Origin of the sequence: Thalassococcus lentus, from assembly GCF_028023555.1 — a bacterium.
Taxonomy (GTDB): Bacteria; Pseudomonadota; Alphaproteobacteria; order Rhodobacterales; family Rhodobacteraceae; genus Thalassococcus_A; species Thalassococcus_A lentus.
In genome coordinates this window covers 227,647-340,538 of the sequence record NZ_JAQIOY010000003.1, presented here as the reverse complement: position 1 = coordinate 340,538, position 112,892 = coordinate 227,647, and the positions used below count along the sequence as shown (strand labels likewise).

At 58.1% G+C, this 112,892-nt stretch carries 112 protein-coding genes (2 of these 112 only partly in view); 57 read left to right on the top strand and 55 right to left on the bottom strand.

Features of this window, described 5'->3' with window-relative positions:
- From tilS to tolQ, 7 genes are all read right to left on the bottom strand, one after another.
- Positions 1-950 carry the 5' portion of a tRNA lysidine(34) synthetase TilS gene (gene tilS / locus PFY00_RS10685; RefSeq protein ID WP_271432544.1) on the bottom strand. The gene continues 415 nt to the left of window position 1, outside the view, so 950 of the gene's 1,365 nt are visible here — the first part of the coding sequence; its start codon is at positions 948-950; the stop codon falls past the left edge of the window.
- A 49-nt stretch (positions 951-999) separates the two neighbouring features.
- Positions 1,000-1,833, bottom strand: coding sequence for a tetratricopeptide repeat protein (locus PFY00_RS10680; RefSeq protein WP_408648462.1), 834 nt, complete (start codon positions 1,831-1,833; stop codon positions 1,000-1,002).
- Between the two features lie 10 nt (positions 1,834-1,843).
- Entirely contained in the window at positions 1,844-2,374 is a 531-nt protein-coding gene (gene pal / locus PFY00_RS10675) for a peptidoglycan-associated lipoprotein Pal (RefSeq protein ID WP_271432543.1), read from the bottom strand.
- Between the two features lie 84 nt (positions 2,375-2,458).
- Positions 2,459-3,784: a Tol-Pal system beta propeller repeat protein TolB gene (gene tolB / locus PFY00_RS10670; protein ID WP_271432542.1), complete on the bottom strand. Its 1,326-nt coding sequence runs from the start codon at positions 3,782-3,784 to the stop codon at positions 2,459-2,461.
- A 134-nt stretch (positions 3,785-3,918) separates the two neighbouring features.
- On the bottom strand, positions 3,919-5,109 hold the full coding sequence (locus PFY00_RS10665; protein ID WP_271432541.1) for a cell envelope biogenesis protein TolA: 1,191 nt from the start codon (positions 5,107-5,109) through the stop codon (positions 3,919-3,921).
- Between the two features lie 10 nt (positions 5,110-5,119).
- Entirely contained in the window at positions 5,120-5,599 is a 480-nt protein-coding gene (gene tolR, locus PFY00_RS10660; RefSeq protein WP_271432540.1) for a protein TolR, read from the bottom strand.
- A gap of 3 nt (positions 5,600-5,602) precedes the next feature.
- Positions 5,603-6,298 (bottom strand): protein TolQ, encoded by a 696-nt coding sequence (gene tolQ, locus PFY00_RS10655; RefSeq protein WP_271432539.1) that lies wholly within the window; start codon positions 6,296-6,298, stop codon positions 5,603-5,605.
- A gap of 270 nt (positions 6,299-6,568) precedes the next feature.
- Between tolQ and PFY00_RS10650 the strand changes: the two genes are divergently transcribed.
- Entirely contained in the window at positions 6,569-7,726 is a 1,158-nt protein-coding gene (locus tag PFY00_RS10650; protein WP_271432538.1) for a M24 family metallopeptidase, read from the top strand.
- A 5-nt stretch (positions 7,727-7,731) separates the two neighbouring features.
- Positions 7,732-8,520: a carbon-nitrogen hydrolase family protein gene (locus PFY00_RS10645; protein WP_271432537.1), complete on the top strand. Its 789-nt coding sequence runs from the start codon at positions 7,732-7,734 to the stop codon at positions 8,518-8,520.
- Between the two features lie 3 nt (positions 8,521-8,523).
- On the opposite strand, the gene ybgC is transcribed toward PFY00_RS10645, so the two are convergent.
- Both ybgC and PFY00_RS10635 read right to left on the bottom strand, forming a co-directional pair.
- Positions 8,524-8,913, bottom strand: coding sequence for a tol-pal system-associated acyl-CoA thioesterase (ybgC, locus tag PFY00_RS10640; RefSeq protein ID WP_271432536.1), 390 nt, complete (start codon positions 8,911-8,913; stop codon positions 8,524-8,526).
- An 88-nt stretch (positions 8,914-9,001) separates the two neighbouring features.
- Positions 9,002-9,310: an HNH endonuclease family protein gene (locus tag PFY00_RS10635; RefSeq protein ID WP_271432535.1), complete on the bottom strand. Its 309-nt coding sequence runs from the start codon at positions 9,308-9,310 to the stop codon at positions 9,002-9,004.
- 88 nt (positions 9,311-9,398) lie between these two features.
- Between PFY00_RS10635 and PFY00_RS10630 the strand changes: the two genes are divergently transcribed.
- Together PFY00_RS10630 and PFY00_RS10625 are read left to right on the top strand one after the other, a co-directional pair.
- The gene (locus PFY00_RS10630; protein ID WP_271432534.1) at positions 9,399-10,733 is read left to right on the top strand and encodes a mechanosensitive ion channel family protein; all 1,335 of its coding nucleotides are present in this window, start codon (positions 9,399-9,401) and stop codon (positions 10,731-10,733) included.
- Between the two features lie 40 nt (positions 10,734-10,773).
- Positions 10,774-11,952 (top strand): TIGR03862 family flavoprotein, encoded by a 1,179-nt coding sequence (locus tag PFY00_RS10625; protein ID WP_271432533.1) that lies wholly within the window; start codon positions 10,774-10,776, stop codon positions 11,950-11,952.
- On the opposite strand, the gene PFY00_RS10620 is transcribed toward PFY00_RS10625, so the two are convergent.
- The 4 genes from PFY00_RS10620 to dgcN form a co-directional block, all read right to left on the bottom strand.
- A complete protein-coding gene (locus PFY00_RS10620; RefSeq protein WP_271432532.1) occupies positions 11,937-14,015 on the bottom strand; it encodes a BON domain-containing protein in 2,079 nt (692 codons plus the stop codon). The genes PFY00_RS10625 and PFY00_RS10620 overlap by 16 nt on opposite strands.
- Positions 14,016-14,024: 9 nt before the next feature.
- Complete coding sequence (locus PFY00_RS10615) at positions 14,025-14,888, bottom strand: D-amino-acid transaminase (protein ID WP_271432531.1); 864 nt, start codon at positions 14,886-14,888, stop codon at positions 14,025-14,027.
- A 67-nt stretch (positions 14,889-14,955) separates the two neighbouring features.
- Complete coding sequence (gene dgcA, locus PFY00_RS10610) at positions 14,956-15,921, bottom strand: N-acetyl-D-Glu racemase DgcA (protein ID WP_271432530.1); 966 nt, start codon at positions 15,919-15,921, stop codon at positions 14,956-14,958.
- Between the two features lie 135 nt (positions 15,922-16,056).
- On the bottom strand, positions 16,057-17,058 hold the full coding sequence (gene dgcN, locus PFY00_RS10605; RefSeq protein WP_271432529.1) for an N-acetyltransferase DgcN: 1,002 nt from the start codon (positions 17,056-17,058) through the stop codon (positions 16,057-16,059).
- Positions 17,059-17,326: 268 nt separating this feature from the next.
- On the opposite strand from dgcN, the gene PFY00_RS10600 reads away from it, so the two are divergent.
- A complete protein-coding gene (locus tag PFY00_RS10600; protein WP_271432528.1) occupies positions 17,327-18,286 on the top strand; it encodes an L-malyl-CoA/beta-methylmalyl-CoA lyase in 960 nt (319 codons plus the stop codon).
- Positions 18,287-18,390: 104 nt separating this feature from the next.
- Here the strand turns inward: PFY00_RS10600 and PFY00_RS10595 are convergent, their stop codons facing one another.
- Entirely contained in the window at positions 18,391-18,843 is a 453-nt protein-coding gene (locus PFY00_RS10595; RefSeq protein WP_271432527.1) for an Lrp/AsnC family transcriptional regulator, read from the bottom strand.
- A gap of 72 nt (positions 18,844-18,915) precedes the next feature.
- Between PFY00_RS10595 and PFY00_RS10590 the strand changes: the two genes are divergently transcribed.
- The 5 genes from PFY00_RS10590 to PFY00_RS10570 all read left to right on the top strand — a co-directional run bounded on the left by PFY00_RS10590 (position 18,916) and on the right by PFY00_RS10570 (position 23,965).
- Positions 18,916-19,509, top strand: coding sequence for a LysE family translocator (locus PFY00_RS10590; protein WP_271432526.1), 594 nt, complete (start codon positions 18,916-18,918; stop codon positions 19,507-19,509).
- Positions 19,510-19,599: 90 nt separating this feature from the next.
- Entirely contained in the window at positions 19,600-20,562 is a 963-nt protein-coding gene (locus PFY00_RS10585; protein WP_271432525.1) for an acetyl-CoA carboxylase carboxyltransferase subunit alpha, read from the top strand.
- An 83-nt stretch (positions 20,563-20,645) separates the two neighbouring features.
- On the top strand, positions 20,646-22,685 hold the full coding sequence (locus tag PFY00_RS10580) for a hypothetical protein (RefSeq protein WP_271432524.1): 2,040 nt from the start codon (positions 20,646-20,648) through the stop codon (positions 22,683-22,685).
- A gap of 123 nt (positions 22,686-22,808) precedes the next feature.
- Positions 22,809-23,522 carry a cytochrome c biogenesis CcdA family protein gene (locus tag PFY00_RS10575; protein ID WP_271432523.1) on the top strand — a complete coding sequence of 238 codons (714 nt, stop codon included), beginning with the start codon at positions 22,809-22,811 and terminating at the stop codon, positions 23,520-23,522.
- Positions 23,523-23,545: 23 nt separating this feature from the next.
- Positions 23,546-23,965, top strand: a complete 420-nt coding sequence (locus PFY00_RS10570; protein ID WP_271432522.1) for a thioredoxin family protein — start codon at positions 23,546-23,548, stop codon at positions 23,963-23,965.
- Positions 23,966-24,051: 86 nt separating this feature from the next.
- Here the strand turns inward: PFY00_RS10570 and rplT are convergent, their stop codons facing one another.
- From rplT to pyk, 4 genes are all read right to left on the bottom strand, one after another.
- The gene (gene rplT / locus PFY00_RS10565) at positions 24,052-24,417 is read right to left on the bottom strand and encodes a 50S ribosomal protein L20 (RefSeq protein WP_271432521.1); all 366 of its coding nucleotides are present in this window, start codon (positions 24,415-24,417) and stop codon (positions 24,052-24,054) included.
- Between the two features lie 16 nt (positions 24,418-24,433).
- A complete protein-coding gene (gene rpmI, locus PFY00_RS10560) occupies positions 24,434-24,634 on the bottom strand; it encodes a 50S ribosomal protein L35 (RefSeq protein WP_271432520.1) in 201 nt (66 codons plus the stop codon).
- Between the two features lie 140 nt (positions 24,635-24,774).
- Positions 24,775-24,996, bottom strand: coding sequence for a hypothetical protein (locus PFY00_RS10555; RefSeq protein WP_271432519.1), 222 nt, complete (start codon positions 24,994-24,996; stop codon positions 24,775-24,777).
- Positions 24,997-25,032: 36 nt separating this feature from the next.
- A complete protein-coding gene (gene pyk / locus PFY00_RS10550) occupies positions 25,033-26,478 on the bottom strand; it encodes a pyruvate kinase (protein ID WP_271432518.1) in 1,446 nt (481 codons plus the stop codon).
- Positions 26,479-26,641: 163 nt separating this feature from the next.
- Between pyk and PFY00_RS10545 the strand changes: the two genes are divergently transcribed.
- Both PFY00_RS10545 and PFY00_RS10540 read left to right on the top strand, forming a co-directional pair.
- Positions 26,642-27,379 carry an N-formylglutamate amidohydrolase gene (locus PFY00_RS10545; RefSeq protein WP_271432517.1) on the top strand — a complete coding sequence of 246 codons (738 nt, stop codon included), beginning with the start codon at positions 26,642-26,644 and terminating at the stop codon, positions 27,377-27,379.
- Positions 27,380-27,390: 11 nt separating this feature from the next.
- A complete protein-coding gene (locus PFY00_RS10540) occupies positions 27,391-27,705 on the top strand; it encodes a DUF1244 domain-containing protein (RefSeq protein WP_271432516.1) in 315 nt (104 codons plus the stop codon).
- A gap of 6 nt (positions 27,706-27,711) precedes the next feature.
- Here the strand turns inward: PFY00_RS10540 and PFY00_RS10535 are convergent, their stop codons facing one another.
- From PFY00_RS10535 to leuS, 4 genes are read right to left on the bottom strand one after another with little or no spacing between them, the layout of a single operon-like run.
- Complete coding sequence (locus tag PFY00_RS10535; protein ID WP_271432515.1) at positions 27,712-28,311, bottom strand: glutathione S-transferase family protein; 600 nt, start codon at positions 28,309-28,311, stop codon at positions 27,712-27,714.
- Between the two features lie 18 nt (positions 28,312-28,329).
- A complete protein-coding gene (gene holA / locus PFY00_RS10530) occupies positions 28,330-29,355 on the bottom strand; it encodes a DNA polymerase III subunit delta (RefSeq protein ID WP_271432514.1) in 1,026 nt (341 codons plus the stop codon).
- The gene (gene lptE, locus PFY00_RS10525; RefSeq protein ID WP_271432513.1) at positions 29,352-29,858 is read right to left on the bottom strand and encodes an LPS assembly lipoprotein LptE; all 507 of its coding nucleotides are present in this window, start codon (positions 29,856-29,858) and stop codon (positions 29,352-29,354) included. The genes holA and lptE overlap by 4 nt, the downstream gene beginning before the upstream one ends.
- Positions 29,845-32,421, bottom strand: a complete 2,577-nt coding sequence (gene leuS, locus PFY00_RS10520) for a leucine--tRNA ligase (protein WP_271432512.1) — start codon at positions 32,419-32,421, stop codon at positions 29,845-29,847. The genes lptE and leuS overlap by 14 nt, the downstream gene beginning before the upstream one ends.
- Positions 32,422-32,616: 195 nt before the next feature.
- Between leuS and PFY00_RS10515 the strand changes: the two genes are divergently transcribed.
- Positions 32,617-33,876, top strand: coding sequence for a glycosyltransferase family 4 protein (locus tag PFY00_RS10515; protein ID WP_271432511.1), 1,260 nt, complete (start codon positions 32,617-32,619; stop codon positions 33,874-33,876).
- Positions 33,877-33,968: 92 nt separating this feature from the next.
- Here PFY00_RS10515 and PFY00_RS10510 read toward each other — a convergent pair whose 3' ends face one another.
- On the bottom strand, positions 33,969-34,478 hold the full coding sequence (locus PFY00_RS10510) for a DUF3576 domain-containing protein (protein ID WP_271432510.1): 510 nt from the start codon (positions 34,476-34,478) through the stop codon (positions 33,969-33,971).
- 432 nt (positions 34,479-34,910) lie between these two features.
- Between PFY00_RS10510 and PFY00_RS10505 the strand changes: the two genes are divergently transcribed.
- The 7 genes from PFY00_RS10505 to PFY00_RS10475 all read left to right on the top strand — a co-directional run bounded on the left by PFY00_RS10505 (position 34,911) and on the right by PFY00_RS10475 (position 42,125).
- Complete coding sequence (locus tag PFY00_RS10505; RefSeq protein WP_271432509.1) at positions 34,911-35,864, top strand: porin; 954 nt, start codon at positions 34,911-34,913, stop codon at positions 35,862-35,864.
- Between the two features lie 97 nt (positions 35,865-35,961).
- A complete protein-coding gene (locus tag PFY00_RS10500) occupies positions 35,962-37,428 on the top strand; it encodes a tetratricopeptide repeat-containing sulfotransferase family protein (RefSeq protein WP_271432508.1) in 1,467 nt (488 codons plus the stop codon).
- On the top strand, positions 37,419-38,084 hold the full coding sequence (locus PFY00_RS10495; protein ID WP_271432507.1) for a YggS family pyridoxal phosphate-dependent enzyme: 666 nt from the start codon (positions 37,419-37,421) through the stop codon (positions 38,082-38,084). Before PFY00_RS10500 ends, PFY00_RS10495 begins: the two co-directional genes overlap by 10 nt.
- A gap of 42 nt (positions 38,085-38,126) precedes the next feature.
- The gene (pdxR, locus tag PFY00_RS10490) at positions 38,127-39,599 is read left to right on the top strand and encodes a MocR-like pyridoxine biosynthesis transcription factor PdxR (protein ID WP_271432506.1); all 1,473 of its coding nucleotides are present in this window, start codon (positions 38,127-38,129) and stop codon (positions 39,597-39,599) included.
- A gap of 9 nt (positions 39,600-39,608) precedes the next feature.
- Complete coding sequence (locus tag PFY00_RS10485) at positions 39,609-40,541, top strand: bifunctional riboflavin kinase/FAD synthetase (protein WP_271432505.1); 933 nt, start codon at positions 39,609-39,611, stop codon at positions 40,539-40,541.
- A 40-nt stretch (positions 40,542-40,581) separates the two neighbouring features.
- Complete coding sequence (locus PFY00_RS10480; protein WP_271432504.1) at positions 40,582-41,061, top strand: YcgN family cysteine cluster protein; 480 nt, start codon at positions 40,582-40,584, stop codon at positions 41,059-41,061.
- An 11-nt stretch (positions 41,062-41,072) separates the two neighbouring features.
- Positions 41,073-42,125 (top strand): threonine aldolase family protein, encoded by a 1,053-nt coding sequence (locus PFY00_RS10475; RefSeq protein WP_271432944.1) that lies wholly within the window; start codon positions 41,073-41,075, stop codon positions 42,123-42,125.
- Positions 42,126-42,148: 23 nt separating this feature from the next.
- On the opposite strand, the gene hspQ is transcribed toward PFY00_RS10475, so the two are convergent.
- The gene (hspQ, locus tag PFY00_RS10470) at positions 42,149-42,475 is read right to left on the bottom strand and encodes a heat shock protein HspQ (protein WP_271432503.1); all 327 of its coding nucleotides are present in this window, start codon (positions 42,473-42,475) and stop codon (positions 42,149-42,151) included.
- Between the two features lie 248 nt (positions 42,476-42,723).
- Here hspQ and PFY00_RS10465 point away from each other — a divergent pair, with 248 nt between their 5' ends.
- Entirely contained in the window at positions 42,724-43,317 is a 594-nt protein-coding gene (locus tag PFY00_RS10465; protein WP_271432502.1) for a transglycosylase SLT domain-containing protein, read from the top strand.
- A 69-nt stretch (positions 43,318-43,386) separates the two neighbouring features.
- Here the strand turns inward: PFY00_RS10465 and PFY00_RS10460 are convergent, their stop codons facing one another.
- From PFY00_RS10460 to PFY00_RS10445, 4 genes are all read right to left on the bottom strand, one after another.
- The gene (locus PFY00_RS10460) at positions 43,387-43,977 is read right to left on the bottom strand and encodes a LolA family protein (protein ID WP_271432501.1); all 591 of its coding nucleotides are present in this window, start codon (positions 43,975-43,977) and stop codon (positions 43,387-43,389) included.
- A 259-nt stretch (positions 43,978-44,236) separates the two neighbouring features.
- On the bottom strand, positions 44,237-47,302 hold the full coding sequence (locus tag PFY00_RS10455; RefSeq protein ID WP_271432500.1) for a DNA translocase FtsK: 3,066 nt from the start codon (positions 47,300-47,302) through the stop codon (positions 44,237-44,239).
- Positions 47,303-47,324: 22 nt separating this feature from the next.
- Positions 47,325-48,506 carry an aminotransferase class I/II-fold pyridoxal phosphate-dependent enzyme gene (locus PFY00_RS10450; RefSeq protein WP_271432499.1) on the bottom strand — a complete coding sequence of 394 codons (1,182 nt, stop codon included), beginning with the start codon at positions 48,504-48,506 and terminating at the stop codon, positions 47,325-47,327.
- 178 nt (positions 48,507-48,684) lie between these two features.
- Positions 48,685-50,058 carry an FAD-binding oxidoreductase gene (locus PFY00_RS10445; RefSeq protein WP_271432498.1) on the bottom strand — a complete coding sequence of 458 codons (1,374 nt, stop codon included), beginning with the start codon at positions 50,056-50,058 and terminating at the stop codon, positions 48,685-48,687.
- 90 nt (positions 50,059-50,148) lie between these two features.
- Here PFY00_RS10445 and PFY00_RS10440 point away from each other — a divergent pair, with 90 nt between their 5' ends.
- Positions 50,149-51,816 (top strand): chloride channel protein, encoded by a 1,668-nt coding sequence (locus PFY00_RS10440; RefSeq protein ID WP_271432943.1) that lies wholly within the window; start codon positions 50,149-50,151, stop codon positions 51,814-51,816.
- 6 nt (positions 51,817-51,822) lie between these two features.
- On the opposite strand, the gene PFY00_RS10435 is transcribed toward PFY00_RS10440, so the two are convergent.
- A complete protein-coding gene (locus PFY00_RS10435; RefSeq protein ID WP_271432497.1) occupies positions 51,823-53,157 on the bottom strand; it encodes an amidase in 1,335 nt (444 codons plus the stop codon).
- Between the two features lie 46 nt (positions 53,158-53,203).
- Here PFY00_RS10435 and PFY00_RS10430 point away from each other — a divergent pair, with 46 nt between their 5' ends.
- Together PFY00_RS10430 and PFY00_RS10425 are read left to right on the top strand one after the other, a co-directional pair.
- The gene (locus tag PFY00_RS10430; RefSeq protein ID WP_271432496.1) at positions 53,204-54,451 is read left to right on the top strand and encodes an FAD-dependent monooxygenase; all 1,248 of its coding nucleotides are present in this window, start codon (positions 53,204-53,206) and stop codon (positions 54,449-54,451) included.
- Positions 54,452-54,541: 90 nt separating this feature from the next.
- Positions 54,542-55,294: an SDR family NAD(P)-dependent oxidoreductase gene (locus tag PFY00_RS10425; protein ID WP_271432495.1), complete on the top strand. Its 753-nt coding sequence runs from the start codon at positions 54,542-54,544 to the stop codon at positions 55,292-55,294.
- Between the two features lie 144 nt (positions 55,295-55,438).
- Here the strand turns inward: PFY00_RS10425 and PFY00_RS10420 are convergent, their stop codons facing one another.
- Entirely contained in the window at positions 55,439-56,317 is an 879-nt protein-coding gene (locus PFY00_RS10420) for a LysR family transcriptional regulator (protein WP_271432494.1), read from the bottom strand.
- A 93-nt stretch (positions 56,318-56,410) separates the two neighbouring features.
- On the opposite strand from PFY00_RS10420, the gene PFY00_RS10415 reads away from it, so the two are divergent.
- Positions 56,411-57,037, top strand: coding sequence for a hypothetical protein (locus PFY00_RS10415; protein WP_271432493.1), 627 nt, complete (start codon positions 56,411-56,413; stop codon positions 57,035-57,037).
- Positions 57,038-57,249: 212 nt separating this feature from the next.
- Here PFY00_RS10415 and PFY00_RS10410 read toward each other — a convergent pair whose 3' ends face one another.
- Positions 57,250-58,764, bottom strand: a complete 1,515-nt coding sequence (locus PFY00_RS10410; protein WP_271432492.1) for a DUF2125 domain-containing protein — start codon at positions 58,762-58,764, stop codon at positions 57,250-57,252.
- Between the two features lie 126 nt (positions 58,765-58,890).
- On the opposite strand from PFY00_RS10410, the gene PFY00_RS10405 reads away from it, so the two are divergent.
- Both PFY00_RS10405 and PFY00_RS10400 read left to right on the top strand, forming a co-directional pair.
- Positions 58,891-59,640, top strand: a complete 750-nt coding sequence (locus tag PFY00_RS10405; protein WP_271432491.1) for an SDR family oxidoreductase — start codon at positions 58,891-58,893, stop codon at positions 59,638-59,640.
- Entirely contained in the window at positions 59,637-60,266 is a 630-nt protein-coding gene (locus PFY00_RS10400) for an enoyl-CoA hydratase/isomerase family protein (protein WP_271432490.1), read from the top strand. Before PFY00_RS10405 ends, PFY00_RS10400 begins: the two co-directional genes overlap by 4 nt.
- Here the strand turns inward: PFY00_RS10400 and PFY00_RS10395 are convergent.
- The 4 genes from PFY00_RS10395 to choX all read right to left on the bottom strand — a co-directional run bounded on the left by PFY00_RS10395 (position 60,263) and on the right by choX (position 63,715).
- Positions 60,263-60,778 carry a GNAT family N-acetyltransferase gene (locus tag PFY00_RS10395; RefSeq protein WP_271432489.1) on the bottom strand — a complete coding sequence of 172 codons (516 nt, stop codon included), beginning with the start codon at positions 60,776-60,778 and terminating at the stop codon, positions 60,263-60,265. The two genes, PFY00_RS10400 and PFY00_RS10395, sit on opposite strands and share 4 nt — an antisense overlap.
- Entirely contained in the window at positions 60,771-61,784 is a 1,014-nt protein-coding gene (gene choV, locus PFY00_RS10390; RefSeq protein WP_271432488.1) for a choline ABC transporter ATP-binding protein, read from the bottom strand. The genes PFY00_RS10395 and choV overlap by 8 nt, the downstream gene beginning before the upstream one ends.
- The gene (gene choW / locus PFY00_RS10385; protein ID WP_271432942.1) at positions 61,781-62,614 is read right to left on the bottom strand and encodes a choline ABC transporter permease subunit; all 834 of its coding nucleotides are present in this window, start codon (positions 62,612-62,614) and stop codon (positions 61,781-61,783) included. The genes choV and choW overlap by 4 nt, the downstream gene beginning before the upstream one ends.
- A 177-nt stretch (positions 62,615-62,791) precedes the next feature.
- The gene (choX, locus tag PFY00_RS10380; protein ID WP_271432487.1) at positions 62,792-63,715 is read right to left on the bottom strand and encodes a choline ABC transporter substrate-binding protein; all 924 of its coding nucleotides are present in this window, start codon (positions 63,713-63,715) and stop codon (positions 62,792-62,794) included.
- Between the two features lie 132 nt (positions 63,716-63,847).
- Here choX and ade point away from each other — a divergent pair, with 132 nt between their 5' ends.
- On the top strand, positions 63,848-65,542 hold the full coding sequence (ade, locus tag PFY00_RS10375) for an adenine deaminase (RefSeq protein ID WP_271432486.1): 1,695 nt from the start codon (positions 63,848-63,850) through the stop codon (positions 65,540-65,542).
- 52 nt (positions 65,543-65,594) lie between these two features.
- Here ade and PFY00_RS10370 read toward each other — a convergent pair whose 3' ends face one another.
- Complete coding sequence (locus PFY00_RS10370) at positions 65,595-66,770, bottom strand: lytic murein transglycosylase (protein ID WP_271432485.1); 1,176 nt, start codon at positions 66,768-66,770, stop codon at positions 65,595-65,597.
- Positions 66,771-66,965: 195 nt separating this feature from the next.
- On the opposite strand from PFY00_RS10370, the gene PFY00_RS10365 reads away from it, so the two are divergent.
- Positions 66,966-67,328 (top strand): response regulator, encoded by a 363-nt coding sequence (locus PFY00_RS10365; protein WP_271432484.1) that lies wholly within the window; start codon positions 66,966-66,968, stop codon positions 67,326-67,328.
- A gap of 3 nt (positions 67,329-67,331) precedes the next feature.
- Here PFY00_RS10365 and PFY00_RS10360 read toward each other — a convergent pair whose 3' ends face one another.
- The 7 genes from PFY00_RS10360 to def (PFY00_RS10330) all read right to left on the bottom strand — a co-directional run bounded on the left by PFY00_RS10360 (position 67,332) and on the right by def (PFY00_RS10330) (position 71,412).
- Positions 67,332-68,318 (bottom strand): glutathione S-transferase family protein, encoded by a 987-nt coding sequence (locus tag PFY00_RS10360; RefSeq protein WP_271432483.1) that lies wholly within the window; start codon positions 68,316-68,318, stop codon positions 67,332-67,334.
- Positions 68,319-68,451: 133 nt separating this feature from the next.
- Positions 68,452-68,688, bottom strand: coding sequence for a GlsB/YeaQ/YmgE family stress response membrane protein (locus PFY00_RS10355; protein WP_271432482.1), 237 nt, complete (start codon positions 68,686-68,688; stop codon positions 68,452-68,454).
- A gap of 3 nt (positions 68,689-68,691) precedes the next feature.
- Positions 68,692-68,928, bottom strand: coding sequence for a hypothetical protein (locus PFY00_RS10350; RefSeq protein ID WP_271432481.1), 237 nt, complete (start codon positions 68,926-68,928; stop codon positions 68,692-68,694).
- Complete coding sequence (gene fmt / locus PFY00_RS10345) at positions 68,928-69,842, bottom strand: methionyl-tRNA formyltransferase (RefSeq protein WP_271432480.1); 915 nt, start codon at positions 69,840-69,842, stop codon at positions 68,928-68,930. The genes PFY00_RS10350 and fmt overlap by 1 nt, the downstream gene beginning before the upstream one ends.
- A 60-nt stretch (positions 69,843-69,902) precedes the next feature.
- A complete protein-coding gene (def, locus tag PFY00_RS10340) occupies positions 69,903-70,397 on the bottom strand; it encodes a peptide deformylase (RefSeq protein WP_271432479.1) in 495 nt (164 codons plus the stop codon).
- Positions 70,394-70,891 carry a peptide deformylase gene (gene def / locus PFY00_RS10335; RefSeq protein WP_271432478.1) on the bottom strand — a complete coding sequence of 166 codons (498 nt, stop codon included), beginning with the start codon at positions 70,889-70,891 and terminating at the stop codon, positions 70,394-70,396. Before def (PFY00_RS10335) ends, def (PFY00_RS10340) begins: the two co-directional genes overlap by 4 nt.
- Positions 70,888-71,412 carry a peptide deformylase gene (def, locus tag PFY00_RS10330; RefSeq protein WP_271432477.1) on the bottom strand — a complete coding sequence of 175 codons (525 nt, stop codon included), beginning with the start codon at positions 71,410-71,412 and terminating at the stop codon, positions 70,888-70,890. The genes def (PFY00_RS10335) and def (PFY00_RS10330) overlap by 4 nt, the downstream gene beginning before the upstream one ends.
- A 173-nt stretch (positions 71,413-71,585) precedes the next feature.
- On the opposite strand from def (PFY00_RS10330), the gene PFY00_RS10325 reads away from it, so the two are divergent.
- Positions 71,586-72,761 (top strand): MalY/PatB family protein, encoded by a 1,176-nt coding sequence (locus PFY00_RS10325; protein WP_271432476.1) that lies wholly within the window; start codon positions 71,586-71,588, stop codon positions 72,759-72,761.
- Positions 72,762-72,774: 13 nt separating this feature from the next.
- On the opposite strand, the gene PFY00_RS10320 is transcribed toward PFY00_RS10325, so the two are convergent.
- Positions 72,775-73,149 carry a rhodanese-like domain-containing protein gene (locus PFY00_RS10320; protein WP_271432475.1) on the bottom strand — a complete coding sequence of 125 codons (375 nt, stop codon included), beginning with the start codon at positions 73,147-73,149 and terminating at the stop codon, positions 72,775-72,777.
- Between the two features lie 348 nt (positions 73,150-73,497).
- Between PFY00_RS10320 and mutL the strand changes: the two genes are divergently transcribed.
- The 6 genes from mutL to lpdA all read left to right on the top strand — a co-directional run bounded on the left by mutL (position 73,498) and on the right by lpdA (position 83,414).
- Positions 73,498-75,336: a DNA mismatch repair endonuclease MutL gene (mutL, locus tag PFY00_RS10315; protein ID WP_271432474.1), complete on the top strand. Its 1,839-nt coding sequence runs from the start codon at positions 73,498-73,500 to the stop codon at positions 75,334-75,336.
- Positions 75,333-76,505 (top strand): DNA recombination protein RmuC, encoded by a 1,173-nt coding sequence (locus PFY00_RS10310; RefSeq protein WP_271432473.1) that lies wholly within the window; start codon positions 75,333-75,335, stop codon positions 76,503-76,505. The genes mutL and PFY00_RS10310 overlap by 4 nt, the downstream gene beginning before the upstream one ends.
- A gap of 18 nt (positions 76,506-76,523) precedes the next feature.
- Positions 76,524-77,441, top strand: coding sequence for an ornithine cyclodeaminase family protein (locus PFY00_RS10305; RefSeq protein ID WP_271432472.1), 918 nt, complete (start codon positions 76,524-76,526; stop codon positions 77,439-77,441).
- Between the two features lie 277 nt (positions 77,442-77,718).
- On the top strand, positions 77,719-80,376 hold the full coding sequence (aceE, locus tag PFY00_RS10300; protein ID WP_271432471.1) for a pyruvate dehydrogenase (acetyl-transferring), homodimeric type: 2,658 nt from the start codon (positions 77,719-77,721) through the stop codon (positions 80,374-80,376).
- Positions 80,377-80,398: 22 nt separating this feature from the next.
- Positions 80,399-81,661 (top strand): dihydrolipoyllysine-residue acetyltransferase, encoded by a 1,263-nt coding sequence (gene aceF, locus PFY00_RS10295; protein ID WP_271432470.1) that lies wholly within the window; start codon positions 80,399-80,401, stop codon positions 81,659-81,661.
- 10 nt (positions 81,662-81,671) lie between these two features.
- A complete protein-coding gene (gene lpdA / locus PFY00_RS10290; RefSeq protein ID WP_271432469.1) occupies positions 81,672-83,414 on the top strand; it encodes a dihydrolipoyl dehydrogenase in 1,743 nt (580 codons plus the stop codon).
- A gap of 69 nt (positions 83,415-83,483) precedes the next feature.
- Here lpdA and PFY00_RS10285 read toward each other — a convergent pair whose 3' ends face one another.
- The 3 genes from PFY00_RS10285 to PFY00_RS10275 all read right to left on the bottom strand — a co-directional run bounded on the left by PFY00_RS10285 (position 83,484) and on the right by PFY00_RS10275 (position 88,147).
- Complete coding sequence (locus PFY00_RS10285) at positions 83,484-83,852, bottom strand: hypothetical protein (RefSeq protein WP_271432468.1); 369 nt, start codon at positions 83,850-83,852, stop codon at positions 83,484-83,486.
- Between the two features lie 210 nt (positions 83,853-84,062).
- On the bottom strand, positions 84,063-87,518 hold the full coding sequence (gene smc / locus PFY00_RS10280; RefSeq protein WP_271432467.1) for a chromosome segregation protein SMC: 3,456 nt from the start codon (positions 87,516-87,518) through the stop codon (positions 84,063-84,065).
- Between the two features lie 125 nt (positions 87,519-87,643).
- Positions 87,644-88,147 (bottom strand): hypothetical protein, encoded by a 504-nt coding sequence (locus PFY00_RS10275; protein WP_271432466.1) that lies wholly within the window; start codon positions 88,145-88,147, stop codon positions 87,644-87,646.
- 31 nt (positions 88,148-88,178) lie between these two features.
- Between PFY00_RS10275 and PFY00_RS10270 the strand changes: the two genes are divergently transcribed.
- Positions 88,179-89,393 (top strand): TsoY family (seleno)protein, encoded by a 1,215-nt coding sequence (locus PFY00_RS10270; RefSeq protein ID WP_271432465.1) that lies wholly within the window; start codon positions 88,179-88,181, stop codon positions 89,391-89,393.
- Between the two features lie 36 nt (positions 89,394-89,429).
- Here PFY00_RS10270 and PFY00_RS10265 read toward each other — a convergent pair whose 3' ends face one another.
- Both PFY00_RS10265 and ispH read right to left on the bottom strand, forming a co-directional pair.
- Positions 89,430-90,203, bottom strand: coding sequence for an HpcH/HpaI aldolase/citrate lyase family protein (locus PFY00_RS10265; RefSeq protein ID WP_271432464.1), 774 nt, complete (start codon positions 90,201-90,203; stop codon positions 89,430-89,432).
- A gap of 19 nt (positions 90,204-90,222) precedes the next feature.
- Positions 90,223-91,173, bottom strand: a complete 951-nt coding sequence (ispH, locus tag PFY00_RS10260) for a 4-hydroxy-3-methylbut-2-enyl diphosphate reductase (RefSeq protein WP_271432463.1) — start codon at positions 91,171-91,173, stop codon at positions 90,223-90,225.
- A 135-nt stretch (positions 91,174-91,308) separates the two neighbouring features.
- Between ispH and PFY00_RS10255 the strand changes: the two genes are divergently transcribed.
- Positions 91,309-91,593 (top strand): hypothetical protein, encoded by a 285-nt coding sequence (locus PFY00_RS10255; RefSeq protein WP_271432462.1) that lies wholly within the window; start codon positions 91,309-91,311, stop codon positions 91,591-91,593.
- Between the two features lie 86 nt (positions 91,594-91,679).
- Here the strand turns inward: PFY00_RS10255 and PFY00_RS10250 are convergent, their stop codons facing one another.
- The gene (locus PFY00_RS10250; RefSeq protein ID WP_271432461.1) at positions 91,680-92,252 is read right to left on the bottom strand and encodes a LabA-like NYN domain-containing protein; all 573 of its coding nucleotides are present in this window, start codon (positions 92,250-92,252) and stop codon (positions 91,680-91,682) included.
- Between the two features lie 137 nt (positions 92,253-92,389).
- Between PFY00_RS10250 and folK the strand changes: the two genes are divergently transcribed.
- The 14 genes from folK to recO all read left to right on the top strand — a co-directional run bounded on the left by folK (position 92,390) and on the right by recO (position 104,428).
- Positions 92,390-92,956 carry a 2-amino-4-hydroxy-6-hydroxymethyldihydropteridine diphosphokinase gene (gene folK, locus PFY00_RS10245; RefSeq protein WP_271432460.1) on the top strand — a complete coding sequence of 189 codons (567 nt, stop codon included), beginning with the start codon at positions 92,390-92,392 and terminating at the stop codon, positions 92,954-92,956.
- Positions 92,957-93,034: 78 nt separating this feature from the next.
- The gene (gene rpoZ / locus PFY00_RS10240; protein WP_271432459.1) at positions 93,035-93,388 is read left to right on the top strand and encodes a DNA-directed RNA polymerase subunit omega; all 354 of its coding nucleotides are present in this window, start codon (positions 93,035-93,037) and stop codon (positions 93,386-93,388) included.
- Positions 93,389-93,435: 47 nt separating this feature from the next.
- A complete protein-coding gene (locus PFY00_RS10235) occupies positions 93,436-95,580 on the top strand; it encodes a RelA/SpoT family protein (protein WP_271432458.1) in 2,145 nt (714 codons plus the stop codon).
- Positions 95,581-95,594: 14 nt separating this feature from the next.
- Complete coding sequence (locus PFY00_RS10230) at positions 95,595-96,242, top strand: DUF2062 domain-containing protein (RefSeq protein ID WP_271432457.1); 648 nt, start codon at positions 95,595-95,597, stop codon at positions 96,240-96,242.
- Positions 96,243-96,353: 111 nt separating this feature from the next.
- Positions 96,354-97,106, top strand: coding sequence for a pyridoxine 5'-phosphate synthase (locus PFY00_RS10225; RefSeq protein ID WP_271432456.1), 753 nt, complete (start codon positions 96,354-96,356; stop codon positions 97,104-97,106).
- Positions 97,107-97,174: 68 nt separating this feature from the next.
- Positions 97,175-97,618, top strand: a complete 444-nt coding sequence (locus PFY00_RS10220; protein WP_271432455.1) for a hypothetical protein — start codon at positions 97,175-97,177, stop codon at positions 97,616-97,618.
- Between the two features lie 29 nt (positions 97,619-97,647).
- The gene (locus tag PFY00_RS10215) at positions 97,648-99,060 is read left to right on the top strand and encodes an alpha/beta fold hydrolase (RefSeq protein ID WP_271432454.1); all 1,413 of its coding nucleotides are present in this window, start codon (positions 97,648-97,650) and stop codon (positions 99,058-99,060) included.
- A 13-nt stretch (positions 99,061-99,073) separates the two neighbouring features.
- Positions 99,074-99,481, top strand: a complete 408-nt coding sequence (gene acpS, locus PFY00_RS10210) for a holo-ACP synthase (protein ID WP_271432453.1) — start codon at positions 99,074-99,076, stop codon at positions 99,479-99,481.
- Between the two features lie 148 nt (positions 99,482-99,629).
- A complete protein-coding gene (gene lepB / locus PFY00_RS10205; RefSeq protein ID WP_271432452.1) occupies positions 99,630-100,466 on the top strand; it encodes a signal peptidase I in 837 nt (278 codons plus the stop codon).
- A gap of 7 nt (positions 100,467-100,473) precedes the next feature.
- On the top strand, positions 100,474-101,151 hold the full coding sequence (gene rnc / locus PFY00_RS10200; protein ID WP_271432451.1) for a ribonuclease III: 678 nt from the start codon (positions 100,474-100,476) through the stop codon (positions 101,149-101,151).
- On the top strand, positions 101,148-102,020 hold the full coding sequence (locus PFY00_RS10195; protein ID WP_271432450.1) for a DMT family transporter: 873 nt from the start codon (positions 101,148-101,150) through the stop codon (positions 102,018-102,020). The genes rnc and PFY00_RS10195 overlap by 4 nt, the downstream gene beginning before the upstream one ends.
- 175 nt (positions 102,021-102,195) lie before the next feature.
- Complete coding sequence (gene era / locus PFY00_RS10190; RefSeq protein ID WP_271432449.1) at positions 102,196-103,104, top strand: GTPase Era; 909 nt, start codon at positions 102,196-102,198, stop codon at positions 103,102-103,104.
- A 100-nt stretch (positions 103,105-103,204) separates the two neighbouring features.
- A complete protein-coding gene (locus tag PFY00_RS10185; protein WP_271432448.1) occupies positions 103,205-103,537 on the top strand; it encodes a DUF1491 family protein in 333 nt (110 codons plus the stop codon).
- A 159-nt stretch (positions 103,538-103,696) separates the two neighbouring features.
- Positions 103,697-104,428 carry a DNA repair protein RecO gene (gene recO, locus PFY00_RS10180; RefSeq protein ID WP_271432447.1) on the top strand — a complete coding sequence of 244 codons (732 nt, stop codon included), beginning with the start codon at positions 103,697-103,699 and terminating at the stop codon, positions 104,426-104,428.
- Here recO and PFY00_RS10175 read toward each other — a convergent pair.
- Positions 104,406-104,807 (bottom strand): META domain-containing protein, encoded by a 402-nt coding sequence (locus PFY00_RS10175; protein ID WP_271432446.1) that lies wholly within the window; start codon positions 104,805-104,807, stop codon positions 104,406-104,408. The genes recO and PFY00_RS10175 overlap by 23 nt on opposite strands.
- 85 nt (positions 104,808-104,892) lie before the next feature.
- On the opposite strand from PFY00_RS10175, the gene pgsA reads away from it, so the two are divergent.
- From pgsA to PFY00_RS10160, 3 genes are all read left to right on the top strand, one after another.
- Positions 104,893-105,558 carry a CDP-diacylglycerol--glycerol-3-phosphate 3-phosphatidyltransferase gene (gene pgsA, locus PFY00_RS10170; RefSeq protein WP_271432445.1) on the top strand — a complete coding sequence of 222 codons (666 nt, stop codon included), beginning with the start codon at positions 104,893-104,895 and terminating at the stop codon, positions 105,556-105,558.
- 65 nt (positions 105,559-105,623) lie between these two features.
- Positions 105,624-105,869: a molybdopterin converting factor subunit 1 gene (gene moaD / locus PFY00_RS10165; RefSeq protein ID WP_271432444.1), complete on the top strand. Its 246-nt coding sequence runs from the start codon at positions 105,624-105,626 to the stop codon at positions 105,867-105,869.
- A gap of 1 nt (position 105,870) precedes the next feature.
- Positions 105,871-106,314, top strand: a complete 444-nt coding sequence (locus PFY00_RS10160) for a molybdenum cofactor biosynthesis protein MoaE (RefSeq protein ID WP_271432443.1) — start codon at positions 105,871-105,873, stop codon at positions 106,312-106,314.
- A gap of 8 nt (positions 106,315-106,322) precedes the next feature.
- Here PFY00_RS10160 and PFY00_RS10155 read toward each other — a convergent pair whose 3' ends face one another.
- Complete coding sequence (locus PFY00_RS10155) at positions 106,323-107,384, bottom strand: calcium-binding protein (RefSeq protein WP_271432442.1); 1,062 nt, start codon at positions 107,382-107,384, stop codon at positions 106,323-106,325.
- A gap of 198 nt (positions 107,385-107,582) precedes the next feature.
- Here PFY00_RS10155 and PFY00_RS10150 point away from each other — a divergent pair, with 198 nt between their 5' ends.
- The gene (locus PFY00_RS10150; protein ID WP_271432441.1) at positions 107,583-108,350 is read left to right on the top strand and encodes an FCD domain-containing protein; all 768 of its coding nucleotides are present in this window, start codon (positions 107,583-107,585) and stop codon (positions 108,348-108,350) included.
- Positions 108,351-108,505: 155 nt separating this feature from the next.
- Here PFY00_RS10150 and PFY00_RS10145 read toward each other — a convergent pair whose 3' ends face one another.
- Positions 108,506-109,822: an ammonium transporter gene (locus tag PFY00_RS10145; RefSeq protein WP_271432440.1), complete on the bottom strand. Its 1,317-nt coding sequence runs from the start codon at positions 109,820-109,822 to the stop codon at positions 108,506-108,508.
- Positions 109,823-109,852: 30 nt separating this feature from the next.
- Positions 109,853-110,191: a P-II family nitrogen regulator gene (locus PFY00_RS10140; protein WP_271432941.1), complete on the bottom strand. Its 339-nt coding sequence runs from the start codon at positions 110,189-110,191 to the stop codon at positions 109,853-109,855.
- A 254-nt stretch (positions 110,192-110,445) separates the two neighbouring features.
- Between PFY00_RS10140 and PFY00_RS10135 the strand changes: the two genes are divergently transcribed.
- Positions 110,446-112,605, top strand: coding sequence for a transglycosylase domain-containing protein (locus PFY00_RS10135; protein ID WP_271432439.1), 2,160 nt, complete (start codon positions 110,446-110,448; stop codon positions 112,603-112,605).
- Positions 112,606-112,676: 71 nt separating this feature from the next.
- Here the strand turns inward: PFY00_RS10135 and PFY00_RS10130 are convergent, their stop codons facing one another.
- A protein-coding gene (locus PFY00_RS10130) for an MlaC/ttg2D family ABC transporter substrate-binding protein (RefSeq protein ID WP_271432438.1) crosses the window boundary here: on the bottom strand, positions 112,677-112,892 show its end. It continues 396 nt past the right edge of the window; 216 of the gene's 612 nt are visible here — the last part of the coding sequence; its start codon lies off the right edge, out of view — the gene reads right to left on this strand; the stop codon is at positions 112,677-112,679.

Genomic DNA, 112,892 nt, shown 5'->3' with positions numbered 1-112,892 from the left:
TCGAACCTTGGCCTGTATTCGGCGCTGGAAACAAATTGCAGCGCGCCAGCCAGAAGGCGTAGCTGCGTGTCGCGTTCCACCGTTTCGAATGTCGCACGGTCCCATAGGATGTCCCCGGTCAAAGCTGAGGTCTGCCCCAGATCTGCCACCAGCGTTTTGTGCACATCTATGGCCCTTGCACGCAACGCGGCAGAGGCACGCTCCATGTGTTGCGCAGTAGAGATGAGGTTCTCAATATCCCAGTCACCGCCCTGCAAGAACTGACGCACGCGACTTCGTGCATAGCGTGGGTCTTCGTTGGTTGGGTCTTCGACCCAGCGCCCTTTGAGGGTCTTCAAATAATGACGCAGCTCGTCGCGGCGCATCCCGAGACAAGGTCGCAGGATGTGAAAACTGCCGGGCCGTGTCAGAACGCCTTTGGCCGGGTTCCCTTGGGACGGCAACGGGCCGGTGATATCCGCTGCTGGAACTGCAGACCGCACGCCGGTCATCCGCACCGTTCGCGCCTCTGCCATCGCCGAAAGCCCTTCTACACCCGAGCCTCGCATCAGACGCATCACAAAGGTTTCCGCCACATCGTCCGCAGTATGCGCCATCAGCACATGGCACAGCACCCCGCGCCAGCGATCAATCAGATCCAAGCGCGCGCGCCGGGCAGCATCCATGACATTGCCCTGCCCGTCCCAGTGCCAACGCAGTGTCGTGTGCGGCCAGCCAAGTGCCTTGCATTCGTCAGCGACCATTTGCGCCTCGGCTGCACTGCCAGCGCGAAGCCCGTGGTCGATCGTCACGACGTGCAACCGCACGCCCCAGCGATGGCTCCAGTTATGGGCGAGGGTCAGCATTGCCATGCTATCGCCCCCACCGGATACGGCCAAGGCAATATCGGTCGGGAAATCAGGGCCAAGCAATTGGCCCATCGCTTCGGCAAATCTGGAATCGAGGCTCATGTCATGAACGAGCATGTTTCACAGCCTGGGTGCAACCATGTCTGGTGCGTCAAGAGCAACCAAGTTCGTCGCGGCTGGTTTGAGCGCGACTGGCAAAGTCCGATTGCGGATAGCGACCACCGACTTCTGACAACGTCACACAAGCCTCGGGCACACTGCCCAGCGCCGCAAGTGACAGGCCCAACCGCCAGAGCGTTTCAGGCGCGACACGCGCCTCAGGGTATCCAGAATAGGCCTGCAAATAGCGCCGGGCCGCCTCCCGGGTGTCGCCAGCGCCTTCCAATGCGCGCCCTTCGCCCAGCAAGGCTGCGGCATCCAGTGGACCTTGCGGGTAAATCTCACGAAACTGCGCGAACATGCGCGCCGCTGCCTGGAAATCACCATCATCCAAGGCTTGCTGTGCCGCGCGGAAATCTGCCTCTTCGCTGATGGCCAGTTCACCGCCTTCAGATGGCAGGGCGTCCGTCGCAGCGGGCGCTGCGGCAGCGGCCTGCACCGGCGCCGGAACTGCATCCCCGCCCAATCGCGGCGTGTCGCCGAGGCTGCCGATATCGCAACCCGGTTCCAATTCACAAAGGCGGAACTCAAGATCGCCAACGCGATTTGTCCCGTCCCGCACCACCTGATTGATGCGGAACTCCAGTTCTTCGGTTTTGGCGGTGATGCGCTGCAGTTCCGCTTCGATCACATTGACCCGATCCAGCATGGCGCCACCGGTTTGCACCGAACTTGCGCCCGTCGTGCTGAGTTCGGTCCGCAGCCTTTGCAATTCGGCAAACAGGATCGAAAGGTCCTGCCGAATATCGGCGAGCGTCTCGGATTGTTGCGCCGGGGCCATGCCGCCGGCGCTCAGCCCCAGAACCAGTGCGAAGACAAAGCGCATCATCATGGCCTTAGCCAGTCAAGCCGCTGCCGGCGCTGATAATCGTAACAGCGCGACGGTTCTTGGCGTAACACGCCTCTTCCGAACAAATCTCGATCGGGCGCTCTTTGCCGTAGCTGACAAACTTCAGGCGGTTTGCCGGAACGCCCCGTGACACGAGATATTCCATGACGGCGTTTGCCCGGCGTGCACCCAGTGCGAGGTTGTATTCGCGTGTGCCCTGCTCATCGGCATGGCCTTCGATCACAGCCAGGTAGTCAGAGTTGACCAGCAGCCATTGGGCCTGACCGTCCAGAGTTGTCCGGCCTTCGGCGGTCAGGGTTGACTGATCGACGGCAAACAGCACGCGATCGCCGACGGCCTGCTGAAAATAAGCCACCGAGGTCGGATCGTTGACGCTGCCCGGAATAATCGCGTTCTGGTCACGCGCCGCGGTGTCGATGCCGGCACCTGCATCCGCGTCGCCAAACCGATTGGGATTGGTACAGGCCGACGCGCCCAGCGCGGCAACCAAAAGAATAGCCTTGGTGAAAGTGTTCATATCACTGTCCTGCTCTGATTTTGCGCCAGTCTAGCATGGCGCAGTCGTTATGGGAATCGGGGGCCGCGAAAGCGTGATGGCCTGTCATTGCAGCGGTCCCCAGCTTGGATCGGACGCGCCTGCCGGGGTGCGAACCCGCTTGAGGTTACGTCCGGAGATATCGACCGAGTACAAAGCGGAGGCCCCCTGCGCGCCCTGGGTTTCACGTGCAAACATGATCACGCGGCCATTGGGGGCCCAAGTCGGGCCTTCATCGAGGAAGGAAGCAGTCAAAAGCCGCTCTTCGGAACCATCGGTCCGCATCACGCCGATATGGAACCGCCCTGCGTTTTGCTTGGTAAAAGCGATCAGATCGCCACGCGGCGACCAGACCGGCGTGCCGTAGCGACCCTGACCAAAACTGATGCGTGTCGCTTCGCCGCCAGCCGCCGACATGATGTACAGCTGCTGCGTGCCCGACCGATCGGATTCAAAGACGATCCTGCTGCCATCGGGCGAGTAGCTGGGCGCTGTCTCAATGGAAGGACTGGATGTCAGGCGCCGGGTCGCACCGGTTGCGATATCCATGGCCCAGATGTCCGTGTTCGATCCTTGGGTCAGGGAATAGATCACGGTGCGGGCGTCTGGCGAAAACCGCGGTGCAAAGCTCATGACGCCATCGCCGGACTGCAGGATGCGGCTCTGGACGTCGCCCACCGTCAGAACATGTACCCGCGGAAAGCCTGTTTCATAGCTGGTGTAGAGAACACGATCACCGTTCGGCGAAAATCGCGGTGCAAGAACAATGCTTTGATCCGAGGTCAGATACTGCACGTTCGCACCGTCATAATCCATGATGCCTAGGCGCTTGGCCCGTTCATTCTTGGGTCCGGTCTCAGAGACAAAGACCACACGGCTATCGAAATAAGGGCTTTCGCCGGTCAGGCGTGCATAGACCTGATCGGCCACTTTATGAGCCAGCCGGCGCCATCCATCCGCCGTTGAAGCGAACTGCATCCCCTGCCCCAGCTCTTGACCGGCAAAGACATCCCAGACGCGGAACTTGACCACCACTCGTCCACTGCCATCGGTGCTCACCGCGCCGGTAATCAGGGCCTGCGCGTTGATGGCCTTCCAATCGGCAAAGGCCACCGGCGCTGCAAAACTCGTGACCGAAGAGATATGCGCGTCGCGCGGAACTTCGCGGAACAACCCTGTTCCGGTCAGATCCTCGGCTACGACCCGGCTGACCTGATCGGCGTATTGCTGGGCCTCTGGCGTTTCGGCAACAAAACTGGGCACCGCATAGGGCATCGGTTCAACGACGCCTTCAGTGATTTCAATCCGCAAAGGCCCGCTTTGCGCCAAGGTGATGGCTGGGCTTAGCAGCATGGCTGCGGCCAGCATCAATGACACGACAATCCTGTTCATCCTGTCCCTCCTTCGGGGATCTGCTCTTTTGACGGGCAGGTCTTTCGCCTGCCTTTGTGCACCATAACGCGGAACAAACACGCGCGAAACTTTACCATCACCGTCAAGCGGCGGGGATTTGCCAACGCTCTGCATCAACGCAAACGCATATCTGCAGGGTTGAACGTCATCTCGATCGACTTCCACTGTTCATACTTTTCTTCGGGCAGGTCGAACCGATCCTGACAGCGCAGCACCGCGCGGCGGGCCGACTGAAAGGCCGATTGCACCGCCGGGCCTGCTCCACCAGAGCTGTCGATCATGCGCAGGCTGGATGCCACCACGGAGCCATCGCGCTCCATGTCGAAACCCAAGACAACGGTTACGTTTGCGGCCTGACTGCCCACATCGACAACCCAACACTGCTGCACGGCAAAGCGCAGACCTTCGCGTTCGCCCCGTGTCAGCGGCGGCCCACTGTCGCTGGCAGGTGCCGCGTCAGCGCCTCCGAGCGCGGCGGCCAAAGCCGCTTCGACGTCTTCCGCAACCGATGGTTGGGCCGGAGCGGCCTGCGCCTCGTCCCGGTTTTGCTGGTCGGCGCGTGCTGCATCAACAACACGTTGCGGACGCAACTGTGGACGCAAAGACCGGCTGGGCGCTGCAGCGGCGGGCTGCTCTGCTTCGGTGACGATCTCGGTAGCGGCCTCTTCGGGTGCCGTTTGCTCTTGTTCCGCCTCGGCCACATCCGGGGCTTCGGCCTGATCATCAGCGGCCTGCTGCACTGTGTCATCAACGGTTGCGTCATCGGGTGGCGCCACCACAGGTTCAGGGGCCACGCGCGGCGCAGGGCGTGGTTTTGGACGCAACGACGTAACAGGCGCCAAGGGATCAGAGGGGGCCGGTTCGGCCTCTGGCTGCTCGGGTGCCGGATCGACTGGTTGCGGTGTTGGCAGAACCTGCGGCAATGGCTGCGGCTCTGGTGCTGGCTGCGGGTCGGGCAATGGATCAGGCAGCGGTGCCGGCTCTGGCAATGGCTCAGGCTCTGGCGGGGCTGGCTCGGGCTCGGGCGCAGGTTCAGGCTCTGGGGCAACAGGCGGTTGTTCAGGCTCCGGGGGCGGGTCGGGTTGAACAGGTGCAGGTTCCGGCGCCGGTGCCGGAGCTGGATTTTCGGCTGGATTTTCGGCTGGGGCCTGAGGTTGCGTCAGGGCTGCAAACTCAGCTTCTGACAATACAGTCACGTCTGCGACCTGCATTTCCGGCGGATCAGCCCGAAATACATTGCCGAGCAACATGCCAAGGATCAAAAGTCCATGCGCTCCGAAGGATATGGATATTCCCTTGGACAAGGCCCGCGCCTCAGTTCCCCTGCCCGTCGAACGCCGGGCCACCAATATCCGTCACCAATCCAATCGAGGAAAAGCCACCCGCATTCAACGCGCCCATGATCTGCGCGACTTGTTCGTAAGGCACAGTGCCATCGGCACGCAGGAACACCCGGTCGTCTGCACGTTCCGCCGCGATGGCCTGTAGGCGCGGCACCAAGTCCTCGCGTGCGATCGGCGTTGTTTGCAGCGTGACTGTTCCGTCCGCGCCCAAAGTTACTGTGAGCGGCTCTTCGGTTTCCGAAGGCAAGGCCTGCGCCGCGGTTTTGGGCAATTCGACTGGAACGCCCACCGTCAGCATCGGTGCAGCCACCATGAAGATGATCAGCAACACCAGCATGACGTCCACAAAGGGAGTGACGTTGATTTCCGACATGGGCTGTCCGCCGCTGCGCCGTGACCGACGCCTGCGGCTTCCGCCAGAGCCGCCAGATTTGGTAACACCTGCTCCCATGGATCAGGCGTCCAGCTGGCGCGACAAGATGGTTGAAAACTCGTCCGCAAAGCTTTCGTACCCGCCAATGATACGATCGCTGTCTGCAGAGAGTTTGTTGTAGTAGATGACCGCCGGGATCGCAGCCAAAAGGCCCAGCCCGGTTGCCAGCAGAGCCTCGGCGATACCCGGCGCGACGACCACTAGCGATGTGTTCTGTTGTTCGGCGATTTCGATAAAGCTGTGCATGATCCCGAAAACCGTTCCGAACAGGCCAATGAACGGCGCAGTCGATCCCACGGTTGCAAGGACAGGCAGGCCTTTCTGCAACTCTTCGCTTTCTTTCTGGATGGCGACATCCATCGAGCGGTCAATCCGGGCCTGCGCGCCGGGAATGAGCCCGCCATCTTCGCGATGCGAGCGTCGCCATTCCATCATACCAGCCACGAAAACACGCTCGGATCGGCCCTTGGGTTCCAGACCGATCTGATCAAACAATTCGTCTAGTGGTTCGCCAGACCAGAATGCCTGATCGAAGGCTGACGACTCTTTGCGCGCCTTGCGATAGGAGATCAGCTTATCGATGATAATCGCCCAAGCCCAGATCGACGCCGCGATCAGCATGAGCATGACCAGCTTGACGGTTAGGGTTGCGCGCATGAACAGCCCCCACAGGGAGAAATCAATCTCCTGCGCGAGCGCTAGGGTTTCTGCTTCCATAAATCTGCTCTTTCACCTGCCGTGCCCTCTTTCGGGGCTTAATTTAGCTTCTGGATACCTGATTTTCAGGGGAAACGCCAATAGAATGCGCCGATCCGCGCAATGTTTGCCTGTATGGGCGAAAGATTGCCGGAACAAAGCGGGCATCACCGGTTTGTTCCGGCGTTTGGCCGCAAATATGCTGTGCCTGTCGCTAAGAGGATATCGGCCCGGCCCGCAAGCAAACATATTGGACAGCAACAAAGACTTTCCAAGGATCAGGGGGCACACATGCTGGAAGAGGCAAAGCAAAGAACCGCAACGCTGCAGGATGCAATGCGCGCACAAGGGATCCGGCACGCGGTCTTTTCCTCGGAAAGCTCAATTGCCTATCTTGCGGGATTTTGGGGTTATCTCGGGATCGAGTTCGGGCGCCCGACGCTGTTGGTTGTGTCTACAGACGAGGCGCCGACGATCATCACGCCTTTGATGGAAAGTGAAATGGTTTCGGAAATGACCTGGGTTGAAGACGTGCGCACCTGGGAAGATGCCGGACAGCGCACTTGGGGCCGTGCCCTGTCTGGCGCCCTGCCCGAAACACCCGAAGCGATCTGGATCGAAAGGTCGGACGTTCCCGCGATTTTGCGCAACTATCTGGATGAACGTTACCCAAAGGTTCCATTGCGCGACATCGGTCCTGTCCTCGGGGCCCAGCGCATGATCAAGTCGCCGTTGGAAATCGACGTCATGAAACAAGCGGGTCAAATCGCAGGGGCGATGATGAAGGCCGCGCATGAATCCCTGCGCGAAGGTGCGCGGGAATACGAAAGCGCATTGGCCGTGGTGAACGCCGGAACCCGGGCAGCGGCAGGTTTTCTGACAGACACCGGGTGGGAACGTTTTGTATCGCCAATGATACACAATCTACAGATTTTGCAGAGCGGTCGGGATGCGTCGATGGTTCACAGGCGTGCTTCGGTCAAAGCCTATGAACGGTTCGATCCGGTTTATTTCTGCTTTTGCAACATGGCGCAGTTCAAGCAATACAAACTTGGTTTTGACCGCATGTTCCACGTTGGCGCCGTAACAGATGAGGCAGCCCGCGTTCAGCAGGCGGCGATCGATGCGCAGCAAGCGGCGATTGCCGCGATCAAACCGGGCGTTCAGGCGCAGGACATCGCCGAGGCCGCCAATGCCGTCTACGCTGAACGGGGCTATGAAACAGGCTATCGTACCGGACGCTCCATCGGGGTGGCCTACCTCGAAGCGCCCGAGTTGAAGGCCGGTGACACTACCGTTTTGCAACCGGGAATGACTTTTGCCGTAGATGGCGGCATTTCCATCGATGGCGAAACGGCCGGCCGGATCGGCGATAGCATCGTCGTCACTGAAAATGGCTATGAGTATCTGACGCAGTACCCAAGGGAACTGCTGGTTACTGAGGGCTAGCATTCATGTTTCGTCTGGCTGTTGGGCAGGCTCCGGCTGAACTTGATGACTTGGATGATCGGCTGGACTGGCTGCGTACAGCGCTGGTACAGGCAACGAAGCAGGGTGCCGATCTGCTTTTGCTGCCCGAGCTTTTTGGCTGCGGATATAACATCGGAGATGCCCTGCGCAGTCGCGCCGAGCCCTTGAACGGAAGGACCTTTGACGCGGTTTCGGCACTGTCCAAGGACTTTGGCCTCGCGATTCACTACGGTTTTGCAGAGCTTTGCGATGGTACGCTTTTCAACGCCACGGCCTGTACCAGCCCGAAAGGCAGACTGCTGTCACACCAGCGCAAACTGGCCATCCCACCGGGTTTCGAGCAATCGTATTTCACGCCCGGGCACGGGTGCTCTGTTTTTGAGCTCGGCGGCCTGCGCATGGCAACGCTGATCTGTTATGACGCCGAATTCCCTGAAACGGTTCGGCATGTTGCCAGTTTGGGCGCTCAATTGGTTCTGGTCCCGACAGCTTTGGGTAATGGCTGGCCAAGCGTCGCGCGCAAGATGATGCCGACACGGGCCTTCGAAAACGGCGTATATCTGGCCTATGCAAACTGGGCTGGCACGCAAAATGGCATGACCTTTCTGGGCGAAAGCGTGCTTGCCACGCCTGATGGTCAAGACGGCGTGCAAGCCGGATCTGAGGCAGATATTCTTGTGGCTGAAATCGACACCCGACGGGTCGAAGCGGCCCAGCGCCGGCTGCCATACCTGATTGATCGCGAAAACCTTAACCTCAGCGACGGTGGCTAACGATCAGTGCACCCGCCGGCGCAACCCTTCTGGCAAGCGGGCGGGGATCCCGGTTGTCGTGACGCAGACCGCAGTGACCTCGGCACGAAACACGCATTCATCGCCGCGCATGACCTCTTGGGTCATGATCAAACGCACACCGGTCATGCTTTTGACTGTAGTGTTCACGGTCAATGCATCATCGTATTTGGCCATGCCCAGATAGTCAGCCTCAATGCGGCGCACGACAAAAACGATGCCGTCCTCTTCACGCATGGCGTTCTGATCCAATCCCTGATCCTTGACCCAGTCACTGCGAGCCCGCTCGATGAATTTCAGGTAATTCGCATGATAAACGATACCCGCCATGTCTGTGTCTTCGTAGTAAACACGAACATCAAAGCGATGGGTCATGGCTGGCTCCAGATTTGGTTGCGCGAAAGCTAGACCGGCACGGCAGGGGCCGCAAGCCATGCGGTCCGAACGGTGCCAAGCCGATCCGTCACCGTTTTCGACGCCCGCCTGCGCTGCGGGCGTGAAATGTCGGGGGGCGTTTCGAAATCCACTTCAAAAAGCCCGCCATGTCAGGATGCGCGCGCAGCGCCTCGGGCGTATGCAGATCGCGCGCCAGCTCAGCCTCGGTAAAGCGCGCGTGGATTTCATTGTGGCAAATCTGGTGAACCCGAACGACCGGGCCGCCCTTGCCGCCTTTCAATTTGGGAACCAAATGATGCAAGCTTTGCCGTGCCTGCGGCGGGATCGGTCGCAGGCAGATCGGGCAAATAGGGTCGTCTTGGCGATCGGGGGTCAAAGGCGCCTCTTGTCGGCAGGTCCTGTACGTTGCATGACTGTGGACAAATCTGCGCCATGATCAAGCTTGCAGAGTAAAGGGGTACGACATGGATTGGGATCTCAGCAGCCAGCCGGAAATTGTTCAACGCGCGGCGGGCTATGCCATTCAGGGTTGGGAGCTGGCCAGCGGATGGCTGCTTTCGCCTGCTGCCTGGTCTCAGTTTGCGCTGCTGCTTGCGGCCTTCGTTCTGGCCTGGCTTTTGACCAAACGTCTGCGCCCGGTACTTGAACGGATTCTGACACCCGATGCGTCCAGCACCTCTATTCTGTCTACGATCCGCCGCTTTGTCCTGATTTTCGTTCCTTTGCTGCTGCCACTGCTCGCGTGGATTTTTACCGGCATCGGCGAACAAGTGACGCGATCACTGTTTGGATCAGGCGCTGTGATTGCCTTTGGAAAGCGCGTTTTCCTGTTCATCGCGGCCCGGATACTGGTCCGCGAAATCATTTCAGAGCCATTCCTGAAAGTCCTCGGTCGCTACATTCTGCTGCCGATCATGGCGCTTTATACCTTGGGCATTCTGGACGACAGCATCACGCGTCTGAACGAAATGACCATCTCGCTGGGCAACATCAGTTTTTCGGTCATGGCCCTGATCCGCGGCGTTATCGCCGGATCGCTCTTGTTCTGGTTGGGTCGCTGGTCGAACGACCAGACCGGCAGCTATATCAGTCGTCAGGAAGAAATGCGTCCGGCGACACGGCAGCTTGCCCAAAAGGCCGCTGAGCTCGGAATATTTGGCATCGCATTTCTGTTGCTGATGTCGATCATGGGCATACCGCTGACCTCGCTCGCCGTGCTGAGCGGTGCGATCGGTGTTGGCCTTGGTTTCGGTCTGCAAAAAATTGCATCGAACTATATTTCCGGGGTGATCCTTCTACTCGAAGGGCAAGCGACCGTTGGCGACTTTGTCGAGTTGGACAACGGCGAGGCCGGAACGATCGTCCAAACGACAGCGCGTGCGATGATCCTCGAAACCTTTGACGGTCGCTGGATCGTGGTCCCGAACGAAGATTTCATCACCACCCGGGTGGTCAACTATTCCGATCAAGGCAGTGCAAACCGATACGAAGTCGACTTCTCTGTCAGCTACAACACCGACATCAACCTTGTTCCCGATATCATCGAGGCGGCGGTCTCCAAGCACCCTGAGGTTTTGCAGAAGCCCTATCCGCCCGATTGTGAATTGCGCGGCCTTGGCGACAGCGGCGTGGATTTCGCGGTTGAGTTCTGGGTGAACGGGCTCGATGACGGCAAAAACAAATACACATCCGATGTCCTGTTTCTGGTGTGGAACGCACTCAAGGACAATGGCATTGAAATCCCGTATCCACATCGTGTGATCGAAATGCGCACGCCCAAAACCGAAAATATAGGCTGATGAGTGTTGAAGCAGGCCATGGCCTGACCGGCGTCACGCCATGAAACCTGCGCTGGTGATAGGGGGCGGCCCAGCCGGTCTGATGGCCGCCGATGCGCTGCTTGGTGCCGGTGTGCCGGTTGTTCTGGCCGAGGCCAAACCATCGGTTGGCCGCAAGTTCCTGATGGCTGGAAAATCCGGGCTTAACCTGACCAAGATACAGGACCGGTCACCCTTTTTATCGAGCTACGGTGAAACCGGTAAATCCTTGGGGCCGATGCTGGAAGCATTCCCGCCTGAGCAGGTTCAGGCCTGGGCCGAGGGTTTGGGACAAGACACGTTTGTCGGCTCAACCGGACGCCTGTTTCCCAAAAAGATGAAGGCCTCGCCCTTGCTTCGCGCGTGGCTCGAAAGGTTAGACGCGCTGGGGCTGGAACGCCGAACGCGTTGGCGTTGGACAGGTTGGGACGGGGATCTGGTTCAATTCGACACTCCGATCGGTGTTCAGACAATTGATCCCTGCGCGACTGTTCTGGCGCTCGGCGGCGCAAGTTGGTCACGACTCGGATCCGATGGCGCCTGGACCGCATTGTTGCGCGACAAGAGCATAGATCTGGAACTTTTTGCCCCATCCAATGCCGGATTGATCGTCGATTGGTCCGAACACATGCGCCCGCATTTTGGCACCCCGATCAAAGCAGTCCGTTGGACTGCCGGAGGCATGACCTCAAGAGGCGAAGCGATCATTTCAGAACGTGGGTTGGAAGGCGGTGGGCTCTATCCTCTGACTGCGGCACTGCGGAAGGATGAAATGCTCTTTGTTGATCTCTGTCCTGATCTTAACACAGACCAAGTGGCCGAACGTTTGGCAAAACCGCGCGGCAAGACCAGTATGTCCAACCATTTGCGCCGTCAGATCAAACTGGGCAAAGCGCAAATCGCCCTACTGATGGAATTCGCCCGCCCGCTGGCCGGCGATCCGGCAGCTTTGGCACAGCAAATCAAATCCGTTGAGGTTCGGCACAAGGGGCCGCGCCCGATGGATGAGGCGATTTCGACGACAGGCGGTATAAGCTGGGCCGCTTTGGATGACTCGTTGATGCTTAAGGGTTTGCCCGGCGTTTTCTGCGCTGGGGAAATGATCGATTGGGATGCGCCCACCGGGGGCTACCTGCTGAACGCCTGTTTGGCGACGGGACTCTGGGCCGGGCAACGCGCAGCCCTTTATTGCCAGGCGTAGAGTATCCGATCCTGATCGGCGGTTTCAGAACCCCGTGCCACAAGGCCTTGTTCTGCAACCCCCCGTTCGATCAGCGCGTCGCGCAGGGCCTCGGCCCGCCGGCGCGACAACTGACGATTCAACACATCGAATTCTGCACTGGCAGCTTCGGCCGTAATGGTCAGCGTCAGGCCCCCAACGTTCACGCAACTGCGCGCGACCGCCGCCAGCCGGGCAATCGGCCTTGCACTTCCGAGCATGAACGTCGTCCGGCCGGGTACAAATGGCACAGCGGGCACGCCTTGCAGCGCATCCAGACAGACCCCCCGCTCGGGCTGAAGGCCCAGCGATGGAAGCCAATACCCGTCAGTCGCCACCTGCGGCAGATCGAGCACAACGTGATTTCGGATCGTGCCAGACGTCGGTGGTGGCGATTGCAAAACCTCTAGCGTGACCCGCGCTCCATGCCGCCCAATGGACGTTCGCAACTGTTCGGGGTTGCTGCCCGGTGTTGCCAAGATCTGCGCCTGAACCGAACCCTGATCGAAGGCCAGCAAAAAGGCATCGACTTCAGCCAACCAAGGCTGAAGCGCCTTGAGCAAGCTGATCACCTTTGATCCATTGCCGTCCGGTGCAATACGGGTATTGCCACGCAACGCTTGCAGGCCGATGGCCTCGCTGATGGCTTGGCGGCTCAAATCCGCGGGAAGTTTTCCATCAAGAACAGCGCCGGTTGCTGCGTCATATCGAAGTGAAAAGACAGCCGGCGAACCGTCGTCTTTCAAGTCCAGTTGGCCCAACTCAACACCTTGCGCCATCTGCCTTACCAATCGGCGGGCCTGTGGGTCTGCGGCAATGCCAGTCAGCTTTTTAGCCTCGCCTTCAGCCTCATAACTGCCTTGCTGCAAAAGAACCAAAGCACGCAGTCCCGGCCCGTGACTATCGGACCAGCCATCGAGGTCTGGATATGGGCTGCGTTCGATCAGCGCGCTGGCCAGTGTGACGTTCAGGTCTTGGGCCAAGGCGATTTCGTCAAAATCAGAAGGCACCCGGCCGGTCAGAACAAGCGTTTCGCCGCTCCATTCGGCGCGCAATGCCAAGGGATCACCGCTGTCTTCGGGCACCAGCGCAAGCTGCATCGTCCAGCCCGGCGGCAGATCCGCACGCAGCGCTTCAATACTTTGCGCAATTTGCTCCGGGACCGGGCCACTTTGGACACTTAACACGCGCGGGCCCACACCGACCGTTCCCTGCGGCAGGTCCTTCATGATCCCGATAGCCAGTTCCGCGACCAGCCCAAACTCGGGCTGGTTCAGTGGCAACGGCGCGAGCGCAATCGTCTGATCCTGCGGAACACCAATCGCATCGAGCAAAGACACATCAAAGCTGGGCGGCAATTTAGCCGACACCCGCAACCCCATATACGGATCACGATTCATGAAGAGCGAATAGGGCAATCCGTCATCCAGCACATCGATGCTGAGGCTGACGCTATAGTCGTCAGGCAGGTCCGCCAAGATGGTCTCAACCTGTTCCAGATGCGCGGGCAAATGTGCCGTACCGGTCAGCTGAAACACCCTGTCCTCGAGCCGCATTTCACCCTTCAACAGCAGACCCAGCGCCTCAGCGCCGCGCTCGGCCACTGGAACCCAAGCCAGATCAGGCGCACCCGTCGCGGTCGGCAAATCCACGTCGGTCTCAAGATGTTTGGACAACGTCGCGTTTAAGGCCTGCACAGGCACATGCCCATTTAGGGAAATATCGTCGCTGTCCTTATCGATCTTCAGCAAAAAGGGCGCGACACGCGGCAAAACATCCAACTTGCTCACAACCGCGTCAACGCCTTCCAGACTGCCCAATTTGGCCACCACGGCCCGAGCCTCGTCATCGCTTTCGACGCGTCCGGATGCCGTAATGACCCTGCCCTCAACCTCGACCGAAATCGGGTGCCGCTGCTGGTACAGCGCAGCTTCGGCTTCCGCCCTGATCCCCGCTGAAACCAAGGCATTCTTGTCGGGCACCTGAAAGACACCCAGTGTAATGACTGCGAACAGGATGGCTACAATGGCGAAGAAGTCGCGCATCGGCGCGCCTTACACGGCTGCTTTGCGGCTTTCTTCCAGATAGATCTCTCTGAGCCGCAGCGCGCGATTGCCCGGCTTGCCTGTCCCGATGGCCGTGCCGTCGATGTCAACCACGGGCATCACGAACGTACTGGCCGACGTGATGAAGGCTTCGTCCGCCTGTTTGGCCTCTTCGATGGTGAAGTTCCGCTCTTCCACCTGCATCTGCGCTTCGGCCGCAAAACGCAAAACTGCCGCCCGGGTGATCCCATGCAGAATATCGTTGCTGAGCGCACGGGTCACGATGGTGTTGCCCTTGATGAAATAGGCGTTGTTGCTTGTGCCTTCGGTGACGAATCCGTCCTGAACCATCCAGGCATCATCGGCACCAGCCTTCTTGGCCATCATCTTGCCCATCGACGGATACAAGAGCTGAACAGTCTTGATATCGCGACGCCCCCAGCGTGCATCTTCGATCGAGATAACCTTGATGCCTTTCTGAGCCGTTGGGTTATTTGCAAGCCCGGGCTTGTTCTGGGTGAACAGGACCAGCGTGGCTGGTGTCGTTTCCGGATCAGGGAACACGAAGTCACGATCATCCGGGGCGCCACGGGTGATCTGCAGATAGATCATACCCTCTTCGATGTCGTTGATGCGCACCAATTCGCGATGGATTTCCAGCAGATCGTCAAAGGCTTCGGGCTTTGGCATATCCAGTTCACGCAAACTGCGTTCGAGCCGGACACGGTGGCCTTCAAAGTCGATCAGCTTGCCATCCAGAACAGAGGTCACTTCGTAGACACCGTCTGCCATCAGAAAGGCCCGATCGAAGATGCTGATCTTGGCTTCGTTTTCAGGCAGGTATTCTCCGTTGACGTAAACGGTGCGGGTCATGGCGCGGTCCTCTCTCGGTGCTGTGGTTCTGTCGTACACAGGCTGCCGGGCAGGTCAATAGGACGGATCAGCCCCAGAGCGATGCTTGGGGCGGATGAACGCCGGCATCATCATAGATCAGCGGGGTTCCGCGATCCTCTGCCAACAGCAGCGGACCGTCGAGATCGGTATAGTCAGCACCCTGTGCCAGCAGCACAGCCGGAGCCATGGCCAACGATGATCCGACCATGCAACCAACCATGACTTGATAGCTCTGCTGCAAGGCAGCCGCCTTGAGCGCGAGCGCCTCAGTCAAGCCACCGGTTTTGTCGAGCTTGATGTTCACCATGTCATATTTGCCATTGAGCTCGGGCAAACTGTCCCGGTCATGACAGCTTTCATCCGCGCAGAGCGGGACTGGGCGATGAACACCCATCAGCGCGTCGTCTTCGCCCGCAGGCAGCGGTTGCTCGACCAAGGCGACGCCAAGACGCTGCAGGTGCGGGGCCAGATCGGCATAGATTTCAGCCGTCCACCCTTCGTTGGCATCAACAATGATCTGCGATTTGGGTGCGCCTTTCCGGACAGCCTCCAACCGCGGCATGTCATCCGGTGTGCCAAGCTTGATTTTCAGCAGAGGCCGTTCGGCATTGTCTCGGGCTTGCGCCAGCATTGCCTCGGGGGTGTCCAGCGACAGCGTATAAGCGGTCACTTCGGGGCGCGGCTTGGGCAGTCCGGCCAATTCCCACACCCTGCGTCCCGAAAGCTTTGCCTCGATGTCCCACAATGCGCAGTCAACGGCGTTGCGCGCCGCACCCGGCGGAAGCGCCGATTGCAGGTCCTGCCGGGAAATGCCGCAGGGCAAACTCAGGATCTGGGCTTCGACGCTTTCAACGGTTTCACCGTAACGGGCATAGGGAACGCATTCTCCGCAACCGATCACATCATCCCGCATGATCCGGACAGTCAGAACATGGGCCTCGGTCCGGGAGCCGCGCGAAATCGTAAAGGTCTTGGCCAGGCGAAATACGTCGCGGTCCACAGCAATGGTCATGAATGCCTCACTCTAATCGTTCCCTTTGCGACAGGCCTAAGCGACGCTGGCCTGCCACACAACATTGATCAGCCGCACGCATCGCGGGACGGCGGGCGGGGCGACGGCGCAACGCGCCGAGCGGCGGCCGTCGTTCTAGACTTCCGCCAAAGCCTGCGCCAGTCGCGCGGCACCATGCCGGAACGGATCAACCGTCGGCAGGCCAAGCCGGGCTTCGACGTCCTGACAATAGGATGCCGCCTCTGCCTCGCCCATGTGCTGCGTGTTGATGGATACACCAACAACCTTGCATGCAGGGTTTGCGACCTGAGACAGACGCAATGCAAGGTCGCGCACATCCTCGATACTGGGCAATCCATATCCCGGCAGCCCGCGCATATGTGTGCGCGTCGGTTCATGGCACAGGATCAGTGCATCCGGTTGTCCGCCATGTATCAAGGCCATTGTGACGCCCGAGAACGACACGTGGAACAGACTGCCCTGTCCTTCGATGATATCCCAGTGATCATCGTCGTTGTCCGGCGTCAGCCATTCGACGGCACCGGCCATGAAATCCGCAACCACAGCATCCAGCGGGACACCATCACCGGTAATCAGAATGCCGGTCTGGCCGGTCGCGCGGAATGTGCTCTTCATACCCGCGTCCCGCATGGCGGAATCGAGTGCAAGGGCGGTGTACATTTTGCCTACCGAGCAATCAGTTCCGACAGCCAGAACGCGTTTGCCCTTGCGCGGAACACCATTGGCAATGGGATAATCGACCTCCGGAACGCGCACATCGTGCAGCGATTGTCCGGTTGCAGCCGCCACAGCCGCCAGATCGGGCTCGTCCCGAAGAAGGTTGTGCAATCCGGACGCCAGATCAAAGCCTTCCTCAAGGGCCTGCACCAGCACCTTTTTCCAGCTTTGCGAAATAACGCCGCCACGATTGGCGACCCCGATCACCAAGGTCTTAGCCCCGGCTTCGCGGGCCTGTTCCAAAGTCATGTCGGTCAGGCCGAGATCGGCGTTGCAGCCCTCCATGCGGTACTGGCCCACACAGTTATCGGGACGCCAGTCCTTGATGCCTTGGGCAACTTTGGCGCTCAGCGCATCCGGGGCATCCCCGAGGAACAACAAATACGGTGTTTGAATCATGGCAGGCTCCAGGTCTCTTTGGCGCCAAGAATGCTGCTGACATCACGCAATATGCTCTTAAAATGACGCAGGCGTGACGCATTCTTCGAAGATTCTTTCGTATTTCGGATTTTTTCGGGATTTATTCCCACGCACACCACCAAAACCCAGACAATCTTCAATTCCTGAGTTTCTGCATCGCAGCGGTTTTCGCTTGCGCAGCATTGCGCAGTTTAATAACTCTGCGAGCGAGTCAAACGAAATATCCTTTCAACAAGGTCTGCGCCAAATGTCCTTTCGTCTTCAGCCGACACCGCCATCCCGTCCGAACCGTTGCCAGCTCTTTGGTCCTGCCTCCAACACCAAACTGCCACCCAAGATGGCCGCTTCAGCCGCGGATGTGATCAACATCGACCTTGAGGACTCTGTCGCCCCCAGCGACAAGGATAGCGCTCGCAAGCTGGCCATAGAGGCGATCGGTGACATCGACTGGGGCAACAAGACCTTGTCCGTACGGATCAACGGGCTGGATACACCCTACTGGTACCGCGATGTGGTGGACCTGCTCGAACAAGCCTCGGACCGGCTGGACCAGATCATGATTCCCAAGGTCGGCTGCGCCGAAGATTTGTATGCCGTAGACGCGCTGGTCACGGCGATTGAAGCCGCAAAGGGCCGCTCCAAGCGGATCGCCTTTGAAGTCATCATCGAAAGCGCGGCCGGCATCGCCCATGTTGAACAAATCGCCGCCGCCACACCCCGCCTCGCAGCCATGAGCCTGGGCGCCGCGGATTTCGCCGCCTCGATGGGCATGCAGACCACGGGCATCGGTGGCACGCAGGAAAACTACTACATGCTTCAGGACGGTCAGAAACACTGGTCTGACCCCTGGCACTGGGCACAGACAGCGATTGTCGCCGCATGCCGGACCCACGGTGTGCTGCCGGTCGATGGGCCGTTCGGTGACTTTTCCGACGACGAAGGATTCCGCGCTCAGGCCCGCCGGTCGGCGACGCTCGGCATGGTAGGCAAATGGGCAATTCACCCCAAGCAGATTGCGCTTTCAAACGAAGTGTTCACGCCATCCGAGGACGCTGTGCGCGAAGCGCGTGAAATTCTGGCCGCGATGGAACAGGCCAAAGCCAATGGTGAAGGCGCGACAGTCTACAAGGGGCGTCTGGTGGACATTGCCAGCATCAAGCAAGCCGAAGTGATCGTTCGCCAGTCCGAGATGATCGCAGACCGCTGAACCGCACTGAATGGACAAGACCAGAACGCAGGCCATCCGGCCTGCGTCTTTCGTTGCCACCCAAGAACGCCCTGTATCGGCCAAGGGCTCACAGCCCAAAGGCTCTAGCCCCTTTCGTCCTTTGGGCTACCCATAACCACATAACTTGTGATCGTGTTGACCTGTGGCAAAGCACCCAGAACCTCTGTGTGAAAATGCTTGTAGGCGCTCAGATCCGACGCCTCGACCCGCAAAAGATACTCCACGGCTCCGGTTATGTTGTGGCATTCGCGCACTTCAGGGGCCTGCGCCATCGCGCGTTCAAATGCCTCCTGCGCAATCTTGGTGTGCTGGTTCAATCCAACAGTCACATAGGCCACAAAGCCGACCCCGGTTTTTTCCGGATTGAGAACTGCGCGGTACCCGCTGATGGCCCCTGACTTTTCCAAGGCAGCCGTGCGCCGAAGGCAGGCAGATGGCGACATCCCCACCCGTTCGGCAAGCGCCAGATTGCTGATCCTGCCATCGCGAGAAAGCTCTCGCAATATCTTGCGATCTATGGCGTCAATTTCAGTCATATTCACCATTATTTCAGATATTTTGGCATAAATTGCAATATCTGGTCATCCAGATCGTGAAAATGTGCGCAAATGACACTCGAAATCTTTCTTGCCCTTGCCCTGTTTGCGGCGTCGACCCTGTTCACGCCCGGACCCAACAATCTGATGCTGATGGCATCGGGTGCTAACTTTGGCATCCGGCGATCTGTTCCCCATCTTTTGGGTGTGGCCTTTGGCTTTCCAATCATGATCATTCCCGTCGGTCTCGGGATCATGCAATTGTTTGACCTTTGGCCGCCAAGTTACATGATCCTCAAAGCGCTCTCGGTCGCCTATATTCTTTGGCTGGCGTGGAAGATCGCAAACGCCTCCGCGCCGAAAGAAGCAAAAGTTGACGCAAAACCACTGACCTTTTTGCAGGCCTCCGCCTTTCAATGGGTCAACCCAAAAGCATGGTCGATGGCACTGGGCGCAATCACGCTTTATGCGGCCAGCCGTGATTTACCAGCCGTTTTGATTGTCTCAGGAACCTTTGCCGCAATCGGGCTGGTCTCTGCCTTTTCATGGACGTCACTCGGCACGGCGGTACGCCGACTGCTGGCCAATCCCAAACGATTGCAGGCTTTCAACTGGACAATGGCAATCCTGCTGATCGCATCGATGCTGCCCGTTTTGTTCGGATAAGCGCGCCACAATTGCCCCCAAGGCACCTTGCTTTGTTGCATCCGTGCGAATGGCACGCCATATAGCGCTAGACCATCTGCGGAGAGTCCGATGACCCACTACCTCGACTTCGAAAAACCCCTCGCTGAGATTGAAGGCAAAGCCGAAGAGTTACGCGCCATGGCGCGTGAAAACGAGGACATGGACATTGAAGATGAAGCCAAAGCGCTGGACGTTAAGGCAGATGCTTTGCTCAAGGACCTCTACGCCAAGCTAACGCCATGGCGAAAGTGTCAGGTTGCGCGACATCCCGACCGTCCCCATTGCCGTGACTACATCGACGCGTTGTTTACCGAATACATGCCTTTGGCCGGTGACCGGGCCTTTGGCGATGATCACGCCGTCATGGGCGGTTTGGCCCGGCTCGGCGATCGCCCTGTGGTCGTGATTGGACATGAAAAAGGCAACGACACCCAAAGCCGGATCGAACGCAACTTTGGCATGGCGCGCCCCGAAGGCTACCGCAAGGCGATCCGCCTCATGGAGATGGCCGACAAATTTGGCCTGCCGGTTGTGACACTGGTCGACACCCCCGGCGCCTATCCAGGCAAAGGCGCTGAAGAGCGGGGCCAATCCGAAGCGATTGCCCGCAGCACAGAAAAGTGCCTGCAGGTCGGTGTGCCACTGATTACTGTTATCATCGGCGAGGGTGGCTCAGGCGGGGCCGTTGCCTTTGCGACAGCCAACCGCGTCGCCATGCTCGAACATTCTGTCTATTCCGTCATCAGCCCCGAAGGTTGCGCATCCATTTTGTGGAAAGACTCGGACAAAATGCGCGAAGCCGCCGAGGCTCTGAGGCTTACGGCGCAGGACCTGCACAGACTGGGCGTTGCTGACCGGGTGATCCCCGAACCGCTCGGCGGTGCGCACCGCGACCGGCAGACTGCCATCGCCGCCGTCGGCGCCAGCATCGCAGCCATGCTGGCTGATCTCGAGAACATGGACGGCAAAGACCTCGTCGATGCCCGGCGCAAAAAATTCCTGAGCCTCGGTTCCAAAGGACTGGCGGCTTAAAGAAATCAGCTATAGCGCGGAACACACTTTACAGGTGTGTCAAAAACATGTTTCAACTTAAGCGTTTATTCGCGAGTTGTGGCATGACTGAAAATAATTCTGATTTAAATATTACTTTGGCCGAGCTTCGGCGGCTTCAAACAAGATTGTCCTCATTGGAAGGCCGCAAATTTCGAGGTGAAGGACGCCTTCAAAGTGCTTGGACATCGATCTCGACCATCTTTGTTTTGGTATTGCTGGGACTCGCAGCAGTAATTGGGCTGGTTGCTTCTCAGCCCGGAGGAATTGCGCTGATCAACGAGTTTCTGACCGGACAAGTACCACCATCTGGTTCGGGTTCGGCAGGATCAGATACGCCGCCCCTCCCGCCAACTGACAGAAACTCATTCCCCCAATTCATGACTTTGTTCCTTGCGGTATCGGCAGGTGGTATAGCGTATCTGGCCTCCGCAATGGGTATGAAGCGGCTAGAAACTTATGATGGTCAGTTTCAAGAGTTTCGAAGGGAAACACGCGAAACTTCCAACGGAATAGAAGATCGATTTCAACAAGTTGAATCAAAACTTCGCGACGACATCGACACTCTTGTTAAAGAAAGTTTGAAAACGCTGCAGGCAGATTCAGAAAAAACCATCCAAGAAAGCGCCATCGTTATCCGGAACGATATCGAACAAATCCAGCTTGACGTCGTCAACCAGCGTGAATTTCTCGACAACAAGTTTGGAGCCATTGTCGACAACGCCAATGCTAAGAGAATCTTGACGGACAAGCCAAGTACGGGTGAGCTACACGGCACAGTTACTCGTCTGTTTCTGCAAAGCAAAAGTTCCGAAGCAAGATCTTTGGTCAATGCAGCGCTGGAGTTCCGCGATCCCGAGACGCACAAGCTCCTCACCACAGGCGATCCAGACGATTGGTTCAACCTTTGCTCGCAATTGGGTCAAAATGACGAATTCACATTAGGACTGAAAGTAGCCTTAGCCGGTCTTGTTCAGCAGCGGTCTTTAGATGTTTCTTGCATAGATGATCTGCGAATTGACAAAACTGCAATGCTTGTCAACGGCCCCAATTTCAAAACTATGTTGCGACAAGAGAAGATCCCGAATGTTGATCTCTTTGCCCATGCCCTGAACTACGCCGAAAAACTCGGGGAAACCGAACTAGTTCAATCCCTCGAAGAAATTGGCCGACTTATTCCAGTTGGGTATCGCAACTGGCGATACTATCAGTTCATGTGCGATCACTACAATAAGAGCAATCAGCGTGATCGTTTCTTTGAACTTCTGCAAGAACTGCGCGATCGCATGCCGCATGAAGAACGCGGTTACTCTCTTGAGTTGGAATGGTACGAAGCACGCAGTGATACTGAAAGCCTCGAACGGATTGGTCGCCATTGGCTCGAAGATCCAAACCGACGCGGAAACGCTGTTCCATTGCGCCTAGCGCGCATATCGCTTGACAAAGGCGACTATGAAAAAGCGCTCGAATATACCGGACGTGCTCTGGAAGGCAGTGCAGAGGCGCAACCCACAGCATCCATTGGTGCAATCTTGTTCTACAGAGCCAACGCCTATGATGCGCAGTTGATGAAACATGCACAAAACAAAAAACCGGATTGCGGTAAACTGTGCCGTCTTTTCGAGAACGCCGAACGGCTTTACCAGTCAGAGCAGATTTCCGACACTTCAACTATCATGGCCCGCACAGCAAAACGTCGGATCGAAGCAATGCGCCTGATGTTGTTGGAAGCTGGCTGCGAACCACTGGATCCCCCAAACAAGCCAAATTCAGGTGACAATCCGCCAAACCACCCTGAACCTAATGCCCCTGAACCAGGGGATGGTGGGCCAACAGTCGACAGTGTGCTGGCCAAAGAAATCCGCGAAGCGCTTGAAAGGGCACCTGAGCTTTTGAACTTGGCCCTGAACGCGGCAGGCAAAGGAGACCTCGAAGCATTCGGACTTGCGAAGGAGACACTTTCCGCACTACCAATTCCGCCCGCCTTGAGAGAGAAGCTTGCTGAAATGTTGACTGAGGTGTCTACCGACGATGACCACCCAGACGCTGTCCGCGATGCGGCTATCGAGCTGCGAGATGTACTGACAGACGACGACGCAACGTGATGCGCATAGAGACCGAGGCAGGCATTGTGAGTAAGTCCGGTTGTTACATTTCTTACGACCTCGTGACCTCGTGTCAGCGAATTGTGGCGTGACGTTTGCGCGGTTGCGGGGCACATATTGGGCATGGAATTGCTGTTTGCATATGGCGCGGGCCTTCTGACGCTGATCAACCCCTGCGTGGTGCCGGTCCTGCCGATTGTGATTGCTTCGGCTTTTCAGGCCAGCCGGTCCGGCCCTTTGATGCTGGCCGCCGGGATGAGCCTGTCATTCGTTTTGCTGGGCGTCGGAGTTACGGCGTTTGGGCATGCGATTGGATTGGACATCGACACCGTTTCTGAGATCGGTGCCGGCCTCATGGTGCTCTTCGGCATTGCCCTGCTTTTGCCGCAGGCGGGCGCGGTTATGGCCAGTGCGACATCGGGCCTATCTGCCCTTGCAGACGCCCGTATGGACGGCATTGACCGTGGTGGCCTGAAGGGGCAATTCATCGGCGGCCTGCTTCTCGGTGCCGTCTGGAGCCCCTGCATCGGGCCAACGTTGGGCGGTGCGATTGCTTTGGCCAGCCAAGGCGAAAGCCTTGTCTGGGTGACGGCAATCATGATCGCCTTTGCGGCCGGTGTTTCCACACTGATCCTGGGGCTGGCCTACGCCACGCGAGGCACCATCGGCAAACATGCAGCGCGACTGCGCAATCTGGCGATCACGGCGCGGCCCCTGCTGGGACTGACATTTATCCTTGTCGGGACCGGCCTGCTGCTGAATTGGCATCACTACATCGAAGGTTGGCTTGTCGGCGCACTACCGGCCTGGCTGATCGATCTTTCAGTATCCTTGTAACCTGACCACGGAGGAACTCTCTTATGGACCGCAGAACTTTTCTGAATATCACTGGTCTTGGCGCGGTAAGTCTGGCCATGCCGCGGGCGGCTCTTGCTGCCAAAATGGACTACACACCGGGCTTGGTGCAAAAGCATCTCGCGGCCGGAGACACAGTTTTTCTGGATTTCAAAGCGAGCTGGTGCAGCACCTGCGCCGCACAGGAACGCGTCATCAACGCGTTGCTTGAGGAAAACCCCGACTATGCATCGAAAATCGTCTTTATCGACGTGGACTGGGACGCCTACGGAAAGTCGGACTTGGTCAAGTCACTGAAAATCCCGCGCCGGTCGACATTGGTTGTTCTGAAGGGCGATCAGGAACTGGGGCGCATTGTTGCCCAGACAGGGCGCAGCACGATCAAGGGCTTGATGGACACTGCCTTGGGTGCAGCGACGGCGTAAGCCTGCATTGACCGCATTGTGCTGACAAGAAAAAAGGCCCCCGCTATATCAGCGGGGGCCTTTTTCTATTCTGCGTTGGGTCTGGCTTAGGCAGCCAGAGCACCTTTGGCCTGCTCAACGATCGCACCGAATGCTTCGGGCTCGTGAACAGCCAAATCAGCCAGAACCTTACGGTCGACTTCGATGCCAGCCAGGTTCAGGCCGTTGATGAAGCGCGAATATGTCAGCGCTTCGTCGTGGGCACGAACTGCCGCGTTGATACGCTGGATCCACAGAGCGCGGAAGTTGCGCTTGCGGTTCTTGCGGTCGCGGGTTGCGTACTGGTTGGCCTTATCGACGGCCTGTGCGGCGACCTTGAAGGTGTTCTTACGACGACCGTAATACCCTTTGGCTGCCTTGATGACTTTCTTGTGACGCGCGTGCGTGACGGTTCCGCCTTTTACTCGGGACATCTCGTATTCCTCCTAATCAGCGGTCGTAGGGCATGAAGCCCTTGATGATCTTTGCATCAGGCTCCGACAGTGTTGTCGTGCCGCGTGCATCACGGATGAATTTGCGGGTACGCTTGATCATGCCGTGGCGCTTGCCTGCCTGACCGGACATCACCTTGCCGGTGGCTGTCACTTTGAAGCGCTTCTTCGCGCTCGATTTCGTCTTCATCTTGGGCATTTCGGACTCCTTCTACATCGCGCGACTCGGCATGCCACTTGAGCCGGCAGCGCGGTTGAGAGCCGCCGTATAGGCAGATGACGGGCCATTGGCAAGCCCGAACAGCACCAATGCGGACAACAATTTCGATTTGATCGGGATCAGATAATGTCGCCGATAACCCCGTAGATCACGCGGGGCAAATCACGGACCTGATAGCCCCCGTCTTTGGTGTTGATCGCGTAGACCATCAGGCCCCCAGCAATCACAAGCGAAACGGCCGCTGCGCGTGGCGTGCGGCCGTCTGCAAATGCTGAAACAATCGCCGGTATCGACAACACACCGACCGCCATTCCAATAACCATGGATGTATCAGGGTCCATCGACCAAAACCTCCCCGCGCCTGCTGCGTGGAAAGGCTACTCTGGATCGGTGCGATAGATCAAACGTTCATCGCAGGGCGCAACCCGCAGGATGTTGGTCGTACCCGGCTGATTGAATGGAACGCCTGCGGTCACAACGATCTGGTCGTTTTCATCGGCCAGTTCATTCTTTCGCGCCGCACGGGCCGCATTCACAACCGCCTGCTTAAAGCGCTCAAGTTCACCGGTCATCACGCAAAGCGTACCCCATGTCAAAGACAGACGCCGCGCGACCCCGCGCGAGGATGTCATGGCAATGATCGGAACGCGGGGGCGTTCGCGAGCAACCAGCGATGCGGTCGTGCCCGAAGACGTAAAGCAGCAAATCGCCTTGATGTCCGTCGTTTCGGCAATTTCACGCGTCGCTGCCACGATACCGTCGGCAACGGTTGTGCGTTTCGCCGTCCGGGACGCTTCGAGAACCTCGGTGTAGGTCGAGTCGCTTTCGACTTCGCGGGCCACGTTGTCCATGGTTGTCACCGCTTCGACCGGATAGTCACCTGCTGCGGATTCAGCCGAAAGCATGATGGCATCAGCGCCTTCGTAGATCGCGGTCGCCACATCTGAGACTTCGGCACGCGTCGGCATCGGGGATTCGATCATCGACTCGAGCATCTGAGTCGCCACGATCACTGGCTTTGCGGCGGCACGGCACTTGCGAACCAGTCGTTTCTGGATCGGAGGCACATTCTGAACCGGCAATTCGACACCCAGATCGCCCCGCGCGACCATGATACCGTCAGACGCTTCGAGAATTTCTTCAAAGGCCTGCACGGCAGCAGGCTTTTCGATCTTCGACAGGATTGCCGCACGCCCACCGCAAAGGGCACGGGCTTCTTCAACGTCCGCTGCACGTTGCACAAAAGACAGGGCCAGCCAGTCAACGCCCAGTGCCGAAACGAACTCAAGATCACTGCGGTCCTTTTCGGACAGAGCGGCCAGTGGCAGGACAACGTCCGGCACATTCACACCCTTGCGGTTGGAAATAGTTCCGCCGGTCACAACCGTACAGTTGGCGTGGTCGTTGCCACATTCTTCGACACGAAGACGAATTTTCCCATCGTTAACAAGCAAGTGCGCGCCCGGTTCAAGCGCCGCAAAAATTTCTGGGTGTGGAAGGCAAACGCGCTTTTTGTCACCCGGCGTTTCGTCCAGATCCATGCGGAATGGCTCACCCCATTCCAGCTCTTCTTCGCCGTTTGCAAAAACGCCCACGCGCAGCTTGGGGCCCTGTAGGTCAGCCAGAATGGCGATCGGGCTGTCGAGGTCTTTTTCCACCTGACGAATGATCTGGTGACGTTCCGAGATCTCTTCGTGGCTGCCGTGGCTCATGTTCAGACGAAAGACGTCAGCGCCGGCTTCGTGCAAAGCGCGGATCATTTCATATGTGGATGATGCCGGGCCTAGTGTCGCAACGATCTTTACGTTTCTGTCGCGCTTCATATCTTTGGGTCTCCTGAAATAATCCACTGATCGAACGAACAGGCGGAGTTTAGTCGTGTTAGCGTTAACAGTTTGATCGAGTGGCTATCATGTTGGTTCGGTGACCGCAATTCCCTTTGGCTTTCGCCTTGCCTATCTGTTGCAGGCATTAGATGAAACGGACATGACGTTTACTCCCTACACCATCGAAGGTCAGTCACGCCAGAGCCGATGGCTGATTACATGCGATCACGCAACCAATGCGGTGCCCCCCGATCTTGGCGGTGATTTGGGGCTGCCAGCCCGCGATATGGCCCGGCACATCGCCTACGATCCCGGCGCTGCGGGTGTCGCCCGCGCATTGGGGGCAGCGCTGGATGCCCCCGTCATTCTGTCCAACTTTTCACGCCTCGTGATTGACCCCAATCGCGGTGAAGACGATCCGACGGTGTTGATGCGGCTCTATGATGGTTCGATCATACCGGGCAACCGACATGCCGATGCCGCGGAAAAAGAACGCAGGCTCAACGCGTACCACCGCCCATATCACGCGGCGCTGGCAGAGCTGGCTGCCCGGCGCAGCGATACGACCATCGTGGCCGTCCACAGCTTTACCCGGCAATTGCGTGGCCGTCCGCCGCGTCCGTGGCACATTGGCATTCTGCATGCCTGGGATCGACGTCTGTCCGACCCGTTCATTGCACTGCTGGAAGCCGAACGGGATCTGGTGGTCGGCCGGAACGAACCCTACCCCGGGCATCTGCCCGGGGACGCCGTCGATCGCCATGGACTACAGCATGGTCGCAACAATACCCTGATCGAAATTCGAAACGATCTGATCGAAACTGAAACGGCACAATTGCAATGGGGCCAGCGATTGGCGCCTTTGCTTGAAAAGGCCGCAACACACATTCCCGCCTGAAGGAGCATGCCATGGACGACCAAACCCGCATCGAAATTGAAGCCGCAGCCTTCCGCCGTCTTCGCAAACACCTGATCGAAGAACGCCCTGATGCCCAGAACATCGACATGATGAATCTGGCTGGCTTTTGCCGGAACTGCCTGAGCCGCTGGTATCAGGAAGCCGCCGCGGATCACGGCATTACGCTGGACAAGATGGAAGCCCGTGAAATCTACTACGGGATGCCCTTCTCAGAGTGGAAGGCCAAGTATCAGACCGAAGCCAACGCGGATCAGCAAGCCGCCTTTGAACAGTCGTTCAAGGAAAACGTGACGGATAAATCCTGACCAGATTCAGCCCTTTTGCCCGGCAGATACCGCCGCGCGGAAAGCCGGGCGGGCGCGCAGCCGTTTGAGGTAGGCACCAAATGCATCGGGACCATCCGGGAACCCGGCATTGCGTGCCCAGCCACCACAGTGGCCAAGGATGATGTCCGGCACCGAAAATGCGTCACCCATCAGGTAGTCGCCCTCCAGCTCCGCCATGATGCGTTCAAGGTTTCGGACATATTCGGCTTTGCAGCTTGGTTTGACCTCTGCCACTCGTTCAGCTTCGGGCAAAACAAAGCTGTGTTTGGAAGCGGTCCAAAGCTGGCTTTCGATTTCGTCCAGAATACGAAACGTCCAGCTGTCCTGACGGGCGCGCGCTTTGCTACCGGCCGGTGCAGTGAACGCGCCATGTTTGTCGGCCAGATAGGTCAGAATGGCGGAGCTATCGGTTATCACGGTGTCACCGTCGACCAGAGCGGGCACCTTGCCCAAAGCGCTGACGGATTTTATCTCGGCAGAATGGGGACCAGCCGGGACATGTTCGTAGTCCAATCCCAGTTCTTCCAACAACCACAAGACGCGAAAAGCGCGGCTTTGAACCATTCCATAGACTTTGTAGGTCATTGACTGTCCCTTCCCTGCTTAGCGTCTAGCCATGTAGGCAAGCCGCACAAATGCCCGTTCAACCAAAGCCATGGCTGGCGCACGTTGACCAGCAGAACGGAGCGTCAGGTCGGTTTCCATGAAAACATCCAGCGCCGCCTCGAGCCGATCAACAGACCAGTTCTGTGCCTGTCTCAGCATCCGGTCCCGCCGCGCGCCCCACAGTGGTGGGCGCAAGCGGCCTATACCCTGTGCTGGGCCACCCGGGCTTGCTGCCAGTGTGTAAAGCACCCGGAAATGCCGCGCGCCCATGATCAACAATGTGACAGGGGCAACCCCCTGAGCCATCAGCCGCTGCATCACCGGGGCAATGTCGCCGCTGCGGCCCTCTGCCAAGACGTGAAAGACCTCGTCCATCTCCGCCTCGATTGAGGCAGGCGCCATCAGATCAACTTCGTCAGGGGTCAGCGGTTCTGGATCTTCCAGCTTGTAAAGAGAAACCTTTTCAAGCGTTTGGCGAAAATCGCCGGGCGTTAGGCTTCGGGCCAACCCTTCCAATGCGGCCATGGCATCGCGGGACACTTCAGCCAATCCTGCGCGCTTCAGCTCGGCCTCGATCTCGGCGCGGCCCATCGGGTCATTATAAAGCGCGGCGCAATAGGCGTTGGGCGCAGCGTCGAACAGTTTCCGAAGTGCAGATTTCGCCGTCAACTGACCGGCGGTGACAACAATCTGGGCATCACCTTCACGCCATTCGGTCAGCGCTGTTCCTATCGTCTTGGCCAGACCGTCTGTAGCCTCTTCGACCAAGGCAGCCCGCGGCCCCGGGAAAAACCCCTGCGCCTTGACCGCGTCAAGAAGCATCGCGGCATCCTTGCGCAACTCAGCACCGGTCATGCGGGTCAGGCGCATTTCTTCTTCGCCTTGTGGGCCGATCATGTTGGCAATGACTTCTTGCCGTTTCATGGCGACACGCATGGTGTCTTCGCCACAAATCAGCAAACCCGCGGCATTCGGATCAGGCCGGGCAAAAAACGCATTTGCGTCGCGGGCGTTTAGCTTCATTGGTCCGCAGCGGACGCAGACAGGCGCGGCGCGTCAATCAACAGCTGATCAATGACCTGATCCGCCAAAATGATCATCAGGCGTTCTTCGGCGTCGCGTTGCGCCGCCAAAGTAGCAACGGTAGAGCCCGTCGTGGAATACCCGGTGAATGCGTTTGTCCGACCTTCGAGCAGAACCGTTTCCGGATCACCCACATCCCTGAGCGAATAGAGCGCACGCCCAACAAACCGAAACCGCGTGGTCGCGCCGGCGGATGTGCTACCCAAACCCTGTCGATCAACCTGAATTTTTACCGACAGCCGAAACGGACCACTGCTGCGGCCCAGGCGTTCCTCAAATCTACGCCCGAAACGATAGCCGTTCTTGGTCTTTGGTTCGTCGAGCGCAATCCGACCCAACAACTGTTGTCCGGATCCTCCCGGCGCATAGGCGGGTGTAAAACCGCAAGCGCCCAGCGTGGCCAGCGCGCCCAGCAGAACCGTTCTTCTATCAGATAACCACATTCACGATCCGCCCCGGCACAACGATAAGCTTTTTCGGCTGCCCCCCATCGAGCGCCTTCACCACAGCTTCGTGTGCAAGAACGGCTTTTTCAACCTCTTCCTTTGGCATGTCGCGGGGAACCGCCATTTCGCCCCGTCGTTTGCCGTTGATCTGGATCGGCAAGGTCACCGTGTCCTCGACCAGCATGCTCTCATCAGCCTTGGGCCAAGGCGCGTTGGCAACCAGCCCTTCGCCACCCAAAAGCTGCCAGCATTCTTCGGCCAGATGCGGTGTCATCGGTGCCATAAGCTGGGCCAGTGTCCGCGCAGCCTGCTTTTTCACATCCGCCCCGGCTCGGGACTTCGACACAGCATTGGTAAAGGCGTAAAGCTTTGCAATTGCGGCATTAAACCCGAAACTTTCGACGCCCATGGACACGTCATGGATCGCCTTGTGCATTTCGCGAAGCAAGGCATCATCTTCCTTGGTCGACGGGGCATCGCTGGTTGCAATCTCGGCGCACAACCGGTGAACCCGCGTCAGATGTTTGTTTGCAGCTTCTGCGCCGGATGCGGTCCATTCCACATCGCGCTCGGGGGGCGAGTCACTCAGCACGAACCAGCGTGCGGTATCGGCACCGTAAGTCTGAATGATTTGCACCGGGTCCACGACGTTGTTCTTGGATTTGGACATCTTGGCCGAAGGTACGACCTCCAATTCACGTCCATCTTCTTTGAAAAACGCCTTTCCGTCCTTCAACTCCACCTGTTCCGGGTAAAAATAGACCGGGCGGCCCGTTTGCGGATCATCGCTCTTGTAGATCGCGTGGGTCACCATCCCTTGGGTGAACAGCGCATCGAACGGCTCACGCGATTTGTCGGGCAGATGCCCTGTGATGTTCATCGCACGGGCGAAAAAGCGCGAGTACAACAGATGAAGAATCGCGTGTTCGATACCGCCGATATACTGATCGACGTTCATCCAATAGCGTGCGTCTTCCATATCCGTCGGCGTGTCGGCTCGCGGCGCCGTAAAGCGCGCGAAATACCACGAGCTGTCCACAAAGGTGTCCATGGTGTCCGTTTCACGTTTGGCAGCCGCACCGCAGGACGGGCACGCGCAATCGCGCCATGTCGGGTGACGGTCCAATGGGTTGCCGGGCACGTCGAACGACACGTCATCGGGCAGCGCGATCGGCAGGTTTTCCTTTTTCTCAGGCACCACGCCGCAGGTTTCGCAATGCACGACCGGAATAGGGCAACCCCAGTATCGCTGGCGCGAAAGCCCCCAATCGCGCAGGCGGAATTTGGTCACGCCCTGCCCTACGCCGTTGGCTTCACAAAAATCAATCGCCGCATCGACGGCCTGATTTCCTGTCTGAACTTCTTCTCCGGCAAAGCCTTTGATGTAGCGTACTTTTTCCGTCTTGGTCGGCACATAGGCTTCGCCGCCTGCTTCGGGTCGGGTAAAGCTGTCTTCACCCTGTTCAGGCACGTAGGTCGACACAACCGGCAACCCATATTTGTTGCAGAAATCCAGATCGCGCTGGTCGTGAGCGGGACAGGCAAAAATTGCGCCGGTGCCGTAATCCATCAGAATGAAATTCGCGATATAGACGGGCAGCTCCCACGCCGTGTCAAACGGATGACGCACACGGATACCGGTGTCGAACCCAAGCTTTTCGGCTTTTTCCAGCGCCTCTTCAGTGGTGCCGCCCCGGCGCATCTCAGCGACCGCCTCGGCCAGCTCGGGGTTGTCCCGTTCAAGATGCTTGGCGAGCGGATGATCTGGCGAAATACCGACGAAAGAGGCGCCCATCAGCGTATCGGGGCGCGTGGTGTAGACCTCGATGCGATCAAACCCATCCGGTGCATCAATCGTGCTGAATGCAAACTGCAAGCCACGGGATTTGCCGATCCAGTTGGCCTGCATGAGTTTCACTTTGGCCGGCCAGTTGTCGAGACCGTCCAAAGCATCCAGAAGCTCTTCTGAATAGTCGGAGATCTTGAAGAACCACTGCGTGAGTTCGCGCCGTTCAACCTCGGCGCCGGACCGCCAGCCTTTGCCGTCGATCACCTGCTCGTTGGCAAGAACGGTCATATCCACCGGATCCCAGTTGACCACCGCGTTTTTGCGATAGACCAAGCCACGCTCAAGGAAATCAATGAACAACGCCTGCTGCTGACCATAATATTCCGGATCACAGGTCGCAAACATACGGGACCAGTCGAGACCAAAACCCAGCGGCTTCATCTGGCCGACCATCGTATCGATGTTGTCGTAGGTCCATGTCTTGGGGTGACCACCGCTGGCCATCGCCGCATTTTCGGCCGGCATGCCAAAGGCATCAAAGCCCATCGGATGCAGAACATTGTAGCCAGACGCCAGTTTGTGCCGGGCGATCACGTCCCCCATCGTGTAATTCCGCACATGCCCGATATGAATCCGCCCGGATGGGTAGGGAAACATTTCAAGCACATAGTATTTGGGTTTGTCGTCACTGCGGACCGCTTTGAAGGTCTGCTGTTCTTCCCAGGCGGCTTGCCACTTCGGCTCGATAGCGGCGGGATCATAGGCTGACATTATATGCGGTCCTTTGGGTCGGCGAGTTGAAACTGTTGCATAGAAGGGCCACGCCCGACGAGCAAGAGGGACCCTACGGGTTGTCGACATTTCGGCAACCCATCGGCCCTTGTTGGCAGAAGTGCGGAAAACCACCGTTGGCGCGCCGGAAACGAGATGCCAGAAAGGCACCACTAATTTTACCAAGGTCGCAAAATGAAAATCCTGCTGATTCACCAGAATTTCCCTGGGCAATACAAACACCTTGCGCCAGCACTCGTGCAGCAAGGCCATGAGGTTGTGGCTTTGACTTGCAAGGTCAAGGAGCCGCAAAACTGGCAGGGCGTCAAAATCATCCCTTACGAAATTCAGGGGGCATCCACCAAGGGCATTCACCCGTGGCTAGCCGATTTCGAAACCAAGATCTTGCGGGCAACCTCATGCTACCGCGGCGCCAAAGCCCTAAAGGCCAAAGGGTTCGAGCCGGATGTCATCTGCGCGCACCACGGCTGGGGCGAGTCGATGTTCCTCAAAGATGTCTGGCCGAACGCGCGGCTTGGCCTGTACTGCGAGCTTTATCATCTGACCAGCAAGCCCTTCATCAATTTTGACCCCGAGTTCCCAAGCAAGAACATCGAAAGCGATACGCTGCGTATTCGGATGAAGAATCTGAACAATCGCCTGCACGAAGAGGTGATGGATGCGGGGCTGTCACCAACCCGGTTCCAGGCCAGCACATTCCCTGACAAATGGCAGGATCGTCTGACCGTGGCCCATGACGGGGTGGACACCGAAGTCGCCAAGCCAAATCCGGACGCAAAACTGAAAATCAACGATGATCTGACCCTGACACGGGACGACGAGGTCATCACCTTTATCAACCGTAACCTCGAACCCTATCGCGGCTACCACGTCTTCATGCGCGCCCTGCCCGAGATTTTGAAACGCCGCAAGAATGCCCATGTGGTGATTCTGGGTGGAAACGAAGTCAGCTATGGCTCCAAACCGCCAAAGGGCCAAACGTGGATGCAGATCTTTATCGATGAGGTTCGCGGACGCATCCCGACCCCGAGCTGGAACCGCGTACACTTTATGGGCCGCGTGCCCTACGACACGTATCTGTCGATGATTCAGGTCAGCCGTGCCCATGTCTACCTGACATACCCCTTCGTGTTGTCCTGGTCCCTGCTGGAATCCATGAGCGCCGAATGCGCAATCGTCGCCTCGGGCACTGAGCCGGTTCGGGAAGTGCTAACCGAGGGCGAGACGGGCCTTATGGTTGATTTCTTTGACAGCAATGCACTGACGGACAGGCTCTGCACACTTCTTGATGACGAAGCCCTCAGAAAGCGGCTGGGTGAAAACGCGCGGACATTCGTACAGGAAAACTATGATCTGCAAACGATCTGTCTGCCACAGCACCTGAAATGGGTCGAAGACCTCGGCAAACTGGAGCCGCGCCCGATCATCGATTGACGGCCCTGCAGGTATCTTCGCACGAAAAATGGCGCCGCGATTGCAGCGCCATTCTGATATTCCGATAACCCCCGCGAAAGCAGGGGCTTAGATCAAAGCCGGCTATCCTGCCCACGCAGCTGACGCGCCCGCGTCAGAATCGCATCTTCAAGCGCACGTACGGTAGCAGCAGAGGCCGGACCGGACCGTGTCATCAGCGCCACGTTCAGCGAACGCGCATCCAATGCAGGATCGCTTACGTAAATGGTTGCGCGATAGGCGCGGCCACCGCCCGGAGGCGTACCATAGCCAGTGGTGATGACACCCGTGAATGGATCGACCGATTGAACAGGCAGAAAGTTCAGGGTCTCAAGAGCAGCGTTCCAGATGTACTTGTTGACCGAACCAACCTGACCTTGGTCCGGGCGCGCACGGAAGATATCCCAAAGAGTGCTTCGCGGCTTCTGGCCGTCGGGATAAAGCACCGAGTCCATGATCTCATCTGCAGGTGGTGTCTCAACGGGTGCGCGATTTGGGTTTCGGTTTCCAAAAGCGCCGCACCCTGCCTGGACGAGCAAGGCAACAGTAAGCCCCATTCCCAAGGCAATGCGTGTCTTGTTCATGTCTCGTCTCCTGCGAATGACGACCTTCAATCCTGACCCTGAATACCCACGCAATACAAAAGCGGCAAGTCGGCAATCACAATCAGGTCGCGATTCTGCTTTTCCGCGCGCGTAATCGCGCGTGCGCCCGCCTTACGTAGGGGGAATCGGTCGCTTTGCCGTAACAAACGTCCTGTCGAAAAGGGCAATCCGGATTCGCAACGCCAACACAAAATCAACGACCTGTAAGCGGGAAATTGCGCATATTTTCCTGTGTAACAGGTGTCAAAGCGCCGTGGCGGGAATCCTTGTGGCAATTGCGCATCACTCGTTTCCTTGTTCAGCAACCGGCTTTCGTGAGGGTTGCGAACGGCCGGTCGGCGGGCGCATAGATCACTCCATCAAAGTCGGGCATCCGGCTTGGTACGTGCCTTTGAACACATGAGGGAAAAAATGAAAAACATCCTGTTCGCGACCACCGCGCTGGTTGCAACCGCGGGCGTAGCGTCCGCAGACATCGCCATCTCCGGTTCCGGTGAAATCGGTATCTTCGGTGGTGACGGCATCGACACTCAGTTCCACACTGACGTTGACGTAACATTCGCCATGACCGGCGAAGCAGACAACGGCCTGACCTTTGGTGCGTCCGTTGACCTCGACGAAGGTGGCGCGGGTGCAGCAGCTGTTGCAAACGACGCTGACGACGGTGGCGCATCTTTCTTCGTTGCTTACGGCAACGCACGTCTGGACATGGGCGACACCGATGGCGCGTTTGACGCAGTCATCGCAGAAACTGCTCTTGCTGGCGGTTCGATCAACGACGCACACACCGGCCACGCTGGCTGGGGTCACGCGGCAGGCATCAACCTGAACAACGGCATGGACGGTTCCGCGTTCACCGGTGGTGACGGCCAGATCGCTCGCTTCTCGTACAGCTTTGAAGGCTTCACAGGCCACATCTCTGCTGAGCAGTCGCTGAACGGCGCATTCGACACCATCTGGGGTGTAGGTATCCGTTACTCCGCAGACATCTCCAACGCCACTGTTGGCGTAGGCCTTGGCTACCAGTCGCAGAACAACGTGTTTGATCTCTGGGGCCTGAGCCTCGACACCACGTTCGACAACGGTCTGTCCGCAGCTGTTAGCTACTCCAAGCTGTCCTTCAACGGCGGTGGCGAAGTTGAGCACACAGCGATCGGCTTCGGCTACACAATGAACGCTCTGGCCATCGGCATCAACTACGGTGAGTACAACACCGACTTCGGTTGGGACTCGAACGGCTTCGGCATCGCGATGTCCTACGACCTCGGTGGCGGTCTGACAGCTCAGGCTGGCTACGGCTCCTCCGACGACCAGATCCTCGGTTCTTCCGACAGCTGGTCCCTCGGTCTGGCAATGTCCTTCTAAGTCAACCCGACTTAGTTAGACTGAAGAGCGGGCTTTATGCCCGCTCTTTTCTTTTTGGGCTCCGATTGTTAGCTGCATAGCAAGGAGATGCGCTTCAATGATGCCACTGGCCCAACAAGACCCAAAGACTGTTTTGAACCGCGCCAAAGCGCTGTTTGAACAAGGGCAGTTTGAAACATCTAAACTGCATTTCATTGCGGTGCTGCAAAAGGCACCACAACACGCTGAATCCTACATCTTCTTGTCCAGAATCGCATTTGAACTGGGCGATCGGGACGCCTGCCTCGAGCATCTGAGGAAGGCTGCCGACCTCATCCCCGACAATCCGCGTGTCTGGATGGCACTCGCTGATCGTCATCGACACTTTGGCAACGAAACACAGGCCCTCGCCTCCTATGACAAGGCGATTGCACTGTCACCCAAGGACATAACCCCACGCGCGGACAAGGCTCATTTCCTGCAACTGATCGGTGAGTTCACCAAAGCTGAGGCGCAGCTGGTGAAACTCATCAAGAATAACCCAGGTCAGCCCGAGCTGTTCCGGATTCTCTCGGCCACGCGCAAATCCAACAAGCGGGATCCTTTGCTGCGCGAAATGTTGGGTCTTTGGAAAAGGACAGACCTTGCCGAAATTGGCCGCATGCACCTCGGGTACGCGCTGGCCAAGGCTATGTCCGATCTGGGCGAACACGATCGTGTCTTTGGCTACCTGGACCAAGCAAACGCGATCCAAGCTAAACTGGCACCCTATGACCATGCAGGCCGAAAGGCAGAAGTCGAAGGCGTGCTCTCAGCACAGACTGGCCCCTTTGATCGCGTTGGCCCAAGCATAGCCCCTGCCCCCGTTTTCGTCTGCGGTATGCCCAGATCCGGTACAACACTGGTTGAGCAGATCATCGCAGCTCACAGCACAGCACAGCCCGGCGGGGAACTGTCCCATTCGCTGCAGCAAGCCTATAAACACTTTGGCACCGGCGCCGAGATGCGCGCGACAGATACTATGCAGCCAGAGATTCTGACTGCGTTCGCCCAAGGCTACGAACGCCTTGTGCAGCGCGATTTCAGAACCGAAGCAACGGTTCTGACGGACAAGAGCATTCAAAGCATATTGGTTTTCGGTCTGTTGCACGCCGCAATCACCAATGCGCGCCTGATCGTCGTATTGCGCGATCCACGTGATGTCGCCCTGTCGATCTATCGCAACTATTTTTCGTTGGGCACACATCGCTATGCTTGTCGGTTTTCCGATATTGCCAAGGAAATCAAATTGTTCCGTGTGATGTTGCGCCATTGGCAAGAACGCCTGCCCGACGCCGTCCATGTGATAAAATACGAAGATCTCGTGTCCGATCCAGAAAACGGCGCACGCCGATTGCTGAAATATGCAGAAATGGACTGGGAAGACCGTTGTCTCGATTTCCACAAGGAACGCAGCACGGTACAGACGCTGAGCGTGGCGCAGGTCCGGCAACCGATTCATTCTGGTCGCCGCGAAGCCTGGCGGCGCTACGAAAGCGCACTAGAACCATTCGTGAATGCTTGGGGAGATGAGCCGTGGGATTGATTGATACCGAAGAACGCATCGCAAAGGCCTGCAAAGACGCCGGACGCCCACGGTCGGATGTCCAACTGATCGCCGTCAGCAAAGTCCAACCGCTGGACCGGGTTGAAGCCGTTCTGGAACAAGGCCACCGCTTGTTTGGCGAGAACAAAGTTCAGGAAGCCGCCGGAAAGTGGCCCGACTTCAGAAGCCGTTTTGACGACGTAACCGTGCACTTGATTGGCCCCTTGCAAAGCAACAAGACAAGGCAGGCTATGGAACTGTTCGAGGCGATCCATTCCGTGGATCGTCCCAAACTGGCCAACAGCCTTGCAAGGCTGGCGCAGGAAATGGGCCAGTGTCCCGACTTGTTCATTCAGGTGAACACCGGCGAAGAGCCTCAAAAGGCGGGGGTTATGCCCAAAGATGCCGACCAGTTCATCAAGGATTGCATCGCGATGGACCTTCCCATCAAAGGCGTCATGTGCATCCCCCCGGCCGACGAAACACCATCGCTGCATTTTGCGCTCTTGGCCAAGATCGCGGGTCGCAACGGTCTGTCAGGACTCTCGATGGGGATGAGCGGCGATTTCGATCAGGCAATTGCCTTCGGCGCAACTCATGTGCGGGTTGGCTCAGCGGTTTTCGGGGAACGCACTTACGGCACTGAACAGTCGTAAGGCCAGATTGCACTTCGCATAGCGCCAATCTATGGTGCCGCCATGGCTATTCCCGTGGAAACTTTTCATCTCAGTGCCAAAGCGAAAGGCACACTGCAGGCCCGCATCCAGCAGATGGTGGCCGAAGGCATTTTGTCTGGGCGTTTCCAGCGCGGTGAAAAGCTGCCCTCAACCAGAAAACTGGCGAAACACCTTGGGGTCAGCCGGATCACTGTGACCTTGGCCTATACCGAATTGCTCGCGAATGATTATCTCAGTGCGCGCGGTCGCTCCGGCTACTTTGTATCCGACAATGCGCCAGAGCCGCCGGATTTCGGCCCTCTTGCCCCGCGCGAAGATCGTGTTGATTGGGATCAGGCGTTGGCCCGGCGCTATACGGGTGGCACACGTCTACGCAAACCGGATGATTGGGCTGGCTATCGCTACCCCTTTATCTACGGCCAAACCGATCCTCAGCTTTTTGATCACGCGAATTGGCGGCTGTGCGCAATGCAGGCACTGGGGATCAAGAACTTCACCGCGCTGACCATGGATCAGTTTGCCAATGACGATCCCGAACTGGTGACCTTCATTGCGCGACACACTTTGCCCCGACGTGGAATCATGGCCGGTCCCGACGAAATTCTGGTCACGATGGGCGCTCAAAACGCACTGTGGATCGCGGCGCAGCTGCTATGCGCCGATGGCCGCAAGGTCGCCGTCGAAGAACCATGCTATCCGGAACTGCGCGGCCTTTTGAATAACGTCGGAGCCGAGGTTCAGTCGTTGCCTGTGGATCAGTTTGGCCTGCGTCCCGACAGCGTTCCGGATGGCACTCAGGTTCTTTTCACAACGCCAAGCCACCAGTGCCCGACATCCGCGACGCTACCAAGATCCCGCCGCGACACTTTGCTGGAACGGGCGGCGGACATGGGCGCGCTGATCGTCGAAGATGACTATGAATTTGAAATGTCGTTCCTGCGCCCGCCTTCCCCCGCGCTCAAAAGCCTCGATGAAGACGGGCGCGTGATCTATGTTGGCAGCTTTTCAAAATCACTATTCCCCGGTCTCAGGCTGGGGTATCTGGTTGGTTCCGCTGACTTTATCCGCGAAGCGCGCGCGCTGAGAGCATCAGTTTTGCGTCATCCGCCGGGACATATTCAACGCACCGCGGCCTACTTTCTCAGCCTTGGCCACTACGACGCCTTGATCCGCAGGATGAGTCGGGCCCTGAACGAACGACGCACAGTTATGGAAACGGCCATACAAGAGCACGGCCTGCAAATTGCCGGAAGTGGCGCGCATGGTGGATCGAGCTTTTGGATGAAAGCGCCCGATGACGTTGACACCGAGCAGTTGGCCAAGGAGCTGAGCTGGCAAAGCGTCTTGATCGAACCCGGCGCCCCGTTTTTTGCCTCGGCTAACCCGCCGCGCAACTTCTACCGGCTTGGGTTCAGCTCCATACCTTCCGAGCGCATTGCCGAAGGCATAAAACGCATCGGCACAGCGCTTGCGAAGCACGGCGCGGGCCGCTAACCAACGCCTATGCGTATCATCCGAGACTATCAGTTCGTACAGCCCAAAGACCGAGGCGCCAGCGCTGCCATCGGCAATTTCGATGGCGTGCACCTGGGCCATCAGGCCGTTATCCAGATCGCGGCCGATGCCGAACCTGACGCGCCCTTGGGGATTTTGACGTTCGAGCCGCACCCCCGCGCCTATTTCGCACCCGAGGCCCCGGCATTTCGTCTGATGAACGCAGAAGCAAGGGCATCACGCCTAGAGAAATTGGGCGTTGATCGTCTGTATCAGTTGAATTTTAACGCCGCGCTGGCCTCGCTCAGCCCCAGGGAATTCGCTGCAAAAGTCATTCACGAGGGCCTCGGCCTGCGGCATGTAGTGGTTGGGGCCGATTTTTGTTTCGGGCAGGGTCGCAAGGGGACGGCAAAGGATCTGCAACGCTTTGGAGCGGAGATGGGCTTTGGTGTGACCATCGCAGAATTGCTCGAAACCGGGGGGCTACAGGTGTCTTCAACTGCAATTCGCAAGGCGTTGAGCGATGGGCGGCCACAGGATGCCGCCGCGCAATTGGGGCATTGGCACCGGATCGAAGGCGAAGTCATCGGCGGAGAACAGCGCGGGCGCGAACTGGGCTATCCAACCGCCAACATGTCAATTGATGGGCTACATCCGCCAAAATTTGGGGTCTATGCCGTATTGGTGGACGTGACCGAAGGGCCGCACAAAGGCAGCTATCATGGCGCAGCCTCCATCGGCGTGCGCCCTATGTTTGATGGGGAGGTGCCGAACATCGAAACCTTCCTGTTTGACTTCAAGGGCGATCTCTATGGAACACGCCTGTCCGTTGCGCTTGTGGATTACCTGCGCCCCGAACTGAAGTTTGACGGTTTGGATGCACTGATTACGCAGATGGACGCGGACTGTGAAAAAGCCCGCGGTATTCTAAGCGCTCTCTGAGCCCCTTCCCTTTGGCGTGCCATGGCGCTACGCCTTGGCCATGACAGACAACCCGTCCCCCATCGCAAAACCCGGACTGCCAACCCGTTTCTGGGAGCGCAAAAAGCTTAGCCAGATGAGCCGCCCTGAGTGGGAAGCGCTCTGTGATGGATGTGGCAAGTGCTGCATGAACAAACTGGAAGACGAAGAAACCGGCGAGGTGGCTTTGACCCGGCTTGCGTGTCGTTTGTTCGACGACAGCACCTGCCGTTGCGCCCAGTATGATATTCGTCACCAGTTCGTGCCGGAGTGCATTGTGCTGGCACCCGACAACATCGAACAAAATCTGTACTGGATGCCTGAAACCTGCGCGTACAAACTGCTTTGGCAGGGCAAACCGCTGATGGAATGGCATCCACTGATTTCCGGAACAACACAAAGCGTTCATCACGCCGGTGTTTCCATGCAGGGGGCAACCGTGCCAGAGTTTGAAGTCGACGAAGACGACTGGGAAGAACACATCATAGAGGAACCGCTATGACACAGCCTGTGATGAACTTTGCCTCGGACAACGGCGGCCCTGCACCGCAGGCCGTGCTGGATGCTTTGGCAGCCGCGAATTCTGGCTATGCTGGCGGTTATGGCGGCGATGACCTGTCTCAGGATGTGGCGGACCGCATCCGCACTTTGTTCGAGGCGCCCGATGCTGCGGTTTATCTGGCCGCAACAGGCACCTCCGCCAATGCCCTGGCTTTGGCCACACTTGTTCAGCCTTTCGAGACCGTGTTCTGCACACCCGATGCACATATCCATATGGACGAATGCAATGCGCCGGAGTTCTTTACGAGCGGCGCAAAACTGACACTGGTTCCCGGCGACGACCGCATGACAGCCGCTGCGTTGCGCGGTGCCTTGAACGGCGAAGAAAATCGAGGCGTGCATGGTCCGCAGCGTGGTGCCGTTTCTCTGACCAATGTGACCGAGGCGGGAAACGTCTACACCCTCAGCGAACTTAAGGCATTGTGCGCTGTAGCGAAGGAATTTGATCTGCCCGTGCATCTGGACGGCGCGCGCTTTGCCAATGCATGTGCAACACTCGGGTGCACACCGGCAGACATGACATGGAAGGCGGGTGTCGATGTTGCGGTCTTTGGCGGCACCAAGAACGGTTTGCTGGGCGTCGAAGCCGTTATCCTGTTTGATCAATCCCGCGCCTGGGAATTCGAGCTGCGCCGCAAACGTGGTGGCCATCTGTTTTCCAAGCATCGTTTCCTTGCCGCGCAGATGAGCGCCTATCTGGACAACGACAATTGGATGACCTGGGCAAACGCAGCAAACAGCGCGGGCATGAGGCTTCGCCAAGGTTTGGAGGCTTTGGGAATCGGCATTGCCAACGAAACACAGGCCAACATGGTGTTTTTCAACGCGCCGCGGCGGGTGCACCGCGCACTCTTGCAGGCGGGCGCGATCTATCACCCTTGGGGCGATCTCGACGGCGGCGCCGAAGACGCGCCCATCACCGGGCGTCTGGTCTGCGACTGGTCCACGCAGGACAGCGCAATAGACGGCTTTCTGGCCCTCTGCGCATCAGCGCTAAAGGCATAGAGGTTTGGGCGCTGTGCGCGGTATTAGTTCAGCTGGAAATGCAGCTCGTAGCTGCCGTCGGTGAAAGCGCCGAACAGATCGGGGATGTCCGGATGATCGACCGGCTCACCGCTGTAGTCTGCAACCAAATTCTGTTCTGAGACATAGGCCACATAGAATGACTGATCGTTCTCGGCCAGCAGATGATAGAACGGCTGCTTTTTGGCCGGACGGCTGTCCTCGGGAATCGCTTCGTACCATTCTTCGGTGTTGTTGAACTCTGGATCCACATCAAAAACAACACCACGAAACGGGTGTTTTCGATGCCGGACGACCTGGCCCAGATGGTATTTCGCACGTTTCGATTGCATAGTATGAGCCTTCAACATCCGTCCGTTAAGCCACAGAAATCTCGAATTGTCCAACTTTCGGCCATGATTTTGCCGGAAACACACTGTGGCTCGCTGCCCAACAGTGGGACTATCCGCCTGATACGCCGGGATTGAGCGGTTTTCCACCCGGCATTTACCAATCTGGTGCCTTCAGACAGAAATGTGATTCCCACCTTCGCGCCAATCCGCTAAACTATCGCAAAACAAATAAAACAAAGGCGAGAAGCATGAGCAGATGGCTTCGCGCGATGGTTATTGTCCTTTTGGCCGCCTCGTGTGGTGGCGGCGGGTCGGGCAAAGCACCGCGCAATCTAGACAATGCATGTTCCATTTTGGAGCAACGTTCCGGATACATCCGGGCGTTCCGGGCCGCTGAACGAAAATACGGGGTTCCCGTGCACGTTCAAATGGCGACAATCTATCAAGAGAGCAAATTCGTCTCGGATGCGCGCACACCGCTGCGTTACAGGCTTGGCGTAATTCCTGTGGGCCGGCAAAGTTCGGCCTTTGGCTATAGTCAGGCTCTGGACGGCACGTGGAAAGAGTATCTTGCCGCCACAGGCAATCGTGGTGCGCGGCGGGACAACATCCGCGACGCGACCGATTTCATGGGTTGGTACATGAAGGGCACGCGCGACCAGCTGGGAATCCCACTGTCTGATGCACGTCGTCAGTACCTTGCCTACCACGAAGGTCGTTCCGGCTATCGGCGCGGGACCTACAATTCCAAATCGTGGTTGTTGCGGGTTTCGGCCGAAGTGGGGGACCGTTCGCTGCGGTACCGTGATCAGCTGTCACGCTGCCGGGCCGCCAGACGGTAGTCGGGCTTCTAAATTGGAAAAAAAGCGGCTCAGTTTGAGCCGCTTTTTTTATTTCCGGTGGAATAGCTCTCAGCGCAGCTTTTCCAGCTCTGGCTCAATCTGGAACAACCGGTTGGGCAGTGTCTTTTTCTCAAGGCCGCCCAGTACGACAGTGGTACTGCCGCCATTCCCGTCCTTGATGATCCACTGGCGCAGTTCGGCTGGCTTGCCCGTGAACTTCAGCTGGATTGAGCCATATTCAGGGCGCTTCGGATCCTGCGCGGTGACCACTGTTGCAGTCCCGTCAAAGCTGTGGCCATGCACCATGCCAGCTTGGGACAGGTTCACGTTACGCGCCAGAATGATCGACAGGGGGGTCTGGTTCAGCGGATAGCTATCTGGCTGGCCACCGAACTTGCGATCCAGAATATAGACGGATCCCGCAGTGGCCAGAACCAGGGCGCGCTCGGGTGGATTGTAGTCAAACCGCACCTTGCCGGGGCGTTTGATCGAAATCGTACCAGTCGAGATCGTCCCGTCACCATTGATCTGGGTAAAGGTGCCTTGGGCTGTCTGAATGGAATTCAGATACCTGGAGATTTCGCCCAGCGACAGTTTCTGTGCCTGCGCAGGAAGCGCCAAAGTCACAAGAGTCGCGGCGGTAATCAGCATACGAAGCATCGTTACATTGTCCTATCTGCTCATGTTGGCGTTCTATCTGGCACGGTTGACCGTGTTATGCGATATCGCGCGGTGTTTTATCAAATATCGGGCCCGACAAGAACCTGATCAAGGGGAAGGCTACACGCCTTGCTGCAGAGACGATCCCGAGCGCTGGTTCCCGGCGAAAGATCGCCTGCGTCTGTCGCAATGTCCCGCAAACGAAAACCGCGCGCCTGTTTCAGACAGGCACGCGGCTCAATTTGTTTGATCCGTCAGATCAGGCCTGTTCTGGCACCAGAATCTCGCGTTTGCCAACGTGGTTGGCTGCACCGACGACACCCTGATCTTCCATTTGCTCAACCAGACGCGCAGCTTTGTTGTAGCCAATGCCCAATTTACGCTGAATGTAGGAGGTCGAGCATTTGCGATCCTTGATCACGATGCCAACCGCCTGATCATAAAGCGCGTCTTCGCCGCCCGTGTTGCCGCCTGTGTTCAGGCCCAGCACAGCATCAATGTTGTCAGCCTTCTCATCATCCGGGCCTTGAACAACACCAGATACATATTCCGGAGGACCAAAGGCCTTGAGATGGTTGACGATTTCCTCAACCTCTTCATCCGAACAGAACGGGCCGTGACAGCGGGTGATCTTGGCACCGCCAGCCATGAACAGCATGTCCCCCATACCCAGCAATTGCTCGGCGCCCATCTCGCCCAGAATGGTTCGGCTGTCGATTTTCGACGTCACCTGGAAGGAAATCCGTGTTGGGAAGTTCGCTTTGATCGTGCCGGTGATCACGTCCACCGAAGGACGCTGGGTCGCCATGATAAGGTGAATGCCCGACGCCCGTGCCATCTGGGCGAGGCGCTGAATGCAGGCTTCGATCTCTTTGCCCGCAACCATCATCAGGTCTGCCATTTCATCGACGATCACGACGATGTATGGCATTTTCTTCGGTTCGATCTCTTCGGTCTCGAAGATCGGCTCGCCGGTTTCATCATCGAAACCTGTCTGAACGGTTCTTTCGAACATCTCGCCTTTGGACAACGCATCTGCAACCCGGCTGTTAAAGCCATCAATGTTGCGCACACCCATCTTGGACATTTTGCGATAGCGATCTTCCATTTCGCCAACGACCCATTTCAAGGCAACCACGGCCTTTTTCGGGTCTGTCACAACAGGCGAAAGAAGATGAGGGATGCCGTCATAGACGCTGAGTTCGAGCATCTTGGGGTCGATCATTACCAACCGCAGCTCTTCTGGTGACAGCTTATAAAGCAGGGACAGGATCATCGTGTTGATCGCAACCGACTTACCAGAACCCGTGGTCCCCGCAATCAGCAGGTGGGGCATCTTGGCGAGGTTCGCGACAATCGGATCCCCCCCGATGTCTTTGCCCAGTGCAAGTGGCAGTTTGTGGTTTCCGTCACCATAGTCGCGTGTCGAAAGGATTTCGCGGAACGAGACCATTTCGCGATTGTCGTTGGGCAGTTCGATACCGATCACGCTGCGGCCGGGCACGGTGGACACACGCGCCGACAAGGCAGACATGCTGCGCGCGATGTCATCAGACAGACCGATGACACGGCTGGCCTTGAGACCCGGAGCAGGCTCAAGTTCATACATCGTCACGACCGGACCAGGACGAACAGAGACGATTTCACCCTTCACGCCATAGTCATCCAACACGGATTCGAGCATCCGGGCGTTTTCTTCCAGTGCCTCATCCGAAAGGTGGTGCCGCTCGATGGTCTCCGGGCTGGCCAGCAGGCTCAGCGGCGGAAGCTCATATTCGGGACGGTTTTCCTCGAACTTCAGGCTCGGTTGCGCTTCTTCCTGCGCGCGGCGCGAGGTTTTGATCGGCTTACGCGCAGGCTGCTGCACGACCTTCTTAGCGACTGGCTGTGGAATGGCTGCAGGCGCGGCGCTGGCAACAGGTGCCGGGCCAGCGCGATCATCCAGAATTTCTGCTTCGTCCGGATCGCCGTAGTCATCAAAATCGCGCATCTCGGTATATGCCGATATGTCCGCATAGGGATCAGCGACCGGTGCGGCCTCTGGCGCTGGCGGGATCGGTTGCGCGCCGAAAGACGCCATGGCGGTGCCAAGCACAGCGGCTGCTTCGCCCTGCGCGCTGGCCAATGGTGTCTGAGGTGCTGTCAAAGGTGGCTCTGGCGGCAATCCAACACCAGCGTCACGCGCCTGCGGCTTGAAGATCAAGGGCTGAGGTCCGAACCCCCTGCCCTTGGTCAGCGGTTTGCTGGGATCGGCAGGCGCAGCTGCGGCAACCTGAGGCTGCCCGCGCATCCGGGTTTTGACCGCATCCGCGATCTTGGCCTTCACACGATCATCCTGCGGGGCCTCCATATCGTGACCAACCACTCCGGCATCCACCAACTCGGGCTCGGGCATGGGATCACTGCGTTTGAGCAACGAAGGCATGCGGGCCAGCAATCCGGTTTTTTCTGCTGGCATTTCAATTGGGTCTTCGACGTGTTCCAAAATGGCATCCGGTTCCGCCGTGATCGCTGGCTCGGCCCTGCGAACCCGCGCGGCCGCTGCCGCTGGCGCCGCCGGAATGGCCTCTTGCGAGGCAGCCCACGCGGCATGTTCTGCCGCCTCCGCCTGTTTGCGCGCCCGGCGTTCCGTGTTGGCAACCTGCATTTTTTGCGCTGCACCCACGGCACCTGTCGCGCCCCGGCCCAGTATATTCATCAGCGTGGCATAGACCATGACAACGCCGACAATCAGGAAACGCGATATTCCCCGGATTTCTTCTCGTACAAAGCCCAGCACAAATGCGCCGAACGCAATGATGATCGCGGCCATGACGAACTGGATGAGCTTGAGACCGAATTCTGTTCCGACAGGCAGCAGGTTCAGCAAGGAGCCCATCATCATGTCACCAAACAAGCCACCAAGGCCAAAGTTGTGGCTCCAACCGGCGGATTCGTTCAGTCCCGAGGCATAGACCGAACACATCGCAACCCAGATTGGCGCAAACACAAGCCGTCCAAAGGCGCGGCCTTCACCGCGGTGCGCCGCAAAGCGCACGCCCCAGACCAGCAGAACCAAAGCCAGCGCCCATGATCCCCAACCGACGATCATGAAAAGGGGCGCAGCCACGGACGCGCCCAGACGGCCCATCCAGTTCTGAACCGGGGCATCTGTTGCCGACAACCAACTTGGGTCTTCGGGGGTATAGGATGCGATCATTGCGACCGCCATCAGGCCCAGCACCACCAGAGCCAGTCCAAACAGTTCCCGGCCACGCCGTTCCAGTGAAACCGCTGTCTCGCTATCGAATAGAGGGTCCCGCCCCCGCGATTGATATGATGCCATGCCTGCCTCGTTTCTTCTTGTTTTATTCGCCGTAAAGACAATCCCTGATCGCAATCAGGCCTGCCTCGGTCTCGTCTTGCGCGGCGACCATGGCCACGCGAATGTATCCTTTGCCCGGATTTCCATCCGGCCCTTCCTGAGACAGATACGCGCCGGGCAGCACCCGCACGCCTGTCTCGGTCCAAAGCTTCAATGCCGCCGCTTCGCCATCTTCGACCGGAAGCCAAAGGAAAAAACCTGCCTGGGGCGGCATGTATCCGGGGACATTCCCCAAAATTCGGTCGGCCAGATCATACTTTGCCTGATACAGTGCCCGGTTTTCCGCCACATGCGCCTCGTCGGCCCAAACCTTTTCGGCCACATGTTGAAGCGGCAATGGCAGCGGCGCACCGGAATAAGCCCGAAGCTGTTTGATCCGCTTGATCGTTTCAGGACCCCCCGCCACGAACCCGGACCGCAATCCGGGCAAATTCGACCGCTTGGAAAGCGAATGGAACACCGCAACCCGCTCGGGATGCGCGCCTACTCTTTGTGCAACCTGCCAAGCCCCCGCCGGCGGTTTGTCTCGATAGATTTCCGAATAGCATTCGTCCGCGAGGATCTGGAAATCATAGCGTTCGCCCAGCGCGATCAGAGATTCCCAATAGTCTGCATCCGCGATGGCGCCCTGCGGATTGGCTGGAGAGCACAGATAGACCAAAGCCGTACGCTTCAGGGTGTCTTCGTCCACGCTGGAGAAATCGGGCAAATGCCCCGTCTCGGCCGTTGCAGGCACAAAGACAGGATCGGCCGAGACCGAAATCGCCGAGATCATATAGACCTGATAGAAGGGGTTTGGCATCAAGACAGCCGGTTTCTGGCCCGCCTTGGTCTCTGGGCACAGCGCCATGCCCGCATTGTAGAGCCCCTCCCGCGTGCCATTCAGCGGCATGACCTGCGTGTCAGGATCGGCCATTACGCCATAGCGTTTGGCCAGCCAGTTCGTGATCGCCTCACGCAGTTCGGGCGTGCCGTCATTGGGTGGATATTTCCCAAAGCCATCCGAATTTTGTGCAATGATTTCAGTGATCCAAGGCGGAAACGCATGTTTCGGCTCACCGATTGTCATATGCCGGACAGGCCCACCCGGTGCATGCACATCCAAAAGGGCGCGCAGACGCGGGAACGCATAAGCCGGAAGGTTCGAGAACCGCTCGGGAAACATGAATGACTGCCTCTGGTTGCGGGATCATTGTCGCCCCGCTTTGGGACAGAATAGGAAATAACCGGGGGCACTGTCCAGAATTTTGCCATGATCTCGGGGGGATGTGGCGCGAATGCCGCATGCCTTGGCGATCGGAATCAACGCCCCTATGGCCCGCCAAAAAATTGTCCACAGCTGCTTAGTTGCCCGGCACCAGTTTTCCGGGGTTCAGGATGTTGTCCGGGTCCAAGGCCCGTTTCACGGCGCCCATAACATCCCAGCCATCGCCGTGTTCGGCACGCATATAGGCCAGTTTCCCCATTCCCACGCCATGCTCGCCGGTGCAGGTTCCGCCCAAGGCGATCGCCCGTTCTGCCATCCGGTGGGACAACGCCTTGGCCGTTTCAAGGTCCGCGGGTTGCTCAGGATCAACCAGCAGGATGGCGTGAAAGTTGCCGTCGCCCACATGCCCAAGAATGGGCCCGGGAATACCAGAGGCCTCAATGTCGGCCTGGGTTTCCTCGACCGCCTGCGCCAGTTTGGAAATCGGCACACAAATGTCCGTGACCAGCGCCCGCGCGCCTTTGCGGGCCGCCAAGATCGCGTAGTAGCCGTTGTGCCGCATCGCCCAGAGCGCACGCCGTTCTTCCTCGCGGGCGCTCCATTGAAATTCCGATCCACCGTGATCCGCTACAATGTCACCGAACCGGACGGCGTCTTCTGCCACACCATCGGGCGATCCGTGAAATTCCACCATCAGGTGAGGCGCTTCATTCATTGATGAGCCCGAATAGTCATTGAAGGCGCGCGCGCTGGCGGCATCCACGAATTCGATGCGGGCCATGGGTATGCCCATCTGGATCGTCTCGATCACGGTGTCCACGGCTGCGCCCATGGACGGGAATGAACAAATCCCGGCGCTGGTGGCCTCGGGAATGCCGTGCAAGCGCAACGTGAGTTCGGTCACCAGACCCAATGTCCCTTCCGAGCCCACCATCAGCGCCGTCAGGTCATAGCCAGCCGAAGACTTGCGCGCACGGCTACCGGTTTCAATAACGCGGCCATCCGCCAGAACGACCTGCATACCCATCACGTTGTCGCGCATCGTGCCGTAGCGCACCGCCGTCGTGCCAGAGGCGCGCGTCATGGCCATCCCGCCAATCGATGCGTTTGCACCTGGATCGACAGGGAACATCAGCCCCGTCGCGCGTAACTCTTCGTTCAGTGCTTCGCGTGTCACGCCCGGCTGAACCGTGACATCCATATCTGCTGAACGGATCGAAAGAACCTTGTTCAGATCGCGAAAATCCACAACGACCCCGCCCCTTAGGGCCAGACCATGTCCCTCGAGCGACGTCCCCGCGCCCCATCCAATCACAGGGCAACGCGCCTGCGCGCAAATGCGCATGATTTCAGCAACCTGAGCGGTATTTTCAGGATAAGCCACCGCCTCGGGTGGCATTGGCGGAAAATGTGTCTCGGACCGCCCGTGCTGATCGAGATCGGGCTTGGAACGGCTGAGCCGTTCGCCTAGGAGTTGGGACAGGGTTTCGAGCGCCTGTTCATTGGCCATTGCAATGCCTCACGAGTTTTCCCGGGGCAGCTTATACAACGGTCGGGACGAGCGATAGTTCCCGGATTGGAGGACCCGGCTTTGCTTAGTCTGCTGCGTGATCAGATACGCAATACCGGCGCACAGGTTGCGCGCGGCTGGGATTTGCTGCGTCACGAGGGCCCGGGGCAGATCCAATTCTGGTTTATCGCCCTTATCGTTGGAATCGTTGCAGGATTTGCCGCCATCGGATTTCGTGCGGCGATTGCCAAGTTGCAAACCACGCTCTACGGCACCGACGACGTGACCACGCTGCACAGCTTTGCAGAAACCTTGCCGTGGATGTGGGTCTTGCTGATCCCGGCAATCGGCGGCATCGCGGTCGGCATAATCCTGCATCATTTTACACCCGATGGCCGCGTGCGTTCGGTCGCCGACGTGATCGAAGGCGCTGCGCTCAACGATGGCCGGGTTGAAAAGAAGGCGGGGATTGCCTCGGCGCTTTGTTCCTGGATCACATTGTCGACCGGCGGTTCCACCGGCCGGGAAGGGCCAGTTGTGCACATCGCGGCCATGGTTTCGTCTTGGGTTGCCAATTTTCTGCGCGTGGATGGCATCACAGGCCGCGATCTGCTGGGCTGCGCCGTTGCCGCTGCGGTCTCGGCCAGTTTCAACGCGCCCATTGCCGGCGCGCTTTTTGCGCTGGAGGTCATCCTGCGCCATTTCGCCGTGCACGCATTTGCCCCCATCGTCGTGGCCAGCGCCGCCGGAACTGTCATCAACCGACTAACCTATGGCGATGTGACAGAGTTCACCCTGCCCGGAACCGGTGTTGTCGAATTCTATCTCGAGCTTCCGGCCTTTTTCATTTTGGGTCTCGTCTGCGGGCTGATCGCCGTCTTGATGATGCGGGCGGTCTTTTTTGCCGACGATCTCGAAACTGCGTTGCAAAACCGCCTTGGATTGCCGCATTGGCTTCGCCCCGCTGTCGCGGGTCTTCTGCTGGGTGGCATTGCTATTTTCTACCCGCATATCATCGGCGTCGGCTATGAAACCACATCACGTGCGCTGACAGGCTCGTTGGTCCTGCACGAGGCGATCATCTTTGCCATGCTCAAGGTGCTGGCAGTCGCAATCACCATGGCTGGCCGCATGGGCGGAGGCATTTTTTCGCCCTCCCTGATGGTTGGTGCTTTGACCGGGTTGGCCTTTGGCCTGATCGCAACGGGCCTGTTTCCTGAACAATCGGGGGCCTTCACGCTCTACGCGCTTGCCGGAATGGGCGCTGTTTCGGCCGCCGTTCTGGGTGCGCCAATCTCGACCACGCTGATCGTGTTCGAACTGACCGGCGACTGGCAAACCGGCCTCGCCGTTATGGTTTCTGTTTCGATGTCCACGGCGCTCTCGACACGGCTCGTGGACCGGTCGTTCTTCCTGACCCAATTGGAGCGGCGCAATGTGCATTTGGCAGCCGGTCCCCAAGCTTACTTGCTGGCCATGTTCCGGGTGCAGGGTGTGATGCGCAAACCAACAGACGACGCAGCAGCTGACGAAGAAGCCTGCCTGCGGATGATCGAACAGGGGCTCTTTGTCCAAGCCAGCGCAACGCTCGAGGTCGCCCTGCCGATGTTTGACCGATCGGGCGTGGCATTCCTGCCTGTGGTTTCATTGGAAGGCGACGAAAACGCGCCAGTTTTGCAAGGCGCGCTCTTTCACGTGGACGCCTTGAAAGCCTACAACAAGGCCTTGGCAGCAACCGCAGAAGAAGAGCACAGCTAGGCTAAATCAAACCGCCAGAGCGGCCTCTGCGGCGGCAGCGATGCGCAGCAAACGATCTTCGGTCATCGGCGCACCCATTAGGGATATCCCGCAACTCGGCACGCCGGTTGGCAGCGTCACGGCACAGACACCCATGAGATTCCCCACGCGGGTGTTCCGCAGCGCCAGCAGATTTTCCGTGACGTAGTAATCGCTGTCGGTCATCAGCCGTTCCACATTGGGCGGAAGGATCGGTGCAGTCGGGCACAGCACGGCATCAAATCCTGAGGTGCGCTCCAGCCATTGGGCACGAACCTGATCAAGCCGCTGCCAACCTGCCACGAAATCGGCCCCAGAGAAATCCCGGCCACCTTCAAATCGTTCCCGGATTGGCTGGAACATAGCCTCTGGGTTGGCTTCGATTGCGTCGCGCCAAGTGCCCCAAGCTTCGGTCATGTAAAGCAAACCGGCATCCGCCATGGAGCCTTCGATTTCAGGGAATTCAAAGTCAACCAATTCGGCACCCGCATCCGATAGCTTGTTCAGCGCACTGGCGTAGGCGGCCTTTGGCGCATCCCGCAGGTCATCCATCACAAGCGTTTGCATCACTGCAAAACGGCGCCCTTTGAGACTATGCGTGCCGCGCATATCCGGAGCCGGTCGCCCTTCAAGCGCAGCAAGAACAAGCGCGGCATCTTCAACGGTCCGGCACAAAGGGCCAATCGTGTCAAAGCGGGCCGCCAAGGCAACAGACCCCGTGCAATCCACACGTCCTGACGTGGTCTTCAAACCAACCAGATCGTTCCAGACCGAGGGTATGCGGACTGACCCGCCAGTGTCTGAACCGATCGCCGCCGCTGCCAGACCAAAGGCCACAGAGGCTGCCGCGCCCGAAGACGATCCACCTGCAACCGCATCCGGATCATTGATGCAGGGTGACGTTGCCGTGACCGGGTTCAGGCCCAGTCCGGAAAACGCCAGTTCCGACAGGTGCGTTTTACCCAGACAGACCAATCCCATGGCCGTGGCAACGCGCAAGACCTCAGCGTCTTTCTCGGGAACACGTCCCGCCAAAAGCGCCGAACCCGCTTCGGTTGCAACCCCGGCGCTGCCGAACAGATCCTTCCAGCTGATCGGAACGCCATCCAGAGGTGACAAGCGCCTGCCGGAATGCGCCCTTTCACGAGCAGCCGCAGCCTCGGACAGGGCGCGCTCAGGTGTCAGCCGGGCGTATATGCGGTCTGCAACCGGACTGGCGGCGATGGCATCCAGGAAAAACTGTGCCAATTCCACTGGATCGATCTTTCCGGCGCCGATGCCCCGTCCAAGATCCGCCGCTGTCATTTCGCCCCAAGTGGTCATGCTGTTCTCCTGTGCTGCGACATAGACGGTAGCGGCAGGCGGGCGCATGGACAATCCCGTCAGGGTATCCATATTGCAAAGCATGAACAGCGATCTTCTCATTGTTGGCGGTGGCCTGAACGGACCCGCACTGGCATTGGCCGCAGCGCAGGCAGGTATTTCCAGCACTGTGGTCGATGCGCTGCCCACCCAAACCCGCACGCGCAACGATTTCGACGGGCGCTCTTATGCGCTGGCGCTGGCCTCTAAACGTATGCTTGCCGCTCTGGGCCTTTGGGAACAGCTCGAGGCCCACACGCAACCGATGCAAGAGATCAAGGTTTCGGACGGACGTGTTGGCGATGCCGAGGTCTTTCTTGGTCTGCATTTCAACAGCGCCGAAATCGAAGAAGGCCCGATGGGCTACATGATCGAGGACCGCTATCTGCGAACGGTGCTTCTGGATGCAATGGACAGCAATGACCTGATCACGCACAAGCCGGAAAGCCGCGTGGTCAGTCAGGCAAACAACGCCTCGCAGGCCAGTGTCACGCTTCAGGATGGCTCGGTTCTGACAGCCCGACTGCTGATCGGAGCAGATGGGCGTCAAAGTGGAACCGCACAGCGCGCCGGAATTCAGCGCACCGGATGGGGCTATGGCCAGACAGCCCTCGTCTGTGCCATCGACCATGAAAAACCACATGGCGGCGTGGCCCACCAGTTGTTTATGCCTGCCGGACCCTTGGCCATTCTCCCATTGCCCGGCAACCGCAGTTCGATCGTCTGGTCCGAGACCGAAGAGAACGCGAAATCCATCAATGCGCTGAGCGATGAGGACTACCTTGCGGTCTTGCGCCCTCGCTTTGGAAACTTTCTGGGCGACATCGATCTGGCGGGCGCCCGCTATACCTACCCCTTGAACCTGACACTGGCGAACAGCTTTGTCGGGGAACGCCTCGCGCTGGTTGGCGATGCTGCACATGGGATGCACCCTATCGCGGGACAGGGGCTGAATGCAGGCCTGCGGGATGTCGCCGCGCTGGCCCATGTCATGAGCCATGCCGCCCGACGCGGCGAAGACTATGCCAGCCCGCAGGTTTTGGCCCGCTATCAGCAGTGGCGACGGTTCGATACAGCAAGCCTCGCTGCCGCGACGGATGTGTTCAATCGGCTTTTCTCGAACGACAACCCCTTGCTGCGCGCCGCACGCGACTTTGGCATGGCGGCGGTCAATGCCGTCCCAGAACTCCGTCGCACGTTTATCCGCGAAGCCGCCGGTTTGACCGGCGAACTGCCGGATCTGATGCGCGGCTGATCGCAATAGCTGATCCGGTGATGGCCAAGAGGCTTTGATCTGACCGTTCTTCGTGGCAACACTGGCTGCCAAACAAGACAGGAGCGGATCATGACGCAAAAATGCGCAATCGTAACCGGGGCCGCACGCGGCATCGGATTGGCCACCACGGACCTTTTTCTCGAACAGGGTTGGCAGGTGGCAATGGTTGACCGGGATGAATCCGAATTGTCCACCGCGGCCGGGCAGCGTGAAAACGTACTGGCCATCCATCGCGATGTATCAAACCCGCAAGACGTCGGCGCAATGGTCCGAGAAACCAAAGGCTGGGCAGGCCGGATCGATGCGCTGATAAACAATGCAGGCGTCGCTGAATTTGGTCCCTATGAGGACTGCACGTTTGACATGTGGCGCCGCGTCATGGCGACCAATCTCGACGGCGTTTTTCTGTGCACACAAGAAGCCGCAGACGAACTGAAGGCAACCAAAGGCGCTGTTGTGAACATCGCTTCGATCTCGGGCCTGCGTGCGTCGACCCTGCGGGTTGCCTATGGCACGTCAAAGGCAGCGGTTATCCAACTGACCAAACAGCACGCCGCCGAGCTGGGGGAATTCGGAATCCGGTGCAATGCAGTTTGCCCCGGTCCGGTGCGGACAAAACTGGCCATGGCCGTGCATTCGCAGGAAATCATCGACGCGTATCACGATGCAATTCCGTTGAACCGCTACGGATCAGAACGGGAAATCGCGGAAGTCATCTGCTTTCTGGCCTCGGACCGGGCATCTTATGTCACTGGTCAGGTCGTGGCGGCCGATGGCGGCTTCGAATCCACCGGCGTCGGATTGCCAGCGCTGCGGAACTGAGCCCTTTCAACCAGTCACGAGACCAAGCAAAGACCAGCCACAGTCCTTTGCCCTATGTGGGGCCTATCCCTGATAATGTCACCCGAAGCGCTTTGTCCACTTTGAGCCCATTTTGCTGAATGCTGCGTTGCGCACGAACGGCAGCTATGGGTAGGCACTCAAAAAATCCATTGCTTCCGCCAGGGCTGAGTCGGATCGCATTTTCCGTCGGTGCGGTGTCATTAATCTGACCTCCAATGGGACCCTAAAGCGATCAGAAAGAACTTCACGCAAAACACCTGCTCGCATGAACCCGGCGGCACAAATATCTAGGCAGCCCGTCACACCCAACCCTTGATTTGCAAGGCTGAGTTGCACTGAAGGGTGTGATGCGCTGATGGCTTTGTCCAAGCTGAGGCGTCCCTTCGGATTGGTGAGCGGGTAGCCAAAAGGGGGCTTTCGCTCTGTACTAACAATTGCGGTCAACTCGGCAATCCGCTCAACCGAATTCGCGTCTTCTTCCGAGACCAAAGCGGCACTCGCAACAAGAATTGCGTGTGCCTTACCCTTCCAAATGGTCCGCAGGTCATGATCGGTGGCGAATTTGGGCGCAACCCGCAAAAAGTAGTCCCGCGCAAATCTGCTATGATCGACGAATTCGTCCTCAGCGAATATCTTCAGCGTGAGCAACGGGTGTTTTTCCATCAAGTGTTGAGCAACTGCGCCGAAACACGTGTTTGCAACTTCTGTCGGAACGCTCACACGACATGCTTGGTCCAGTTCGTCTGAGTTTTCAGGGCCGAGCGCACTATTCATGAGGTCAACGATTCCGGACGCTGACGCATAAACACGCTCGCCTTCCGTGGTTGGCGTAACGCCCAATTTATGACGGATCAGCAACGCCGTCCCCAACCGATTTTCAAGCATTTTCACCGACTCGCTCAATCCTGAAGGTGAGATGCCGATGTCGTCTGAAGCAGATTTCATTGAGCCGGCTTCGACGATGCGAGCGAAGTTGGCCAGATGACGTAGGTAACCGTGCATTCTGTTTTTCCGAATTTTTCACATCTAACCTTCTGAATATCGGTATTTCTGGCAAACCGCTACGCTCTTGCTAGGAAAAAGAGGAGTGTATCAATGACATCCAAAGCTATGATGCTTAGCGCTGCTATTGTTGCAGCACAGTTTGGCAGCCCGGTGGTTGCTCAATCAACGAACGAGGCGGGACTAGATGGGCAATTTGCGTCTATCGCTTGCGAGGTGAGACCACAGCCAAATCAGGATGGGACGATGGGCGAATGGTGGCTAACACGCGACATCACGATCGCTGATGATCGCATTGATGCCGTGTTCACGACCTACGCGGGCCCGGGCTGTGGTTTCGCCCTACAGGAACTCCATTTCGGCGGTGGTATCGAGATTGTTGGCCCGTCGGACGTCATTGACGGCGCGGTTGAGGCTGACCTGACGATTGATGACTACGTTCGGATCAAACCGTTGGTAGAAGACTTTGCGGCCTTCTTGAACAGCGCGCCCGATGGAGCTTGTCTGTCTGCCGAATGGACCGTTGGGCAAGAACGCGACATCTTGCAAGACGGCTGCCTCGTTTTGGGTGTTCAGCCCAATACACCAACAGTCGAGTACGAAATTCTCGCAACGCGCGGTGATATGATTTTCTTTGGAGCGAGACCCACAGATGGCACGTTTATCGTGTCGCCAGACAAACGGCCTGCTGCGCTGCTCGTCGGTGCCGCGCGCAAGTAAACCCACTCACGTAAGCTGCCATTGGAGCTAAGAAATCCAATGGCAGCGAAGTCCCGAAAGCGGACACTCCTAAAAAAGCTTTTCAGAGTTTGTTTCCGGCTTCCGGATTCGGAGATCCTGCGGCGTGGTGACGACCAAAGCCAAACATGCGCAACGAAAGACAAAGGCCGGGAAGTCCCGGCCTTTGATGTTCTCATAGTTTTACGCGCAGGTCACTTGATGCGCTGGCCGTTCGCAAGAACATGGCCTTCGGCGTTCACTTCGATGGTCGAGGTTGCGCTGTCTTCCTCCGCACCCGGAACGGTGAACATGGACAGCATCATGCGCGCGCCCATGGCGTCTTCCTCGGCCAGCAGACCCATTTGGATCAACTTGTCGATCAGGCCGTTGTGACCCTGAACCGCGATGTCCAGCTGGCCCTCTGGGCGGGGCAGACCGTCAAAGCTTTCCAGATCGGTGTTGTCAAAAGTGAATGCACCCTTGCCTGTCAGCTTACTGCCGGCCGCTTCAACCGTCAGATCGTTCAGGGTCAGAGCATTCAGCTCGCCCGGCATGGCTTCGCCGTTTTCCAGCTTTTCCATATCGGCCGGATCCATAAGGTTCAGGAACGGTGTGACCTGAGCTGTCAGATCTGCCACAATCGTTGCGGGGTCGCGCGGAAGGATCGCGGCTGGGTCCAGCATACCCCAGATCATGTTGCTTGTTTCAAAGCCAACCAGCTTGAGACCAAGGGCGGCCTCTTGCGGGCCTTGGCCGGGCTGAATTGGAATTGCGATGTTGAAACCTGATTCAGCCATTTGCGCATTGATCGGAAACGGCACGTCTGGCGTTGTCATTTCCATGGTGAAATCCGAGTTCTGCACCGCGTATACGATCGCTTCGTCAGAAACATCCACCTCAAGCGAACCGGCGCCAGAGGTGAAATTGCCACTGGTGTTGCCAGAGCGTTCGGTCACGAAAAACTCGAGGCTGGATCCTTGGTGCGAAAAGATTCCGCCACCGGCAAACCCAGCTGCAATGGCAGCCGCCATATCGTTCAGATCAAAGCCTTCGGGAAGAATGCTGTCGCCTTCAAAGGAAACGCCAACCATCTTGGCGGCAAAGTTCCCACCTTCTTCGCTATCGGGATCATTGGCGGCGAAGTCGATGTTTACATCCCCCAGATCCATGACCTGTTCGATCACCGTCAGGCTGTCTTCCGTGCGCGATGCAGAACGGCCTTCGATCGGCCCCATGGTCATGTTCATGCGGGCCATGTTGTCCGGGATCATTTCGCCGTCGACCATCAGTTTCGACAGGGCCAGACCCAGCATGTTAGCCGTGTAGTCATAGTTCATTGCGTCCGGATCACCGGATACGACCACCTGAAGGTCGTCATGCGTGTAATCGACGGTGATCTCGACCTGCTCACCGTCGTTCACCACGACCGTGATTGGCATCACTTCGGGGAAACCTACGGAAACCGAACCATCGCCACGATCACGCAGCGTCAGCTGGTCCATCGAAAAGCTGAAGTTGCCTTCACCTTCCGGCAAAGCCATGGACATCGTCACGTTGCTGACGATCAGATCATCGCCCGACGCCGCTGGCTGGGCCTGCACGTCATAGCCAAAACCTTCGACGTACTCAGACAGATTGTCCCAAACCTGCTGCGGCGTCACGTCGGCGGCGGCATGTTGCGTCATTGCGGCGAGCGCAAGCGCTGAAATACCAGTAAACTTTTTCATGATGAACCTTTCTCGAGGCTGAAAATTGATGCCCATAGTGTCGAGCGCTCTCAGCGCAGGGTCAAGGGACTGGATTCCATACTTTGTAGCCTTTACCAAGTTTACAAGGTGGCAAGGAGATATCTTATGGATTTGACAGGAAAAACTGCGCTCATTACCGGAGCAAGCCGGGGAATTGGCGCCGCGGCGGCCCGTCTTTTTGCCGCGCAGGGTTGCAAGGTTGCACTGGTTGCACGCAGCGGAGATGCAATCGCCGATCTTGCCGGGGAAATTGGCAAAGCAGCGGTTGCCATTCCTTGCGATATCGCCCGCTATTGGGAAATGGATCAGGCCGTACAGAACTGTATTTCCGCGCATGGCGGGCTTGATATTCTCATCAACAACGCAGGCGTGGTCGAGCCGATCAGCCATTTGGCGGATGCTGACCCCGACGCCTGGGGCGATGTGATCGACATCAATCTCAAAGGCGTTTTCCACGGAATGCGTGCGGCGCTGCCGAGTATGTTGGAAAGCGGGGGCGGTACGATACTGACCATCGGCTCCGGTGCAGCCCATGGCCCGGTCGAAGCATGGTCGCATTACTGTTCTTCCAAAGCCGCCGCTTTGATGCTGACACGGATGGCCGACAAGGAATACGCGGATCAGGGTATTCGCGCGCTTTCACTGTCGCCCGGAACGGTTGCGACCCAAATGCAAAAGGAAATCAAGGCTTCGGGGATCAATCCGGTCAGTCAGCTGGATTGGTCCGATCACATTCCGCCTGAATGGGTGGCGCAGGCGCTGCTGTGGATGTGCGGCCCGGATGCAGATTCTTTCAAGGGCGCCGAAGTTTCGCTGCGCGACGAAGCAATCCGGGAAAAGGCTGGCATCAAATGATCGAATTGAACAAGGACGGCGGGTTCTGGACCGTCACGCTTAATCGTCCGGACAAGGCCAATTCACTGACAGAAGCCATGCTGCGGGAATTGGCTGAGATCGCCGAGGCCGCAGCAGACCCTGCCAACGAGGCGCGGGTGCTGGTTCTGACCGGGGTTGGCAAAGTATTTTCTGCAGGGGCTGATCTGGACGCAGCCAAAGCCGGGTTGGCGGTTTCACCACTCTGGGAAAGGCTTTCCGGGGCCCTCGCGAAAATGGATGCCATGACAATTTGCGCATTGAATGGCACCGTTGCGGGCGGCGCAATGGGCATGTTTCTGGCCTGCGATCTGCGCCTTTCCGTTCCCGGCGCAAAGATTTTCTACCCGGTCATGAAACTGGGTTTTTTGCCCCAACCGTCGGATCCGGGCCGGCTTGCCGCGATCTGCGGCGCATCACGCGCAAAAATGATCCTGATGGCCGGCCAAAAGATCCCGGTCGAGCAAGCAAGCGAATGGGGGCTGATCGACGTGATTGCCGATGGGGACATTATCGAAACTGCGCGGGATCTGTCTGGCGATGTGTTGGGGGCCACGCCTGAACACGCCACTGCCATCAAAAACCTGATTGGCGGCCGCAGCGCCTAGATCTCTTTTTCAAAGAAAACCAAGAGCTCGGCGACATCCTCGGGGATGTCGCTGTAAGGGCCCCGAAGGGCAAAGCCCATAGACAGGTACAGGCTGACGGCTGCTTTCAGAATTTTGCCGGTATCCATGAGAATGCGTTGGTGACCCGCGTTCTGGCAATCTTCAATCAGACGTTCCATCATGGCGCGACCGACACCGTGACCGCGGGCTGAATCGCGGACGTACACTCTTTTGATTTCGGCGGTACGCGGCGCGATTGGGCGAAACATTCCGCAGGCCACGACCTCACCATTCAGCAACGCCAATCGTGTTCCCCCTCCGGGCGCTGCGTGTTCTTCCGGCAACCGGTCCATCAACGCGGCATACCCTGCTTCGGGATAGGCATGAGAAACGGCCCGTGCACTGGGGCCGCCCAAACCAATCAAAAAGTCCCGGTAGTCCCAGCACAACTCTCGGAGTGTGGCAAAGTCTTCCGGTGTCTCGCACCTTTTGAACTCCGCCGCGCTAGCCATTTGGCTGACCAAGCCGCCGCACGACACTGTCAGCGCTGACCCGACCCAGAGTTTCGCCATCTGACACAACCGTCAGTGGCCCGTCTGCCAGTTTGTCGATGATCTCTTTGATCGGTGTTTCCGCTTCGACGACCGCACCACCCTGCCCCGCTTCTGTCACGTCGCGCGCGGTCAGAACGCCAAGCGGGTTCATGTTCGCCACGAAATCGGCCACGTAGTCCGATGCCGGATTGGAGAAGATTTCGCGAGGCGTGCCAATCTGTACGATCCGCCCGCCTTCCATGATCGCAATGCGATTGCCGATTTTGAACGCTTCGTCCAGATCATGACTGACGAACAAAATGGTCCGTTTCAGATCACGTTGCAGATCGAGCAATTCATCCTGAAGACGGGTACGGATCAATGGGTCCAACGCAGAGAACGGCTCATCCATAAGCAGGATCGGCGCGTCAGTGACAAACGCCCGAGCCAAGCCGACACGCTGCTGCATGCCGCCTGACAACTCGCCAACCTTGCGGTCTTCCCAACCGGCCAGTCCAACAAGCCCAATGGCCTTGGATGCAGCTGCATCCACGTCGCGCCCGGCACCACTGTTCCCAAGCTCAAGAGGAAAGCGGACGTTTTCCTGCACGGTGCGCCAAGGTAGGAGCCCGAACTGTTGGAACACCATGGCGATGCGTGTCTGGCGCATCTGGCGCAGACGCGCCGCGCTGCAATCGGTGACGTTGACCATCTCGTCGCCCGCGTTGACGGAAACACCGCCCCGCACGACCGGGTTCAATCCATTGACCGCCCGCAAAAGCGTGCTTTTGCCCGACCCAGACAGCCCCATCAAAACGACGATTTCGCCCTCTTCGACAGTCAGAGAACAATTGTGGACCCCCAGCACCTGACCGGTGGCCTTTTGGATTTCGGTCCGATCCTGCCCGGCATCTGCCAGCGGCAGTGCCTGCCCCGGCGCATCGCCGAACATGATCGACACATTGTCAAATACAACTGCGCTCATTTCCCAACCCTCAACGCCCGGTCGAGCATGATGGCAACAACCACGATGATCAGTCCCGCCTCAAAGCCCAAACCAGTATCCACACGGTTCAACGCACGTACGACCGGCACGCCCAGGCCGTCCGCGCCGACAAGGGCCGCGATGACGACCATGGACAAAGACAACATGATGGTTTGATTCAAGCCCGCCATGATCTGAGGCAAGGCACTGGGAAGCTCGACCTTCCACAGCTTTTCGCGGGGCGTCGCGCCAAAGGCATCCGCCGCCTCAGTCAGGGCGGTTGGTGTCGATGAAACACCCAGATGGGTTAGACGAATTGGCGCGGGAACAACAAAGATCACCGTTGCGATCAAACCCGGAACCATACCGATACCGAAAAACACGATGGCCGGGATCAGGTAGACAAAAGTCGGCAGGGTCTGCATCAGGTCGAGCACCGGCCGCATCCATGCATAAAGTCGTGGACGATGGGCCGCAGCAATCCCGATCGGAACCCCAACACCCATGCAAACAACACACGCCGACAGTACAAGTGTCAGGCTTTCGGTGGTTTCTTCCCAATAGCCCTGGTTCAGGATGAACAGAAATCCAAGCGCCAGAAAGGCCGGAACTTTCCATCCGCGGTGCAGCCACCATGTCAGCCCGGTCAAAGCCGCAATGACGATCAGGGGGTGCGGGGTCTGCAGAACCCAAAGAACCGCGTCGATCAACGCTTCCATGGCGATGGCCAGCGCATCAAAGAACCACGCGCCATTGTCCTGCAACCAGTCAAAGACGGCCTCAGCAGCGTCCCCAACAGGAATTTTGTTGTCTGTCAGCCAATCAAGCAGCGGATCATCCTCCGGTTATTCCGGGATTTTGTCTATCTTGCAGCGCTGCCCGCCCGAAAATCAATCCGGGGCGATCAGAGCCGCTCAAACAAGTACGGAAAAAGGCCAGCCGCCAAGCTTGGCGCTGTGCCCCATATAAAAAAGGGCGCACCATCGCGGTGCGCCCGATTATCGGTATTACTGAAGCGCGCTCATCACGGCGGCCTTGGCATCGCCACCGTCTTTGGTGGTCACGCCGGCCAGCCAGCCGTCCAGAACGCCCATGTTGGCCGCCAGCCACGCCGTCGCAGCCTCGGCCGGATCTTCGCCATCATCCAGAATGGCGCCCATGATCTCGTTTTCCATCGCCAGCGAAAACTCGAGGTTGTTCAGCAATGCGCCAACATTTGTGCACTCGGCCGCATAGCCAGCGCGTGTGTTGGTGTAGACAGTCGCGCCACCAAGGTTCGGGCCAAAGTAGTCGTCGCCACCCGTCAGATAGGTCAGATCGTAGTTTGCGTTCATCGGATGCGGTTCCCATGCAAGGAAGACAACCGGCTCGTCCCGCTTGTCCGCGCGTCCAACCTGAGCGAGCATACCTTGCTCAGAGCTTTCCTTGACCTCGAAACCTTCGAGACCAAAAGCATTGGCCGCGATCATATCCATGATCAGACGGTTGCCGTCATTGCCCGGCTCAATGCCATAGATGGTCTGGTCGAGGGAATCGCCTTGGCCAGCGATGTCAGCAAAATCCTTGATGCCCATTGCAGCGCCAGCGGCATTTGTTGCCAGCGTGTACTTAGCGCCTTCCAGGTTCGCCCGAACCGTGTCGACCGTACCCGCTTCGCGGTATGGTGCGATGTCGGCTTCCATTGTCGGCATCCAGTTTCCGAGGAAGATGTCGATGTCGCCGGCAGCCATTGACGTGTAGGTAACCGGAACGGACAGAACCTTGATATCAGTCTCATAGCCCAGTGCCTGCAAGACCACGGTGGTCGCTGCGGTCGTCGCTGTGATATCGGTCCAACCCACGTCCGAGAAGGTTACAGTTCCGCAATCGGCCGCAGCCGAAGTCGCGGTCATGGCAGCAAGCGCCAAGGCCGAGGTGAAAATTCTGGTCATCTTTTACATCTCCCTATTTTTGACTGTTCAGTCAATCAACGCATTTTCCAGCGTAAAATGCAACAAAACTTTGCGCTGCCATCTGTCTGCGGCAGCGATTAGCATGTTCGACAGACTAACGGAGTTGAAAGCATGAGCAATCCCGAGACCAGAATCGCGCAGGGTCGTGGTGACAAACCCGCCGACATTGTCCTGAAGGGCGGCAAGCTGCTGGACCTCATGACCGGTGCTTTGCTGGATGGCGATATCGCCATCACCGGAGATACGATTACCGGCACCTTGGACACCTACGACGGCGTACAAGTTATTGATGTTTCGGGCATGGTTCTGGCGCCGGGCTTTATCGACACCCATCTGCATATTGAAAGCTCGTTGGTCACGCCCTTTGAATTTGATCGCTGCGTCACGCCCCGCGGGGTGACCACGGCCATCTGCGACCCCCACGAAATCGCAAATGTCGTTGGTGCGCCCGGCATTCAGTATTTTCAGGATGCCAGCCAGCACACCTTGTTGGACATCAAGGTACAGCTGTCGTCCTGCGTGCCCTCGACGCATATGGAAACCGCCGGTGCCGAGCTGCTGGCCGAGGACCTAAAAGCGCTCAAAGGGCATCCGTCAGGGTTGGGCCTGGCGGAATTCATGAACTACCCCGGCGTTATCCATCGCGACCCCGACGCCATGGCTAAACTGCGCCTGTTCGACGGCGAACATATCGATGGGCATTGCCCTTTGCTCAGCGGCAAAGACCTCAATGCCTATATCGCAGCCGGCATCCGCACCGAGCATGAGGCCACCAACCCCGACGAGGCGCTGGAAAAGCTGCGCAAAGGTATGCGGGTTCTCATACGCGAAGGATCGGTTTCGAAGGACTTGCATGCCCTGCAGCCGCTGTTGAACGTAACGACCAGCCCTTACATGTGCCTTTGCACCGACGATCGGAACCCTTTGGATATCGCCGACTCTGGTCATCTGGACTACATGATCCGCGAATTGATCCGTCTCGGCACACCGCCGCTTGCGGTTTACCGTGCCGCCACTCTGTCAGCGGCCGAAGCCTTTGGCCTGAAGGATCGAGGCATGATCGCCCCTGGCAAGCGCGCTGATATCGTCGCGTTGGATTCGCTGGAATCCTGCCGCGCCCAGTTGGTGATCGCAGGGGGGCGTTTGGTAAATGACGACGCCTTTGCAAAGCGGGGTTCAGTCGAACCAATTGCGCGCAACTCAGTCAAGGCACCACGCGTCAAGGCGTCGGATTTCCGAGCCCGCGCCAACCGTGAAAAAACCGACGTTATCGGCATTCGCGAAGGACAGATCCTGACTGATCATCTGATCGAAGACATCAGCATTCAGGATGGCGACAAGGCCCCTGACGTTACACGCGATTTGATCCGTATAGCCGTTGTCGAGCGGCATGGAAAAAACGGCAACATCGCTACGGGGTTTGTGCGCGGTTTCGGTTTGCATTCTGGCGCGATTGCCTCGACGGTCTGCCACGATCACCACAACATTGCCTGTGTCGGCGCCAATTACGAAGACATGGCTACAGCCGCCAACCGGCTGGGCGCAATCGAAGGCGGTTTTGTTGTTGTCGACAGGGGTGAAATACTGGCTGAACTGGCCCTGCCTGTGGCCGGTTTGATGTCGTTGGAGCCGTTCGAAACTGTCAAAGCCCGGCTGATCGATTTGCGTGACGCAGCGCAATCGTTGGGTGTGACCCTTGAAGAGCCGTTCCTGCAACTGGCCTTTCTGGCATTGCCCGTCATTCCGGCCCTGAAAATTACGGACCGAGGCATGGTGGATGTGAACAAATTCGAAATCATCCCTTAAGGGGCGTGCCATGCCTCAGGCACGCCTTGGGCGGGCGACTTAACCGCTCGCTTTAAAGGCGCGACAGCAGGTCAGGCGTCGGCCAAGCATCTGCAGGCAGGCCCAGTTCACGCTGAACCGACCTTACCGCAGCCCGCGTGCCCGCACCCAAAATGCCGTCGATTTTTCCGACGTCATAGCCACGGTCCGCCAGTTTACGCTGCAAGGACTTCATCTGATCGCCTGACAGGCCTGTGTCTGGCTGCCCGGCATCGTAAACCGGCGCCCCCATTAGCCGGGTGCCAAAATAAGCAGCGGTCAGAACGTAGGTAAAGCTCTTGTTCCATTCGAAATAAACGCTGAAGTTCGGGTAGGCGATGAAGGCTGGCCCATTGCGGCCTTGCGGAATGATAATGGACGCAGGAAGACGCGCATCATCAAGCACGCCGCTGCGTGCCTTGACGCCCAAGGCTTCCCACTCTGCGACCGTTTTCGTCGTGTGAAGCCCAGTGTCAAACCAATCCAAGTCATCCGGAAGCACAACCTCTTGCAGCCACGGCTCACCCGGTCGCCAACCCAGGTGAGACAGCATCTTTGCGCCAGACAACAGAGCGTCAGCCGAAGATGTCTTGAGAGTCACACGCCCGTCGCCATCACCGTCAACACCGTTTTCGAGGATGTCCTTGGGCAGCATCTGGACCATGCCGATCTCACCGGCCCAAGCACCTGTGGTCGTACCCGGATCAAAAGCTCCGTTTTCATAGAGCGTCAGAGCTGCAAATACCTGAGGTCTGAAAATTTCTGGCCGGCGGCAGTCATGTGCCAAAGTGACCAGAGCGTTCGCCGTATTGAAGTTTCCCTGAAACGCGCCGTAGTCGGTTTCAAACGCCCAAAACGCCAACAAGACGCCGGGCGATATGCCAAATTCACGCTGAATCCTGTCAAAGATCGCAGATTGGCTCTGGGCCAGTTGTCGCCCCTTGTCTAGGCGAGATTGCGAAATCAGCTTGCGAGAGAACGTGATGAACGGGTCCTGAAATATCCCCTGACGTCGATCAGCCTTGAGCACGGATTGATCCTGCCGGACACCCGCGAAAAAGCGCTGAACGGTTGAACTGTCATGGCCTTTGGCGATTGCTTCGCGCGCCATGTCATTCACAAAGGCCCCAAATCCGCCGCCACAAGGGACGGTCTGTGCCTGCAAAGCACCCGCCAGAAATGTTGCGGCCAAAAACGCTGTCTTTTTCATGCAAACCCCATTTCGCACTCGTTCGTGTACCCTATCAGCGAAACCGCATCGGACAAGTCGGCAGATCAGCCGAACTTCGCTCAAGTTCAACTTTTGTTCACCATCCTTACGAGAATGTTAAGGCTTTGTTTAGAATTGGCCGGATAGGGGAGGATTGACCGGACGAAGTGGTGCAACGAGTGTAAGGAGACCTTCGTGTCAGTATTGATCGTCGAGGAACAAGCTGCGCTCGCCGAGGTTTGGAAAGGCCATCTGGAAAGGATGGGATCCACAGTATCCGTGGCCACCAATGTCGAGGACGCGGGGCGCCATCTGGAACAAAAACCTTTCAAGGTCATTATCCTTGATTTGATGCTCGGACGTGGCCACGCGGCGCTGGCGGTTGCCGATCTTGCGCAGTATCGGCAACCAGAGGCGCGGGTGATTTTCGTCACCAACACCAGCTTTTTTTCAGACGGATCGATCTTCCGCCATTGCAGCAATGCCTGCGCTTTTGTGCCCAGCCATACGCGCCCGGATGATCTGGCCGCTATGGTGCAGCACTACGCGGGTACCTGAAGGTCAGGCACTTGTCGCGTCGCGCCCATGCGGGGCTTCAAAATCCAGATTGGGGCCAATGGAGACAATCCTGTGCGGATTGATGCTTTCATGGCTGTAGTGATAGTGGCGCCGAATGTGATCCATGTTCACAGTCGCCTTGATTCCCGGCCATTGATACAGCTCGCGCAAGTAGCCCCAAAGATTGGGATAGTCGACAATCCGCGCGCGATTGCACTTGAAGTGACCATGATACACAGCATCGAACCGCACCAGAGTCGTGAACAGCCGCCAGTCCGCTTCGGTTATGATGTCGCCCATCAAATAGCGTTGCTGCGAGAGCCGGTCTTCCAGCCAATCCAACGTGTCAAAAAGCGGAACAATCGCTGCATCATAGGCGGTTTGGGTCGTGGCAAAACCAGCCTTGTAGACACCGTTGTTCAACGTGTCGTAGATCCGCGCGTTCACGGGTTCAATCGCCTCGCGCAGATGCTCGGGCCACAGGTCATTTTGGTTGCCGGTCAACCCGTCAAAGGCCGAATTGAACATCCGAATAATCTCGGAGCTTTCGTTTGAAACAATCGCTTCGCGCTTGCGGTCCCAGAGGATAGGAACCGTCACCCGGCCAGACATGGTCGGCTCTGCCTTCAGGTAAACATCTCGTGCAAAGGCCAGTCCGTACAGCTGATCACCTGTTGCGCCGGGATAGTCCGGATCAAGGCTCCAGCCATCGTGCAGCATGTCAGGATGCACGACGCTGACGCCAATCAAGTCTTCCAAACCCTTCAAGGTCCGGAAGATCAAGGTGCGATGTGCCCACGGGCAAGCATAGCTGACATACAGATGATACCGGTCAGCTTCGGCTTCAAAGCCGCCTTCGCCCGATGGTCCGGGGCTGCCATCCGCTGTGATCCAGTTGCGGAACTTGGCCTCTGTGCGTTTGAACGCCCCGCCTGTCTTGGACGTGTCGTACCACTGGTCCCGCCATTCGCCATCTACCAACAAACCCATCAACGCATTCCTTTCCCGACTGCATCCGTTGCAGCCGAAGTAACCCTGTGCACCCATGCCAGCAATGCACGGCAACGCAGGGCAACCGTGCAGCTGTGCACAAAACGCATTCGTTTGTCAGTTTAGTGCGAGGTTATTTCTGGAGGTAGGTCTTCCAGACCCACAAGAGCAGCATCGCCCCCAAGACCGCGCCAACCAGCCCGGCCAGCATCCCCGTGATGACAAGCAAAAATCGGATAATGAGCCCGCCAATCAAAGCGCCTGCAATTCCGATGCCAACGGTTTCCAGCGTGCCCAGATTCAGGCGCATGAAACGCGTTGCCAAGAAGCCGGCAGCGGCCCCGATCACAATGAGCCAGACAATTGGCATGGCTTACTTCCTCCAATGGGTTGGAACGATGACAAGAGCACCGATTGACGAAAAGATGGCGTTGATCCCCGGCGACCGAAAGCCGATGCCGAACATCAACGAAATGAAAAAGGCCAGAAACGCACCACCAATACAGATGATGATGCTTTGCACGATGCCATTGTGGGTAAAACCTGATCGCTCAGAGGCATAACCAACGATGCCTGCAATGACGACAGTTCCAATCATGGTCGGAAACATTAGCGTTCTCCCAGTTTGGTCCCGCGCGGAACGGGATGCCCACGCAGAAATTCCTGTGCGTCCTGCGCGCCCTTGCCCGGACGCTGCGCCCGTGTAACCTGCACCGCGCCGCGGCCGCAGGCAATGGTGAATGCCGCATCCAGTGCCTCTCCGGGTGAGCCCTGCCCGTCCGACATTTTTGCACCCAGCACTTTGATGCGCTCACCGGCGTGCGTCGTCCATGCGCCGGGCGCCGGAGACAACCCCCTGATATGCTGACTGACTTGATCTGCTGTGCGCGCCCAATCGACCTGTGCTTCGGCTTTGTCGATTTTGGCCGCATAGGTCACGCCCTTGTCCGGCTGGGCCACGGGGGTCAAGTCCTGCAGAGTACCAAGTGCCTTAACGATCAGCTCCGCGCCCAGCGCGCTCAGTTTGTCATGAAGCGATCCGGTCGTTTCTTCCGGGCCGATGGGCATTGTCTCGCGCAACAGAACCGGCCCGGTATCAAGCCCGGCTTCCATTTGCATGATGCAGACGCCGGTTTCCTGATCTCCCGCCATGATAGCGCGATGGATTGGTGCAGCGCCCCGCCATCTGGGCAGCAAGGAAGCATGGATATTCAGACATCCCTTTTGGGGAGCGTCCAGAACCGCTTGCGGCAGGATCAGACCATAAGCAACCACGACCGCCACATCTGCATTCAGCGCCGCGAACGCGTCTTGTTGTTCCACGTCCTTCAGCGAAACCGGGTGGCGAACCGGTAGCCCAAGTTCCTCAGCTTTGGCCTGAACGGCTGTTGGCCGGTTCTTTTTGCCACGTCCGGCAGGGCGCGGCGGCTGACTGTACACGCAGACGATTTCATGGCCTGCATCCACCAAAGACTCCAGAACCGGCACTGAAAAATCCGGGCTTCCCATGAATACAACACGCATATGGTGTCTTGCCTCTTTCAAACCTTGCCACTTGAACAAAAAAACCGCGGACGGCGTACGCTAGGCATGCTTGCGCGCTTTTTTGATCAACATGTCCCGCTTCACTTTGCTGAGGCGGTCAAAATACATTTTTCCGGCCAGATGATCGATCTGGTGCTGCACCGACGTGGCCCAAAGCCCGACGTAGTCGCGCTCAACAATCACGCCGTGCTCATCCATGAACCGCACTGTCACTGCGCGTGGCCGTTCGATCCTTGCGTGAACACCCGGCAAATTGGGGCTGGCCTCATCATGGGCGCGCAGTTGAACCGAAGCGTGCAAAACTTCTGGGTTCGCCATGCACACGGCCTGCCCGCGGTCTTCGGAGGCATCAACAACAGCCAACCGAAGCCCGATGCCAATCTGCGGTGCAGCCAGCCCGACCCCGGGCATTGCCTCCATTGTGTCGATCATGTCACGCCAGATTTTACGCACGTCCTCGGTGATCTCGGGAACGTCGGCTGCCGCAGTGCGAAGCCGTTTGTCGGGCCAACGAATGCATGGGCGAACCGTCATGGCAGAGCTTCATATTCCTTGAGGTGCGCAGCGCGCGCATCCGGGTCCAGACGGTCAAAATGCATGAGACCATCCAGATGATCCAATTCATGCTGCGCGCAAATCGCCTCAAAGCCATCAAGCTCTGCAGACTGACGAACACCATCAAGGTCCGTGTATTGCAGGACAATCCGTTCATGGCGTTGTGGCGCAACCGTGATGCCGGGAAAGGACAAACATCCTTCGCTGCTGGGAACCTTTGTTTCTGACGCCGACTCGATCACCGGATTGATACAGACACGCGGTGTTCTGTCCCCGGTTTTCCACCCGGCATCCATGACGAAAACACGTTTCATGACCCCGACCTGCGGCGCGGCAATACCGCGCCCCGGTGCGTCATACATGGTTTCAAACAAATCCTCGACCAGATCGGCCACGTCGGACGCTTGCGCAACCGGTTCGCAAACCTGCGACAAGCACGCATCCGGCCAGCGCAATATGGATAAAACGCTCACGCCTTTTCCCGCGCCATTTCTTTTTTCAGCTTGACCATCTTGCGCGTGATCATCTGCCGTTTGAGCGGCTTGAGGTAGTCAATAAAGAGCTTGCCTTCGAGGTGGTCGATTTCGTGCTGGACGCAAGTTGCCCAAAGCCCGTCAAAGGTCTCTTTCTTCAGGTTACCGTTTACGTCCATCCATTCGACATCAACGATTTTGGGGCGCTCGACATCCGCGTATTGATCCGGGATCGACAGGCAGCCTTCTTCGTACACATTCTGCTCGTCTGAAGCGGCCACAACCCTTGGGTTGAACATCACCAGTGGGCGCGGCTCTTCTTCTTCGGATTTCACACAATCCAGCACGATCAGCCGGGACATCACACCAATCTGCGGCGCAGCAAGACCAATGCCCGGCGCTGCATACATGGTTTCGAGCATATCATCGGCCAGCACCCGCAGGTCGTCTGACATATCGTCGACCGCTTTGGCGACCTTTTTGAGGCGAGGATCAGGGTGGATCAGAATAGGACGTTTCATGCGCTTGGATTTAGGCCGGAAAGGCACGATGCGCAATGCTTGGTGCGCAACCAGCGCCACGTATCGCGGTTACACGCTTTGAAACCGGCAGGAATGCGCGTCATCGCACTTTTCGCCCTTGCACCCGCCGCCCCACTGCCTGACGAATAGAGCAACAATGACAGGAGACACCCATGAGCCGCTTTGATGAGGACATTAACCGCTTTGGCACCCACTCGGTGAAGTGGGACATGATGGAACGGCTCTACGGTGTGCCCGCGAACGATGGCCTGTCCATGTGGGTTGCAGACATGGATTTTCGTCCGCCGGCCTGTGTACAGGATGCCGTTTCGAGAATGGCTGACCATGGAATCTATGGCTACTACGGGGACGATGCGGCCTATCGGAATGCCATTTGCTGGTGGATGAAAGAACGCCACGGCTGGTCGGTCGAGCCTTCGTGGATTTTCTCGACACATGGATTGGTCAATGGAACCGGCCTGTGTGTCGATGCCTATACCAAACCCGGTGACGGCGTCATTCTGTTTACCCCGGTTTACCATGCCTTTGCGCGGGTCATAGAGGCGGCCGGTCGCGAAGTGGTGGAATGCCCATTGGTGCAGCAGAACGGCCGCTACGAGATGGATTTCGACGCCTACGACCGGTTGATGACTGGAAATGAGCGGTTGGTTATCTTGTGCTCACCACACAATCCGGGCGGACGGGTCTGGAGCCGTGCCGAGTTGAAAGGCGTGGCCGAATTCGCAAAACGCCACGACCTCATCCTCGTGTCGGACGAAATCCACCATGATTTGGTCATGCCGGGCAACCAACACACGGCAATGCCACTGGTCGATGACGGTGTTTCTGAACGGCTTGTGATGATGACGGCCACGACGAAAACCTTCAACATTGCTGGCAGCCACATTGGCAATGTCATCATCCCCGACGACGATCTGCGGGCCCGGTTTAGTGCGCGAATGGGTGCATTGGGCATATCCCCCAACAGTTTCGGGCTGTTCATGGCCGAAGCCGCCTATTCACCGGCAGGCGCCGCTTGGGTGGACGAGCTGGTAGAATACCTTGATGGCAATCGGCAGGCCTTTGATGCCGTGGTAAACACCATTCCCGGTCTCCGCTCGATGCCCATGGAATCGACGTATCTGGCTTGGGTGGATTTTTCGGGTACTGGAATGGAACGCGACGAATTCACGAAACGGGTGGAACAGGGCGCGCGGATCGCCGCGAACCATGGTCCGACCTTTGGCAGTGGCGGTGAAAGCTTCATGCGGTTCAACTTTGCGACACCTCGGGCGCGCGTAGTCGAAGCAGCCAACCGCTTGGCAGAGGCTTTCTCGGATCTTCAGTAAACGCGAGCCTGCCCTAGCCGACCCGTTTGGGTGCGCCAGAGGCCATATCGGTTCCGATGTAGGGTTTCTTGGCCGTCTTCCACGCGCCAAAGCCACCGTCCATATGCGCAATCTTGGTGACGCCTGCATCTATTGCCAGGCGTGCCATCTTTTCAGACCGAATTCCTGATCCGCAATGCAGGACGATGCGTTTTTCGGTTTGGCCGGGCAGTTTTTCGGCCTTGAAGAACGCCATTGGCATAAGCAGCGCGCCTTCGATGTGTTCGAAAATGTATTCCTGAGGGGTGCGCACATCAATCAGGACGATTTCATTCGCGGCAAAGGCCTGCTCCACCTCTTCCACGGACCAGGTCTCCAGAGTTGCCGAGCCCACTGTTTCAGATTTCATGGAGACACTCCTTGTGTTTCAAATGCCGGTCTTCGCACCTGATCCGCTTTTGGACGAACCAACCGTCTAGTTTTTTGTTGGCCGAACCAGCGACACTGGCCGGAACCATGTCTTTGCGAATTCCTCGCCGTAGAAGGTTGCGATGGTCTCATAGGTGATCAAGGGGACAAGCATCAGAACACTCCACAGGTTTACGATATATTCAGAATCGTTAACGTAATAAAATGACAATGGGAATGGGGATTTTGAATTTAAATTCCTCACAGCGACATAAGCCCTGAAACCGCGTCCGGAAATCGGATCGCTGGCCCGTTTCAGAATCGTCTCTGGCCTGCTAGTTCTAGTGGGATGAATGCCCATGACCCCAACATGCGCCCGGAAATACGGCAACTGGACGAAACCGCCATCAATCGCATTGCGGCTGGTGAAGTGGTGGAACGTCCTGCATCCGCCGTCAAAGAACTGGTCGAAAACGCAGTCGATGCGGGCGCACGCAGAGTTACGATCGAGGTTGCCGACGGTGGCAAAACCCTGATCCGGGTCATTGATGACGGGTGCGGCATGACCGCAGAGGATCTGCCCCTCGCGCTTTCACGTCACGCAACATCAAAGATCGATGGCAGCGATCTTCTGGACATTCATTCATTCGGCTTTCGCGGCGAAGCGTTGCCCTCGTTGGGTGCGGTTGGGCGGCTCACGATCCAAAGCCGGGTTCGCGGTGGTGACGCCCATGAGATCACTGTGAATGGCGGCCAAATCGGTGCCATCCGACCTTGTGCCATCAATCCCGGAACAATCATTACGCTGCGCGATTTGTTTTTTGCGACCCCGGCCCGGCTGAAATTCTTGCGGACGGATCGCAGCGAACGCCAGGCCATTTCAGACGTGATCAAACGCTTGGCCATGGCTGAGCCTTCGGTCGGGTTTACGCTGCGCGACGTTTCAGGCGGCAACGAACGGGTTCTGTTCCGCGCTGATCCCGAAGAAGGGGATCTATTCGACGCGCTTCGAGGGCGGTTGGGCCGCGTCATCGGAACCGAGTTTATCGAAAACGCACTGGCTATCGATGCCGAACGCGAAGGATTTCGCCTGACCGGATATGCCGCTTTGCCTACCTATTCCCGTGGCTCATCCGTAGCACAGTATCTGTTTGTGAATGGCCGACCTGTTCAGGATAAGTTGCTCATTGGCGCACTGCGCGGCGCCTACGCTGACTTTCTGTCTCGCGACCGCTATCCCGCCGCCGCGCTCTTTATTGATTGCGATCCGCATTTGGTGGACGTCAACGTGCATCCGGCCAAATCCGAAGTGCGTTTTCGCGAAGCCGGACTGGTGCGCGGATTGATTGTGTCTTCGCTCCGCCATGCCTTGGCCGGCGCAGGCCACCGGGCCTCCAGCACCGTCGCGGGCGCAACGCTTGGGGCGATGCGGCCCGAACCGATGTCTCCAAGGGTCTATCAAATGGATCGGCCCAGCCTTGGCGCCCGCACATCAGCTTATCAGGCACAGGCCCCGGCCGGTTTCGCGGAACTGGCCGATACCTATTCGGCCCGCGTGGTCGAAGCCGAGCCCCCTGTCGACGCGCAAATCGATACCCCTGTTGAAACGCTTCCGCTGGGCGCGGCACGCGGTCAGGTTCATGAAAACTACATCATCGCCCAAACCGGTGACGGCATGGTGATCGTCGATCAACACGCCGCCCATGAACGGTTGGTGTATGAAAAGCTCAAAAATCAAATGGCCGAAAACGGGGTCGCCGCGCAGGCGCTGTTGATCCCCGAAGTGGTCGAACTGTCTGCTGATGATCGGGACAGGCTCTTGGCCTTGTCAGATGACTTGTACAAAATGGGCATGGGCATCGAGCCATTCGGCGGCACCGCAATCGCAGTTCGCGAAACACCCGCCATACTGGGCGAAGTCAACGCCGAGGCACTGTTACGCGATGTGCTGGACGAACTTGCCGATTTCGGCTCCAGCCAGCTGGTGCAGGAAAAGGTCGAGGCGATCCTGTCGCGCGTTGCCTGTCACGGCTCGATCCGGTCTGGTCGGCGCATGCGGGCCGAAGAAATGAATGCCTTGTTGCGCGAAATGGAAGCAACGCCCCATTCGGGACAATGCAACCATGGCCGCCCAACCTACGTGGAACTCAAACTCTCCGATATAGAAAGGCTGTTTGGCCGCACATGATCCAGATTGGTGAAACAACGATCGCGTTCGATGACCCCGTGACGCTCGTGATTATCGGGGGCGTTCTGCTCGCTGTGGTCTTTTTGATTTTGCTGATCCTCGCGGTGCGGGCCTCGGGCCGTTCGGCGCGTCTGGCCGAACCGCTTGCCATGCAATTGGGGCAACTGGGCCATCGTGTTCAATCGCTTAGTGAAGGTCAGGAACGATTGTCTGGCGGATTGTCCCACGTGTCCGAAGCGCAGGCTCAAAGCCAAACCGCCATGTTGCAACTCATGGAACAGCGGCTGGCGCAGGTCCAGGAACGCATGGGCGAAACGCTCCAGGGTTCCGCGCGGCGCACGGCACAGTCTCTTGGCGAATTGCAGGAACGCCTTCAGGTCATCGACAAGGCGCAGGACAACATCACCAAGCTGTCCGGCGATGTGTTGTCGCTTCAGGACATCCTGAGCAACAAGCAAACCCGCGGCGCATTTGGTGAAATTCAGCTGACTGACATTGTCGGCAAGGCGCTGCCGTCAGACAGTTACACATTGCAAGCCACGCTTTCAAACGGCAGGCGCGCCGACTGCCTGATCCACTTGCCTAATCCCCCCGGCCCCATCGTCGTAGACGCAAAATTCCCGCTGGAAGGTTATGAGGCATTGCGCAGGGCGGAAACGCAGGATCAGCTCAACCGTGCCGCGCAGCAGCTGCGTCTTTCGATCCGCAAGCATATCCGGGATATTGCTGATCGCTACATCATAGAAGGTGAGACAGCCGACGGCGCCTTGATGTTTTTGCCCTCTGAAGCGGTCTATGCCGAACTGCATGCCAACTTTTCCGAACTGGTTCGTGAAGGCTTCAATTATCGCGTTTGGATCGTCTCCCCTACGACATGCATGGCCACCCTGAACACGATGCGGGCCATCCTCAAAGACGCGCGCATGCGGGAACAAGCCGGCGCCATCCGACGAGAACTTCAACTTCTGCATACCGATGTGGAACGGCTGGGAACACGCGTCGGCAATCTCGATCGTCATTTTGGTCAGGCGGCCAAAGACATTGAAGACATCAAGATCAGCGCCGACAAAGCCGGGAAACGCGCCAAACGCCTCGACAACTTTGACTTCGAGGAATTGGCCAACGAAGATGACGCCGCCACGGTCGTGAAATTAAAACCCGGAGAATGACCGGGCAGGAGAACCCAAATGCCCTTTAGCCCCCGACTGTTCAATGATGACGACCTTAAAGGGCTGGGCATAGGGCCAGACCGGATCGTTGACTGCATCGAGGAAGCCATCGCCGCCAAAGCCGCAGGTCGCTTGATCACGACGCCCAAATCCGTGGTGCAACCCGGCGATGGGCGCTACATGATGAGCACTCTGGCCAGTGGCGATTTCACGGTGCTCAAGGCTGTTACCGTTTGTCCGGAAAACCCTGCAAAAGGTCTGCCGTCCATCACGGGTGCGATCATGGTGCTGGACGCGCACACCGGCGAATGCCGGGCTGTCATGGATGCTGAATGGATCACTGGCGTCCGCACGGCCGGGCTTTCTGCGGTCGCCGCGGTTCGTCTGGCCGATCCAAAGTCCGAGTGCATCAGTTTCGTGGGTTGCGGTGTACAGGCCCGCTCACATTTGCAGTTGTTTGCCGGCTTGTTCCCATTGAAACGCATCAAGGCCTATGGGCGCGGTCAGGCGAACATCGACACGCTTTGTGCTCTCGCCGACGATCTGGGTCTTCAATCAGAGGTTTGCGACACCCCGGACAAAGCCTTGGAAAATGCCGACATCGTGGTGACATCGATTGCCATCACCTATTCCGGCGAACCTTTTCTGGACGCCCGGTTGCTAAAGCCCAGCGCCTTTGCCTCTGTGACAGACGCAGCGAAACCGTGGATACCCGCCAGTCTCGATGCCTTTACGACCGTTGTCGTCGACGATCGCCAGCAGGAACTGTCGATGCCGCAACCCATGGTGACAGCAGACCGCATCGCAGCCGATCTAACCGATTTGGTCTCGGATGGAATTGCGCCAGGAAACGGTCCTCGTGCCTTACTGTTCAGGGGAATCGCGGTTGGCGACTATGCTTTGGCAGCGGAAGTTTGGCGCCACGCGAACGGCTAAAACCGGCGAGACGGCAAGAAAATAGCACTGTACAGACGCCTGCACGAAATATTGTTTAATATTTAACTATTGCCATGCGCATGGTGCATGGATGATATGCGTTGCGCTGTCTGCCGCTGCGTCAGGCGACGTGCTAATTCCCTTTTCAGACGAGAACAGCTCTTGCGGTTATTGGGTAGACCCCGTGCCGCATCGCAATCCTAAGAGCATAATTTAAGTCTAAACAAATTATGCGTGAACGCCCAAACGGCGCGGCGCAAGTCAGGGAAGAGGATATATGACGGACGCTCCCCAAGATATTGACCCGATCGAATCCCAGGAATGGCAAGAAGCGGTCGAAGATGTGATCCAGCGCGATGGCGCAGACAGGGCACATTTCCTACTCGATAAAGCGGTTCAGCAAGCCCGCGCTGCCGGCGCCAAGCTGCCCTTTTCGGCAACCACCCCATATCAGAACACGATCTCACCGGATGACGAAGTCGAGATTCCCGGTGACAAGGATATGGAATGGCGCATTCGGACGATCAATCGCTGGAACGCCATGGCCACGGTGGTCAAACGGAACAAGGAAAGCAGCGAATACGGCGGGCATATTGCCTCCTTCGCCTCATCCGCCGCGCTCTATGACGTGGGCCTGAACCACTTTTGGCGCAGCAAATCGGCAATTCACGGCGGCGATCTGGTCTTTTTCCAAGGGCACGTTGTTCCCGGCATTTATGCGCGCAGCTTCATGGAAGGCCGCATCAGCGTCGAAGAGCTTGAGAATTTCCGTTCCGAAGTCGCAGGCGGTGGTCTGTCGTCCTATCCGCATCCTTGGCTCATGCCGGAATACTGGCAATTCCCAACGGTCTCGATGGGTCTTGGCCCGCTGATGGCGATCTATCAGGCCCGCTTCATGAAATACATGGAGAACCGTGGCCTGATCGAAAAGTCGGACCGTAAAGTCTGGGCCTTCCTCGGTGATGGCGAGATGGACGAACCAGAAAGCCTCGGCGCGATCCATCTGGCCGCCCGCGAAGGGTTGGACAACCTGATCTTTGTGGTGAACTGCAACCTGCAGCGCCTTGATGGCCCGGTTCGTGGCAACGGCAAGATCGTTCAGGAACTCGAAGGCAACTTCCGCGGCTCCGGCTGGGACGTAATCAAACTGCTTTGGGGCAAGGGCTGGGATGACCTTCTGGAAAAGGACACCTCTGGCAAGCTGCGTCAGTTGATGGACGAAACCATCGACGGCGACTACCAGACCTTCAAATCCAAGGATGGCGCCTATATCCGCGAGCATTTCTTTGGAAAATACCCAGAGACGGCCGCACTGGTGGAAGACTGGACCGACGATCAGATCTGGTCCTTGCGCCGTGGTGGGCATGATCCCAAGAAGGTCTACAACGCCTTCAAACGGGCAAGCGACGCCAAAGGGCAGCCAACTGTTTTGCTGGTCAAGACCGTCAAGGGTTATGGCATGGGCACCGCTGGCGAAGGCCAGAACACCACGCACCAGCAAAAGAAAATGCAGCTGGACCAGCTCAAGGCGATGCGTGATCGTTTCCAGATCCCTGTCACAGATGAGGAACTGGAAAAGGACATCCCGTTCGTCACGCTGAACAACGCGCAAAAGGCCTATTTGGCCGAACGGCGTAAGGAACTGGGCGGAGCATTCCCAAAACGCTTTACCGACGCCCCATCGCTGGATGTGCCGGCACTGGACAAGTTCAAAGCTCAGCTTGAAAGCACCGGTGATCGTGAAATCTCGACCACCATGGCCTTTGTCCGCATTCTGACGACGCTGCTGCGTGACAAGCAGATCGGTAAAAATGTGGTGCCAATCGTGCCCGATGAATCGCGCACTTTCGGGATGGAAGGGCTGTTCCGCTCAGTGGGCATCTACAATCCGCTCGGCCAGCACTACACGCCTGAAGACCGTGATCAGATGATGTACTACAAGGAATCTGAAAGCGGTCAGGTTCTTCAGGAAGGGATCAACGAGGCCGGTGCCATGGCAGATTGGATCGCGGCGGCAACGTCCTATTCCAACCACGGCGTGCCGATGATCCCGTTCTTCATCTACTATTCGATGTTTGGCTTCCAGCGGATCGGTGATCTGGCATGGGCCGCTGGCGACAGCCGCGCACGCGGCTTTATGCTGGGCGGGACAGCGGGCCGGACCACACTGAACGGCGAAGGTCTGCAGCACGAAGACGGGCACAGCCATATTCTGGCCGGAACCGTTCCAAACTGCATCAGCTACGATCCGACCTTCAGCTACGAAGTGGCCGTGATCGTGCAGCACGGGCTGCAACGCATGTTTGCGGATCAGGAGGACGTGTTCTTCTACCTGACCTTGATGAACGAGAACTATAGCCATCCCGAAATGCCCATGGGCGCAGAGGAAGGTATCATCAAGGGCCTGTACCGGATGAGCAAAACCGCCAAGCCGGGGAAAAAGCACGTCAACCTGATGGGGTCAGGCACCATTTTGGTGCAGGCGATCAAGGCCGCCGAGATGCTGAAGGCGGACTTTGGCGTGACCTCCGACATCTGGTCGGCCACCTCGTTCAACGAGCTGGCGCGTGATTGTCAGGATGCGGCGCGTTTCAATCGCCTCAACCCTTTTGCAGAGCCACGCAAGGCCTATGCCGCGCAACTTCTTGAAGGTGTCAAAGGGCCGATCATTGCAGCGACCGACTACATGAAAAACTTCGCGGAACAGATCCGCCCCTGCGTGCCGGGTCGGTTCACCGTATTGGGCACCGACGGTTTCGGCCGTTCGGACAGCCGTGTGAACCTGCGCCGCCACTTTGAGGTGGATGCAAACCATATCGCCGCGGCTGCGATGGTCGATCTGTGGCGCGAAGGTGTGATCAAAGATGCCGACCTCGAAAAGGCTCTCAAGAAATACGACATCGACGGCGGCAAGCCGAACCCGCGTACCGCGTGACCGGGACAGGAGGAATTAAGTTATGACAACCGAAGTAAAAGTCCCTGACATTGGCGATTTCAATGATGTGCCCGTTGTGACCATTCTGGTCAGCGTTGGCGACACGATTGCCGAAGAAGACCCCATCGTCGAACTGGAATCCGACAAGGCCACGATGGAGGTGCCATCGTCACACGCGGGTACGGTCAAAGAGATCAAGGTCGCCGAAGGTGATAGCGTTTCCGAAGGATCCGTCATTCTGATCATCGAAGCCGATGGCGCCGCCGAAGCGCCCAAGGCCGAGGCAGCCCCTGCACCTGCCGCAGCGGCTGTCGCACCCGCCGCTGCTCCCTCTGCACCGGCCTCAGCACCGGCCCCAGTGACCGATGCAGGCTTTTCCAAGGTCCATGCCTCTCCATCGGTTAGGGCCTTTGCGCGCCGTGTCGAAGTCGACCTGAACAGCGTCAACGGATCGGGCCGCAAGGGCCGCATCCTGCGCGAAGACGTGGAAAAAGTGCTCAAGGCAGCAGCCCCCGCTGCTGCGCCGGGTGCACCAGCGGCTGGCGGCATGGGCATCCCACCAATCCCGGCCGTCGACTTTTCCAAATTCGGTCCAGTCGAAGATGTGGAAATGCCGCGGATCAAAAAGATCTCTGGTCCTGCGCTGCACCGCTCGTGGCTAAACATTCCGCATGTGACGCATAACGACGAAGCGGACATCACCGAGTTGGATAAGTACCGCAAAGAGATGGACACCGCCGCCAAGGAAGAAGGCTACCGCGTCACGCTGCTGAGCTTTGTGATCAAGGCCTCGGTCTCTGCGCTCAAGCAACATTGGGAGTTCAACAGCTCCATTCACCCCGACGGTGACAAGCTGATCAAGAAGGCCTACTACAACATAGGCTTTGCCGCGGACACACCGAATGGCCTGATGGTCCCAGTGATCAAGGATGCGGATCGCAAAGGTCTGGTGGAGATTTCCAAGGAATTGATGACCCTGTCCAAAGCCGCCCGCGAAGGCGAGCTGAAGTCAAAGGACATGCAGGGCGCGACCTTCACGATTTCGTCTCTGGGCGGCATCGGCGGCACCAGCTTCACTCCCATCGTGAATGCGCCCGAGGTGGCAATCCTTGGTCTGACACGCTCCAAGATGGCACCGGTCTGGAATGGCGAGGAATTTGTGCCACGCCTGATGCAGCCGCTCTCGCTGTCTTATGACCACCGTGCCGTTGACGGTGCCTTGGCCGCGCGCTTCTGTGTGACGCTCAAGACGCTGCTGGGCGATATGCGCAAGCTGATGTGGTGAGGTGAAAACAATGGATATCAAAGTACCCGATATTGGTGATTTCACCGACGTGCCTGTCGTCACTGTTCTGGTGTCTGTCGGCGATTTGGTCGCCGAAGAAGACCCGTTGATCGAGATCGAGTCAGACAAGGCTACGATGGAAGTTCCATCTCCGGCCGCCGGCAAGATCACTGCAATCACCGTTTCAGAGGGCGATAAAGTGTCCGAAGGCTCGGTCATCATGCAGATCGAAGGCGACCAGTCCGATGCCAAGCCTGCGGCACCGGCGGACGAGCCCCCTGCAGAAGCGCCCAAAGCCGTTGCGGCAACGGGCACGGCTACAGGTGCAGGCGACGTGCATGCCGAAGTTGTTGTTCTGGGCTCCGGCCCGGGTGGCTACACCGCAGCCTTCCGTGCAGCGGACCTCGGCAAGAAAGTGGTTCTGATTGAACGATACCCTTCGCTGGGCGGCGTTTGCCTGAACGTAGGATGTATCCCATCCAAAGCTTTGCTGCATGTGGCCAAGGTCATCACCGAAGCCGAAGATATGAGCAGCCATGGCGTCAGCTTTGGCAAACCAAAGATCGACCTTGATGAGCTGCGCGCGTTCAAGGATGGCGTCGTGAACCAGCTGACCGGGGGCCTCGACGGCTTGTCCAAAGGGCGCAAGGTTCAGGTTGTACGCGGCTATGGCCGCTTTGCAGGGCCAAACATGATTGAGGTGACGGGCGATGATGGCATGACCACCGTCAGCTTTGATCAATGCATCATCGCTGCCGGGTCCGAACCTGTTGATCTTCCGTTCATCCCGCATGACGACGACCGCGTGATCGACAGTACCGGCGCGCTTGAACTCAAAGACATTCCCAAGCGGATGCTGGTTCTGGGTGGCGGCATCATCGGGCTGGAAATGGCCTGTGTCTATGATGCGCTTGGCTCTGAGGTGACCGTTGTGGAACTGATGGACCAGATCATACCCGGCGCTGACAAGGACATCGTCAAGCCGCTGATGACCCGGATCAAGGGCCGCTACGAGAACATCCACCTCAAGACCAAGGTCACCGCCGTTGAGGCCCAGAAGAAGGGCCTGAAGGTTACCTTTGAGGATGACAAAGGCGAGCCGTTTTCCGACACCTTTGACAAGGTGCTGGTCGCCGTGGGCCGCAAACCCAACGGCAAGCTGATCGAAGCCGAAAAGGCGGGAGTGTCGGTGGATGATCGCGGCTTTATCGCTGTGGACAGCCAGCAACGCACCGGTGTGCCGCATATCTTTGCCATCGGGGACGTGGTTGGCCAGCCAATGCTGGCACACAAGGCCGTGCACGAAGGCAAAGTCGCCGCCGAAGTTGCGGCTGGCGAAAAACGTCACTTTGACGCCAAGCTGATCCCTTCGGTCGCATACACAGACCCGGAGGTCGCATGGTGCGGGCTGACCGAAACCGAGGCCAAAGCCAAGGGTATCGCCTACGAAAAAGGTGTTTTCCCATGGGCTGCTTCGGGCAAGGCACTGTCCAATGGCCGTTCTGAAGGGATCACCAAGCTGCTGTTCGATCCTGCCGATCAGCGCGTCATTGGGGCCTGCATTGTCGGCACCAATGCCGGTGACCTGATCGCCGAAGCCGCGCTAGCGATTGAGATGGGCGCCGATGCCGTGGATCTGGGTCACACCATCCACCCACACCCGACACTGTCTGAAACGGTGAACTTTGCCGCCGAGATGTTTGAAGGCACCATCACCGACCTGATGCCGCCCAAAAAGAAAAAGGCGCATTGATATCTGCCGGACATGGCCCGCAACAAAAGCAAAAGGCCCCCGATCATGGGGGCCTTTATTCGTTTGGCTTTATTGCTGGGGTCGAACCGGGTAGCGATCGCCTTTTTCATCCAGCAGGATCATCCGTCCAGCGTTCATCACGTAGAGATCGCAGCGGGAAAACCCGTTCACGAAATCAATGCAGACCGACCCATCCGCGGCCACTTCCCAATACCCATAGGCCGTGCCGCCCTGGTTCGCATAGGTGTAGGTATAGCGTCCGTCCGTGAAATATTCGGACTGTCCGTTATCATAGAATGTCACCACCTGGCCTGACAGCCGATCCAGCAACACGCTCCGGTCAAAACGCGCATCACCCTCTTTCAATCCAAAGGCCTGCGAGGCCACTGGCCCCGCAGCAAGGCTCGTCAATATGGCAAGGATGCTCAAAGGTTTCATGCCACAAGTCTAACAAGACAGGGGCCAAACGCCATTCACGAATTCTCACAAGCGCGCGGTCGCTTTGCCTTTGCAGGCTGATTCCGGGCAGGATGTTTCTTTGTGCCAAAAATATCCCGGGGGGTTTGGGGGGGAGCCCCCCCAATAAGGCCGCCCCTTTCGCTCAGAGCAGGTCTCAGACCAGCCAGCAATCCAACCCAATAACGAAGGTTAGGCCACCATCTTTTCGGCGCGTTTCAGATCAACGGAAACCAGCTGACTGACCCCCTGTTCCTGCATTGTCACGCCAAACAAGCGATCCATCCGGGCCATCGTTACAGCGTGGTGTGTGATGATCAGGAACCGCGTGTCCGTGCGGCGGCACATTTCGTCCAGCATATCGCAGAACCGTGTGACATTGGCGTCATCCAAAGGCGCGTCGACTTCGTCCAGCACACAGATCGGCGCCGGATTGGCCAGGAAGACCGCAAAGATCAGGGCCAAGGCCGTCAGAGTCTGCTCGCCACCGGACAACAATGACAGGGTCGACAGTTTTTTGCCCGGTGGCTGGCACATGATCTCAAGGCCGGCCTCCAGCGGGTCTTCGCTTTCGACCATGACCAGGTTCGCCTCACCACCGCCGAACAAATGCGTGAACAACATCGAGAAGTTGCTGTTCACTTGTTCAAAGGCTGTCAGCAGGCGTTCCCGACCCTCTCGGTTGAGACTCGAAATCCCGCTGCGCAGAGTCTTGATCGCTTCTTCAAGGTCAGCTTTTTCTGCAACCAGTTCATCGTGCTCGACTTGCACTTCCTTGGCATCTTCTTCTGCGCGCAGATTGACTGCTCCCAGCGCATCACGCTGGCGTTTCAGCCGGTTCACGTCCGCCTCGACCTTGTCTGCCGGTGGCATGGTGTCGGGATCCACATCAAGCCGCGTCAGCAAGTCTTGCGGCGTGGTTTCCTGATCTTCAGAAATGCGCTCTGCCGCTGCGGCCACCGTCTCTCTGGCCGCCTCCGTTCGGGCTTCGGCCCGAGCCCGGGCCTCGCGCGCTTCGCCCGCAAGCCGCTCGCATTCGCGTTCATTGCTGATGGCTTCGCGCAAGACGCCTTCGGCGCCTGACAATTTGTCCGCAGCTTCCGCGCGGCGTGCCTCTGCATCGCTGATCGCGCCGGACAGTTCATCGCGTTTGGCCGCCAGTTCCCCCGGTGCGGTCGAGGCCTCCTTCAGCTCCAGTTCGGTCTGAACCTTGCGATCAGCCAATTCGGCTGCACGCTTTTCCGCTGTATCCAGACGGTGGCGCCAACCGGACAGGTCTTTGGTCACCTGCTGAGCACGACCCTTGCGGGCCTCGCCTTCCCGGCGCAGTTCATCATGAGCAGAGCGGCGCGCCATCATCGTCATACGGGCCGCTTCGACTGTCATTTTCACGTCTTCCGCCTGCGCCCGCGCCGTTTCGAGATCATCGAGCGATTCCGCGCTGCGCTCGGCTTCGAGCAACTGACCTCGGGCCGATGTGGCTTCATCCTCATAACGCTGCACGGCAAGCGTCGCGCTTTCCAGTTTGCCTTCTGCCATATCGCGATCAGCTTCGGCCCGGTTCAGAGCCCGCGTGGCCTGCGTCAGTTGCTGATCGGCCTCGCGCCGCGCTTCGCGGGCATTCTTGTCAGCCCGAGACAAGTCGGCCAAGCGCTGCGACAGGGCTTCATGCGCGGAAATCGTACCATCCATCCGAGCCGTGGCTGCCGCCATTTCCTGTTTGAGTGCCTCAAGCCGGTTGAGTTGCTCGAGCCGCAGCGCTGCAGCCGAAGGTTGATCCTCGGCCCAGGCGCGATAGCCGTCCCAACGCCAAAGGTCACCTTCAAGACTGACCAACCGCTGGCCCGGCTTCAGAAGGGATTGCAGCCTTGCGCCTTCTTCCCCGTCGACCAGACCGATTTGCCCCATGCGCCGCACCAGCACATCCGGCACCGACACATGCCGCGACAATGCCGTAACGCCTGCCGGCAATGCCTGCTCTGCATCATAAGGTGGCAGCACTGACCAACCTGTAGGCCCATCGTCTTCCACCTCTGGCGCGCGCAGGTCATCGGCCAACGCGGCACCCAGCGCCTTTTCGAACCCCTGTTCAACCTGCAGACGGTCGAGTATCTGGCCACCTTCGGCGGTGTCTCGATCCAGCAAGCGCGCAAGCGCAGTGACTTCGGCGCGCAGGGCATTCATTTCGCCCTCTGCCTCGGATCTTTCGGCACGGGCCTCTGCTTCGCGCGATTGCGTTTCCGCACGGGCCGACTCGGCCTCGGCCAAAACATTTTCGGCACGTTCTGCCATGGCATGCGCGTCTTGCTGGGCCTTTGACGCCGCTGCCAATGCTTCGGCCGACCCATCAAGGGTGTTCTTGGCCGCGCCGACCGTATCGCGCGCCCGGCCTGCCTCGGTCTCAGCCCGCTCAAGCGTTTTACGGCAATCAGCCAGATACCGTTGCGCAGACTGATGTCGGGCAGCCAGTCGGGCCACATCTTCAGTCTGCTGAGCGAGATCGGCTTCGCGCGCCTGCAGGACACTGTTGGCCTCTCGGGCGCCTTCGGCTGCCTCAAGCAGCTTGTCGTCGTGCCCTTCGGCTGCCTTTTCGAGCTCGCGCGCTTCCCATTCCAGCCGTTCGATCGTTTCGCCTGCGTCGCGGTTCAGGCCTGCTTCACGATCCATGTCTTTAGCCAGCTGTTCGATCCGGCGCGTCAGCGTTTCGATGGTCTCTTCGGCGCGTTTTTCCTGGTCTGCAATGGTGTCACGCTGGACAGTCAAACGCTGCAACACGGCCGCTGCAATGGCTTCTTCTTCGCGCAACGGCGGCAGGTCTTCCTCGCGCTGCGCACGGATCTTTGCCGACTCCCGTGCCAGCCCTTCGGCCTTGGCGGCCTGCGTGACGCGCGTGCGCAACTCTTCCTCGGCGACCAGCCTTGCCTCGTCCGCTTCGCGCCATCGCCGATACAGCAGCATCCCTTCGGCCTGCCGCAATTCTTCGCCAATGGCGCGGTACCGGGCGGCTTGCCGGGCCTGCCGTTCCAACTGCGCCAGTTGGGCCGCAAGCTGCTCAATGACATCGTCAACACGCAAGAGGTTTTGCTCGGTGTTTTTGAGCTTGAGTTCGGCCTCATGCCGGCGCTGATAGAGACCACCAATCCCGGCAGCATCTTCCAGAACCTTGCGGCGGTTCTTTGGCTTGGCATTGATCAGCTCGCTGATCTGCCCCTGACGAACCAGCGCAGGCGAATGCGCACCTGTCGCAGCGTCCGCGAACAGCATCTGCACGTCGCGCGCGCGGGTATCTTTGGTGTTCACCTTGTAGGCGCTGCCGACATCACGGGTGATCCGGCGCACGATTTCCAGCTGATCGGAATCGTTAAAGCCAGAAGGCGCAAGCCGATCGGTGTTATCAATCGTCAGGCAGACCTCGGCAAAGTTTCGGGCCGGTCGGGACGCGGCACCGGCAAAGATCACATCCTCCATGCCGCCGCCGCGCATGGCCTTGGCGCGTGTTTCGCCCATTACCCAGCGCAGCGCTTCAAGCAAATTCGACTTGCCGCACCCGTTTGGACCAACCACACCGGTCAGCCCATCTGCGATCATAAGATCGGTTGGGTCCACGAAGCTTTTGAAGCCCGTCAGTCTGAGTTTATTGAATCGCACGCGTTGCGCCTTCCCGATTCCGCTTTGGGCATGCAGCGTGGAGGGCGCAATGGGGGTCTGTCAACGAATTTGATGGCCGATATGGCGTGGGAACTGCAGTTGTCCACAAGATATTGAGGTATTCTTCAAAGTTTTGAGCATTCAACTGTACCAGCGGGGTACAGATTTCCGCCGGTCAGCGTTTGAAAATCACAACTCAGCATATTGCGCCTTTTGGGTTTTCGGGGCGCCTTTCCGCCGTAGCAAGCCAATCCCAAAAGCATCATCGCGGGGTCACCTTCGACCCAAGCTGTCTCGCATCCCGCGCGCTCTGCTTCTGCGGCGCGCGCTGCCTTACGCGCCACAGCCTCAAATTTGGGAAGCATTTCAGGGGAGGTGCGGATCGCCTCGACCAGATCACCCCGGAACCGGAGTGTAAAACGCGATCCATCCACGTGACGCGTGACAGGTTCGACGCCGCGAAAACCGGACCCCGCCGCGTCGCATCCCAAAAGAGCAAAGGCCAGAACTCCGCAAACAAAACGATCCATTGCTCCAGTTTCCGCCAAGATGGTTACGCCAAAGTTAATGCCATCCAGAAGGGCTGTGCGGATTTGTCCAATTACATTCCACTTATAGAATGTATTCATTTGCAATTATCGGAATATGAAAGGATGCAAGATGTCTTCCCGCAGTCGCGTAGCAGATGAAACGTACAGTCCACTCTATTTTTTGGCCTCGCTCGGAGCAGGTGGCGTGACAGTGACGTTTTTCATGATCCTTATGTTCTGGGTCCCGCATCCGGGCCGACCGGTTCCGATCTTCGAGGACATCGCCGCCGCCTTTGGCACCGCCGATGCAGGCCTAAGCTTGGCAATTCTCATCGCTTTGTCTGGTATCGCAGCCTTTGCGTTCAAAAACGTTCAGTTGCTCATCTGGAATCTGCGTGCGCTGAGCCGTTTCAAACAAACACCCGCATATGACGCTTTGAGAAACTCAAACGGAGAAACTACATTGCTGGCCATGCCGCTTGCGATGGCTATGACCGTGAACGCGCTGTTCATCGTCGGGCTGGTTTTTGTACCCGGCCTTTGGAGTGTCGTGGAATATCTGTTTCCGCTCGCCTTGATCGCCTTTGTGCTTATTGGCGCCATCGCGTTTCGCCAGATCGGACACTTTATCGGCCGCGTTCTGTCCAAAGGCGGCGTCTTTGATGTGACGGCACACAACTCCTTTGCGCAGCTCTTGCCAGCCTTTGCGGTCTCGATGGTCGCCGTTGGCCTTGCCGCCCCCGCAGCCATGAGCACGAACCCCGCAACCGTTGGAACCAGCATTGTACTGTCCAGCATTCTGGGCGTGATCGCGATTCTATACACTGTGCTGGCAGCCACGACGGCAGTCAGTTCCATGCTTCAACACGGCACCGCGCGGGAAGCCGGGCCAACCCTGATGATCATCGTGCCGATCGTCACGGTTTTGGGCATCATGTTGCTGCGTCAGAACCATGGCCTGCACACGACGCTGGATGTGCATGGCAGCAGCGGCGAGACCCTGATCCTGTTGACGCGATTGCTGGCTATCCAGATTGCCTTCCTGGGCCTGGGTGCCGTGGTTCTGAAAGCGCAGGGCTACTTCAACGACTTTGTTGTCGGCGACAAAACCTCGCCCGGCTCATACGCGCTGGTTTGTCCGGCTGTTGCCCTTTCGGTGATGCTGCATTTCTTCATCAACAAGGGATTGGTCGCAGCCGGTCTCATCGCCAAATTCGGTGTGGTCTTCTGGGGTCTGACTGCACTGGCGATTGTCGCTCAGATTGTTGCCATCGCCTTAGTGTTGCGCCTCGGCCGCCAGCACTTCAGGGCCAAACCCCTTGAATCCATTGTACCGGCCGAGTGATCCTCCTCACCGCCGATACAGCAGCGAAAGGCCGGGTCAGCTGATCCGGCCTTTCCATTTGGATGCCAGTTCCCGAAGCATGGCCGCCATCATGACAAGATCCGCGCCAACCGCGACGAACTGCGCGCCATTTTCAAAATGGCCATCAATCGCATCATCCGGAAAATCGATGATGCCCGCGGGCTTCCCATAGGCCTTGATCCGCCCCAGAGTTTCAGCAACCAAAGCCTGCATTTCCGGCGCATTCATGTCTTTTGCAAACCCGCAATCCGCCGCGAGATCTGCCGGGCCGACAAAGGCTGCGTCGACGCCATCCACAGCCAGAATTTCCTCAAGGTTCTCTACGGCTGCACGGCTTTCGATCTGAACAATGATGCAGATCTCGTCCGCTGCAGTCGCAATATAGTCCGGAACCGCTCCAAAATAGGACGCCCGCCCCAACACATGCCCGACGCCGCGTATGCCATCAGGGGGATAACGTGTGGCCGCAACCACGGCGCGCGCCTCTTCGGCGGTGTTCACCATGGGGATCAAGAAGCTTTGGACACCTGCATCGAGCAATTGCTTCATCAACCAAGGCTCGGCCATGGGCGGCCGCACAATCGATGCGACATGGGGTTCCGCAACCTGCAACTGGCCTACGATGCTGCGCAGGTCATTGGGTGCATGTTCACCGTCGATCAGGACCCAATCAAATCCCGCCCGGCCAACGATTTCCGCCGCATAGGGATCACACAATCCCATCCATAGCCCGATAGACTTTTGTCCGGACTGCAAGATCGCCTTGAATGGGTTGCTTGGGGCTGTCATCGACATGACTCCGTTTTGGTCAGGCGGGCTCGCGCAGGACGCGGGGCACTTTGAATTCGACGTTCTCTACGGCTGTTTCGACCAGTTCGACCGAAACCTCGTATCTGTCTTTAAAGGCCTGAATGACCTCTTCGATCAGCACCTCGGGCGCCGAAGCGCCTGCCGTGATCCCGACGGACGTAATGCCGTCCAAGGCGCGCCAGTCTATGTTTTCAGCTCGCATTACCAGCTGGGCGTAGGAACATCCCGCCTTGCGACCCACCTCGACCAACCGTTGCGAGTTAGACGAGTTCGGCGCACCGACAACCAACATCGCATCACACTTCGGAGCGATCGCCTTTACGGCCTCCTGACGGTTGGTTGTGGCGTAGCAGATGTCTTCCTTGTGCGGGCCGACAATTGCCGGGAACCGCGATTGCAAGGCCGCCACAATGTCAGCGGTGTCATCGACAGACAGCGTTGTCTGGGTAACAAACGCCAGCTGCTCGGGATCTCGGACGACAACATTGGCAACGTCTTCTACCGTTTCGACCAAAAGAACTTCGCCATCTGGTAACTGCCCCATGGTGCCCACGGTTTCCGGATGCCCCGCATGACCAATCATGATCATCTGGAGCCCGTTCTCGTGGTGGCGCGCCGCTTCGATGTGGACTTTGGAAACTAATGGACAGGTCGCATCCACGTATACCATTTGCCGTGCGGCGGCAGCGGCGGGAACAGCCTTGGGAACACCATGTGCGGAAAAAATCACCGGACGGTCATCGGGGCAGTCTTCCAGTTCCTCGACAAACACCGCGCCTTTGGCCCGCAGGTCATCGACCACGAATTTATTGTGTACGATCTCGTGCCGAACAAAGACCGGAGCGCCCCATTTCTGTAGAGCCATCTCAACGATCTTGATCGCGCGATCCACACCTGCGCAAAACCCGCGTGGTGCCGCGAGATAGAGAGAAAGATCCGGTTTCTTCATCGTCAAAATCCTTGCGCGCTTTGGTCCAGACGTAAGGCTTTCGCGACGTGCAGTCCAGAACAGCGAAAAAAGTTTGATCCAGTGTGTCCACTAAATCGTACACATCAGTGTACAAAAAAAATGACAGGGATGGAGATGACCAAATTAAACCGCCGCAGCTTCGCTTTTGTCCCACTGGCTGACGAAAATCAAACTTCGCTGAAAGGCCCAGCATTGGATGGCTTCGTGGACGATGTCATCTATCAAGTTGCGCTGCAGATTGCCGCCAAACGCAGGGTTCAGGCCGACACGGCAAACAGAGCGCCGCTGTTTTCCAGCCTGCCCAAACAGCAATGCGCCAAAGCACCCGGGCAAGAGCCAGCAACGGTTCATATTCTTTGGGAAGACGAGCTGACTCAAGCCGAGCAAACTCTGCAATAGAAAAAGCCGCCCCCGAAAGGACGGCTTGTTTGGGCATTTGCAATCAGCCGTTTGGAGGAGTGACCCATCGGCATCGTCGCAAACGATCAGCTGCCTCCGGCAACCTCAAAGCTGCGCTCGGGCGCGTTTTCCCGTGGCGGACGGCCAATAACGTCACGCAGTTCGTCCAGCTCGATAAAGTTATCGGCTTGTCTGCGCAGTTCGTCCGCAATCATCGGTGGTTGGCTGCGGATCGTTGATACGACCGAAACCCGGACACCCTGCCGCTGAAGGCTTTCGGCCAATGGGCGGAAGTCGCCATCACCCGAGAACAAAACAATATGATCGACCCGGGGCGCCAGCTCCATGGCGTCCACTGTCAATTCGATATCCATGTTGCCTTTGACTTTCCGGCGGCCTTGGCTGTCGGTGTATTCCTTGGCCGGCTTTGTCACCATCGTAAAGCCGTTGTAGTGCAGCCAATCGACCAGTGGCCGGATCGGAGAATACTCATCATTTTCCAGGAGCGCCGTGTAGTAAAACGCCCGCACCATTTTGCCCCGACGAGCGAATTCCTGGCGAAGGAGTTTGTAGTCGATGTCGAACCCAAGCGCTTTGGCTGCAGCGTAAAGGTTGGATCCATCGATGAACAGCGCGAGCCGTTCGTCTTTGTAAAACATCAAAATGTCCTTTCGTTCAAAGAGCCGCACCAAAATTCCGTGAGTGTGATTAGGAGTGACACGACTTACGCTAGGTAGATAATAGAATATACCGTGCGATCAAGCGCAGATCGCTACCCCAAAAGGATAGCCGCTATATGCTTTCTAGGCAAGAAATCCTCATCGCTCTGGGTTCAAATCTGGGGTCAGAACGCGGTGATCCAGCCACGACTTTAACTTCCGCATTGGTTGATTTGTCACGAAGCGGCTTGAGCATAAGGAGAATTTCCCGTTTCTTTGCAACGCCCTGCTTTCCGGCAGGCACTGGCCCGGACTATGTGAATGCCTGCATCGTGGCCGAGTCCGATCTGAACACGGATCAACTTCTTGAGTTACTTCACATAGTTGAAAACGAATATGGGCGCGCACGGCAACAACGGTGGGGAAGCCGGACCCTGGATCTTGATTTACTCGCCCGCGATTCTCTGGTCCTGCCCGATGCCGAGACTCATGATCGGTGGATGAACTTGCCTCTGGAGGCGCAAACCCGCACTGCGCCTGACCAACTGATCCTTCCGCACCCGAGGATTCAGGACCGCGCGTTCGTGCTTGTCCCGCTTTGTGACGTGGCGGCAGACTGGGTTCATCCTGTGCTGAATCAGACTGCGGCAACCCTTTGTGCCGCGTTGCCCCGTGAAGAACGCGATTTGATCAGGCCGCTGTGACCGAATCGCCCTTGTATTGCGCCGTACTGCGCGCTAGATGAAACGCTTCTGAGACAGCTGACTTGCACTGGAGTTCCCATGGCCCGCGTAACGGTAGAAGATTGCGTCGATAAGGTCCCGAACCGTTTTGAGCTGGTGATGCTCGCTGCACATCGTGCGCGCGAAGTATCGGCCGGTGCTGCGATCACCGTTGATCGTGACAACGACAAGAACCCGGTGGTTGCCCTGCGCGAAATCGCAGAAGAGACACAGAGCGCCGATGAACTTCGCGAACGCCTGATCGAGTCCAATCAGACCCAGATCGAAGTCGATGAGCCCGAAGAAGACGCGATGGCGCTGCTCATGGGTGCAGAGGCGGACAAGCCTGCCGAAGATGACCTGAGCGAAGAAAAGCTGCTGCGCGCTCTCATGGAGGCACAGGGTCAGGGGTAACCCAACACCCTGCCCACGGGGCGCCCCAGCGGGGAAGGATGGCGCATATGATCGCGGCCGATGACCTCGTAGCACTGGTACGCAACTACAATCCGAAGACCAACGAAGCGATGATCCGCGCGGCCTATGACTATGGCCGCGAGATGCACGAAGGTCAGTTTCGCAAGAGTGGAGAGCCATACTTCACTCACCCTGTTGCTGTTGCCGCGATTTTGACCGAACAGCGACTGGATGATGCAACGATCATCACGGCGCTGCTGCACGACACGATCGAGGACACCCGGTCCACCTATTCTGAAATCGCTGAAAAGTTTTCGCCCGAGGTTGCTGACCTCGTGGACGGCGTAACCAAGCTTACCAACCTGCAACTGTCGAGCACGGAAACAAAGCAGGCCGAAAACTTCCGCAAGCTGTTCATGGCAATGTCCAAGGACTTGCGGGTCATTCTGGTCAAACTTGCCGACCGTTTGCACAACATGCGTACGATCCGCGCAATGCGTGTGGAAAAACAGAGCCAGAAGTCACGCGAAACCATGGACATCTACGCGCCTCTGGCAGGCCGGATGGGGATGCAGTCCATCCGCGAAGAGCTGGAAGATCTGGCTTTCCGCGTGCTGAACCCCGAGGGGCGCAGCTCCATCATCCGGCGTTTCATCACGCTTCAGAAAGAAACCGGCGACGTGATCCACAGGATCACCTCTGACATGCGTGTTGAACTCGACAAGGTGGGTATCGAGGCCGAGGTGTTTGGCCGAGCCAAGAAACCCTACTCGATCTGGCGCAAGATGCAGGAAAAGAAGATCGGCTTTTCCCGTCTTTCCGACATCTACGGCTTTCGAGTCATCACCGGAAGCGAGGCGGAGTGCTACGCAGCCCTCGGTGCGATCCACCAACGCTGGCGCGCGGTGCCCGGACGTTTCAAGGACTATATCAGCCAGCCAAAGTCGAACGGCTACCGTTCAATCCACACAACTGTGTCAGGACGGGATGGCAAACGGGTCGAGGTGCAGATTCGCACCCGCCAGATGCACGAAGTGGCGGAAACTGGCGTGGCGGCGCATTGGTCCTATCGGGACGGCGTGCGGGCCCAGAACCCGTTTGCGGTCGATCCTGCAAAATGGATCGCCTCGCTGACCGAGCAATTCAGCGAAGATGACGATCACGACGAATTTCTCGAAGCGGTCAAGCTCGAGATGTATTCGGACCAGGTCTTTTGTTTTACGCCCAAGGGCGATGTGGTCAAACTGCCCAAGGGCGCCACACCGCTGGACTATGCCTACCAAATTCACACACGCATTGGATCGGCTTGCGTGGGGGCCAAAGTCGATGGCATTCGCGTTCCACTGTGGACCCGGCTGAAGAACGGGCAGTCCGTCGAAATCATTACTGCCGAAGGTCAGACGCCACAAGCGACCTGGCTGGATATTGCACGCACCGGCAAAGCAAAGTCCGCCATCCGCAAGTCGCTGCGCGAGGCGAACAAGGAACGCTTTGCCAAGCTGGGGCTGGAACTGGCCCGTGCTGCCTTTGAAGGGGTCGGCAAAAAAGCCACTGACAAGGTGCTTGAGAAGGCTGCCAAAACCCTGCGCTTTGAGGATGCCGAAACCCTGCTGGCGCGGCTCGGTAGCGCCGAGATGTCCGCGCGCGAGGCCGTAGAGGCCGTCTATCCCGAGCTGGCTATTTCCGAAGACACCCAATCGCAGGTGTCTGCCAAACGTGCCGTTGTCGGGTTGGCCCACGGTCAGGGCTTTGAGCGCGCAACCTGCTGTCAGCCGCTGCCCGGCGAACGGATCATCGGGATCTCGCATCGTGGCAAAGGGGTGGCGGTCCACGCCGCCGATTGTGTGGTTCTGGCCGATTTCGAAGAACAGCCCTCGCGTTGGCTTGACCTGCACTGGGCGGATGGATCGCATCCCCCTGTCTACACAGCGACCCTTGATCTGACGATCACGAATGACGCGGGCGTACTGGGACGGATTTGCACATTGATCGGAGAGCGGAAGGCCAATATCTCTGACTTGAATTTCATGGATCGAAAGCCAGATTTTTATCGCTTGATGGTCGACGTTGATTTGCGCGACGCCGAACATCTGCATCTCGTCATGTCCGCGCTGGAAGCGGAAGGTAACGTGGCATCGGTCAACAGGCGGCGGGACACGGAACCCGCAGTGCAAGCTTCGGCTGCTGAATAACGAAAGGGCGGACGTTGGTCTTCAAACGGCGCGACAGGCGACCCCTTTGGAGGATCGTGTACGAATTCCTCTGGCCGCGTGGCGGTTGGGGGCGTGCCGCGCGTTACGTCAAACACCGCCTGCACCGCCTGCCGGATCCGCCCCACCGCATTGCCCGTGGGATATTTGCCGGGGTCTTCACAACCTTCACGCCCTTTTATGGGCTTCATTTCGTTGTTGCCGGTTTTCTGGCTTGGATCATGCGGGGAAACCTGCTGGCGGCGCTGCTGTCGACGTTCTTCGGCAATCCGCTGACTTATGTTCCAATCGGGGTCGTGTCGCTGACAACCGGACATTTCTTGCTGGGCGGCGATAAAGCCGCGCGTCATGAACACGGCAGTATCATCAAGAAATTCGGAGAGGCTGGGCGCGATCTTTGGCAGAACATCAAAGCGATGTTTCACGGAACTGAGCCGGACTGGCGCGATCTGTCGATCTTCTACGACGAGGTATTCTTTCCCTACCTGATCGGCGGCATCATCCCCGGTTTGGTGGCTGGACTGATCTGTTACTATGTGTCCTTACCTCTGATCACCGCCTATCAGAACCGGCGCAAGGGCGCGATCAAAGCTCGCCTTGCGGCGCTCAAGAAAAAGAGGGGCGATGCTGGGTCGGCCGACTGAGAAAGCCAATCACGGTTTGTTATGGGTTCACTGAAATAATTTGATCAAATTATTAGTTTCCCAAACGCGCAGCCCGGTCTACCTTCAACGCACAATTCAGGAGTCTTCGCCATGACCGACTATGTTGGCGCCCTGCGTCTCGGGGTAAACATCGATCACGTCGCAACCGTGCGCAATGCGCGCGGCGGCGCTTATCCTGATCCTTTGCGTGCCGCGAAACTGGCGCAAGAGGCCGGCGCAGATGGAATCACGGCGCATCTTCGCGAAGATCGTCGGCACATCACGGATGCGGATATCGATGGGCTCATGGACGTTCTCGAAATCCCTCTGAACTTCGAAATGGCCGCGACACCTGAAATGCAGGCCATCGCCTTGCGGCATAAACCCCATGCCGTCTGCATCGTTCCCGAAAAGCGCGAAGAGCGCACCACCGAGGGCGGTCTCGAAGTGGCGCGCGAGGAAAACCAACTGGCGCATTTCATTGCTCCGTTGCGTGAAGCAGGCTGCCGCGTTTCAATTTTCATCGCAGCCGACAAGCGCCAGATTGAGGCCGCACACAGGATCGGCGCACAGGTCATCGAATTGCACACGGGTGCCTATTGCGACGCGCATTCCGAAGGCCGGTTTGCCGACCGGGACGCCGAACTGGAACGCATGCGTGAGATGAGCGCCTTTGCACACTCGCTTGGCCTTGAGGTCCACGCCGGGCATGGCCTGACCTATGAAACGGTCAAACCCGTTGCGGCGTTTCCAGAGATTCTCGAGCTGAATATCGGTCACTTCATCATCGGCGAGTCGATCTTTCTGGGCCTTGGGCCAGCCATAGCCGAGATGCGGCGACTGATGGATGAAGCACGCGACTGATCGCAATGCACCATTGAAACAATGCCACGGTGCGATAGCATACCCTATCGCTGACCGGAGGATTTTTCATGCATCGCTTCGCACCCCTTATCGCCGCATCACTGCTTGCGGCACCTGTTGCAGCTCAGGACGTTTTCGACTGCGACTGGCAATCTTCGGCCCGCAACATCGCCGAGCCATGGGAAGAAAACACGCGGACGTTTTCGAACGGCAAGACCCGGCTTGCGCTTATGGACACGGTCGAGCCCGCCGGAGGCGCATTTTGGCTGTTGGTCCTGTCTCCCCCCTATGACGAGCTGGGTGGACGGCAATGCAAGGTGGTTGGACACAACGGCATCGGATTTACCTGGCTCGATTTTTCGCAATTGCGGTCCAGTTATGACCCGTCGCGCGGCCTGACCTTCACGCTGCCGGGCCAACTCTACGGGGACGGCGTCAACAACATCGACATAACGGTATCCATCACCCTGAACCAAGCGACAGGCGAGATCACCAAAGAGGTCTGGCGCTGAAACGGTTTTTCTTTGCGGTTGCGGTCGTCATGGCCCTTTGGGCACTGTGGGTGCTCGAAGGGGCAAGAACCGGTGTGACCAAATCCGATGTCTGGGTTGATGGCACACCTGTTACAACCTGGACCGACGGCAGCGACGGGCCTGCGGTTGTGATCGCGCATGGATTTGCCGGGTCACGCCAGATGATGCAGGCCTATGCCCTGACGCTGGCCCGCGCAGGTTATACCGTTCACAGCTTTGATTTCGAAGGGCATGGACGCCACCGGGACCCAATGTCCGGAGACGTGACATCCCTGGATGGGACAACGCGATTGTTGATGAAGCAGACCGGACAGGTCATCGCATATGCTCGGCAGGGCAAGGAGCCTGTGGCGCTACTAGGTCATTCGATGGCGACAGACATTCTGGTCAGAACCGCCGCAGAAGTGGAAGACGTCGGACCAATCGTTTTGCTGTCTGCCTTCTCGCTTGCCATCACGCCAGAGTTTCCCAAAGATCTTCTGTTGATCGTCGGGGCGTGGGAGCCTGGACTGACAGACTTTGCTCTGAAAGCCGCAGGCATGGTTCAGCCAGATGCTGGCTTTGGTGATCTTGCTCAGGACGAAGGCATCCGGCGGCGCGCCATGTTGGCACCCTATGCCGAACATGTCGCCATTTTGCATTCACGTGATGGCCAGCGCGCTGCCCTTGATTGGCTAAACGAAAGCCATGCCAGAACAAGCACTACGGCTGTTCCGCCGACCGGCTGGGCGCTTTTGGCTTTGCTGGCGGCGATAACCGCTCTGGCCGCGCCATTGGCACGGATTTGGCCCACCAATCCGGAACCACCAGAGGCAATACAAGCGCGGGACTTCACCCTGATCGCCCTGTTGCCGGCCGTGGTTGCGCCTTTGGTTGCGGTGCCAATCAAGACTGGTTTTCTGCCCGTACTCGTTGCCGATTATCTGGCTATGCATCTGCTCGTTTTCGGGATCATTCAACTTGCTCTGTTGCGCAGGAAGAACCGTTTGACCGGCAAAGTGCGACCAGTCGCTGCCATATTGCTGGTGGTCTGGGCGCTGGGGGCTTTTGGCTATGCGCTGGATCGCTATGGCGCCAACTTCTGGCCAACCGGCGACCGCGTTTGGATCATCGCCGCGTTGAGCGTGGGCACCCTGCCCTTCATGCTGGCCGATTCACTGGTTTGCGCGGCTGCGCCTGTTTGGCAGCGCATCGCCGCCCGTCTGGCCTTTCTGGCATCGCTGGCGATTGCCGTCGTGCTCGATTTCGAAAGGCTGTTTTTCCTGGCCATGATTGCACCGGTGATTTTGTTGTTCTGGCTGACAATCGGCACCATGGGGCGCGCTTTTTCCAAACAGGCCGGCCCTCTGAGCGCAGGGCTGGCTTTAGGGCTGGTGCTGGCATGGGCTTTGGGCGTAAGTTTCCCGCTGTTCAAAGCTTAGGAATAACTTGGAAATGATCCTCGGCATCGGTACCGATCTGGCCAACATCGATCGCATCGCAGGCGTGCTTGAGCGTCATGGCGACCGGTTTCGCAACCGGGTGTTTACGCAAGTGGAACAGCACAAGGCCGAACGCCGTCGCGACGTTGCTGGCACCTATGCCAAACGCTGGGCCGCCAAGGAGGCCTGCTCCAAAGCGCTCGGCACGGGCCTTCGTATGGGGATCTCGTGGAAGGATATGGCCGTATCCAACCTGCGAACCGGACAACCGGTTATGGAGGTGACAGGGTGGGCCAAGGAACGCCTCGAAAGCATGACACCACCGGGCCACGAGGCCATCATCCACGTCACCCTGACAGACGATCATCCCTGGGCGCAGGCATTCGTCGTGATCGAGGCACGGCCTGCGCAAAACGCATAGCTGGCTGACATCCCGTTCGCTTTCGGCGCATTATAGCCCGCAAATCCCATCATTTGACCGCCACATGCCGGGTGCAAACGCCCGCCCGCTTGACACCCCCTGCGCTGCGCCGCATGTACCGTTTGAGCAGTCAAAAGGGACGCGGCACATGGCAACCGAGACGAAGAAAAGTGGCGGGATCGTCGAGACGATCAAGACAGTGGTCTATGCACTGCTGATTGCCGGTGTCTTCCGGACCCTGTTTTTTCAGCCTTTCTGGATCCCTTCGGGTTCGATGAAAGACACGCTGCTGATCGGTGACTTCCTGTTTGTGAACAAGATGGCCTACGGCTACTCCTACGCCTCCTGCCCCTCTGTCATCATTCCTCAGATCGGTCTGGATATCGACGCGCAAGACATCTGTGGCATGTTTGACGGCGACAACAGCCGCTTTTTGGGCGGTGAGCCGCAGCGCGGAGATGTGGTCGTGTTTCGCCATCCCAGCACCGGACGCGATTTCATCAAGCGCCTGATCGGGCTGCCCGGAGACAAGGTTCAGGTTACAAATGGCGTGGTCTTCATCAACGGTGAAGAAGCCCCGCAAGAGCCAGCAGGCACATTCGAAGAAGTTCAATCGCCCCAAGGCCCGCAGCGTCTGCGTCCACGGTGTGAAAACGGACCGGTGGGTGAAGGTGGCGCTTGCCTCAAGTCCCGGTTCATCGAAACCCTGCCCGGAGGCAGCCAGCACGCGATCCTCAACATTGCTTCGCAAGGCTCGGACAACACGCCTGTCTATACGGTTCCCGAGGGCCACTACTTCTTCATGGGTGACAACCGCGACAATTCCTCGGACAGCCGTGTACCCAGCCTTGCCAATGGCGTCGGCTTTGTTCCCTACGAAAACCTTGTAGGCCGGGCCGATCGGGTGATGTTCTCGTCAGCAGGCCGTTCCATGCTGTTTTTCTGGACATGGCGCGGGGATCGTTTCTTCAAAGCGATCGAGTAGCCAACCGATGAAGCTGTCGGCAGAACTCAAGGCTCTCGAAGGCCGTTTGGGCTACAGCTTCAACCGGCCCGATCTGCTGCGCCGCGCCGTCACGCACAGTTCCATGTCCGGCCCCGGCCGCGAAGACAACCAGCGGCTCGAGTTTCTGGGGGATCGCGTGCTTGGCCTCGTGATGGCCGAAGCTCTGCTGGACGAAGATCGTCAGGCCTCAGAAGGCACGCTCGCCCCGCGTTTCAATGCGCTGGTGCGCAAAGAGGCCTGCGCAGATGTTGCACGCGAGATTGATCTCGGCGCGGCGCTGAAACTGGGGCGGTCAGAACAAATGTCTGGCGGACGGCGCAAGATGGCCCTGCTGGGAGACGCGATGGAAGCCGTGATTGCAGCGGTTTACCTCGACGGCGGCTTCGATGAAGCCCGTGCCTTTGTCTTGCGTCACTGGGGCCAGCGGATCGACACGGTCGAAGATGACGCCAAAGACCCCAAAACCGCGTTGCAAGAATGGGCACAGGCCCGCGGCCACCAACCCCCGCGCTATGTGCTGGCGGAACGCACCGGCCCTGACCATGCCCCGGTTTTCACGATCCGCGCAGAACTCGGCACAGGCCAATCAGCACAAGCAACCGCTGGCAACAAACGCCAAGCGGAACAGGCCGCAGCCAAAGCGCTCTTGGAGCAGTTGGGTTGACCGAAACCCAACGCGGCAGTCTTTGGATGATCCTGGCTATGGTCGGCTTTGGCATCGAAGATGCGTTTTTCAAAGCGGCCACGGCCACGGGCGGTACGACACCGGGCCTTGCAACGCTGCAATTCGGATTGCTGGCCATGCTGGCCTATGCGCTCTTTGCCCGAAGCTGTGGTGTTCCGATCTGGACCTCCGCCTATCTGAAACGCGGCCTGCTGATCCGGACCGGCTTTGAAATCATGGGCCGGCTCTTTTTTGCGCTCAGTCTGGCCTACACACCGCTGTCCACGACATCCGCCATCCTACAGGCCGCGCCCTTGGTGGTTATGCTGGGCGCCGTTATGTTTTTGGGCGAACACATTGGCCCGCGCCGATGGGCCGCCATGGCTGTGGGCTTTGTCGGCGTGTTGCTGATCATTCGGCCCGCACCTGCAACCTTCGATTCCAGTGCTGTTCTTGCCCTGCTCGGAATGATCGGTTTCGCGGGTCGCGATTTGGCGACCCGGGCCGCGCCGGCGTCAGTGCACACCGCGCAGTTGGGTGTCTTGGGATTTGCAGTCGTGGCCGCGGCAGGACTTGTCATCATGGCATTCGAAGGCGGCGCGCCCTCGCTGCCTACGCCTCAAGCGGCCCTGCTGATCTGCGGCACAGCCATTTGCGGCGTGCTCGGCTACACCGCAATGACCTTGGCAATGCGCACCGGCGACGTGGGCGTTGTGGCGCCATTCCGCTACAGCCGCCTGCTGGTGGCGCTGGTTCTGGCCTATACCTTGTTCGGAGAACGGCCCGACAGTCTGACCCTGACAGGGGCCGCGCTTATTGTAGGCTCCGGCCTTTACGCCCTGATGCGCAGCAAACAAAACCAAGCTTAGCAGCACCCCCTTCAAGCCCGCGGCGCATTCCCGATCGCCGCTGTGCGCCATGCAAAAACACAGCATTTGCAGAACATTGGCTGCGTTTGCGCTGCTCTGGCGAAATCTGCTGGCCTTGCGCGCCGAAATCTCCTATTCCCTCCAGCTTCCAAACCAGCCACTGGACGCATCAAACATGACCACTCGCGCCGGCTTCGTCGCCCTGATCGGAGAGCCAAACGCAGGCAAATCCACCCTGACCAACCGCATGGTCGGGGCCAAGGTCTCTATCGTGACCCACAAGGTGCAAACCACCCGCGCCCGTATCCGCGGCGTTGCGCTCGAAGGGGACGCACAGATCGTTTTCGTGGACACACCCGGCCTCTTTGAGCCAAAGCGAAGACTGGATCGTGCCATGGTCGCAGCCGCTTGGGGCGGGGCTGCGGATGCAGATATCACGGTTCTTCTGGTCGAGGCGCAGCGCGGCATCACGCCGGGCGTCGAAACCATTCTGGAGGGTCTTGCTGAGATCGGCAAAGGCCGCACGATCGCATTGGCCATCAACAAAATTGACCGCGTCAAATCTGAAGCATTGCTAAGCCTGACAGAGGCCCTGAACGAACGGTTCGACTTCGCCCAGACTTTCATGATCTCGGCGGAAAAAGGTCACGGCGTACAGGCTTTGCGCGAATGGCTGGCCGGGCAACTTCCCGAAGGGCCGTGGCTTTACCCAGAAGATCAGATTGCCGATCTGCCACTGCGCATGATTGCCGCGGAAATGACCCGCGAAAAACTGACCCTGCGCCTGCACCAGGAACTGCCCTACCAACTGACTGTCGAGACAGAAAGCTGGGAAGAACGCAAAGACGGCTCTGCTCGCGTTGATCAAATCATCTACGTTATGCGCGACGGGCACAAAGGCATCGTCCTGGGAAACAAGGGCAGCACCATCAAAGCCATCAGTCAGGCGTCCCGCGAAGAACTCTCCGAATTTCTGGGCCGTAAGGTTCATTTGTTCCTGCAAGTTAAAGTCCGTGAAAACTGGCTGAACGAGGCCGAGCGCTACAGCGAAATGGGCCTCGATTTCCGTGACGGCAAAGCCTGACCCGCGCCATGTGTCTTGGGCTTCAAAATGTACCGGAGCGAGCGCGGGTCCGCGTCAGAACATGCCAGTCGTCCCGGCTTCCTGCACAGAGATCCGGCAAATGACACGACTGACTGCTCGTTTCTGGGTCGATGCCTACCTGACCCGCCTGCGCCTGCACGACATTCCGGCCTTTGTTGTGGCCCATGGCGATGACACGGCGGGTGCAGTTCTGGTGAAACTCGCGACGCTGAACGGTCAAGCCCAGGCCTTCACGCGGCAGTTCGATCTGGCAACAGGCGCACGCATGTGGGCATCCCTGGCCGAAGGGGACGAACAAGAGGTCGATGCCACTATTGCCCGCCAGCGCGGCTTCGATCCCGATCTTTGGGTCATCGAAGTCGAGGATCGTCAGGGTCGACACTTGCTGGACGAAGACGGCCTGTCCAGCTGAACCAGCGACCCCGACAAAGCGCCCCACCGAACCAAAGCGCCCGCGGCCTGTCCGGCCTACGGCAGGACAGGCTTTTCCGGTGCGGCGCAGCCGCCCTATTTGGCAACACGCACATCTTCTGCGCTTGCCAGCGCCACCAACAAGGACCACTTTGACCCTATGGATTGGCGCGACACCGGCATATTGCTTTCAGCCCGCAAGCACGGCGAAACCGCGCTGATCCTCGATGTCTTCACGCCGGAACACGGACGCCAAACCGGCGTTCTTCGGGGCGGCACTTCCCGAAAAGTCGCACCACACATGCAACCGGGCGCACAGCTGTATGTCGCGTGGCGAGCGCGGCTTGACGACCATATCGGAACGTTTTCAGCCGAACCCATCCGTTCGCGGGCGGCAATCGCCATGAGCGATCGTCAGGCGCTTACCGGGCTGAATTCCGTGACTTCGCTTTTGTCCTTCAGCTTGCCGGATCGGGAATGCCAGACCGCGCTTTATCTGCAGACCGAACAGTTGCTTGACCTGCTGGGGCAGCAGGATCTCTGGCCGCTGGCCTATCTGCGTTGGGAAATGGCCTTGCTTGAAACCCTTGGGTTCGGTCTGGATCTGGCCGCCTGCGCGGTGACCGGAGCGACTGATAATCTGCGGTATGTGTCCCCCAAAAGCGGCCGTGCCGTCACGCAATCTGGCGCCGGGGATTGGGCTGCGCAACTGCTGCCGCTGCCCCCGGTCATGCTCGGGCTAGGCGACGCGCCAGACAGCGAAATCCTCCAGGCCTTGGGAACGACAGGCTATTTTCTCGAAAACTGGCTGGCACCGGAACTGCAGGGCAAACCGCTGCCCGACGCGCGCGCCAGTTTTGTCACGCAGTTCAGTCGGCGTCTTCAGATGTGAACTCAAGACTGCGGCCGGCCGGCCCCGTCAAAACCAGAACGCCATCTTCAAGCCGTCCGGTTGTCATGGCTTCGAGTGTTTGCAGATAGGCAAACTCGGCATCCAGTTCAGGGCAGGCCATCTTGGTCGAAATCAAAGGGCCCACGCTGAACTGCGGCCAAGGACCCGCGAAGGACCCGCCAAAACCATTGCAGGGTGCGCGCCCGCCTATTTGCCCCGGACCGCTGAACACCAGCGTTGCCCGTGCGTCGAAGGGTTTGCCATCGAGCTTGGTCAGCACCCATTCACTGCCATTCCCAGGCCCGTCCGCTCCGGCACAGGCAACGGTCGCCATGAGCATTGGTGCGCAGATTGCTCGGAGGATAATTCTTGTTTTCATATCTGGAAAATAGGGGGCGCGGTTCTGTGGCGCAACTGTTCAAGTGCTCTTCCCTGCCCTGCAGGAACAGGTTAGGACTTTGCCAATGACATGGACCATTCCAAATATCCTTACGGCGCTTCGCCTGCTGGCCGCACCCGGACTTGCGGTCATGTTCTTATATTTTTCGCGCCCCTTCGCCGACTGGGCCGCGCTTACGCTGTTTATTGCCGCTGCGATCACCGATTGGTTTGATGGCCATCTGGCGCGCAGCTGGAAACAGGAAACCAAGCTGGGCGCGATGCTGGATCCGATTGCCGACAAGGCAATGGTCATCATCGCGCTGATGGTCATCGTTGGGTATTCTTCGATGTCGCCGTGGCTGGTGCTGCCTGCGACCTTCATCCTGTTCCGCGAAGTGTTTGTATCCGGCCTGCGCGAATTTCTGGGCGATACCGCCGGGACGCTCAAGGTGACCAATCTGGCCAAATGGAAAACGACGCTGCAGATGATCGCAATCGCCGTGCTTTTTGCCCAAGGCGTGTTCGAGCACTATCTGGGCATGTCGGTTTACGGCATGGATCAGGCCCTGTTTCAGGACATCCTGAGTGGCCGCGAAGAAGACGTACTGGGACTGCGCTGGAAGCACGCGGGCATGATCTGGACGGGGAATGTTGGTCTGATCCTGCTGTGGGTCGCCGCTGCGCTGACACTGATCACCGGCTGGGACTACTTTCGCAAAGCCGCGCCTTACCTGCGCGATGACCGCTAGCGTTTTGCTTGGTGCCAGCCCGCGCTATAGTCTGATTTGAACGACGAGAAACGGGATCAAACGCAATGGAAATACTCTACTTTGCTTGGGTACGCGAGCGTATTGGCCTACCCAAAGAGCGCGTTGACACGCAGGCGACCACCGTGGCCGAACTGGTCGAGGAGCTCAAAGCCCGTGAAGCACGCTACGAGGCCGCCTTTGCAGATCTCAGCGCGCTGCGCGTTGCCGTGGATCAGGAATTGGTGGACTTCGACGCTTCGATCTCCGGCGCCAGGGAAGTGGCGTTTTTCCCGCCCATGACCGGGGGCTGAAATGCGCATCGTCGTTCAGGAAGCCGCTTTTGATTTCGGCGCCGAGGCAGAGGCCTTTGCCGCGGGCCGCAAGGACATGGGCGCAGTGGTCACCTTTACCGGGATCGTGCGTGATCTGGCGCAATCCGATCTGGATGTGATGGAAATCGAGCACTACCCGGGCATGACGGAAAAAGCGCTCGAAGCCATTGCCCAAGAAGCGACTGAACGTTGGTCACTGGGTGACGTTCTGGTTATCCATCGCTTTGGCCGGATGGCTCCCGGTGACAAGATCATGATGGTCGCCACCGCTTCACCGCACCGCAAGGATGCCTTTGAAGCGGCCGAATTCCTGATGGACTATCTCAAGTCTCGTGCACCGTTCTGGAAAAAAGAGCACAGCAGCGACGGAATTGGCTGGGTTGCCGCAAAGGACGAAGACGAAGATGCGCTAAAGCGCTGGTAGTCCCCCGGTCAGGCCGCTGTGGCTGGCATGACGGCAACAAGGGTGATGTCCTCGACCCGAACAGGCGTTGCTGGTTGCACAAAGTAGACCAGTGCTGCGCCATCAGCGCGCAAAACCTGATCGCCGTTCTCCAGCGTGTCTACGGTCAAATCGGGTTCGGACATTTCGGTGTCGGCATAGTATTCAACCACCATCCCGTCCGAGCCTGCTCCAAAGTCCTGAATGATCGGAGCAGCGTCGCTTGAGATGTCCAGGTCCGGCGACCAAGTGTTGACCACGAAGGTGTCATGGCCCGATCCGCCGAAGGCAAGATCTGCATCATCGCCAAGGTATATGATGTCATCACCCTCGCCGCCATTGAGCGTATCCGCACCGTCAGCCCCAAGAGCGGGCGGGCTGTACGCTTCGAGAAAGCTTTGCGCTTCGGCCTCGGCCCAGCTTTGCAATTCAGCCTCGGTCATTGAACCCAGTGTTTCAGACTGGGCATAGGCGGCCTCAAGGGCTTCGTGAAACCCTTCAGGATTGATGTCGCTTTGACCCATCTCAGGATGAGAGGTGCCATGGCCCAACAGAATATCGTTCCCGGCACCACCCTGCAAAAGATCCGAGCCGCCACCGCCGACCAGCAGATCATTCCACGCTTCGCCCTGCAGCGTATCATCTCCGTCCCCGCCGGCCAAAGTGTCCATGCCGCCGCCACCGCGCAGCACATCGTTACCATCACCGCCGCCCAATGCGTCGTGCCAGCCGCCGCCCTCAAGCAGATCATTGCCGGAACCGCCCAGCAGTAAATCGCGCCCCTGTTCGCCAAAGAGTGTATCATCCCCGGCACGGCCCTCGATGGTGTCCATCCCGCGTCCACCGGCCAGCCAATCGTCGTCCGATCTGCCAGCATAGTCATTTGCGCGGACACCGCCTTGGTGCGTGTTGCCGGGAACATCTTCGGGGGGTGTCAACGGTTCGGGTTCGACTTCATCCGTTTGCGTGTCGTCTGGTTCTTCCATCAGGGTTTGTACACCCACCAGTGCAACCGATCCCATCAGGGACAAAAACAACAAAGAAGCGAGCATTTCGGCTCTCCCGATCAGAAAGTGGTTCAGTTCTGTCTGGGCTAAGCACCAAAAACGGCAACAATCGGACCCACATTGGGCGATTGTTCGCGTTTTAGGGGATGTGAAGTACCGTTTGGCACACGCCAAAGGATACCTAGGCTTTTCAGCAAGCGCCTTATATTGGTAACGTGACTTGACCACAATTAAGAGCCACATATGCCGTTTCGCCCCGTCCAGTCCGAAAAACTTTCGTCGGCCGTCGTCCGCCAGATCGAGCAATTGATCTTGCGTGGTGTCTTGCGGCCTTCGGAACGGCTGCCTGCCGAACGAGAGCTATCAGAGCGGTTGGGTGTATCCAGACCCAGCCTGCGCGAAGCAGTTTCCGAGCTTGAAGCGCGTGGATTGCTCGAAGCACGCGCTGGGGCCGGAATTTTCGTCACTGATGTTCTGGGCAGCGCGTTTTCCGAAGCCCTGATCGGCCTGTTTTCAGGCCATGACGAAGCCGTTTTTGACTATCTGTCCTTCAGGCGCGACATGGAAGGCCTGGCCGCCTACCGCGCGGCCGAGCATGGAACAGAGTCAGACCTGCAGGTTATCGCGGAACTCTTCGCCAAGATGGAAGCAGCGCACGGCAAACGCAATCCTGCCGAGGAATCCCGGCTCGACGCTGATTTTCATCTGGCGATCATCGAAGCCAGTCACAATGTGATCATGCTGCACATGATGCGTTCGATGTATCAGCTGTTGCGCGAAGGTGTGTTCTATAACCGCCAGATCATGTTCAAACAGCGCACGACGCGGCAGGCCCTTCTGGATCAACACCGGGCGATCAACGATGCTCTGCAGGCCCGCGATGCGGCGGCAGCCCGTGCTGCGGTCGAGGCACATCTGACCTTTGTGGAAGATGCCCTCTTTGCGGATCGCAAAGCCGAAGCGCACGAAGATGTGGCCCGCCAAAGGCTGGAGCGCGAGCGCGCGCGCTAGATCAATCCACCCAACAAATTCGCACCGATTTGAACGCCTCTGGGCGGCTGTCTTTGGCGTTGGCGACGGCCTTTGGAGCGGTGGTTTCCAAACGACAAAAAACCCGGGCGCGAACGCCCGGGCCAAGTTTACAAAGACTGTCAGGAAGGAGGAGATCAGCCTTTGGAGAATTCAGGGTATGCTTCCATGCCCAGTTCAGACATGTCGAGCCCGTTCAATTCAGCCTCTTCGTCGACGCGGATACCCACGGCGGCCTTGAGGATGAACCAGACAACCAGGCTGGCGACGAAGGTGAACACACCGTAGGCAACGATACCGGTGATCTGGGTCACGAGGCTTGCATCCGTGTTGTAGAAGATGACGGCGATTGTGCCCCAGATGCCTGCGAACAGGTGGACCGGAATGGCCCCGACAACGTCGTCGATCTTGAACTTGTCCAGAAGCGGAACTGTGAAGACTACGATCACACCACCAACTGCACCGATCCAGAGCGCACCAAACAGTGTGGGTGCGAGAGGTTCAGCCGTGATCGATACCAGACCAGCCAGGGCGCCGTTCAGAACCATTGTCAGGTCGGGCTTCTTGTACATGACTTGTGTCAGGATCAGAGCTGTCACAGCACCGGCAGCAGCTGCCATGTTGGTGTTGGCAAAGATGCGGGACACGTCCGACACGTCGCCAACTGTACCCATCGCCAGCTGCGAGCCGCCGTTGAAGCCGAACCAACCCAGCCACAGGATGAAGGTACCCAGTGTGGCAAGTGCAAGGTTGGAACCCGGCATCGGTGTAACCTTGCCGTCTTTGCCGTACTTGCCCAGACGTGGGCCAAGGACGATTGCACCAGCCAGAGCAGCCCAGCCACCTACAGAGTGAACAACGGTCGAGCCAGCGAAGTCAGAGAAGCCTGCTTCGGACAGCCAGCCGCCACCCCACTGCCACGAACCCGAGATTGGGTACATGAAGCCGGTCAGAACGACTACGAAGATCAGGAATGGCCACAGCTTGATCCGCTCAGCCAGAGCGCCAGACACGATAGACGCGGTTGCCGCCACAAAGACCAACTGGAAGAAGAAGTCGGAACCCACCGACGCGTAGTCCAGCGCTGCGTCTGCAGCTGCGACGCCAACCGGATCCAGAACGGTTTGACCGCCGATGGCGAAGTAACCGTTGAAGTCGCCGGGATACATGGTGTTGAAACCGACGATCCAGTACATGATCGCCGCAATCGAGAACAATGCGATGTTCTTGGTCATCTGCATGGTGACGTTCTTGGAACGCACCAGACCGCCTTCGAGCATGGCAAAACCAGCGGCCATGAAGAAGACAAGGAAGCCTGCCATGCAGAACAGCAGGGTTGTCATGATATATGGGCCGATTTCATCAAAGCTCGGCGCTGCTGCTTCCTGTGCCAGACCCATGCTGGGCAGAGCCAGCAGGAGTGAAGCCGAAGCGAGTGTTTTGGTCAGTTTCATCTGTTCGTTTCCCCTTGCGTTCACTAGCACTCAGAGCGCGTCTGCGTCGGTTTCGCCGGTACGCACGCGTACGGCCTGACCCACGTCGAGCACAAAAATCTTGCCATCACCGATCTTGCCGGTCTGTGCGGTGCTCTTGATCGTTTCGACCACCTGGTCTGCCATCGAAGCGGCGACCACGATTTCAAGTTTGATCTTTGGTACGAAGTTCACCGCGTATTCCGCGCCGCGGTAAATTTCTGTATGTCCGGACTGAGAGCCGAAGCCCTTGATCTCAGTGACCATCATGCCGCGCACCCCGATTCCGGTCAGCGCTTCACGGACCTCTTCGAGTTTGAACGGTTTGATCGTTGCAATGATCAGTTTCACCTTCATCCCTTTCGTTTGCCAGGCTGGAGCCTGCGTTGTGCATGTGCAGCAAAATGGTCTGAGGGCTTGGATTGGAAGGATTCGCTGTATGGATGGCTGGTGTTTTCCCGGACGGATGATTAATTTTTGTGCGCATTAATTTTTTTGCACATTTTTTGTGCTGAAATTTTACGCGAGGTGATGCGCTTCCTTGGTCAACAATCAGAGCGAAAGGCTGTATTGTACGCCAAAGACCATAATGGCGAGCAGCATTCATGAGCACTTCCGGACGCAAGCCAAAACGGCTGGTCGCCGATCGGCGCTATCCGAAGAAACCCGTGGCAAAGCCCAAGCCCAAGTCGGCACCCCGCCGGAAAAAGAAGGTTGCGCGCAAGCAACGTCGCGGGCTCCTTGGCTGGATTGCTGCATTTTTTGGCTGGATCTTCAGGCTGGTGTTCAAGCTGACCGTTTCGGCTGCAATCGTGGCCGCTTTGATTATCGGCGGCGCCGTCATCTACGTACAGTCCACTTTGCCCGAGTTTGAAACGCTGCTGGATGGCAGGGCACGAGGATCTGTAACCTTGCTCGACCGCGACGGTGATGTCTTTGCAATGCGCGGCGATCAGTTCGGCGGCATCGTAACTGCCGACAGTGTCAGCCCACACCTCAAGAACGCGGTGATCGCCAGCGAAGACAAACGTTTTTACAGACACTTCGGTGTCAGCCCACGCGGGATCGCCAGCGCGATACGTATCAACATGCGTGAAGGTCGCGGACCGCTTCAGGGTCACGGCGGCTCAACCATCACGCAGCAGACCTCAAAACTGCTGTGCCTCGGGGTCGTTTACGATCCGGCAGAGTGGGAAGATGAAAAAGCCTATATTCAAGACTGCCGCCGCACATCTTTGTCGCGCAAGGCCAAGGAAGCCATTCATTCGATGGCGATGGAAGCGAAGTACGGCAAGGAACAGATTCTATCGATCTATCTGAACCGTGCTTACATGGGCGGTGGCGCTTACGGCGCCGAAGCCGCTGCACGCCGATATTTTTCCAAGTCAGCCGCGACCCTGAATCCGGCAGAGTCCGCGATGATCGCCGGGCTTTTGACCGCGCCGACCCGATTGGCGCCAACATCGAACCTCCAGCGCAGTCAGGATCGCGCCGCGACCGTTCTGCGTCTGATGAATGAACAGGGTTATCTGTCCGATGACGAGACCAAGTTCTATCAGGACAATCCGGCAATCCTGTCCAACGAGGCCGAGACGCAGACCGGCGGCTATTTCGCGGACTGGGTCATGCAATCGGGACCCGACTTCTTTACGCAGGACACCACAGAAGACGTGGTGATCCGCACGACGCTGGACCAACGGATTCAAGCCGCGACAGAGGCTGCGGTTCGCAAGGTCTTTGAGGAAAAGGTCCGAGAAGGTTCCAAGGCGCAGGTTGGCGTTGTTGTCATGTCCGCTGACGGCGCCGTGCGCGGCATGGTCGGCGGCCGGCGTACGAATGTATCGGGCGTTTTCAACCGCGCCACACAAGCTGTCCGGCAAACCGGCTCTGCCTTCAAACCTTTCGTCTACGCGACCGCGCTCGAACTGGGGTATTCCCCATTGGACGTTGTCATAGACGAGCCGTTCTGCATGAACATTCCCGGCTCCGGAAAATGGTGCCCCGAGAACTACACCAATCGCTTCGAAGGCCGGGTCACTCTGACCGAAGCGCTTAAGCATTCCTTGAATGTACCCGCCGTCAAAGTGTCCGAGTCGGTGGGACGCGATCTGGTTCTGCGGGTCGCCCGCGATTTCGGCATTGTGCGCGAATTGCAGGACACCCCTGCCCTTGCGCTCGGCGCATCCGAAGCAACCTTGCTCGAAATGACCGGAGCCTACGCCGGCATCCTAAATGGCGGCTCATCCGTGACGCCTTATGGCTTGATCGAACTGCGTTTGAGGGGCGAACAGGATCCGCTTATGGGATCGGGCGGCGGGATTGGCGAACGCGTTATCCAGCAAGGGGCTGCACAGCAACTGATCTGGATGATGGAACAGGTTGTCAGTGACGGAACGGGCCGCCGCGCTGCGCTGCCCGGCCGCCCAGCGGCGGGCAAGACCGGCACCAGCCAAGAGGCCCGGGATGCATGGTTTATCGGATTTACCGCCGACTACGTCACCGGTGTCTGGATGGGGTACGACGACAACACGCCACTACAAGGCGTAACGGGGGGCGGTCTTCCTGCCGATATCTGGCAAGAAGTGATGCTCCGGGTGCACGATGGCCTGCCGGAAAGGCCATTACCCCTGCTTGAACCTCAAAAGCCCGCCCCGGTCCCGCAGCCTGCTCCGGCGCCAAAGCAGCAACAGGCACCCAAACGAGGCGGTGCAGTGGCCGAAACGGTCCTTCAGCAATTGCTGCGTGACATTCTGGGCGGGAATTAACGGAAAACGGCCCGGACAAATAGCCGGGCCGCTTCATCTGAATCTTCATAGGTCGGTCGCGTTTACGGCCGCTAGCCTGCGCGTTTCAAATCCGCAATCATTGCGTCAATGTCGCCACGGCGCTTGTCCAGCATTGCACCGACCTCAGTCCGTTCGGTCAGCAGCATGTTGATGCCTTCCATGTGCATGTTGAAGAATTTTCCGGACTTCTGGCCAACAAAGAACACAACCTCGAACGGCGCTTCGCCCCGCAACTTCATCGTGGTGGAAACCTGAAAAGCGTTCTT

Excerpts from the sequence above, each read along its gene's own strand:
- PFY00_RS10680 (WP_408648462.1), bottom strand. The coding sequence starts at position 1,833 with ATGCGCTTTGTCTTCGCACTGGTTCTGGGGCTGAGCGCCGGCGGCATG.
- pal (WP_271432543.1), bottom strand. The coding sequence starts at position 2,374 with ATGAACACTTTCACCAAGGCTATTCTTTTGGTTGCCGCGCTGGGCGCG.
- tolB (WP_271432542.1), bottom strand. The coding sequence starts at position 3,784 with ATGAACAGGATTGTCGTGTCATTGATGCTGGCCGCAGCCATGCTGCTA.
- tolR (WP_271432540.1), bottom strand. The coding sequence starts at position 5,599 with ATGGGAGCAGGTGTTACCAAATCTGGCGGCTCTGGCGGAAGCCGCAGG.
- tolQ (WP_271432539.1), bottom strand. The coding sequence starts at position 6,298 with ATGGAAGCAGAAACCCTAGCGCTCGCGCAGGAGATTGATTTCTCCCTG.
- PFY00_RS10650 (WP_271432538.1), top strand. The coding sequence starts at position 6,569 with ATGCTGGAAGAGGCAAAGCAAAGAACCGCAACGCTGCAGGATGCAATG.
- PFY00_RS10645 (WP_271432537.1), top strand. The coding sequence starts at position 7,732 with ATGTTTCGTCTGGCTGTTGGGCAGGCTCCGGCTGAACTTGATGACTTG.
- ybgC (WP_271432536.1), bottom strand. The coding sequence starts at position 8,913 with ATGACCCATCGCTTTGATGTTCGTGTTTACTACGAAGACACAGACATG.
- PFY00_RS10630 (WP_271432534.1), top strand. The coding sequence starts at position 9,399 with ATGGATTGGGATCTCAGCAGCCAGCCGGAAATTGTTCAACGCGCGGCG.
- PFY00_RS10625 (WP_271432533.1), top strand. The coding sequence starts at position 10,774 with ATGAAACCTGCGCTGGTGATAGGGGGCGGCCCAGCCGGTCTGATGGCC.
- PFY00_RS10620 (WP_271432532.1), bottom strand. The coding sequence starts at position 14,015 with ATGCGCGACTTCTTCGCCATTGTAGCCATCCTGTTCGCAGTCATTACA.
- PFY00_RS10615 (WP_271432531.1), bottom strand. The coding sequence starts at position 14,888 with ATGACCCGCACCGTTTACGTCAACGGAGAATACCTGCCTGAAAACGAA.
- dgcA (WP_271432530.1), bottom strand. The coding sequence starts at position 15,921 with ATGACCATTGCTGTGGACCGCGACGTATTTCGCCTGGCCAAGACCTTT.
- dgcN (WP_271432529.1), bottom strand. The coding sequence starts at position 17,058 with ATGATTCAAACACCGTATTTGTTGTTCCTCGGGGATGCCCCGGATGCG.
- PFY00_RS10600 (WP_271432528.1), top strand. The coding sequence starts at position 17,327 with ATGTCCTTTCGTCTTCAGCCGACACCGCCATCCCGTCCGAACCGTTGC.
- PFY00_RS10595 (WP_271432527.1), bottom strand. The coding sequence starts at position 18,843 with ATGACTGAAATTGACGCCATAGATCGCAAGATATTGCGAGAGCTTTCT.
- PFY00_RS10590 (WP_271432526.1), top strand. The coding sequence starts at position 18,916 with ATGACACTCGAAATCTTTCTTGCCCTTGCCCTGTTTGCGGCGTCGACC.
- PFY00_RS10585 (WP_271432525.1), top strand. The coding sequence starts at position 19,600 with ATGACCCACTACCTCGACTTCGAAAAACCCCTCGCTGAGATTGAAGGC.
- PFY00_RS10580 (WP_271432524.1), top strand. The coding sequence starts at position 20,646 with ATGACTGAAAATAATTCTGATTTAAATATTACTTTGGCCGAGCTTCGG.
- PFY00_RS10575 (WP_271432523.1), top strand. The coding sequence starts at position 22,809 with ATGGAATTGCTGTTTGCATATGGCGCGGGCCTTCTGACGCTGATCAAC.
- PFY00_RS10570 (WP_271432522.1), top strand. The coding sequence starts at position 23,546 with ATGGACCGCAGAACTTTTCTGAATATCACTGGTCTTGGCGCGGTAAGT.
- rplT (WP_271432521.1), bottom strand. The coding sequence starts at position 24,417 with ATGTCCCGAGTAAAAGGCGGAACCGTCACGCACGCGCGTCACAAGAAA.
- rpmI (WP_271432520.1), bottom strand. The coding sequence starts at position 24,634 with ATGCCCAAGATGAAGACGAAATCGAGCGCGAAGAAGCGCTTCAAAGTG.
- PFY00_RS10555 (WP_271432519.1), bottom strand. The coding sequence starts at position 24,996 with ATGGACCCTGATACATCCATGGTTATTGGAATGGCGGTCGGTGTGTTG.
- pyk (WP_271432518.1), bottom strand. The coding sequence starts at position 26,478 with ATGAAGCGCGACAGAAACGTAAAGATCGTTGCGACACTAGGCCCGGCA.
- PFY00_RS10545 (WP_271432517.1), top strand. The coding sequence starts at position 26,642 with ATGACGTTTACTCCCTACACCATCGAAGGTCAGTCACGCCAGAGCCGA.
- PFY00_RS10540 (WP_271432516.1), top strand. The coding sequence starts at position 27,391 with ATGGACGACCAAACCCGCATCGAAATTGAAGCCGCAGCCTTCCGCCGT.
- PFY00_RS10535 (WP_271432515.1), bottom strand. The coding sequence starts at position 28,311 with ATGACCTACAAAGTCTATGGAATGGTTCAAAGCCGCGCTTTTCGCGTC.
- holA (WP_271432514.1), bottom strand. The coding sequence starts at position 29,355 with ATGAAGCTAAACGCCCGCGACGCAAATGCGTTTTTTGCCCGGCCTGAT.
- lptE (WP_271432513.1), bottom strand. The coding sequence starts at position 29,858 with ATGTGGTTATCTGATAGAAGAACGGTTCTGCTGGGCGCGCTGGCCACG.
- leuS (WP_271432512.1), bottom strand. The coding sequence starts at position 32,421 with ATGTCAGCCTATGATCCCGCCGCTATCGAGCCGAAGTGGCAAGCCGCC.
- PFY00_RS10515 (WP_271432511.1), top strand. The coding sequence starts at position 32,617 with ATGAAAATCCTGCTGATTCACCAGAATTTCCCTGGGCAATACAAACAC.
- PFY00_RS10510 (WP_271432510.1), bottom strand. The coding sequence starts at position 34,478 with ATGAACAAGACACGCATTGCCTTGGGAATGGGGCTTACTGTTGCCTTG.
- PFY00_RS10505 (WP_271432509.1), top strand. The coding sequence starts at position 34,911 with ATGAAAAACATCCTGTTCGCGACCACCGCGCTGGTTGCAACCGCGGGC.
- PFY00_RS10500 (WP_271432508.1), top strand. The coding sequence starts at position 35,962 with ATGATGCCACTGGCCCAACAAGACCCAAAGACTGTTTTGAACCGCGCC.
- pdxR (WP_271432506.1), top strand. The coding sequence starts at position 38,127 with ATGGCTATTCCCGTGGAAACTTTTCATCTCAGTGCCAAAGCGAAAGGC.
- PFY00_RS10485 (WP_271432505.1), top strand. The coding sequence starts at position 39,609 with ATGCGTATCATCCGAGACTATCAGTTCGTACAGCCCAAAGACCGAGGC.
- PFY00_RS10480 (WP_271432504.1), top strand. The coding sequence starts at position 40,582 with ATGACAGACAACCCGTCCCCCATCGCAAAACCCGGACTGCCAACCCGT.
- PFY00_RS10475 (WP_271432944.1), top strand. The coding sequence starts at position 41,073 with ATGAACTTTGCCTCGGACAACGGCGGCCCTGCACCGCAGGCCGTGCTG.
- hspQ (WP_271432503.1), bottom strand. The coding sequence starts at position 42,475 with ATGCAATCGAAACGTGCGAAATACCATCTGGGCCAGGTCGTCCGGCAT.
- PFY00_RS10465 (WP_271432502.1), top strand. The coding sequence starts at position 42,724 with ATGAGCAGATGGCTTCGCGCGATGGTTATTGTCCTTTTGGCCGCCTCG.
- PFY00_RS10460 (WP_271432501.1), bottom strand. The coding sequence starts at position 43,977 with ATGCTTCGTATGCTGATTACCGCCGCGACTCTTGTGACTTTGGCGCTT.
- PFY00_RS10455 (WP_271432500.1), bottom strand. The coding sequence starts at position 47,302 with ATGGCATCATATCAATCGCGGGGGCGGGACCCTCTATTCGATAGCGAG.
- PFY00_RS10450 (WP_271432499.1), bottom strand. The coding sequence starts at position 48,506 with ATGTTTCCCGAGCGGTTCTCGAACCTTCCGGCTTATGCGTTCCCGCGT.
- PFY00_RS10445 (WP_271432498.1), bottom strand. The coding sequence starts at position 50,058 with ATGGCCAATGAACAGGCGCTCGAAACCCTGTCCCAACTCCTAGGCGAA.
- PFY00_RS10435 (WP_271432497.1), bottom strand. The coding sequence starts at position 53,157 with ATGACCACTTGGGGCGAAATGACAGCGGCGGATCTTGGACGGGGCATC.
- PFY00_RS10430 (WP_271432496.1), top strand. The coding sequence starts at position 53,204 with ATGGACAATCCCGTCAGGGTATCCATATTGCAAAGCATGAACAGCGAT.
- PFY00_RS10425 (WP_271432495.1), top strand. The coding sequence starts at position 54,542 with ATGACGCAAAAATGCGCAATCGTAACCGGGGCCGCACGCGGCATCGGA.
- PFY00_RS10420 (WP_271432494.1), bottom strand. The coding sequence starts at position 56,317 with ATGCACGGTTACCTACGTCATCTGGCCAACTTCGCTCGCATCGTCGAA.
- PFY00_RS10415 (WP_271432493.1), top strand. The coding sequence starts at position 56,411 with ATGACATCCAAAGCTATGATGCTTAGCGCTGCTATTGTTGCAGCACAG.
- PFY00_RS10410 (WP_271432492.1), bottom strand. The coding sequence starts at position 58,764 with ATGAAAAAGTTTACTGGTATTTCAGCGCTTGCGCTCGCCGCAATGACG.
- PFY00_RS10405 (WP_271432491.1), top strand. The coding sequence starts at position 58,891 with ATGGATTTGACAGGAAAAACTGCGCTCATTACCGGAGCAAGCCGGGGA.
- PFY00_RS10400 (WP_271432490.1), top strand. The coding sequence starts at position 59,637 with ATGATCGAATTGAACAAGGACGGCGGGTTCTGGACCGTCACGCTTAAT.
- PFY00_RS10395 (WP_271432489.1), bottom strand. The coding sequence starts at position 60,778 with ATGGCTAGCGCGGCGGAGTTCAAAAGGTGCGAGACACCGGAAGACTTT.
- choV (WP_271432488.1), bottom strand. The coding sequence starts at position 61,784 with ATGAGCGCAGTTGTATTTGACAATGTGTCGATCATGTTCGGCGATGCG.
- choX (WP_271432487.1), bottom strand. The coding sequence starts at position 63,715 with ATGACCAGAATTTTCACCTCGGCCTTGGCGCTTGCTGCCATGACCGCG.
- ade (WP_271432486.1), top strand. The coding sequence starts at position 63,848 with ATGAGCAATCCCGAGACCAGAATCGCGCAGGGTCGTGGTGACAAACCC.
- PFY00_RS10370 (WP_271432485.1), bottom strand. The coding sequence starts at position 66,770 with ATGAAAAAGACAGCGTTTTTGGCCGCAACATTTCTGGCGGGTGCTTTG.
- PFY00_RS10360 (WP_271432483.1), bottom strand. The coding sequence starts at position 68,318 with ATGGGTTTGTTGGTAGATGGCGAATGGCGGGACCAGTGGTACGACACG.
- PFY00_RS10355 (WP_271432482.1), bottom strand. The coding sequence starts at position 68,688 with ATGCCAATTGTCTGGCTCATTGTGATCGGGGCCGCTGCCGGCTTCTTG.
- PFY00_RS10350 (WP_271432481.1), bottom strand. The coding sequence starts at position 68,928 with ATGTTTCCGACCATGATTGGAACTGTCGTCATTGCAGGCATCGTTGGT.
- fmt (WP_271432480.1), bottom strand. The coding sequence starts at position 69,842 with ATGCGTGTTGTATTCATGGGAAGCCCGGATTTTTCAGTGCCGGTTCTG.
- def (WP_271432479.1), bottom strand. The coding sequence starts at position 70,397 with ATGACGGTTCGCCCATGCATTCGTTGGCCCGACAAACGGCTTCGCACT.
- def (WP_271432477.1), bottom strand. The coding sequence starts at position 71,412 with ATGAAACGTCCTATTCTGATCCACCCTGATCCTCGCCTCAAAAAGGTC.
- PFY00_RS10325 (WP_271432476.1), top strand. The coding sequence starts at position 71,586 with ATGAGCCGCTTTGATGAGGACATTAACCGCTTTGGCACCCACTCGGTG.
- PFY00_RS10320 (WP_271432475.1), bottom strand. The coding sequence starts at position 73,149 with ATGAAATCTGAAACAGTGGGCTCGGCAACTCTGGAGACCTGGTCCGTG.
- mutL (WP_271432474.1), top strand. The coding sequence starts at position 73,498 with ATGAATGCCCATGACCCCAACATGCGCCCGGAAATACGGCAACTGGAC.
- PFY00_RS10310 (WP_271432473.1), top strand. The coding sequence starts at position 75,333 with ATGATCCAGATTGGTGAAACAACGATCGCGTTCGATGACCCCGTGACG.
- PFY00_RS10305 (WP_271432472.1), top strand. The coding sequence starts at position 76,524 with ATGCCCTTTAGCCCCCGACTGTTCAATGATGACGACCTTAAAGGGCTG.
- aceE (WP_271432471.1), top strand. The coding sequence starts at position 77,719 with ATGACGGACGCTCCCCAAGATATTGACCCGATCGAATCCCAGGAATGG.
- aceF (WP_271432470.1), top strand. The coding sequence starts at position 80,399 with ATGACAACCGAAGTAAAAGTCCCTGACATTGGCGATTTCAATGATGTG.
- lpdA (WP_271432469.1), top strand. The coding sequence starts at position 81,672 with ATGGATATCAAAGTACCCGATATTGGTGATTTCACCGACGTGCCTGTC.
- PFY00_RS10285 (WP_271432468.1), bottom strand. The coding sequence starts at position 83,852 with ATGAAACCTTTGAGCATCCTTGCCATATTGACGAGCCTTGCTGCGGGG.
- PFY00_RS10275 (WP_271432466.1), bottom strand. The coding sequence starts at position 88,147 with ATGAATACATTCTATAAGTGGAATGTAATTGGACAAATCCGCACAGCC.
- PFY00_RS10270 (WP_271432465.1), top strand. The coding sequence starts at position 88,179 with ATGTCTTCCCGCAGTCGCGTAGCAGATGAAACGTACAGTCCACTCTAT.
- PFY00_RS10265 (WP_271432464.1), bottom strand. The coding sequence starts at position 90,203 with ATGACAGCCCCAAGCAACCCATTCAAGGCGATCTTGCAGTCCGGACAA.
- ispH (WP_271432463.1), bottom strand. The coding sequence starts at position 91,173 with ATGAAGAAACCGGATCTTTCTCTCTATCTCGCGGCACCACGCGGGTTT.
- PFY00_RS10255 (WP_271432462.1), top strand. The coding sequence starts at position 91,309 with ATGACCAAATTAAACCGCCGCAGCTTCGCTTTTGTCCCACTGGCTGAC.
- PFY00_RS10250 (WP_271432461.1), bottom strand. The coding sequence starts at position 92,252 with ATGTTTTACAAAGACGAACGGCTCGCGCTGTTCATCGATGGATCCAAC.
- folK (WP_271432460.1), top strand. The coding sequence starts at position 92,390 with ATGCTTTCTAGGCAAGAAATCCTCATCGCTCTGGGTTCAAATCTGGGG.
- rpoZ (WP_271432459.1), top strand. The coding sequence starts at position 93,035 with ATGGCCCGCGTAACGGTAGAAGATTGCGTCGATAAGGTCCCGAACCGT.
- PFY00_RS10235 (WP_271432458.1), top strand. The coding sequence starts at position 93,436 with ATGATCGCGGCCGATGACCTCGTAGCACTGGTACGCAACTACAATCCG.
- PFY00_RS10225 (WP_271432456.1), top strand. The coding sequence starts at position 96,354 with ATGACCGACTATGTTGGCGCCCTGCGTCTCGGGGTAAACATCGATCAC.
- PFY00_RS10220 (WP_271432455.1), top strand. The coding sequence starts at position 97,175 with ATGCATCGCTTCGCACCCCTTATCGCCGCATCACTGCTTGCGGCACCT.
- PFY00_RS10215 (WP_271432454.1), top strand. The coding sequence starts at position 97,648 with ATGGCCCTTTGGGCACTGTGGGTGCTCGAAGGGGCAAGAACCGGTGTG.
- acpS (WP_271432453.1), top strand. The coding sequence starts at position 99,074 with ATGATCCTCGGCATCGGTACCGATCTGGCCAACATCGATCGCATCGCA.
- lepB (WP_271432452.1), top strand. The coding sequence starts at position 99,630 with ATGGCAACCGAGACGAAGAAAAGTGGCGGGATCGTCGAGACGATCAAG.
- rnc (WP_271432451.1), top strand. The coding sequence starts at position 100,474 with ATGAAGCTGTCGGCAGAACTCAAGGCTCTCGAAGGCCGTTTGGGCTAC.
- era (WP_271432449.1), top strand. The coding sequence starts at position 102,196 with ATGACCACTCGCGCCGGCTTCGTCGCCCTGATCGGAGAGCCAAACGCA.
- PFY00_RS10185 (WP_271432448.1), top strand. The coding sequence starts at position 103,205 with ATGACACGACTGACTGCTCGTTTCTGGGTCGATGCCTACCTGACCCGC.
- recO (WP_271432447.1), top strand. The coding sequence starts at position 103,697 with ATGGATTGGCGCGACACCGGCATATTGCTTTCAGCCCGCAAGCACGGC.
- PFY00_RS10175 (WP_271432446.1), bottom strand. The coding sequence starts at position 104,807 with ATGAAAACAAGAATTATCCTCCGAGCAATCTGCGCACCAATGCTCATG.
- pgsA (WP_271432445.1), top strand. The coding sequence starts at position 104,893 with ATGACATGGACCATTCCAAATATCCTTACGGCGCTTCGCCTGCTGGCC.
- moaD (WP_271432444.1), top strand. The coding sequence starts at position 105,624 with ATGGAAATACTCTACTTTGCTTGGGTACGCGAGCGTATTGGCCTACCC.
- PFY00_RS10160 (WP_271432443.1), top strand. The coding sequence starts at position 105,871 with ATGCGCATCGTCGTTCAGGAAGCCGCTTTTGATTTCGGCGCCGAGGCA.
- PFY00_RS10155 (WP_271432442.1), bottom strand. The coding sequence starts at position 107,384 with ATGCTCGCTTCTTTGTTGTTTTTGTCCCTGATGGGATCGGTTGCACTG.
- PFY00_RS10150 (WP_271432441.1), top strand. The coding sequence starts at position 107,583 with ATGCCGTTTCGCCCCGTCCAGTCCGAAAAACTTTCGTCGGCCGTCGTC.
- PFY00_RS10145 (WP_271432440.1), bottom strand. The coding sequence starts at position 109,822 with ATGAAACTGACCAAAACACTCGCTTCGGCTTCACTCCTGCTGGCTCTG.
- PFY00_RS10135 (WP_271432439.1), top strand. The coding sequence starts at position 110,446 with ATGAGCACTTCCGGACGCAAGCCAAAACGGCTGGTCGCCGATCGGCGC.